Here is a 115,343-nt window from a genome sequence, read left to right as displayed (position 1 = left end):
TTTGCCCATAACGGAAAGATTTATACAAAGATTAGTGCACGCGCAACCGGTTATTATGAAGCCGGACATGGGGTTAAATACCGGGATGATATCTGGTACTGGACAGAGATTGATGCTACTACTAAAAAGGCTAAGCGCCTGAATGATGTACCGGTAGACAACTGGTTTAATTATCAGCAGCCCTTTTTTGACAATGGCAAAATCTATTTTGTATCCAACAATAGCAAAGATAAACCAGAAGCCTATAGCGGTGTGTGGAGCCTGGATGTAAACAGCGGCAAAACACAGGAAGTATTCCAACTGAAAAACGGAGGACAGATCATGGGCTTTAACCGTTTGAAATAATCATTGGGTATAGTACATCCCATTAATACCAGAGATGCCGGTGGATGTTATTCACCGGCATTTTCCATTGCGGCCAGTTTTATAATGTCTTTGCCTTCCAGTATTTTATGCTCATAAGGATGTCCTGTCACATAGATCATCGCCCCTGCCAGTTCCTGCACCCGGCAAAATCCACCGGGGAATAAAGACCGGCCTATCGGAAACATCCAGTTGATATATTTATACCAACGGTTCACCCTGGTTTGCCCTGGTATAGGTTTAATAAACCCCGGGCGAACAGCATACACCTGTTTGAAAGGTAGTTTCATCAGGTCATTCTCTGTTTTTCCTTTTACCCTTGCCCACCTGCTCCGGCCCTGTTCGCTGCTATCTGTGCCCGCACCGGAAATATAGCAGAAGGTCATATCAGGATTTAAGCCACTCAGTAAACTGCCTACATGCGTGGTTAAAGTATAGGTAGTCTTATAATAAGCATCCGCATCCAGCCCTACGGATGAAATCCCCAGGCAAAAGAAGCAGGCATTATATCCCGAAAGCTGGGAGGCTATGGGAGACAGGTCATAAAAGTCGGTGTGAATAATTTCTTTCAGTTTAGGATGAGATATCCCCGCAGGTTTCCGGTTGATGATCAGCACCGCTTCCACCTGCGGATTTTGTAAACATACCTGCAATACCCCTTCGCCTACCATGCCGGTAGCTCCGGTAATCACTGCCCTGATTTTTGTGCTCATGTCGTTTTGGTTTTTGGCTGATGAAGTTGTTATTAATTTACACCATCTGCAGATGTCTTTGTTGATTGTGCTCAGAGATGTTACCCTCTAAAAATATGCATAAATATATTAACTTGAGCATATACCCTTTATCCGGTTAAAAACCCTCCCGATGAACCGATTAACGTTATTAACAGGCCTGATCCTTTCCGCTGCTATCACTTTTGCATGCAGAAAGCCATCAGGTAATGATCCGCAACCAGATCCGCCCGCAAAGCTCCGGATATTAGGCTACCTGATGAGTAATAATAACTGGCATACGGATATGGCGACTGTAGACTTTTCAAAGATTACGGACCTGAACCTGGCCTTTTTTAATCCGGACGCCTTGGGGCAGTTTGCTATAAATGAGGCGGTGCGACAGGTAGTGGAGAAAGCACATAACAACCAGGTAAGGGTGTTTATGTCTATCGGTGGTGGTGGCCCTCCGGCTCACCTGGCAGGATTGCTGATGCCGGAAAAAAGAGGGGCCTTGATTGCGGGTATCGCTACCCTGACAGAACAGTATGGTTTTGATGGTGTGGATATAGACCTGGAAAATGACCTGATCAATGCGAACTATGCCAGCTTTGTAAGTGAGCTGGGAAAAGTACTCCGGGCCAGACAGAAACTGATGACAGCCGCGCTGGCCTCCTGGAATGCGGGGAAAATAGCAGACAGCACGTTGCAGGCATATGATTTTGTGAATATCATGTCTTACGATAAAACCGGTCCCTGGAATGTGAGCAAGCCGGGACCACACTCCCCTTACGAAATGGCCGTGGATGATTTCAATTACTTTCATAAAACCCGCCAACTGGCAGCAGAAAAGCTATTGATCGGGGTGCCCTTCTACGGTTATGGGTTTGGTACCAATGCACCTTCAGATATACTTTACAAAGACCTGATCGTACAATATCCCGGAGCTGAGACTAAGGATGAAATGACCGTAGCTGGTGGCGGCAAGATTTATTATAATGGCATCCCTACCATGCAAAAAAAGGTAGCCTTTGCCGTAGCCAACAAAGCGGGTGGTATTATGATCTGGGAATTGAAGCAGGACAGCCGGGATGCTAAGTCGCTGCTCAGCGCTATTAACAAAGGTATCGCTGAATAATAATGTTGCTGCGATGGTAGCATAACCGGTACAATAGCAAGGTTTACTCCACCGCCTGTACGCTCAGGTTAAGTCCTGCTCCCAGCCCCTTGGCACGTGTCCAGGTTGCTTCGCTCGTTTTACGGTGGAAGGTGCTGGAATTTAAAAACCCGGCTGAGAAGAAGATCACACCACGGTTTGCACTGGTAGCACCAGCTATCCATTCCAGTGATACCAACACATCTCCATGCAGTAACAAATGATAAGGAGTGAGGTCTACCTTATAGGCCCCTGTTTTGTTGCCCATCGTAGTAATGATATTATGCTGCAATAAGTTCTCCGCAGGCATACCGTTGTTCATCGAATAGATGTTTATCCTGAAAGTACCCGTGTCCAGGCTGTTTTGCGAAATATTGAAATTAAGCGAACGCAGTAATACATCCTTCTTCCCCAATGCTACTTTTATCCCCAGCTCACTGCCCAGGTCGCGCAGGGGAAAACCTACACTGATAAACTTAGACTTCGTGGTGTTGCCTACTGTTTTCAGCGGAATATTTTTAGCTTTAACCACTACCTCCTGCAACTGTTCCTCTTTCCTGGCCAGGGTGATGACTGGATGCTCTGCCAATGCTGCTGACAACGCCTTTTTCATATAGATGCAGGATGAATGTTTTCCAGGCACAGTGTAAAATTGCACCCTGGAAAAGTAATTCATTCATCCGGCTCATATAATGCCCCACCGGCACTATAACTATACTTTAACGGAAAGTGTTATACTATTTACAAAAAAGTAACTAGACAATATTTAAAGACCACTGACCGCATTTACCCCTCTAAGTAGTCGCAATAGCCCCCTTTTAAAACGGATGCTGCGCAGTAAGTTTGCCCTAAATAAAATACAACCTCATGAACCAGGAAGTTACAGCCTATATAGAAAAGCTACCCGAATGGCAAATCAAAATTTGTGATACGCTCCGTAAAATGATTTATAAAACCATCCCTAACGTGGAAGAGCGTATGCAATATGGCAAGCCTCATTATCTGAAAAACGGGCATTATGCTTGTGTGGTGTATGCCGCTAAAGACAAAATCTCTTTTATGATCTTTAATGCCGGGGAGCTGGAAGAGATCAAAGGCTTCTTTAAATCTATGGCTACACCCGACAGGAAAACGGCTACCATTTTAAAGGATCAGGCAGTAGATTACAAGCAACTCGCCGATTTTCTGAAGCAGGCAAGCAAATCACTATAATAATTAACTGATTGATTATAAGGAGCTAATTCGTTATTGGCTCCTTATTTTTATTAAATAACATGCTGTCCAATCCCTTAAAAAGAAAGCGACTTTACCATTCCGGCCAACTAATAACCCCATAATAATTTAATTATCAATCATTTACACAGCCTCTCCCACTTAAACCTCATTGCCCCATCCCTGGCTGTCTACCGGAATCTTACGCTTATTATTAGAAAAAATGTGAAATAAATGCAGAATATATGGATATATTTTAAGAATTTAGCAGCTACCTTATAAAATTCTAAAAAATGAGCAAAATACCCACTACATTATTTGACAAAGTATGGGACTCACATGTGGTCAGGAAAATTGCAGACGGCCCTGATGTGTTTTTTATTGACCGGCACTTTATTCACGAAGTAACGAGTCCGGTAGCCTTCCTTGGATTAGAAAGCAGAGGCCTGGGGGCCATGTTTCCAGCTAAAACATTTGCCACCGCCGATCATAATACGCCTACTATTAACCAGCACTTACCCGTTCAGGATCCACTTTCTGCCAACCAGCTTAAAGCATTGGAAACCAATTCGGCTAAGTATGGTATCTCACATTGGGGTTTAGGCAATCCTAAGAATGGTATTGTACACGTGGTAGGTCCGGAAAACGGGATTACCCTACCTGGTATGACCATCGTATGTGGGGATTCTCACACTTCCACACACGGCGCATTTGGTGCGATTGCCTTTGGTATCGGTACCTCCGAAGTGGAAATGGTACTCTCTTCCCAATGCATCATGCAGCCCAAGCCTAAGAAGATGCGGGTGAATGTAAATGGTAAACTGGGCAAAGGCATTACCCCTAAAGATGTTACCCTTTATATTATCTCCCAGCTCACCGCAGCAGGTGCTACCGGCTATTTTGTGGAATATGCCGGAGAAGTGTTTGAAAACATGAGCATGGAAGGCCGTATGACGGTGTGCAACATGAGTATTGAAATGGGAGCCCGTGGTGGTATCATTGCACCGGACGAAACGACCTTTGCTTATATCAAAGGCAGGGAAAAAGCACCTAAAGGGGAAGCATGGGATAAAGCACTGGCTTACTGGAAGACTTTAAAGTCGGATGAAGGAGCTGTATTTGATATCGAGTATACTTACAACGCAGCAGACATAGAACCAATGATCACCTACGGTACCAACCCCGGTATGGGCATGGGTATTACCCAACATATCCCTACCGCGCAGAACGCAGGTGGCAGCAAGGCCAGCTACGAAAAGTCGCTCAACTATATGGGCTTTCATGAAGCGGAGCCAATGTTGGGCAAAAAGGTGGACTATGTATTCATCGGTAGCTGTACCAATGGTCGTATTGAAGATTTCCGTGCATTTGCCTCTATCGTAAAAGGCCGGAAAAAAGCTGATCATATCACTGCCTGGATCGTACCTGGTTCTCATATCGTAGAACAACAGATCAAGGAAGAAGGTATACTGGATATCCTGACACAGGCCGGATTCGAGCTGCGTCAGCCAGGATGTTCTGCCTGTCTGGCAATGAATGATGACAAGATTCCTGCCGGCAAGTATGCAGTAAGCACCAGCAACAGGAACTTTGAAGGCAGACAAGGACCTGGTTCCAGAACCTTGCTGGCCAGCCCATTAGTGGCAGCAGCTGCTGCAGTAACCGGTGTGGTAACAGACCCAAGAGTACTGCTGGCTGATTAATTAAAAACTTTAAACGATACTATTTAAAATGGCTTACGATAAATTCACCATACTTCGCAGTACAGCTGTTCCCATGCCGATTGAAAATGTGGACACGGATCAGATCATTCCTGCCCGCTTTTTAAAAGCTACTGAACGTAAAGGCTTTGGCGATAACCTGTTCCGCGACTGGCGCTACAATGCCGATGGCACCCCTATCAAGGACTTTGTACTTAATAACAGCATCTACACCGGCAAGATCCTGGTGGCGGGCAAGAACTTCGGCAGTGGCAGCAGCCGTGAACACGCTGCATGGGCTATCTACGATTACGGATTCCGTTGCGTAGTGTCCAGCTTCTTTGCGGATATCTTCAAAAACAACTCGCTCAATATTGGTATCCTCCCTGTACAGGTGAGCGCTGAGTTCCTGGATAAAATATTCACTGCTATTGAGGGCAACCCCAATGCGGAGGTGGAAATCAACCTCCCTGCGCAGACCATTACCATTGTGGCTACCGGTGAAAGTGAATCTTTTGCGATCAACAGCTACAAGAAAGATAATATGATCAATGGCTATGACGATATCGATTATCTCCAAGCCATGAAGAACGAAATACAGCAATTCGCAGCGAAGAGCATGTATTAAAAAATACCCTTTACTTATTATGTCAGTTGCCCAGCGCTATATTGAAATAATGGATACTACCCTCCGCGATGGGGAGCAAACCAGCGGAGTATCTTTTTCGCCAACAGAGAAACTAACCATTGCCCAGCTTTTATTAACGGAAGTAAAAGTAGACCGCATAGAAATCGCCTCTGCCCGTGTGTCTGATGGCGAATTTGCAGCGGTAAAAGCGATTACCAAGTGGGCTAAGGCGAATGGTTTTTTGAACAAGGTGGAAGTGCTGACTTTTGTGGATGGCGATGTTTCTGTACAGTGGATGCTGAAAGCAGGTGCCAAAGTAATGAACCTGCTTACCAAAGGTTCTCTGAATCATTTGACCCACCAACTCAAGAAAAAGCCGGAACAGCACTTCGCAGAAGTAGGTGCAGTGATTGCCCTGGCCCGGAAAAAAGGACTGGAGTGTAATGTATACCTGGAAGACTGGAGCAATGGCATGCGCCATTCCAAAGAATATGTTTTTCAATACCTCGACTTCTTACAACAGCAACCCGTAAAAAGAGTGATGCTGCCGGATACCCTGGGCGTGCTGATCCCTTCAGAAGTGGCGGCCTTTATAGGAGAAATTGTACAACGCTACCCTGATATCCACTTTGATTTCCATGCACACAATGATTACGACCTGGGTACCGCTAATGTACTGGAAGGTATAAAAGCCGGTGCAAGGGGTATTCATCTCACTGTAAATGGCATGGGCGAACGTGCAGGTAATGCTCCTTTGGCCAGCGCCATTGCGGTGCTGAATGATTTTATTCCGGAAGTGAAAACTGCGGTAACGGAAAAGTCATTGTACGGAGTGAGCAAGCTGGTGGAAACCTTCTCCGGGTTCCGCATTCCAGTCAATAAACCGGTGGTAGGTGAAAATGTGTTTACCCAAACAGCAGGTATTCATGCGGATGGGGATAAGAAAAACAAGTTGTATTTCAGCGACCTGATGCCGGAACGCTTTGGACGCCAGCGGGAGTATGCCCTCGGCAAAACCAGCGGTAAAGCCAACATTGAAAACAACCTGCTCCAGATTGGAGTAAAACTGTCGGAACCCGACCTTAAAAAGGTGACACAGCGGATCATTGAACTGGGCGACCGGAAAGAAGTAGTGACCCAGGCCGACCTGCCCTATATTATTTCTGACGTACTGAGCAGCAATGCGGTGGAAGACAGGGTAATGGTAGAGAACTATGTACTCACCCATTCCAAAAACCTCAAGCCCTCTGTAACACTACGGATCTCTATTGAAGGCGAAGTATTTGAAGAGCATTCCCAGGGAGATGGACAATACGATGCATTCATGAATGCATTGAAAAAAGTGTATAAGAAGAAAAAGCAGGAGCTGCCTGCATTGACCGACTATACGGTACATATCCCACCAGGTGGTAAGAGTGACGCCTTGTGCGAAACCATCATTACCTGGAGCCTGAACAACCGGCATTTTAAAACCAGGGGACTGGACAGCGATCAGACCGTATCTGCTATCAAGGCTACGCAAAAGATGCTCAACCTCATATAAGGCACTACGCAAGTATTTTATTCATATCAATATAAACAACGAATGGCAACCAAACATATTTTAATTGTTCCAGGTGATGGAATAGGACAGGAAGTAACAGCAATAGGTAAAAAAGTTTTAGATAAAATCGCTGCAAAGTTCGGACATACCTTTACTTATGATGAAGCACTGGTAGGTCATGCCGCTATTGAAGCTACCGGCAATCCTTTACCAGATGAATCGCTCGAAAAGATGCGGAAGTCTGATGCCGTATTATTTGGTGCGGTAGGGCATCCTAAATACGACAACGATCCTTCTGCCAAAGTAAGACCTGAACAGGGTTTGCTGAAAATGCGCAAGGAACTGGGCCTGTATGCCAACCTCCGCCCCATCAAGTTGTTTGATGAGCTGCTGGATGCTTCCAGTATCAAACCGGAAATATTAAAAGGGGCAGATATCCTGTTCTTCCGTGAACTGACCGGCGATATTTACTTTGGTGAAAAAGGCAGAAAGAACAATGGAGATACTGCTTTTGATGTGGCCGAATACAGCCGTTTTGAGGTAGAACGTATTGCCCGGAAAGCATTTGAGGCAGCCAGAACCAGAAGAAAGAAGTTATGCTCTGTAGATAAAGCCAACGTGATTGAAACCTCCCGTTTATGGAGAGAAGTAGTGCAGAAGATAGCACCCGAATATCCAGACGTAGAAGTAGAACACCAATTTGTGGATGCTACCGCTATGCTGCTGATCAAAGATCCCCGCCGTTTTGATGTGGTGGTAACCGCCAATCTGTTTGGTGATATCCTCACCGACGAGGCCTCTCAGATAGCAGGTTCTATGGGAATGCTGGCTTCTGCTTCTGTAGGAGATGGTACCGGTGTATATGAGCCTATTCACGGTTCTGCCCATGATATTACCGGCAAAGGGATCGCTAATCCATTAGCCTCTATCCTGTCGGCTGCCTTGTTATTGGACATCTCTTTTGGTATGACAGCAGAATCCGCTGCAGTAATCAATGCAGTAGACCAGGTGTTAAAAGCAGGTTTCCGTACAGGAGATATCGCCAATGCGCAAACGCCCAAAGATAAAATACTGGGTACCGAAGCTATCGGCGAAGAAGTCCTGAAATGCCTTTAATAATAAGATAAACATACTGGAGTACAGGTAACCGTAACACCGTTACCTGTACTTTTTATTTTAAGGATGACCTTACCTATTGGCGCAGACGCTCCACCACATTCACGATTTTCGTGCCTTCCTCATCAAGAAAGACTTTGGCAGGGGTCAGTCCTACATAGCGGCCCCCTTCATGTGGGCGAGCTTCAATCACCTGCAAACCTACCAGCTTACCGGACTTTACATAGCGGGCTTCCAGCTGGGTGGCACATTTGCCCTCTTCTCCTACCGGCAGGGACAAGATACCTTCAAAATCATTGGCGTCAAACAAACGGATCAGCTCCGGCTGGTGTTGCCGTTCAAAATACCGGGTATAATACTGCTGTGATTCACCTGTTTCAACATGCTTCAACATGATTAACAGCTTCCTTTTGAACAGTTTTAACTCCTCCATCAGGAAAGAATAAAGGTCTTTGTACTCTCCGGGGGCTACGGAACCGGATTGTATGATTTTCTGCTGCATAGAATGTGGTTATTTAAATAAATGTTCCTTCAAGTTATTTAATTGCTTGCAAAAAAAAGCCTACTTTTTCTTCCTGCAACACAGGTAAAGTAAAGGTACCGGGTACGGCAGGAATATATGGCTGTACATAAAACCGGTACTCACTCCCGTCATTCAGCTTCAATACATGCTTGCCAAACAGATTCTTTTTAAAGGAAACAATGTCGTTCCTGGAAAAGATCACCTTCTCCTCTACCGTAAAATGATCATTTTCCTGCCGGTCGGCTATATGTAACAGCGCAAACTGGTTCATCGATTCCGTATAGGCCAGGATGTAATTGGTGGTAATGCTTCTTTTGAAAATGATGTAATGTTTGGTCACAAAGTTGTACACATGGATAAACTGGTAATCTAAGGGGTTGGTAACGGACTTATCAAGCAGCTGATGCATGATTACCGTATATTTTTCGCTTTGGGCAACGGATGGTTTGAACATAGATAGCGGTATTTTTTAATAGCTATCGTAAACTTATTCCAAAAACCCAAAAGACATGGGGAGAATTAATAAGCGTAGCTGCTGGAGGAATATTAGCTGAGGAAAAACTTAAATACGCGGAATCTTTAAGCTATTAGCTGTTAGCCTTTAGCTTTTAGCCATTATGTTGTATTTTTAGTTTCCAGGAGGCAAAAGCGTTCTAAAGAGAGCCGTTAGCTCAGGGTAATTGTATGGATAAGCCTACCTTAAAGTACGATTAAAGCATGGTTGAGCTATAGTAAAAGCGTTCTAAAGGTATGGATACTCCCAGGCAAAGGGCAGGATAAGGGCTGAAAAGGGCACTGTCCACATTATGTTAAACAGGACATCCTGTGAGGCAAAATTACTACACAGGAACCTGGTCATGATAAAGCTAATTATCTTAAACTCATACGCTGCATTCAGCTAACAGCTAACTACTAAAGGCTAACAGCTAAAAATCCCCCCCATGAGAAAACTCGTAGTATTTATGCATACTTCCCTCGACGGCTTTACAGCCGGACCAGGTGGAGAAATGGACTGGATCCATGTAGATGATGGTATTTTTGAATATGCCCGGGAACGGACGGAAGCAGCAGATACCGCCTTATATGGCCGGGTTACTTACCAGATGATGGACGGTTATTGGCCCACTGCCGGTGACCAGCCTAATGCCTCCAAACACGATATTGAACATTCCAGCTGGTACAACCAGGTGGAAAAGGTAGTGCTGTCCAGAACCATGGCGGGGCAACAGAAAAGTAAAACCACCATCATCAGCGATGATCTTGCCACAAAAATCAATGCCTTAAAGCAACAGCCGGGTAAAGATATCCTGGTCTTTGGCAGCCCGTCTGCCGTACATGCGCTGATGCGGGAAAATTTAGTGGATGAGCTGTGGCTGTTCGTAAATCCTATTCTCCTGGGCCAGGGGATACCGATGTTTAAAGACGGGAAAGACCGGGTAAAACTACAGCTCACCAAAAGTCATGCTTTCCCTTCCGGGGTGATATGCCTGCACTACGAAAAAGCATAGTCATCTTATCAAGATCAGCCACTACCCTGACGCATAAACTACTTTTAAAATATTATACTTAATCACTACATAAATGTTGAAACCTCAATTTTAGATATCTTTGCGGCTTAATTTCATCAGACATGAGAAGAACGCTTTTGATATCGAAGTACTGTATTTACGCTATGCTGGGCATCGCTTTAATGACATCGTGTGCCGCCTCTAAAAAGAGCACCAGCCATCAAACGTATATGAACAAACAGTACCAGGAACTGAAAGATGTATTGAATGAAGCGGAAGTGAGCATCATTAAGGACAGTGTAAAAGTTATTTTCCCCAACAATGTACTTTTTGCCTCTTCCTCCGACCAGCTGAACGAACGGGTAAAGCCTATGTTCACGCAGTTTGCAGATGTACTCAACAGGTACAATAAAACCAAGATCCTGATCACCGGCCATACAGATAATACCGGCGCTGCCGACTATAACCGGCAACTGTCTGAAAAACGTGCGATGAGTGCCAAACAATTGCTGAACGAGAATAAAGTGAGCAACGACCGGATGTTTACCTGGGGACTGGCAGATCGTAATCCGCTGGGACCTAACAATACCGAAGCTGGTAAAGCCAAAAACAGAAGAGTGGAGTTCGTGATCTTATACGACATGAAAAACTAACCTGCTCACGTTTTAGCATCATGAAAAATGATGCCTAAACTATGGCGATGGCCACTGTGTAACGGGCTTACGCCATGTTTCATACTTACCCGGTAATACCCCCTGCTACCCTTCACCGGCCGGAAATTGGTGGTAAACAGGAGCAGGTCGCCCATACCGGGTTTCAACACATTGGCTTTGGATTGTGCCCGCGGGATTTGTTCCGTAATTACAAACTCACCACCGGTATAGTCCACGCCTTCCTGATCCAGCATAAAAACCATTTGCATAGGAAAAAACACCTCTCCGTACAGATCCTGATGTAAGGTATTAAAACCGCCTTTCCCATATTTCAGGATCAGCACGGTGGGGTGTACCTGCTGGTTGCTCCGGCACTGTTCCAGCATCGCTGCATGGCTAGCAGGAAATTGCTGATCAATGTTTAACTCCTTCATCCAGGCATTAGCCACCGGCGCGATCTGTTCGTATATCGTTTCCCGTATATCCGTGATCAGTTGTGGCAGCGGATACCGGAAATACTTATACTCTCCCAACCCAAACCGGTAACGCTCCATCGTGATGGTTTTACGATAAGTATTATCTGCCTTATAAGCTGCTATCAATGCCTCGCAGGTAGCCTTATCCAGTACGTTCTTTACCGTTACAAAGCCGTTGTCATGCAATACAGTCCTGGCTGCTTCCCAGTCAATGCTGGCAAGCTGTGCTTTTATATCTCTCATCTTTTGTGGATTAAATGTTTAATGGTGAGTTTGTACACGGGAAGCCTCCCAGCCAATGATGGCATTTTTGCGGGTGCTGCCCCAATGGTATTCCCCGATTTCGCCGGTGGCTTTAATCACCCGGTGACAAGGGATCAGCAGGGCTACCGGATTATTGCCCACTGCGGTACCTACCGCCCTGGATGCTCCGGTATTGCCTGATCTTTCTGCCAGACGGGAATAGGTGGTTAAGCCGCCTACCGGCACTTGCAACAGGGTTTCCCATACCTTGATCTGGAAAGCAGTGCCTTTCAGGTGTAGTTTAATAGTAGCCAGCTTACTCCAGTCCTGCCCAAAAATGAACAGGGCATTTTGCTGGATACTATCGACTACCTGTGTATACTTCGCATTTGGAAAAAGGGATACCAGCTGTGTAAAGGCGGCTTCTCTTCCTTCATCTGCAAAAGCCATATGACAAATACCTTTTCTGGTAGAAGCTACGATGATATTACCAAAAGGGCTCTCTGCAAAACTGTAATTGATGTCCAGTAATTCTCCGCCGTTTTTATACTCACCCGGTGTCATACCTTCTACCTTAATAAACAGGTCATGCAGCCGGCTTGTACCGGACAATCCTGTTTCATAAGCGGTATCAAAAAGTGTGGCACCTGTATTTTTCAGGATCTCCTTGGCATGTTCTACACTCAGATATTGCAGGAACTGTTTAGGTGTTACGCCTGCCCAATCCCGGAACATCCGCTGAAAATGAAAAGGACTTAAATGCACATGTGCGGCGGCCTCTTCCAGGCTGGGCTGGTCTTTAAAATGCTGCTTAAAAAACTCAATCGACGCAGCGATTCTCTTGTAATCTATTTCTTGTTGCGTTTCCATGATAATGATGTTTTATAAAGCAAAATTACGGCGCTGCCTATGGGAGAAAAACCCGTTCCTTGCGCTATTGAGTATTACCCCACAATAGTCCTGAAGGTAATATTAATTCTTCCTGTAGTCACTTTGGTAGTTTTAGGAATACTATGGTACCAGTGATGCTGGGTAGTTCCTTTCATCAACAACAGGCTGCCCGGGGTGAGCAGGATTTTTTCCCGCAGGTTTTTATCCTTTGCATGTTTTAAGAGAAAGTTCCGCTCCACACCTAAACTCAGGGAAGCTATCACCGGATTTGCTCCTAACTCTTTTTCATTGTCTTGGTGCCAGCCCATACTATCATTGCCATCCCGGTAAAAGTTCAGCAAAGCACTGTTAAAAGTATGCCCGGTCACAGCCGTTACCCTTGCTTTGATCTCCAGCAAAGCCGGTGTCCATTCCTGCGGATGCATGGTAATGCCGGTATAGCTATAGGATTTCCCACGATCACCATACCATGCGGTGAGCCTGGGTTGCATAATTTCACGGCCCATGATCCACACCGGCTCCTGTTTCCACGCTATAGAAGTGACCAACGTTTCAAATAAGATGTCCTGCTCTCCGGCAGAGAAAAATGCCGGATAAAAATACACTTCCCCATCTGCGGGCAATAAATTAACGGGTTCTTGCATGTTACTGATTTTAAATGTTCCACATCCCTCCTCCATCCACGGCAGGCCCGCCTTCCACAATTTATGCTGCCTGGGCAGGCAATGCCCGCAAGGACGGTAACCTGCCCGTACAGCTTCCTGCTCATCACTGAAAAAAATACGGTGTGCTACTTTCATCTGCCTGCCGGAAGCACAGGAAAGCAAGCCATAAATACCTGCCTTTTTATAGCCTCCTAATGTAATGACTCCGCTTCTGATCAGCGGAAACAAAGCCTTACGCCGCTCCTCACTGGTATTACCTAATGTAATGTGATGAATCATAACCATACTACCTCCACATACAAAGGTAAGATACCCTGGGTGTTAGGATGACCCGGTTCTTGCGATGTCTTCCTGCTCCTGCTCCTTTTCCCTGATAACATTTTTTCCTGAATAATAGACGCTTCATTAAAAATTTTCCGGATTGCGTAAATGAAATTCCCGTTTATATCACCCCGTTAAATTGAACCTGTCTAATTTTGCAACGCTTAAAGGGTATGATCAACCAGTGAAAATCCCGCCTAAGTGAACAATTGATACTATAAAAGACAGCTACGGCTATACCTGGTGAATAGGAAACGATCCCTTTCACTTTCATGCGAAACTAACAACGATGCAACTCAGGAAAATCTGGCAAACGATATTTTTTGTGCTTTTGTCAACAGCACTTTACGCCCAAACATCCAATCCAGCAGTACTTTCCGGTACCGTTCGGGCTACGGCCACCGGCAATCCCATCCCCGGTGCTACTATCCGGATCAGTAACACTTCAGCAGGTGCTGTTTCTGATAATAATGGGCATTATACCATCAAACAATTACCTGCGGGGAAACATACCGTGGAAGTATCTTCTATCGGCTTTCAATCTTTTAGTCAGCAGATAAGTTTGCAGGCCGGACAATCCCTCACCGTCAACTTCCAACTGGAAGAGCCAGTGGCTGGATTGCAGGAAGTACAGGTGTATGGTAAAACTACTGCCCAGATATTGAAAGAACAGGCTTTTACTGTAAATGCGATCGATACCCGCCAATATGCCAATACCACAGCCGATCTTAACCAGATCCTCAACAGAAGTACCGGGGTACGCATACGGGAACAAGGTGGCGTAGGTTCCGATTTCAACTTTTCTATCAACGGCCTTTCCGGTAAGTCTGTAAAATACTTTATTGACGGCATTCCCCTGGATGTAATGGGTAGTGCCATGAGTCTTAACAACATCCCGGTAAACCTGGCCAAACGGGTGGAAGTATTTAAGGGTGTAGTACCGGTCGACTTCGGCTCTGATGCGCTGGGTGGTATTGTGAATGTGGTAACCAATCAAAACATCGGAAAATACCTGGATGCCAGCTATAGCTACGGTTCCTTTAATACCCACCGGGCGGCCTTGTCAGGACAATTACGGGGCGACTCCGCAGGTTCTCTCATCGTTAAAGCCAGCGCTTTCTATAACTACTCTGATAATAACTACCTGATGCGTGGGGTGGAAGTATGGGATGAGAAACAATACGACTATGTGAAAAAAGACCTCAGGAGATTCCATGATCAGTATAAATCAATGATGGGCCAGGTAGAAGCCGGTGTGGTAAATAAAAAATGGGCAGATGTGCTTTTTGCGAGCGTTTCGTATAGTGGTTATATGCAAGACCTGCAAACCGGTATCGATCAGCAAATGGTATATGGTGCCGTGACCAGAAAGGGCGATGCTGCCAGCGCGGCTGTACGCTACCGTAAAAACAACCTCTTTACCAATGGCCTACATGCCAACTTCTTTGCTTCCTACTCGGCAGACAAGATAGATGTAACAGATACTACTTTCCGTCAATTTGGCTGGGATGGATCTTCCAAACCTACCAGTAAACCGGAAATGAGCAATCAGCGGTCTATTAACCACATTATCCGCCCACGCACCTTTGCAAGGTTGAATCTGAGCTATGACCTGAACGATCATCATTCTTTTAACCTGAATTATACCTTCGACAACCTCCAAAACAAAACGTATAATGAGCTGATCCAGCCAAAAGACAACAATCCCAGCTTCCTGCGCAAACACGTAGCCGGACTGGCTTATCAGCAAACCTTTTTTAATAACCGCCTGGTAAATACCTTCTTTGGCAAATTCTATGGCATAGGTATCGAACAAAGCAGGGTATTACAGTTTGATACTGATGGCTCCATTATCTACGAAAGGAAAAAAGATTTCCTGGAATACTATGGATATGGTATTGCTTCCAGGTATAAAATACTGCCCGACCTGGGGGTTAAAGCCTCCTTTGAGCACTCTTACCGGTTACAGGAAGCAGAAGAAATGTTTGGCAATGGTTACCTCACCGTTCCCAACCTGGACCTCAAACCGGAAGGAAGTGATAATATCAACATCGGTATCTTCTACGGCAAACGTTTTGGCAAACACAGCCTCTTTACAGAAGCTTCCTGGTTTTACAGGAATGCCAACGACTTTATTTACTATGTGCCTGCGTCCAAACGTTATGAAAACAAAGCTTCTGTAAGAGTAGACGGACTGGAAGGTGAAATAAGATATCAATACGCCGATCTCCTGGGAGCTTCTGTAAATGCCAGCTACCAGAACTCTATCAATACCACCAAATTTTCCAGACCAGGCTCTACCTCTCCGGAAATCACCTATCTCAACAGGGTACCTAATCAGCCCTGGCTGTTCTGGAATGCCGACTTCAACATTGGCAAGAATGATCTGCTGGGTAAAGGCTCCCGCCTGCAGCTGAACTGGTATACCCAATATGTACACTGGTTCTACCTGTCCTGGAAAGCCTTTGGCAACATCAACAGCAACCCCGTTATTCCGGAGCAGCTGGTGCACAATGCCATCCTTACTTATTCTATGAAAGAGGGTAAGTACAACATTGGGGTAGAGTGCCGCAACCTGACCAACGAACTGGCTTACGACAACTTCCGCCTGCAGAAACCAGGCAGAAGCTTTTCCGTAAAGCTGAGATATTTCATCCAATAATATTCCCCCATCATTAAACACAAGCCGACTATGACTAAATTGAAACTGATATGGAGCGCAATGGGGCTGGTATTGCTGATGAGTGTGCTGACAGCCTGCGAAAAAAAACCGGTGTACCCAAAGGAAGAAGAAAATCCGGCAGATAAAAAATATGGGGCAATGATCATGTTAGGTGCATGGCCCAATACTGCCTATTATATACTGGAACTGGCCTCCCTCAAAGAAGGTAAGGCCGATCTGAACGGACATGGGGTAAATGTAACCACCATTGTACAGGACCAGGGCGTAATACAGCGGGGTGGTTATTATTATTATCATAACACACAATCCGGCAGGCTTGGAAAATATCATATTTCCAACGACCGGTTGATTACCGATAAAGAAGTGCCCTTCAGCCAGATAGCCAGCGTTTCCTCACACCTGTGGATCAACGATGAAACATTACTGCTGTTTGGTGTAAACGGCGACCAGAACCAACTGCAGTATGCAGAAGTAAAAGTAGATGGATTGCAGGTAAGTGGAGGGGTTATCCCTATTCCTCCCTCTCCGGATGAAACATATAAGAATCTGGGAATAGGATTTGCGGAGTTCCGGGACGGTAAAATATTCCTGGGATATGGCCACGGTGCAGAATGGCCAGGGACTCCCCTGCCCAAAGTGCTGGTAGCTGTCATAGATTACCCCTCTATGGAATTAAGCAAAACATTGGAAGATAGCAGGTCTAAATGGCCGGGAGGTCCTACCCGTTATACACCTACTTCATTCGTTGATGAAAAGAATGATATTTATTTTAATACCGCTCCCGACAACGGTTCTGATTACGATGCCGGCTCTGCCATTTACAGGATAAAAAGCGGTAGCGATGAGCTGGACCCCAATTACTACTTTGATTTTTCCAGTAAAGCTAATGGCCATACGATCCAGGCCATGTGGTATATTGGCAACGGAGAGGCCATTGTTCGCGCAAGAATTCCTTCAGACAGGAATAAGCCGGATTTTTATTACAAATGGGACAGCTACTTCGTCATCGTGAACGTAAACAAAGGAGAAGTAGTGAAAAAACTCGATCTTTCTACCGATATAGGAGAAGTGTTTGTACAGGCAGTAGTGGTAGAAAATGAAAAAGCCTATATCATGCTGAATGATGCAGACAAGAAAGGGTATATGTGGGAGTATGATCCTGCCAATGGCAAGCTTACCAAGGGGCTTGAATTTGCAGAAGGATATGACTACCTGCTGCGTATTGACAAGTGGAAATAGCCTGTTTTAAGCAGCCTATTAGTAAAGGATACAACAGACTGATTACAACATTCATCATTGGAAGAAGATCGTATAGGATATGAGTTTTAAGAAAATAAACGCCTGGTTGCATTTATGGCTCGGTTTGATATCGGGGATTATCGTATTTATTATGAGCATTACCGGTTGTATACTGGTATTTGAGCATGAGATCAAACCACTTATCTCACCATGGCTACATGCCAAAGCACCGGCAGGTACCCCTCAGCTGCCCCCCTCTGTTTTGTTTCAGAGCGCACAGGCAGCCCTTCCGGGACTGGAAGCCAATTCTGTTTGGTATGGCGGCGAAGGAAGAACAGCAAAAGTAAGCATCGAAAATTCAGATTCTGTGGTATACGTGAATCCTTATACGGCAGAAGTAACCGCTATCCGGGATCATGAAGACTTTTTCCATGTAATGCTGGACGGGCATGTGTGGTTATGGCTGCCACAGGAAATTGGCCATCATGTTACTGCATGGGGTACTTTCATCTTCTTCTTTTTGCTGATCAGTGGCATTATCCTCTGGTGGCCTAAAAAATGGAGCAAAGCCAACAAGGATAAGAGCTTCAAAATAAAATGGAATGCACGGTTTAAACGGCTGAATTACGATCTCCATAATGTACTGGGATTCTACTCCCTGATTGTAGCCGCTATTATCGCTTTCACCGCTTTGCTGATGTGCTTTGGCTGGTTATCCAACGGGGTATTCTGGGTAAGCTCGGGAGGCGAAAGCAGGCCTCCACGCGTACGCGCATTCTCAGATACTACAAAGATTAACGTAGTGGCTGGTTTAGACCAGGTAGATAAAGCCTGGCGAAAAGGTGTTACTGAACTCGGCAGTTATAATAAACACGAGATCATCGTAGCTGCGCCTCATGATCCTAAAGATGCTATCTATGTATGTGTGGACATGATCAATGGTACCTGGCGGGATATTTACCTGGATCAGCATACCCTGGAAATGTTACCTTCCTCCGGTGCAAAGATTACAGACCTGAAAATGGCCGACCTGATATCAAGAACCAACTATGGCCTGCACGTAGGGGCTATTGGCGGTATTACCACCAAGATCCTGTATTTCCTGGCCAGCCTTATCTGTGCCAGTTTACCGGTAACCGGATTCTTTGTGTGGTGGGGAAAAAGGAATAAGCAGCCGATCGCTGCCAAAAGAAAACCAGCTACTAGAACTGGCGCATCAATGGCGTAAGAATCTGGTATTAGCACTGCATTTTAATACTTCGTCAATACGCTCAGGCAGTTATTCCAACGGCATAACTACCGGCTATCATCCTTTCGTTTTATCACAACTTCAAATACACTCAGCGGGCTGGTTTTACCGGTCCGCTGTTTTGGGTTAAGGTGCTGTCTATCCATTTTGTAATCCGGTCTTTTTGTGCTGCCGTAAACTTTGCATAACCATGCATCAGCGTATAGGACTTCAGGGGCATCTTGCCTTTTATAATTTGTTCCCGGATGCTCTTTAGTTTGTTCCGCTGCCGCTTGGCCGTATAAGTACCATACGTATCAAAATTCAGGGTGGCTTTACCTTCTTTGACGTGCGCTGCCATCATCCATCCTACGGGCTGTACATAAGTATACCAGGGATATGCCGTGTTATTGCTATGGCAATCATAACAAGCACTTTTTAACATCACCTGCACATCAGCAGGCACAGCATATACGTGCGTGATATCCTCACTGCCTCCCTCCTGGCCGTTGTTTTTAGCCGGTGTAAAAAACTGTGCCAGCAGAAAAACAACCAGCAATAGCAATAGTCCGATTTTCAGTCCCCGCATATAGTATTTTTAACGATTACTCAAAACTGCCTTCACAAGCCAACCGCCATCATGATCTGATGAACGGGTTGGCTTGCGAAAACAATGCGCGTCCTATCTGATCACTCCTTCTACTGAACCGCAGGAAAGCATTTTGCTCCCGAAGTATGGATTCTTCACGTCTTTCACTTCGCTTAACCAGGATGCACCTTTATTATCGTTATACATAGGGCAATGGTCATGATATAGTACCTGTCCGCCGCCGAATCCTTTTACCAATGCTAGTACATCGGCACTCATCTCTGCAAAATGTTCCCGCTGGTGACCTATATCCCCCGCATTTTTTCCGATATGTTCGGCATGTTCCCGCAGGTCTTCTTCATTCTCTTTATACAGGGCACTTTGTTCAGGGGTCATTAAAGACAGGTCTACCTTTGACATGGCGGCTACCATCGCTTCACCGCTGGCAGCAGTGGCACTGGCATCATCAGCCGCCAATCCGTTTTTAATTTTCAGGTACTCATCCACCACCGTTTTAAAAGACGCAGCTACTTTTGCATCTACATGGGTAAACTGTGGTTGGATCGCTGCTACAGCAGGGTCATCGGATGCTGCTTCCTGTGTCATTGTATGACCAGCCATAGCAGTGCTATCCTGCGCATTCCCTTCCTGGGAAGTATTGCTGTTGCAGGCAGTAAAAGTAACAGTGGCTACCATCAGGGCGCCGGCGATAATTGTTTTCATTTGTGTTTTCAATCTCTAGGTGTTTAGTAAATGGTGAGTAGGTTTAAGTATGGCCACGCTTACTGAATCGTTTCTTTCACCTCTCCGCAGGTCATCATCTTATCTCCGAAATAAGGATTGCGAATTTCTTTGCTGACACTCAGCCAGTAACCACCTTTGTCATGCAACGCCATCGGACAGAATTCAACATACACTGCCCCGCTGCTGAGCCCTGATTTTTTAACCATTGCGATAAACTCATTGCTCAGCGTGGAATACGTTTCGCGTTGCACTTCTATATCTGTAGCGCTGATTATTTTGCCTGCAGCACTTACCAGTGTTTCCCCTCCTGCTATTTCCTTAGCCCCTGCTTCTATAGCGCTGCTGGCAATCTTTGCCTCCGCTACATCTCCATTCACCAGCGCAGTTGATAAATGCAGATAATGCTGGTATACCGCATTCAGCTTATCATCTTTTAATTGCACACTTGCTGCGGGGGCGCCATTGGTGGCCTCCATCTGTGCATGATCATGTGTTTGCTGGTTGGTGCTGTCATTAGCACCACTATTCGTATTGTTGTCGCCACATGCTGCGAGCAAAACAACTGCCAGTACCGGCACAGCTACTTGAAAGATTTTTTTCATCAGTGTTAGTTTTTATTAAAGAATTGTGTTCACAGATTAATGCTGCATACCCGCCATCGGATCGGCACCTTTTTTCAGAATGTATTCACTATACAGGAGATAGGCACCGGTAACCACTACTTTATCACCCTCTTCCAACCCTTCGGTAATCTCTACTGCATCAAAATTTTCCATACCTGTTTTTACCATACGGGGGGCAAATTTTCCGCCTGCCTGGGCGATCCACACATGTGTACCTTTCCCATCCCGGATCACCGCATCTACCGGCAGGCTCAATACATCACCACTGCTCTTTACCGGCAGTGATATCACGGCCTGCATACCTGGCTGCCAGCGATTGTCGGGATTGGCAATTGTACCTCTTAGCTGCATCAGCTGACTGCCACTCTGCAATACTGGATTAATAAACTGTACCGTCATTTGCTGAGGCTCATTTTCATAGCCGGCCACCATTACCTTTACGGATTGCCCCACCTTCACCGCAGCAGCTTCTGCAGGATATACATCGGCCTCTACCCACAGCTGATGATACCCCTCCAAACGCATGACCGCCCCCCCTTCAGATACATATTGCCCTTCTGATACAGACAGCTCCGACACGATGCCGCTTACCGTAGCGGGGTAGGTAACATAGGGATTCACTTTCTGTGATTGCAGCAACGCGTTGATCTGTGCGTCAGACTGATCATATAATACCAGTTTCTGACGTGCGGCCACTGCTATCTGCCGGAAACGGGCATCTTCCGGGAATTGTTTTACCTGTGCTGCTGCCAGCAGGTATTCCTGTTGCAACGTGGCCAGCTGCTCCGAATAAATCTTGTACAAAGGCTGGCCTTTCGTCACCTTCACCCCTGTTTCTTTAATGTACAGCACCTCTACCCTGCCCGGCACCCTGCTGGAAATAACGGCTGTTTTTTCCGGGTCGGTTACCAGTCGGCCGTTCAGCTGCTTGAAGTTGGACAACGCACCGGTACCTACTGTGATAGTAGTGATATTAGCCAGCGCTATCTGGCTTTCTCCCAGCGTCAGTGCGGCATCTTTATTGTTTTTATCAAATGGTACCAGGTCCATGGCACAGATCGGGCAGGTGCCCGGATGATTCTGTACTATCTGCGGATGCATCGGACAGGTATAAGTTTGTTCCTTCGCTGCCTCCCCCCCTTTTTTAGCTGTTTCTTTACACGCTGCCAGGAACAAGCCCGGTACCAGCGAAACCAGGGCTACTTTTTTGATGAATGCTTTTCTTTCCATATCGCTGTTATTTCACTCCATGATTTGTTTTGATAAAACTCTCGCTATCTACCAGATAAGCTGCATTGGCTGCTACCTTCCAGCTGCTGGCCGTACTATCCACCTGTATCACCTCCCCGGCCTCAGCTCCGGTGGTGATTTCCACCGGCACGTACATCCCATTTTCCTGTTTAAACACCAGGGATTTACTGCCTAAGCGCCAGACTGCTTTTTTAGGCAGCCACCATCCTCCTGCGTAAACAATGGGGATGCTGCCACTTACCAACTGCCCTACCCGGAAATCATTGCGAGCCAGGTATATGCGTGCCAGCATAAAGTTTTGCCCATTTCGGAAAACAGGTTCTATTAAACCAATGTTACCGGTTTGCATCGCCTCCTTATGATCGGTAGGATAAAACAATATTTTCTGCCCGCGTTTAATATTGGCCGCCAGTTGAGAAGGGAAAGCAAACTCTGCCACCAGATTACCTGCCTGGTAGATGGTAAACAGGGATTGTCCGGCGCTTACATACTGCCCTTCCCGTAACAATACCGGTGTAGCAGCAGGTGCTGCCGGCGCACTGACTGCCGGGGCAGCAGATGCGCCTCCTTCCATACCACTCATCCCATCACCACCGGAAGAAGGTGCAGCAGCAGGCGTCATGGCTGATAACGCTGAAGCTGCCGCAGTCTTCTCTAAAATATACCCATCACTGTTACTATATACCGGTATCCGGTAAATAATATTACCCGTTTTCAACACCTGCTCAATCTGTCCGGATGCCATGCCCAGCAACTGCAAACGTTGTTTGGCGCGGTCAAGCATATCTCCTCCGTTTCGTGCAATGAACAGCAACTCCCGTTGTGCTGCTGCCAGATCAGGTGAATACACCTCCATAATTAGCTGCCCTTTCCGCACCGGCTGGTAATTATACTTGATCAATAGTTTTTCAATCCGGCCGCTTACCCGGCTGGCAATACTGGTTTGCTGACGGGTATCATAGGTGATCACCCCATTCACTGCAGAGGAATAAATACGGGTACCTCCTTCGGGCATAATAGCAGGAACAGCAGCGATGACCTGCGCATTTACTGGCTTTGTCAACCTCGAAATACTACTATCTACTACCAGTTCTTTATTATCTTCTTTGGATACCAGGTTCATACCGCATATAGGGCATTTTCCTGGCTTATCTTTGACCACTTCCGGATGCATCGGGCAGGTGTATAATGTCCCTGCTTCCTGACCGGTATGTGTATGCTTATCGGGTTTGCTTTTACAGGCTACCAGTCCAAATAAGGCAATGGACATGCCCAGCATGATATTAACGATATAACTGTTTCTCATAATCCACTATCATTTCGTAGAGTTTCAATTTTTCATCCAGTACATCCGACTGCATCATCGTCAGCGCTTCCCAGGAATCAATGACATTGGTTAATGCCAGCTTGTTTTCCTGATAGTTCAGAAAATTAGCATCCAGTGTTTGCTGCAGTGCAGGGATGATCTTGTCTTCCATAGCGGCAATACGCTTTTGCATGGATTGTACTTCATACTGCATACCATACAGCATCCCCTGTGTTTCCTGCAGCATAGCAGCCCTTTCCTTTTCCATGGCCTGTACTTCGTACTGCATGGCTTTAATACCAGACTTATACATCTTAGACGACCAGGGTGCAATAGGGATACTGATCATACCCATGGCGCTGTAAGCCTTTGGCATCATATTGCCCAATGGCGACATATGATCAAAGCGCACTTTAAAATCAGGCTTCTTATCCCGCTTCATACTTTCCACATTCAGTTGCATAGACCGGATGGTTTCATCCATCTTAAATACATCCTTTCTCACCAATGCCAGTGCAGCGGTGTCGTAAGAAGACGCTGTTTCAAACACAGGCTCATAAGTCGTATCTATTTCAAAAGGCTGATTACCCCGCGCATTCATCAAACTGTTGAGCCACGATCTGGCTTTCGCAATGGTACCTTCCTGCATACGGATCATGTTGCGGTTGTCTTCAATCTTTGCATTGGCTTTGTATACACCGCTCAGCTGGGATTGGTTATAAGGATACCTGATCTCTTCAATTTTCTTCATCGTCACCATGATCTTTTCATTCTCCTGCAGCACAGCAATACGTTGCCTGGCCACCAGCCAGTTAAAATAAAGACGCTTGGCCTGCGCTTTAAATTCATTGACGGTAATGTCTCTGGTGGCCAGTTCCACATTGCCCTGGGAAGCGAGGTAGCGCTTCTTGGCCTGAAGTTTGGCCGGGTTAGGGATATCCTGCTCCAGCTGCAGCATGATACTTCCTTTGTCTCTGTCATCCATCAGCTTTTGACCGGGGTAAGGCGTCATAAAAGTTCCTACCCCTACCATCGGCGCCATCCAGGCGGTAGCAGCCTCCGCATTGTATTTATAGCTTTCTGCTTTTAGGGCATAGGATTGCAGCAAAACATTATTCCTGTCAATCCTTTGCAGGATGCTGTCCAATGGAATCACCGGCACTTCCTGCGCCAGCAATGGCACCGGTGCCAACAGCAGCATCCCGATAATATATTTAGTGATGTACTTCATGTATTTCTAATTTTCCGTACTTGCGTAATTCATATTCTTTTGACATTAAAAAGATCAGCGGCGTTACCAGCAGGATATGTGTGGAAGAAGTGAGCACCCCGCCAATCATAGGTAATACGATAGGTTGCATAACGTCTGTACCTACTCCGCTGGCCCACAATACCGGTACCAGTCCGAATAATGACACACATACGGTCATCAGCTTGGGACGTAACCGCTTGGCAGCGCCATAGATCACATGCACCCGCAGATCTTCCTTGGTAATCGTGGCCGCCGAATTGCCTTTTTGTTTTACCAGCTGCTGCATAGCATCATTGAGATAAATCACCATCACAATACCTGTTTCCACCGCTATCCCAAACAAGGCGATAAAGCCTACTGCCACCGCAACAGACAGGTTCACTCCCCAGAAGTAGATCATGTAAGCTCCCCCTATCAGTGCAAAAGGCACCGTGATCAGGCTTAGAAATGCTTCCCGGATGGAGTTAAATGCGAAATACAGAGAGAAGAAAATGATGACCAGCACCACCGGTGCAATCCATAACAGCGTTTGCTGTCCACGTATCAGGTTTTCATATTGTCCGCTCCACTCCAGGTAATACCCCTGTGGCAGAATCCCTTTTGCTTCGTTCATCTTACCGATCGCTTCTTTTACGGTACTGCCCAGGTCACGCCCCCGCACATTAAACAACACCGCGCCCCGCAGCATCGCATTTTCAGAAGTGATCATCGGCGGACCATCCTCAAATTTCACATCTGCGACGGAGGACAAAGGCACCTCACCAGCAGTAGCCGACATGATAGGGATACGTTTAATCCCTTCCACACTATTGCGATAGTCCTGTGCCAGCCGCACACTGATAGAGAACCGTTGCCGTCCTTCAATGGTATTGCCGATAGGCGCACCACCCAATGCAGTTTCCACCGTTTGGTTCACATCGTCCACGCTAAGGCCATAACGGGCCAGATCAGCCCTGCGCACATCAATATCCAGGTACTTGCCACCAGTTACAGGCTCTACATACAGGTCCATCACACCGTTGGTTCCCTCCAGCGCCTTCTTCACCCGCTCAGATACGGCAGCAATGGTATCCAGGTTCTGTCCGTATACTTTTACACCTACGTCTGTACGAATACCGGTAGCCAGCATGTTAATACGGTTGATGATAGGCTGTGTCCAGCCATTTACCACACCAGGTATCTGCAGCTTGGCATCCAGTTCATTAATGATATCTTTCTTGGTTTTCCCTTCCCGCCATTGGGATTTAGGTTTCAGCATAATAATTGTTTCAATCATACTGATGGGCGAGTTATCTGTAGCGGTATTGGCACGACCAGCCTTGCCCAGCACCTTATCTACTTCAGGAACAGATTTAATGATCTTGTCCTGCACCTGTAAGATCCGCTTGGCCTCTGCATTGGAAATATCAGGCAACGTTACTGGCATAAACAAAATACTTTGTTCATCCAGTGGCGGCATAAATTCACTTCCCAAGCTTTTCAGCAATGGGATAGTAATCACCAGCGCCAGGATATTGATAGCGATCGTTGTTTTCCGCCACTTCAATACCGTTTTAATAATAGGCTCGTAAATCCGCTCCAGTATCCTGTTCACCGGGTTGGCATTGTCCGGCCTGAACTTCCCTTTCATAAAGAAAGAGATCAGCACCGGTGCCAGCGTGATCACCAGGATGGCATCCACAATCATGATAAATGTTTTGGTGAATGCCAGCGGGTGAAACAACTTCCCTTCCTGGCCGGTAAGCATAAATACCGGTAAAAAAGAAGTGATGATAATGATGGTTGCAAAAAACACCCCACGTGATACCTGCTTACTGGATTTTTCTATCACCTGCAGCCGCTCTTCTTCACTGATCCATTCTGGGGACTTCTTAAATATATTTCTCAGCCATTTCATAGTTACTTAGTTTTTTGTTGTTCCTCCCATATTGCATACCGTTCCGATAGATGCTTATAAGCATTTTCGCTCATAATGATCCCATTGTCTACAATCACCCCTATCGCCAGGGCAATCCCGGTAAGCGACATGATGTTGGAAGAAATATCAAAGGCATTTAACAGTATAAAGCTGGCTGCCAGCGTAATGGGAATCTGTATGATAATACTCAGCGCACTCCGCCAGTGGAAAAGAAAAATGAATACCACAATAGACACCACGATCATCTCTTCAATCAGGGTACCTTTGATAGAATCAATGGCTTCCGTAATCAGCTCCCCTCTGTCGTATACAATGTCAAACTTCACTTTTTCAGGGAATCCCTTGGCCACTTCCTGCATTTTGGCTTTCACCCTTTCAATTACCTCTGCAGCATTTTCTCCATAGCGCATCACCACGATGCCACCTACCCGTTCTCCTTCACCATCCTGATCAAATATCCCCAAACGGGTCTCTCCCGTCATTTGCACCGCCGCTATGTCTGCCACACGGATGGGGATACTGTTTTGTGTTTTAATCGGGATGTTCTCTATCTCGGCTACAGATTTCAGATAACCGGATGTTTTAATAATATACCCGATATCACTCAGCTCAAACTTCCGTCCGCCGGATTCATTGTTATTGGTACGGATGGCATTGATCACCTCCGCAGCGGACAACCGGTAGTATAACAGTTTGTTAGGATCTATTGTAATCTGATATTGTTTCTGAAAGCCGCCGAAGGATGCAATCTCACTGACGCCTTCTACATTCTGCAGGGCAAACTTTACGTACCAGTCCTGCAGTGCCCGCTGCTCTCCCAGGTCCATATTGGGAGCATCCAGCGTATACCATAAAATATGCCCTACGCCGGTACCATCCGGTCCCAGTTGCGGGGCAACGCCAGTAGGCAGCGTGCGGGATATGGTGCTCAACCGCTCCAGTACTCTTTCACGTGCCCAATACACATCTACGTCGTCATTAAAGATGACATAGATGAAACTCATCCCAAACATGGAAGAGCCTCGCACGTATTTAATCTTCGGAAGACCTTGCAAATTGGTCACCAGCGGGTAAGTAATCTGATCCTCTATCAATTGAGGACCACGCCCCATCCATTCCGTAAATACAATGACCTGGTTTTCAGATAGGTCGGGAATAGCATCAATAGGGTTTTTCTTTACCGCAAAAATCCCCCAGGCAAACAGCACTGCCGACAACACCAGTACAATAAAGCGGTTGTGTAATGACCATTCAATAATGCGATGTACCATATATATTCTTTTCAAAGGCGGGAGCAGCCGTTATACTACCCAGGCCATAATATCTTTTCAATAATGCAGGAGTTGCTCCTTTTTTAGTATGCTGGAAAACCGGTTACCCCTTTGCCAACACCGGTAAATAAAACACGGTGCGATGCACAGACTGCACAAGAGCGCACTTAGTAACAACAAGGTGCTAAATGCCCGGTTTGTCCAGAAAAAAAATGATGTAACGGAATATTAGCGGCGTATCAATCATACAATGGTATGTATGCGCGAAGCGTTATACGCCTGATGAGCAAGGGGCTCAGATACGGAAGGTACAGTGTAATATTTGGGGGGATACTTTACTACTTCGGGGAGGTGCATTGCTGACAGGAAACGCAGCTGTGAGTGAAACAGCTTGTATATCCTGAAGCACAGGAAAAGCTACCGGGATGGTAACTGCCACCAGCTGCATCAGATGAACGGTATTTTCCGCCACCTTCTGGTCTTTCTCCAGCTTTACAGTTTTATGCTCGTCCTTACAGCACTTTTTAGTGCATTGCTTATTATGCGCATGCTTTGCTTCACACTTGCCGCACTTTTCGGTTTCTCCATGCCACAACTGTATATCTACCAGCTTTTCCATGCAATAATGCATGTGAAAAGTGGCGCCTGTAGACGACCCCATGTAAAACATGGCCAGTAGTAGTGTAAGCAATTTTTTCATTTCAGGGCAAACATAGGCGTATTTGCCGGACCAAATGTTACATAATTTTGAGTTTCTTTTATATTATACCATTTTGAGGTGCCTTATTACCGCAACCATTAAACTGGAAGCACGGCTGTTTGATTGAAAAAAAATGCTTTCCTTTGGCACTTTAACTGCATTATGGAGCCATTAAAGGAAATGTTCAACCACCGCTTTTACGTCACATTTGCTACCGCATTTGAAAATGCTGACAAACACTTTAACGGAAAACAGTTTATTAAAGAGGTTACCCGGGACCTCGATGCCTTATCCCTCAACGAGCGTTTGCGCAATACCGCAGTGGTACTTCAGCAACATTTGCCGGCAGATTATTCCAAAGCAGTAGGGATCCTCTTCAAGGCCATTAATGAAGTACCAAGAGGATACACGGCACTGGTATTTCCGGATTTCGTAGGCAGATACGGTAAAGATCATTTTGAACTTTCTATGGAGGCGCTGAAATACTTCACTACATTTGGCTCATCAGAATTTGCCATACGGGAATTCCTGAAAGTAGCCCCTGAAAAGGTGCTCCGGGTAATGAAAACATGGTCGGAAGATCATAACCCTCACGTACGCCGTTTGGCCTCAGAAGGGAGCCGGCCACGCCTGCCCTGGTCGTTCAAACTGGATGCAGTGATTAAAAACCCTGCACTTACCCGTGATATTATCGAGCAATTAAAAGCGGATGAGGAAGTATACGTAAAAAAATCGGTGGCCAACCACTTAAATGATATCTCCAAAGACAATCCGGATTACATGATCAGGGTGCTGAAAAGCTGGGGCACCACCAATCCCCATACAGCCTGGATCATCAAACATGCCAGCCGTTCTTTGATCAAAAAAGGGCATAAAGATTCATTGGACATCTTCAATTTTGAAAAACGGGTAAAAGTGCGGATAGAAAAATTCCGCTTAGCTGCATCCCGTATTCAGCTAGGAGAAACATTACAGTTTGCCTTTGATATTGTGAGTGAAAAAGCTGCACCACAAAAACTGGTGATTGATTATGCCATCCATTACCCTAAATCGGCCGGCAGCATATCCCGGAAGGTGTTCAAACTAAAGGAAATAACCCTGTTGCCTGATCAGCGCCTGCATATCATCAAAAAACAAGTGTTCAAAGATTTTACTACCCGCAAGCATTATCCCGGAAAACATAGCATTGAAATCATCATCAATGGAAAAACTTTGGCCGAAAAGAATTTTCACCTGAGCGTTTAATTACAGTCCGCCTTCACGGCAGGAGCTAACCCCAACTGCTTTTTATACCATAGCTCCCATGAGGAACTTTGCATAAAAGTCAGGAATTGCGCTCTCCAAAATACCTGCAACAGTTGCTGCTACCGGATAATCCAGTTTGATCAGCTCCGCTCCTATGCCTTCATCATCTATGTTTAATAACAGATAGGTAGCCAGGGAACTGCCTTCCTTAGATCTGCCAACAGCACCACAATTGATGACCAGCCTGTCGGGCATGCCAGCTGCAACAGGGATCCTACGTACGTAAGATATATGCGTGTGTCCCATGATCAACACATCTGCCTGGTGCTGATCCATCATATGGCAAATATCCTCCTGTGGATGGTTTTCATAGATATACTCCTGATTACTGTTAGTACTGCCATGTACCAGCAGTATATTGGTTTTCCTGCCTTTAATATCAAAGGTGAGCCTGATCTGATGAGGCAGGTGCGCCAGATAGGTTTTATGTACGTCTTGAATGGTCTGCTTCGTATGATGAATAGCTGCTATCCTGGCAGTTGTTTCTTCAGCACTGTGTTTGGATAATGGGATTACGTCATAGTTATAAGCAATCCGCTCATCATGGTTTCCCATCAGGCATGGGATACGTAAATCCCGGATCGTAGCGATCACCTCATTATTCCAGGGTGCAAAATCTACCAGATCCCCCAGACAATACACCTGGTCCACTGCTTTACTTGTAATATCCTTCAGTACAGTTTGCAAGGCAGGCAGGTTACCATGCACATCACTAAATATGGCTATCCGGTTCATATGTTGTTATATTGACACAAAACTACTTCCTGGCAAGGGCTGTAAATTGTACTTTTAAACGGTACTTTTGTAAAAAATCATTCCTTGGAGCGTTTTATTCAGCACGAACCGCTTTTTGTTCGCCACTTCACTACCAGGGAGTGGCCATTTCCGGTGCATAACCACAATCATTTTGAATTGGTGTTTATCCATGCAGGGAAAGGCTTTCAGGACCTGAACGGACAACGTACCTCCTATCAGGGAAAGTGTCTGTTTCTCCTGGCACCTGCGGATGCACATATTTTCAAAATAACGCTGGAAACAACATTCAGTGTACTGAAGTTCAGCAATCGCTACCTTGATGGTACCTCTACAGAACAGGAATGGAACAGGCTGATCGACCATTTACTGAGCATCAGTAATGCACACGGAGCATGCCTGACAATGTCGGCGGCTTCACTGGATAAAATTGGGCATTTAATGGATATGATTGTGCAGGAATGGACTGAAACAGGAGGTGCTTCCAATGAAGTGATCTTTTACCTGATCCGCAGTGTCTTTGCTATCATTAAAAGAGAGGTATTTCAGCAACTTGCCCCCGATCATTTACCGCAGGAGGATCTCCTCATCAGTGTCATGAATCATATCCACCTGAATATTCAGGATCCTGCCGCACTGAGCTTAAAAACCTTGTCAGAACGTTTTAACAGGTCCCCTAATCACTTGAGTGCCTTATTTAAACACCAGATGGGCACTCCCCTCAAAAAGTACATAGGGGATTATAAGTTTAAACTTATTGAAAACCGTTTAAAATTCAGCAATGCACTGATGAAAGAAATCAGCCACGAATTTGGGTTTGCTGACTTAAGCCATTTTAATAAGTTTATGAAAAATCAGGCAGGCATTAATCCCAAGGAGATCAGAAAACAATAAGTGTTTATTGCCCCTCTCCGTTAATATCGGTTGTCAGTACTTCACTCATATAATCGAAGAAAGGACGCATCTCCTTAAAGGTTAAACTCATCTCTTGCAGAAAGTCTTTACTTAACACCTCTTTGTCTGAAAAGTGTTTGATAAGCAGGTACTGTTTATAGCGCAACAGATCGATGGCCTCGTGGTCTGCCCCGAAACCCTTGGGAGCCGTTTTCAATTGCTCTCCCTTTAATTCGCCAAACCTGGATTTGAATGATTTGCTGTTGAGTATTTTCCGGAGCGGGGCGGCATCAAAAGCAATATCATCCCTGATAAGTTTCATATCTGCCGGAACAGGTGCCCAAAAGCCTCCGGCTACAAAGGTATTACCCGGTTCAATCTGGAAATAATAACCTCCCCTGCGGGATTTGGTAGCACGGGTAAAGCTACCGCTCCAGTGAGTTTTATAGGGTGTTTTATCATGGGAGAACCGGGTATCCCTGTAAATACGGTACAGGCTCTGTTTCCCCGACAGGGTTGCTATCAGATCATGCGAACGGAGATTTTCCAATAACGCATCCGCAAATGTTATTATCAGTTGCTGTTCATCCTGGTATACTGTTTTATTTGTATTAAACCAGTCTCGGTTATTATTTGCTTTCAGATTATTTAAAAAATCAAATCCCGATTGGTGTATGCGTGGTAATACGATATTATTCATTGTCTTGGAACATGGTAATAAGCCTCAAATGTAAACACATTTTCCGGGATCAGCGGGTATGGTAATGGTGTGTGGCAAAACTTACTGCCTGTATGCTTTGGGGGTTACTCCTTCTAATCGTTTAAACAGCTTAATAAAGTAATTCAGATTATTAAATCCGGCCTGATAACAAACATCCGTAATACTCAATGCAGAATCAGCCATGATACGCTTGGCCTGCTGAATCCTTTCCCGCAATACGTATTCCAGGGGAGGAATACCAAATTGTTCTTTAAACGCCTGGAAGAAAACAGATTTGCTCATGCAGGATGCTTTGGCCAGTGCATCAATACTGATCTTTTGTGTCAGATGCTCTCTGATATAATGCAGCGCCGGTGTAAACCGGTGATCACGGGCGGCAGTATCATTAATAGCTACCAGGTTCTGCGTCTGTATAATCCTCAGCAATAAAAACTTCAGGGACAAATCGGCCAGGGCATCTTTGGCAAGATCTCCTTCCATACTTATACTGATGAGCTTATTAATGCTGCTGGCTAATTCCTTGTTATTAAAAAAATGATAATGACTGAAATTCAGTTTCCACTCAAATGGGGCAGCTTTATTGGGATATTGTTCATTCAGGAAAGCCAGATTCTTATTTACCATATCCCAGTCGAGTGCCAGCGTAGCACATTGTACCGGGTGTTTTTCATCCGCTTCCGGAAAATCCACTTTCATAGATACCCCTTCGGGAAGAATCACACTTTCTCCGGGTAAAAAAAAGAAGGCTTCCTCGCCGGACAACGACATGATTTTCTTACCACGCATCATACTGGACACTACCAGCCCATTGTAGGATAATGCTACATTACTGCAACGGTGACGTGTTTCGAAGATATTCAGTTCACAATGATTGAGATTAAACACACGACGGTGTTCCACCAATGTATCCAGAGAAGAGGTGTCACTCAGATTGATGGGAGCAAGATGGCATACCTGGTTCATTATTGGGCATTTTTATAATGATCAAAAGTGTGGACAGCCGGTTTTATCTACCCTATAAATTTATCGATTAATTCCCATAGCAGCAGTCAGGAAATTAAAAATAGCATTGTTCTATCAATTCGGATGATCGTTCAATGAATCTATCAGGGGTATTGCTAATATTGGTAATTCCTTCACCCAAAAATCCAGTTATGAATATCTCCCTTAAACAGGCAGAAGCGGTAATTGCTGCTGCCAAGGCCAAAGCCACAGAGATTAAAACCCTGATGAACATTGCGGTGGTAGATGCGGGCACCAATCTGGTCGCATTTGCACATATGGATGATGCATGGTTGGGGTCTATAGACATCTCCCAGAAAAAAGCGCGTACCGCCAGGTATTTCAATATGCCTACAGGAGAAATCGGCAAATTATCCCAACCCGGCGGCTCCCTTTATAATATCGAACACTCCAATGGCGGACTGATCACTTTCCCTGGCGGCGTAGTCATTAAAAATGCCAAAGGCGAGATCATTGGGGCAATAGGGGTTTCCGGCGATACAGTAGAAAATGATCATATCGTTGCCCAGGCAGGAGCAGACAGTATTAAATAACGCATAAAATCAAATACGATGTGTCAAAATCATGGCGTTGCCTATATAAAACCAGGTGTGGTAGAAGTAAGAGAAATTGAATATCCTAAACTCGCATTAGGTGATCGTAAATGCGAGCATGGGGTAATCCTGAAAATAGTATCCACCAACATTTGTGGAAGTGATCAGCATATGGTACGCGGACGTACCACAGCTCCTGCGGGACTGATACTGGGGCATGAGATTACCGGATTGGTCATTGAGGCCGGAAGGGATGTAGAGTTCATTAAAACAGGCGATCTGGTATCCGTGCCCTTCAATATTGCCTGTGGCCGGTGCCGTAATTGTAAGGCAGGGCAAACCGGCATCTGCCTGAATGTAAATCCTGCCCGGCCCGGAGCTGCTTACGGCTATGTGGATATGGGAGGCTGGGTAGGCGGACAGGCAGAATACGTGATGGTACCCTATGCAGATTTCAATTTGCTGAAATTCCCCGACAGCGATCAGGCAATGGCAAAAATCAAGGACCTTACCTTGTTGTCAGATATCTTCCCTACCGGCTTTCATGGTGCGGTAACTGCTGGCGTGGGGCCAGGCAGTATTGTTTATGTGGCAGGTGCGGGTCCTGTAGGCCTGGCCTGTGCAGCTTCCTGCCATCTGCTGGGTGCTGCCATTGTAATTGTGGGGGATATGATCGATGAAAGGCTGGCGCAGGCCAAAAGTTTTGGATGCGAGGTCATAGACCTGAAAAAAGAAGCCTCTCTGGCTGATCAGATTGCTGCGATCACCGGTGTTCCGGAAGTAGATTGTGCGGTGGACTGTGTTGGATTTGAGGCGAAAGGCCACGGGCATGACAGTAATGTGGAACAGCCTGCTACCGTCCTGAATTCTATTATGGATATCACCCGTGCCGGCGGGCAACTGGGTATCCCAGGGCTGTATGTTACCGGTGATCCTGGTGCTGTGGATGAAGCGGCTAAAAAAGGCAGCCTGAGTATCCGCATTGGACTGGGCTGGGCAAAATCACACTCCATACATACCGGTCAGTGCCCGGTGATGAAATACCACCGCCAACTGATGAATGCCATCCTTTACGATAAAATCAAAATTGCAGATGCCGTGAATGTGGAAGTGATTACCCTGAACGATGCGGTCAGAGGATATCACGATTTCGATAAAGGAGCCTCCAAAAAGTTCGTCATTGATCCACATGGAATGATTCGGGCCTGATCCTGAAAAACCACATGGGGCTGATTAAAAAGAACACTATCCTGGGGAGGAAAGTACTTTTGGTCAGCCTCCATTCCTTTTACCTGGGTTTTCTGGCTGATTTATGGCTAAGGCTGATTAGGATGATGCTGCGCCCATTTTTCGGAGAAAACCTCTCCCCAGTACTTGATGTAGGAATAATAATCGTATTCCGTAGGGAACCCCTGTAGCATCTCATAACTGGGCCGGTATTGCGCCATAAAGGTGTCCAAAGCGGTGGGCTCCAGGCCGGTTATTTTCCTTACCAACTCCTTATTAAAGCGGTGGTCTACATATTTATCCCGTTCATCCTGCTCCAGGTATCGCCTGAAGGCCTCCATTCTTTTGATCTTTTTTAAGCTGAACAAAGCATCCAGGTTAAGCCCTACCCCCACTCCACCACCTCCGCCCATGGATAGAAAATCCGGGGAGTAGTCAAATATCTTACGGTATTCATTACGGTGTTCCAATGAATCCCTCCTGTAGTTAGGCATACGGGTAGCTACCTCTACCGTCGGTAATATATGTACATCTACATGGAGGCTCATATCAAAAGGCCTGTTAAAGGGAATCTCTTTTACGGGAAATTTCATCGTAGCCTTTCCCTGGTAGGAAAAGCTAATGGAGTCAGTAAGGGGTAATTTAATACTATATCGGCCTAAAGAATCGGTTACGGTACCGGCGCCGGTGGTGCTTCTCACACTCACTCCTGGCATACCATAACGGGCAGAACGGTCATATACCGTTCCGCTCACCTTCACTTGTCCGCTAACAGACAAATGAAGTAAGGTTAATATTGTAAATATTATTGTCTTTTGTAAAAGATTAGTGACCCTCATTCCGCCCCCAATCTAAGACAGGATGGAGACATAAGCAAGCATAGCTGAAATATTAACAATTCATTTTATTCAACAACCACCGACATTAATGGTACAGCCTGAGGGGAGAACCGGCGCATCACCGGCTCTGCCAAACCCCGGCCAATAACAATTATCGCCACTCCATCAATGCAGCATTGAGGGCTACTTCCACCTTATAACGGGGATTGTGAAAATGGATTAACCCATGACCGGGCAACATGATATCCATGTCTATTTTTGCAAATTTCATCAGGGAGGCGGTATATATCTTTTTGTCAAAATCTATAGAACCACTCCACCCAAAATCTCCACCCAGTATAGTGCCGATCAGGTCTCCGCTGATCATCAGCCTTTTTCCTTCATAATTGAATGCATAAGCAGTACATCCCATACTATGACCTGGCACATAGATGACTTCAATATCCAGGCCCAGCAAGTGGAGTACTTCCCCATCAGCTACTATCTGATCTACTTCTACAGGATGGAAAGTTTTATGATATAAAAACCCGCAGCAACGTTCATCTCCGGCAGCTACGCTGGCTGCTGCTTCCTTGCTGGCCAACAGCTTTACCCCCCTTTTCTTGAGAAGATGCGCCCCTCCTGCATGGTCAAAATGGGAATGCGTGAGAATACAATACTTAATGTCATCAGGAGACAGATCCCAGTATGCCATATTCCTGAATATCTGATCCATGGTATCACCACAACCACAATCAAACATCAAGAGACCTTGTGGTGTTTTTAAAATATAAGAGTTGCCATCATTCCACAAGGCCCCTTGCTGATCGAACGTAATACCATTCAAATCACCACCTACCTGATAAAGTCCTTTTAATACCTGCATTACATTCGTTTTTGAAATCTGTTTCGTGCTACAGCATGATCATGCTTACGATTGTACACCAGCAGCTACCGGCCAGTATTGCTGTAACTTACGGCGCAGGAAAGCTACGCTGCGTTCCAGCTGATCCATACCATCCACACCATCTTCAATGCTGATCCAGTTATCGAATCCTACCCGTTTCAATTCAGTGAAAATAGCATCATAATCATTAAGCCCTTTCCCGATCTCTCCGTGACTCAGGCGTTTGGCATATCCAACTGCGCCACCTTCTTCCTTGCGGAGGTCTTCGATAGTACCCTCTTTAAGATAACGGTCGCTGGCGTGCATGGTAACTACCCTGGAAGATACTCTTTTCAGTAATTCCAATGGATCCTCTCCTGCCAGGAAAGTATTACTGGGATCATAGTTTACCCCAAAATTAGGGTGATGGATCCTGTCTACCAGTTTACAAAATACATCCATCTGCTGGGCAAATTCCGGGTACTCCCAGAAATCATCCTTATAATGATTTTCGATGATCAGCGTAATCCCTCTTTCCTGTGCGTATGGAATACAAGCCGTGATACAATCTGCCGCCAGTTTCAACCCCTCTTCCATCTGAAGTTCCGGTCTCTTCTGTCCTGAAAGTACCCTGCAATAGGAACCTCCCAGGATATGCGTCATATCTATCCAGTTTTTTTGTTTGTTGATTTCCTGTTCGCGGAATTTTGCATCCGGGTGTGTAAAGTCGGGAGAACAGCACATCATAGGGATGACTTTCCCCTGATCTTCTACCTGTTTACGAAAGATGGGCCAGTTGGCTTTATCAGACATTTCCAGGAATCCGGCATACCACTCCAGTCCTTCAATATCCAGTTTAGTTGCCAGCGCTATCCATTCAGACACCTTCATGCTACCATCCTTACATAAGGCGTGCATAAAGGCTTTTGGAAAAACGGCGAGTTTCGGCATAAAATAAATTCTTTAATAAATGATCGTTTGTTTCAGGAATATGCAGACTACGCTGTTTTAATTCTTAGGCGGGTTACGGCCAATCAGCGGGTGCTGTTCCAGCTCCACTACCTGTCCGCTGATAGGCCCGCTTTCATCAGCCAGCCAATATACTGCGGCAGCGGCAATTTCTTCCGGCTTCAACAGCCGGCCGGCAGGTGCATATACCCTTGGCAGATCCTTGTACCAGTCTTCTGCAAGACCTTGTGCTTTTTTACGCTCTGCTTCCTTTTCGGTCAGTACCCAGCCTACATTGAGCTGGTTTACCCGGATACCCATTTCCCGGTGGAGGGTATCCCCCAGGTTACGGCTTAAGGTCATCAATGCGCCTTTCGAAACACTATATCCGAAGAGGTTAGGTTCTCCGCTCCAGGCATTTACCGACCCAATGTTCAGCACACTGCCGCGTGCATTGCTCAGGTGAGGTAATGCGGCTTGTATAATAGCAAATGGTGCCATCAGATTGGCTTCCATAATACTACGAAACAAGGGCAGATCAGTAGTATGTACATCAGACGACACGATCATGGCAGCATTATTTACAATAGCATCCAGGCGGCCAAATTTATTGACCGCTGTTGCTACTAAACGTTGTGGCGCTCCTTCAAAAGTGATGTCTTCTATATGCAATACTGCCTTATCGGCTCCCAGCGCTTTCACAATAGCTTCTCCCTGTTCTCTGGCACCATCCCGCCCATGCACTACCACCTTGCCGCCTTCTGCCACACAACGTATGGCAATGGCTTTACCGATGCCGGTGCAGCTACCGGTTACTATAACAACTTTATCTTTCAACCGCATAACTATACTGGTTTAATAATACTTTTCACTACAGCGCCACTATGCATCTTTTCAAAAGCATCGTGCCACTCAGCGATTGGCCAGATACCGCCAATAACAGGTTTCACATCCAGACGGCCACTGGCCAGCAAAGCAATAACACGCTCCCATACAGGCCAGTTATGACTGAAACTTCCCTGCAAGGTTACGTTCTTTTGTACCAGCGGGTCAATAGAAAAACCAAGTGGCTGAGGTCCCCAACCGACCTTCAGGATATGCCCGTTAGGACGTACCAGGTCCATCGCAATCTTAATGGTAGCACTTGCTCCTGCGGCATCTATGATACAGTCAGCACCAAGACCATCTCTTTCTTTTGCCCATGCAGTAGCATCACCTACAATACCCTCACAACCATATTGCTCAGCAATGGCTAAACGGCCTTTATCTGCTTCCAGCCCTACCACTGCTACATCAGCCCCACAAAGGCGTGCTACGGCTGCACACAGGATACCTATCGTACCAGGGCCCAGCACAACAACACGATCACCTGGCTTCAGATGTGCATTGTTTACTACTGCATTGTAAGCAACACAGCAAGGCTCTGTTAAACAGGCATGTTCAAATGGCAGCTGGTCAGGAATACGATGCAGACAACGGGCAGGTGTTGAAACGAAGCGTGTCATCGCACCGTTTACACCATATCCAAATCCCTTACGGGTAGGGTCCAGATTATACAATCCTACTCTCGACATAGGATTATCAGGATCGATAATAGCAGCAGTTTCACTTACTACGCGGTCGCCTACTTTCCAACCTTTCACGCGGCTGCCGGTTTCTACAATACGACCGGCAAATTCATGCCCCAATACTACCGGATAGTTTACGGTCCAGCTATGACCATTGGTCCATTGGTGTATATCGCTTCCGCATACACCTACATAAGCAACTTCCAACAACACATCTTCTTCACCAATTACAGGTTTTTCTATTTCACGGATCTCTACGGCACCTTTTTCAGGTGCATAGTTCACCACAGCAGCTGATTTCATTTTATCTGAATGATTTAAATTTTAATACCATTTTTTCCTACCGCAACGTCGCCGTATGCATGAATTTTTTCACAAATCATCCGGAGAGATGCTTCCAGATCTCCGGTAGCTGTTTTAAAGGCATCTGCATCAATAGTCAACGGAGCGCCCAATACTACCAGTGGTGCGCCATATTCCGGACAGCGGATAGCTTGCTCCAGTGACAGGCCACCTACTGCCTGCACAGGTATATTTACGGCACTCACCACTTCACGTAATTGGTCCAGCGGACTAGGCATGCGCTTACCTTGTGCAGCGATACCACGTCTTTCATCATAACCGATATGGTGAATCACGTAATCGCAACCCAGGTCTTCCAGGATTTTTGCTCCTTCCACCATGTCCGGGTGCCCCAGATTATCTCCCATTACTTTTACACCAAAGTCGCGACCAGCATTCACCACACACTTGATTGTTTCTTCATGCGCTCTCACCATTACCACTACATGCGTGGCGCCGGCTTTGCCCATCATTTCCACTTCAAGATATCCACCATCCATTGTCTTCAGATCTGCTACAATCGGAATATTTGGAAAGGCTTCCCGCAGCTTTCTTACTCCATGTAAACCCTCTGCCAGGATCAAAGGAGTACCAGCTTCTAACCAATCAACGCCTGCACGCACTGCCAATGCAGCTGTTTCTAGGGCTTCATCAATGTTTGTTAAATCAAGTGATATTTGTACTATCGGTTTCATAAATTATTATATAAAAAGTATTCGCTTTTAATTATGGTAGCATCCTTACTTTCAAATCCTTAAAGAGTACTTTACTCTTGGGATCATGTCCCTGCAGGGCAAATGTTCCGCTGGAAATCAACCTGCCTGGATGTCCTTCCGGCGCCACCGCATTTTCAGGCTCCGTCCATTCCAGTACAGTTTTGTCGTTGACCTTAATGGTTACTTTTTTACCCTCTACCCGGATATACTCAGTAAACCATACATTGTCATCCACCAGCTTTTCCTTGATCTCCTTGATATCATACAAACTGCCTGTTCTTTTCCAGTCGCCATGCGAGTTGTTTACCTGTACTTCAAAACCATCATCCGGGAATTTTACCTCCTGGAATTTCGTGTGGAAATAGATCCCTGAATTTGAGCCTGGCATAGTCATTACCTGCGCCTGGAATTCAAAGTTTTTGAAGTTATGATTACCCACCTCTCCCATATAGAAGAGGTGTGCTCTCTTGCCATGCACTGCAATGGCACCGTCTTCTATCGAAAAGGTGCCGGGGTTTTCACCTGCCTGCCATCCATTCAGTGTTTTCCCGTCGAACAGAGAAATCCATCCGCCATTACCTTTTGCAGAAGCTCCGGCGCTGTCTGCTGATCCGGCTTTTTTACTGGTACTACAGCCCATCATCACTGCAGCAGCGATCAGGAACAACGTTATGTTATATTTCATCTTAGCTTATTACTAGTTTTTTAATAAAAATCAACCCAGTGTTCCCCAGCCTTTCCTGTACTCGCGTTTTACATACTGATTGGCGTCGTCGTAGTTGGTAACACGCATATTCTGATGATCCCAGAGTAACTTGGTATTCGCACCAGGATATTCATTTCCTTTTCCTGATTTTCTTGGCCTTGGAATATCTGCTACCCTGATAGCCAGGTTAGCCATTAATACGGCTTCTGTCAGCGGGCCTGCCAGATCAAAAGGAGAACTCAGCTCCATATTTCCGTATCCAGCTATAGCACCTTCTACCCACTGCGCATAGTGTCCTTCTGCGCTGCCTGGTACACGGGCCAGGGTTTGTTTTACCTTCACTTCATTCATGCGTGACAGTGGCAACAAACGTGGGTTAGCTGCATATTCACTGGCCATCATTTTACCTTTGGTACCAATAAATAAGATACCACTGTTACCATCTCCAAACAGTTCATCAGGTCCCAATTCTTCCGGTCTTTCTGGTTTTATACCACCATCCATCCAGTGCATGGTTACTTTGCCCTTGGTTTTGTCTGTTTTAGGGAATGTCAGGGTAGCATGACTTGCCGGAGGACAGCTATCGGGGAAGAAGCCTCTTTCGCCAAAATCCACAAACACACTGCTTACGCTGGCTTGTACATCTAATGCATATTTCAGGTTCAGTACACGGAAAGGTGCTTCGATCAGGTGACAACCAAGATCGCCCAATGCGCCGGTACCATAATCCCACCAACCGCGCCAGCTACCTGGAATCAGTTTATCAACATAATCTTTGTACGGCGCAGTACCTAACCACAGATCCCAATCAAGTCCTGCAGGAACCGGAGGTTTTTCTTTAGACCAGGGAATACCTTGTGGCCATACAGGACGGTTAGTCCAGATATATACAGTATGTACATCACCTATTACACCAGCATCATACCATTCCCGCAGCTGTCTTACCCCATCACCGGAAGAGCCCTGGTTACCCATTTGCGTAACTACTTTATAACGTTGGGCCGCTTTCGTGAGCGCCCTGGCTTCATAGATATCGTGGGTCATCGGTTTTTGAACATACACGTGTTTGCCCAGCTGCATTGCCCCCATGGCAATAATAGCGTGGTTATGGTCAGGTGTGGAAACCGATACGGCATCAAAGCTTTTTGATTCCTTTTCAAACATTTCGCGCCAGTCCTTGTAATATTTAGCTTTAGGAAAACGCTCTTTTGAAGTGGCCACCATACGGTCATCTACATCACATAAGAACCCAATTTCAGCTTTACCACTCTGATGAAAGTTATATAGGTCAGACCGTCCTTTGCCGCCAACACCTACCCCGGCGATTACCAGTTTATCGCTGGGTGCCAGATAGCCCTTGCCACCCAACACATGACGAGGTACGATGGTGAATCCGGCTGCTGCTACGGCCGCAGTTTTAATAAAATTTCGTCTTGAATTGGATTGGTTATCCTGACTCAACAAATTTTTGTCCATGTGTTTAATTTTAGTTGATTAAGAACGATAATTAATGATGATTAGCTTGATTGCAGACCATACTGCTGCAATACATCCTGCGGAACACCTGCCCATTTATTAGGGGTATTCCCTACATATCCAATATCCTTGATCCCCATCTCTGAGGTATAAAATCCGGTGGCAGTAAGGTTGCGCATCAGGCTAAAGAAAGCAACGCCCTGCTTCATTTCAGGCTTGGCTTTTAAAGGATAGGCTATCTCTGTTACGAGCTCCAGCTGTTCCTTCTCTGCACAATCAACAAAAGGTTTATTATAACGCTTCAGGCACTGCATGTCCAACCACTTCAATCCTCCCCGCATCGGTAACTGATGCGCAGGAATATCCTTTACAATAAATCCTATAAACTCCGGCACTTTGGCATCAGAAGCACTGCCTGATTTTTCATCTTTGGGAATGATGATATCTGCCAGTACCGTGATCGTGCGCATTTCATGTTCGTTAAAAAACGTTTCTGCTTCCAGCTTTTTCAACCGGGCAATTTCAAAGGCTTCCCGCCCATCCACCAGGGCTAAGCTACCTGTATCTTTCGCATCGGCAGCAGGCACCTTTTTAGTACCTGTATCACAAGATTCCAAAAGGATACCACTGCTGATCGCTGTCAGGCCCAGGGCCTTGATAAGTTCTCTTCTTTTCATCTTGTTATATGTTTCTTTTCTTACGCTGATCAAGTATATATTCTGCTGTTCTCATAGACAAGGCGAGGATAGTCCAGGTAGGATTCTTATCTCCCTGCTGTACAAATGATGCACCGTCTACTACAAACAGGTTCTTACAGTCATGTGCCTGACTCCACTGATTCAGGGCGGATGTTTTTGGATTATCTCCCATCCTAACGGTACCTACCTCATGAATAATGTCGCCCGGTTTTTTCAGACCATATTGTTCATCCAAACCTTTATCCGGCGTAGTAACAATAGCACCCATGGCGTCAAACAGATTCAGGAAGGTTTCTTTCATGTGTTTAGCCTGTTTGATCTCGGCATCACTCCACTTATAGTTAAATCGTAATACAGGGATACCAAACCGGTCTACTACATTAGGATCGATCTCACAGTAATTATCTTCTCTGGCAATGGCCAACCCTCTTCCGGCAAAGCCCACACGCGTACCAAAGAAACGGCGGTAGTCATCCTTCAGAGATACGCCAAATCCACCTGCATCTTTCTTATTACCATTACGGTCTGGTACCATCCCGTTCATTTCCGGTACGCCATCTGCAAATCCATAGGAAGGCATATTCATGCCGCCACCATACTCAATATGATAGCCACGTGGGAAATCCAGTTTTTTATTGTCCAGCCACCAGGGTGAATAGATATGCAGACTACCTACTCCATCCTCATTGTATCTTTTTCTATCCAGCAGCTTAGGCAGGAACCCCGACATGGAAACACCGGTAGAGTCATGCAGGTATTTACCGATAATACCGCTGCTGTTGGCCAGCCCTGCAGAGTGAATGGTTGATTTTGAATTGAGTAATATCCTGGCAGATTCACAGGCACTGGCGCCGAGGATCACGATATTGCCATTTACCTGGTACTCCAGCATGTCTTCTTTATTTACATAAGAAACACCACTGGCCAGTCCGTCTGCTCCGGTAATCACCTCCCGCACCATCGCGTTGGCAATTACTTTAAGGTTGCCCGTTTTCAGCGCTGGTATTACCAAACAGGAAGAAGAGGAGAAGTCACCATATACTTTACAGCTTCTGCCGCACTGTCCGCAGTTAAAACAGGCTCCTCTATCCTTATTGCCGGGCAATGCTTCAGTAAGTACAGATCCACGGCCTGCAATTACATTTACACCTACCTTTTTGGCACTATCTTTTATAAACAGCTCATGCAACCGTGGTTTAGGGGGAGGCAGGAAGATGCCATCCGGATCATTTTCCAGCCCTTCATTGGTACCATATACACCTATCAGCTGATCTACCTTATCGTAATAAGGTTTTACATCCTCATAAGTGATGGGCCAGTCGTCCGTAGCTCCGTCAAATGATTTACCTTTAAAGTCATGCGGACCAAAACGGAGAGAAATCCTGCCCCAGTGATTGGTCCTGCCACCCAGCATCCTTGAACGGAACCAGCTGAATTCTGTATTATTCTTTTTGGTGTAAGGCTCTCCTTCTATTTCCCAACCGCCAAAGGCGCCATCAAAATCACCAAAGGCCCGGTTGGTACTGGCTCCCCTGCGGGGAGATTCCCAGGGCCATTTTAATTGTAAGGAGTCTTTTGCAGGGTCGAAAAAAGGACCGGCTTCCAGCATCAGTACCTTCATACCGGCATGGGCAAGGACATACCCTGCCATGCCGCCACCTGCGCCCGAACCTACAATGATAACATCATAATTTTCAGTTGATTTCTTAATTTGCACGCTACCCATAATTTACTAAATATTTCATAAGTGGACTTCTGATCCAGACATATTAATGTATCCGCTACGGACATTTACTGTTTATCTTCATTTATTATTGCAGTAATCTGGCAAAACACACTTCCCTCCATTTCCCTGCTTTAAAACTGCCTGGTTGTATAATTTCATAACGTTGCAATCATAACTGGTTTGAGAATATGGACTTATGATTTCATAGCATTTGTTCCCCGGATACAAATAAACCTACCCCCAAAGACGTATAGATTTCCTTTGGCGATAATGAAACAAATATCCTAATTATGGAACCGCCATTGTTATACGATATTGTCCTGTTTGTATCAAATGTTATCTTAACCTGCTTTGGCAGGGATGACTGCCTTACTGTGGCGGATCCTGGCCGATAAAAAGCAGTAAAAATGCAGCTTTTTATATACCCTGCGGCTTGCCGCTGTAATCTCCTTTATTCCTGTAATTATTGATAACAAAACAGATATCTTGAAATATGCAACGACACTTTTAGTCCTTTTGATAATATCGTATAATATAAAGACAATGAGTGTGAATAACCGCCCCTTTATTTAATATATTTTAGTGCTTTGACTTAATGATGACGGCACCATACACCATGCATTAATATATTCAGTGTCACTAAACCGGGAGCCTTAGATTGTAATCAACGCTTCATTAAACCAACGGAATTCAGTAGTTATATTGAGCAGATTCTTATGAACAAGTTAAATTCCACAGCACATATTGTAAAACAGTCAGGCAACTTCCTTTTATTCAGCCTGCTGCTGCTCATCTGCAGTTGCGGTGCACCTGCAGTGAACAATACAAACAAAGAAGATACAGTTGCCTATTATACAAAAGATGATTATCCCACTGTCGGAAAAATTGATGCACACGTACATATATGGACTGCCGATACCACGATCGTACATGTAGCAAGAGAAGACAACTTCCGGATGTTAACAATTGTAGTGGATGAAGATCCGGGTATTATATTACAGGAGCAATATGCCGTACAGCATCAAAAACAATTTCCGCAATATGTATCTTTTGCTACCTCTTTTACGGTAGATGACTGGGATTCCCCCGACTGGAGCAAAAAAACCATCGATAAGATAAAGACCTCTGTCGCCAATGGAGCAATAGGTGTTAAGATATATAAGAATATAGGTATGACCCTTAAAGATAAACAGGGTCATTTTGTAATGATAGACAATCCGCGGTTTGATGAAATGCTGGATTACCTCACTAAAGCCAATATCCCGGTGATCGGCCATCTGGGTGAGCCCAAAGATTGCTGGTTGCCACTGGATCAAATGCTGATCAATTCCAACCGGAAATACTATATGAAACATCCGGAATTCCATATGTATGCCCATCCCTCCTACCCTTCTTATGAACAACAGATTGCCGCCAGAGATCACATGCTGGAAAAACATCCGCAACTGCAATTCGTAGGGGCACATCTGGGTAGCCTGGAATGGAATACAGATACACTGGCTATGCATCTTGATAAGTTGCCTAATATGGCGGTAGATATGGCGGCAAGAATATCCTCCCTGCAATTCCTGGCCAGCAAAGACTGGCAAAAGGTGCATGATTTCTTTATCCGCTACCAGGACCGGCTGATATATGGTACCGACAGAAGCGCTGAACCTACCAGCAAAACACCTGCTGAAGTAGCTAAATTTATACATGATGCATGGCTGGAAGACTGGGTCTTTTTTACCACCAGCGACACCCTGCACTCCTCATCCTTTGAAGGGCCCTTTACCGGTCTCAGACTCCCCAAAACAGTCATAGACAAAATATACAGAACGAATGCGGAGAAATGGTTCAAAGGATTGAACCGTCCATAAGTAAACGATCCGCTGTTAGTGCATAACCGAAACTATTTTTATTATGATTTTATTTATTAGGAAAGTTGGTCAATTGGTGCAGTTAGCAATGTTGTTATTGTTTACTATCCCGGTAGTTGCGCAGGTAAAAGAAAACCGTTATCCACCCACCGATCAGCCCGACAGAGTAAATCTTACCGTTACAGCAGCCCCTTCCACCAGTATGGCAGTTACCTGGCGTACGGCCACTACCGTAACTACAGCATATGCTGAAATACAGGAGGCTAATCCTGATCCTTCTACTATTAAAGATGCCCACAGGATTACGGCGCGTACAGAAACTTCTGTTGTAGGGGATGGCAAGTATAAAGACCTGGTATGGAAAGGGGTAACGGCCAATTATCACTCCGTGGTTTTTGATGGGTTAAAACCTAATACCATGTACTCCTACCGGGTAGGAGCCGGTGATTTCTGGAGCGAGTGGTTCCAGTTCAAGACTGCCGGCAACAAAGGCCAGAAACTGTCCTTCATCTACCTGGGTGATGCGCAGACTGACCTCTATTCCATGTGGTCCAAGGTGATCCGGCAAGCCTATTCGCAAATGCCGGAAACACGCCTGATTTTACATGCAGGCGACCTGGTAAACCGGGATAATCATGATGAAGAATGGGGCGAGTGGTTTGCTGCGGGCTCATTCATTTTTGGAATGGTTCCCAACATGCCTTCTCCGGGTAATCATGATTATGGACGGGATGAGAACATTCACACCCTCTCTCCTTTCTGGCGCCCACAATTCACTTTGCCGGAAAATGGACCCGAAGGCCTTTTGGAAACCTGCTATTTCACCGATGTACAAGGGGTAAGATTTATCTCCCTGGATGCTTATATGGCGGAGGAATCCGACGAAATGCTGGCAAAACAAAAACATTGGACAGACAGCGTACTGAGCCACAATCCCAATAAATGGACCTGTGTACTTTTCCACCATCCTATCTATTCTCCCAAAGCTTCCAGGGACAATAAACGGATGAGAGAAACATTCAAACCTTTATTCGATAAGTATAAAGTAGACCTGGTATTGCAGGGACATGACCATACCTATGCACGTGGTATGGCCAAAATCCCAATGCCACAGAAAGGTGCTACTTCCGGTACCATGTATGTGGTGTCCGTAAGCGGCCCTAAAATGGCAGACAGCGGTATTGATCCAAAATTCTGGATGGACAGGTCTGCAATCCATACCCAACTGTACCATGTAGCAACAGTAGAAAATGAGCGATTACAATTCAGAACGTATACATCCAATGGTAAACTGTTTGATGCTTTTGACCTCGTTAAACAAAAAGGAAAAATCAATAAACTGGTAGAGATCATGCCTGCAAAATAATCCTATACTGGGTAGGCACACCAAAAAACTGTGAAATATAAACGTTATGAAAAGAATTACCTCTTTAAAGATCCATGTTGCTGCCTGCGTCTTAATGGCAATGACAGCGTGTGAGAACAAACGTGCTGCCTCCGGCAGTAACTATTCCCGGCCTAAAATTGTAATAGGGATGATGGTAGACCAGATGCGCTGGGACTATCTGTACAAATACGGGGAAAGATATGGAGAAGACGGCTTTAAAAGGTTGATCCGGGAAGGATTCAGCTGCGAGAACACATTGATCAGCCATGCGCCTACCGTTACTGCGATTGGCCACTCTTCCGTATATACCGGTTCTGTACCTGCTATTACAGGGATTGTGGGCAATGGCTGGTACGACAGGGCCTGGGGCCGCTCCATTGAGAATGTGGAAGATACCACGGTTACTGCAGTAGGTAGCAAATCAAATGGCAACCGCTCTCCCAGAAACCTGCTCACTACCACAGTGGGTGATGAACTGCGTATCGCCACCAACTACCAGAGTAAAGTAGTAGGCGTTTCCATAAAGGACCGGGCTGCTATCTTGCCGGCAGGACATACCGCCAACGGCGCCTTCTGGTATGATGAGGATGCCAACAGCTTTATTACCAGCACCTATTACATGAATGCATTACCTGACTGGGCCACCAAATTTAATGCGGTTAACTGGAAAGATTCCCTGATGCATGGTAGCTGGAATACCCTCTATCCACTGGAAAGTTATATCCTGAGCGACAAAGACGATAAATCTTACGAAAACGTATTCAGCGGAGAAGATAAGCCTGTTTTTCCCCATACCAAACCTTCTCTCTCCAACACCCCTTTTGGCAACACCCTGACGCTTGAATTTGCTAAGGCTGCCATTGAAGGCTATAAACTGGGGGATGGACCTCATACTGATATGCTGACAGTAAGCTTGTCCAGCCCTGATAAAATCGGCCACCGCTTTGGTCCCAACTCCATAGAAGTGGAAGACAATTACCTGCGGCTGGATAAAGACCTGGGAGAATTCTTCAAATACCTGGACAGCCGGTTTGGAAAAGATGGCTACATCTTCTTTATCACGGCAGACCACGGTGTAGGCCATGCTCCCGGCTACCTGCAGGAACACAATATCCCGGGTGATGCGATTAACGAAGACGCTATGAAAGAACGGGTATATGCTGCGGTAAAAGCTAAGTATGGTACCGCCGATATTATACAAACGTTTACCAACGGCCAGGTATATCTCAACTATGAGGTACTGTCCAAAAAAGGATTGGATAAAAAAACAGTAGCCAGTTACATAGCAGGACTGTTCAGCCAGGAACGCGGACTGGCATATGCAGTGTCTCAGGACGATCTGGCTACCGCTCCCATACCTGAACGCATCAAAAAAATGTACATCAACGGATGTAATACCAAACGCAGCGGAGATATTTTTCTGTTAAGAGCGGCAGGATGGAAAGCCGGATCCGTAAAAGGAGCCTCTCACAGCGAATGGTACCCCTATGATGCACATATCCCCTTAGTATGGATGGGACACGGTATTAAACACGGAAAAACGAACCGCACAGTAGGCATGGTGGATATCGCACCTACCCTCGCAGCACTACTGCAGATACAAATGCCCAGCGGAAATATTGGAGAAGTCATCACAGAAATAAGCAACGAATACATGAAGTAACCTAAAAACCATCAATCAAAAGACTAAAAAAGCCAATTACAGGTAGCTGTAGCTACCTGTCAGGAATGTTTTGTTTGTAACTGAACACCTAACTATTCAGTGCAAACTTTTTTACAGATTCACATTTAAAGTTCTACACCTTTTAAAAGCGTCTTTATGCAAAGAAGCAGATGTATTCTACTATTTTTATTTGCGGTGCTGGGCTGCTTTACAGCCTTTGCGCAGGAAAGCCCAATTACCGGGGTAGTGCTCTCAAGTGATGGTAATATACCATTAGTGGGGGCTACGGTATTACTTAAAGGAACCAGCACCGGGTCAGTAACGGATGTAAATGGCAGGTTCGCTATCAAAGCAAAAGTTGGACAAACACTACTTGTCCGGTATGTGGGATTTCCGCAAGCGGAAATAACCATCCAGAACACAGCATCACTTACTATTAAACTGGATGCCCAGGGTACCAGCCTGGGAGGCGTGGTAGTAACGGCCCTGGGGATGAAAAGGACCAAACGGTCACTTGGATATTCCGTAGGCGAAGTAAAAAGCGAAGACCTCAGCAAGGTGCCTCAAGAAAACGTCCTGAACAGCTTAACCGGCAAGGTACCTGGTATGAAGATCATCAACACTACAGGAGAAATAAACTCAGATCCAATGGTAGTCATCCGCGGGTTTAAATCACTGTCTGGCAATGATGCGCCATTGATTGTGGTAGACGGACTCCCTACCGGTAATGATGCGGGTGTACTCTCTGATATGAGTGCGGATAATATCGAAAGCGTGAGTGTACTGAAAGGACCCAGCGCTGCTGCACTTTATGGCTCCAGGGCAGGTAGCGGCGTTTTGCTGATCACCACCAAATCAGGTAAAGGACAAAAAGGAATAGGGGTTTCCGTTAACTCTTCCTATATCGCCAGCGTACCTTACAAATATGTACCGCTGCAACAGGAATTTGTTACGGGCTCCAATGGTGGCTTCAATGAAACGACCAACCTCTGGTGGGGACCAAGAATGGGTACCAAAGTGGCCAGATTTGGTACCAATGGCGAAGCTACTCCTTTAACACCCCACCCCGACAATGTGAAAGACTTTGTAAATGTGGGCAATAGCTTCATCAATGATGTTTCCATCAGAGGCTCCAATGACAAAGGTAGTTTTAACCTCTCTCTCTCCGACTCAAGATCTACCGGTGTGTATCCTGAATCTGAACTGAGAAAGAATGCGATCTCTCTTTCCGCCACCTATAACATCACCAGCAAGTTCAGAGTAGCTGCCAACTTCAACTACCTGAATTCCGGTTCGGATAACTTCAGACAGCAATCTGATAACTATTTCCCGTATGAGGATATTTACTTTACGCCCAACTGGCTGGATATCCATGCGCTGAAGAACTACTGGAAAGAAAAGGATGTACAACAGGATGTATGGGGAAGCGACTTTAACAACCCCTGGTTCAATGTATACGAAAACGTAAGCGCCTTCCGTAAAGTACGCCCTTATGGTAGCGTAAAATTCGATTGGGACATTACCAAAGACCTGAGCCTGATGGCACGTATCGGTAGCTTCAATGAATCTGCTACTAATGAAAGCCGTACAGCCAAGTCAGAACATAATCGCCGCAATGGTAGTTATACTAATATCACCTCGCAGGTACAGGAAGTAAATACAGACATCCTCTTAAACTACAAGAAAGAAGTGGGTGACTTCTCTTTCAATGTATCCGGTGGTGGTAACCTGCTTTTCAATAGCGGTTCATTGTCCAATATCAACGGACAGAAACTGATCCTGCCTGGTTTATACACTGCTGGTAATATCGACAAGTCTGCCGTATTATACAGCAGCAACAAATACAAGAAAAGAATCAATGGGTTACTCGGCATGGCCTCTATTGGCTACAAGGAAGTGGTTTACCTGGATATAACCGGAAGAAACGACTGGTCCAGTACCTTACCGAAAAACAACCGGTCCTACTTCTACCCTTCTGCTTCTTTAAGCGTCATTGCTTCACAGCTGTTAAACTTACCTGAAACGATCTCCCTGCTGAAATTAAGAGGTGGATGGGCTAAGGTGGGTAAGGATACTGATCCTTATCAGCTGGCTATGGCACTGGAACAATCCCTCTGGGGCGATAATACCCAGTTCACACTGCCTGGTACACGTCCGTCATCCGACCTGGTACCTGAGAGCATTATCTCCTCAGAAGTAGGTTTTGATTTCGCCCTGTTTAAAAACAGGTTAGGCCTCAACTTCACGTATTATGAAATGGAAGATAAAAACCAGATCACAAACGTGTCTGTGGCACCGGAATCCGGTTACCTCACAGCCAACATCAATGCAGGTATCGTAAAGAATAAAGGATTTGAAATTACCTTACATGCTGTCCCTGTTCAGACAAAGAATGTAACATGGGACATGAACTTCAATTTCACTACGGAAAGGAGCCGCATCACACAATTACCGGAAGGGGTATCTAACTACCAGTTCTGGAATCGTGCCAATATCTATAACCAAACCGCTGTAGGGGGTGTTGTAGGTGATATATGGGGTAATGATGTGGTACGTGTTCAGGAGGGGCCTTATGCAGGATGGCCTTTGCTGGATGATAATGGTTATGTAAAACTGGACCCAGCCTTGAAAAAAGTAGGTAATGTAATGAACGACTTCTCACTAGGTTTCCAGACAAGCGTATCCTACAAGCGTTTCACCGTATCCGCCAACATCGACTGGCGCCAGGGTGGTGACTACTACTCTGAAAGTATGAAAAGGCTGGCACGTGATGGTAGAGGCGAAACCTGGTTTAAAGGGGATGGTTCCAGCACATTTACCGGTATCCTCTCCAACAATTCATTTAATGGTGATAATAACAAACTGGCAAACGAAATCAAATCCAACCCTGGCAAATACAATGCGGCAGATGGTCTTACCTGGGTAGGTGGACGTGATGCAGACTATGGTGGATTTGAATATGGTGGATCAATAGCCAATGGTGCTTTCTTCCCTGGTGTCAGACCTGATGGTAATGGTGGTTATATCGAAAACTTTGGCGCCGCAGGTACCAAGTACTTTCGTAGCGACCTGATTGCGGATCCAGGATCAGGATACTGGAGCAGAGGTATCCAAACCTGGATATACGATGCATCTTTCATTAAATTAAGAGAACTGTCTATCGCGTATAGCTTACCGGATCCACTGGCTAAAGCTATATCAGCCAAAAACATATCTGTCTCCGGCTTTATGAGAAACCTCATGCTCTGGACAAAAGCTAAGAATTTCATTGATCCTGAAACGGCTATCAATAATACAAATGACCGGGAAAGGACAGCCAGAAAGTACGCTTTGGGTTATGACAGGGCCTTTATGTATCCCTGGACTTTGACAATGGGTTTAAAATTAAGTGTTCAGTTCTAATTACGTCTTTATGAAATTAATCAATAAATTATCTCTGGATGTTATCAGGTTTGGTATGCCGTTGTCGCTATTACTAGCGGGTTGCGGTGATAAATTTACCGATACGAATATCAATCCAAATGCTTTGACAGATAAGCAGATCAAGCCTGCTTTTATTATGACCAGCGTTATTTCCCAGTCGGCGATAAAAGTGGCGGAAACATCACTCACCAGTAACGTAACCATGTGCGTAATACCGGAAGCGATGCAATATACGCAACGCGACTTCCTGGAGTATGCTGTAACCAACACCTTTGGCTGGAGCCAGCTCTCCTGGTCTACCCGCGATCTGTTCAAACCACTTTCCAACGCTGTTTACCTGGAAACCAGGGCAGCAGGCGATGCAGACTCTTCCTTTATCAGAGGAGTAGCGCTGGTGATGCAGTCTTACTGGTTTGGTTTCAACACCTCTGGCTGGGGAGATGTACCCTATTCTCAGGCGATGAAAGGAGCGGACAATGTATTACAGCCCGTTTACGACAAACAAATAGATGTATTTAAAGGTATTCTTTCCGACCTGGATGCTGCTAATGAAGCGCTGACAAAAGCAACTGCGGTTACTTCCACTACCATGAAAGCAGATGCATTGTTTGGTGGAGATCCGATGAAGTGGAGAAAGTTTGCCAACTCCCTGCGCCTGCGTTTTCTGATGAGGCTGTCTGAAAAGGCTACTGAGATGAAAGCCCAGGGTGTAGATGTAGCTGCTGAGTTTAAAAAGATCGTTGATGATCAGACAAAGTATCCGATCATCAACAGCAGTGCTGAAAATGCGGCAGCCAGCTTCCCGGGGAATAATAATGTGGATTCATGGCCGTTAGGTCCTTTGACCACGCCTACTACCTCTGAATTTTACAGGAAGAAACCGGCTGCTACCATCATCAATTTCTTAAAAGCGCATAATGATCCCCGCCTGACGGTATGGTTCGCTCCTACCGACGTACAAACACTGGTAAGAGACAAGGGTAAGGATATGGTGATCATGAAAGACGAAAATGGTGTGGTAAAACGTTATATAAAAACGTACAGCCCGGACATCGACACGTCCCTGTATGTTGGTCTTAAAATCGGGTTAAGTAACCCCGATGGTTATAACAACAACAAAGCGGAATACCTGAATGAAGCAGCTGCCCTCAATAGTGCGATCTATAAAAGTGGTGCTGCCAACCCATTCGTTTCGTATCTGGCTCCTATGTATCGCCAGGATCGTAATGCACTGGTAAAAAGCATCTTCATTTCAGCCGCAGAAGTGCAGTTCACTTTAGCTGAGGCTGCAGTGAAAGGCTGGATACCTGGTGCTGCACTTGACTATTACATTGGTGGTATTACTGCTTCTTTAGAACAGTATGGTATCAACAACGGAGATGTAAAAGTGTATAACACACAAACACACAAGATCGTTGCATTTGATAAGTCCGCCTTTGTTAATAGCATGACGGCTGAGTATAATACTGCTACCAATAAAACAGAAGCTATTCTCACCCAGAAATGGGCCGCTGCATTTGTTACTACAGATGGCTGGTTTGACTGGAGAAGAACCGGCTTCCCCAACATTGGTAAAAACCTCATGAATGGTCCGCAGGGAGAAAAAATACCTGTAAGATTTATGTATGGGGATAACGAACTCAACTATAACGGACAAAATGCCAATGCCGCTATCGCCAACCTTGCCCCCACCACCAATGACCAATGGTCTAAAATGTGGCTGATTCAGGGTACAGGAAAACCCTGGTAATAGCAGCGCAAAGCTATGGACATCCCTATGGCTTGTGGTTACAAATAAGCAAAGGCGCGGTATATCGCGCCTTTGCTCATTAAAGGAATGTAGTATAAGATTTAATGCTATTGTTTGATAAAGAACATACCTTCCAGCTAGGTAACAAACATCCTCTCTCCTCCTTTTAATATCCAGCTCTCCTTTTTTAAAGAAGCGCTTATCTCCGCAACAACAATACCCCACTCCAAACACCCCGTTTCGGATACACAAACCCGTGCCTGTTGTAGTATTACACGATTCCCCTTTTCTTTTGGGGTGGTAACTGGTTGAAAAACTGCTGCAAGCGCATCCGCCAGCATCGCTGCTGGTATCCCGGCTTTTAGCAGTTGCATAGCCGTACTGGTCATTTTTCTGTACAAGGTCACCTGCCGTTGGTCAGCTGGCAGGCTGCGGTATAGTTGGGCAGCAGTGCGGGAAGATAAGGCCAGCCGCTCCGCATATACCATAGTAAGTGCAAAGGCTGGATCCGTTTTTACACGGTTTCCGCGTAGGCTGCTCTTCATACGTGCATAGTACTGCCCATCCATTTCATAAAATGTAATGTTGCCGATGGTACCGGTAAGTAAGATCACGCCAGCCTGCTTTGCCATCTCTTAACTTTTACGGTAATTTAATGGGTATCCGGAACATGGCCAAATGAAGGACTATTTATGTCACATCTTCCCCCTTTAGGCATAGCTAGAGCATGGTTGAAGCATAGTAAAGCTATAGTAAAAGCGTTCAATAAGTATGGATGAGCCTACCTGGAATCATTCGCTGCATTAGGCTAAAAGCTAATAGCCAATAGCTAAAGGCTGTTTTAAAGCGTTCTACAAGTATGGATGAGCCTACCTGGAATCATTCGCTGCATTAGGCTAAAAGCTAACAGCTAAAGGCTAACAGCTGTTCTCAGGCAAAAACAGGCATCTCTATCCGGAAAGTAGTACCTTCTCCCTCCTTACTTTCTGCCCAAATCCGACCACTATGAGCCTCCACAATCTGTTTACAGATAAATAATCCCAGCCCGAAGGATTGTTCTCCCGAAGTGCCGGTCCGCCTGGCCGTTTCTGAAAGCGTGAACAGCTTTTCCTGTAATGCCTCCGGTATACCAATACCATTGTCCTGGACTACGATCCACACCAACAGGCCATTACTTTCCATCGATACCCGGATAACGCCGCCCAAAGGGCTGAATTTAATGGCATTCGTAATCAGATTACTGAATACCCGCCACATCTTTTCCCTGTCGAAAGCCATTACCACAGGTTGCAGATTAGCAATGATCCGCTGTTCCTTCTCCCCGGCCTGCTGCTCTAGTAGCGATATACAATATTGCATCACCGTATGCAATGCGCCCTGTTCCCTACAGATATCACTGGATATATCCAGCTGCATCATCTCCTGAATGAGCTGCAGCGAATGAGATGCCGATTCCCTAATAAGTGTCAGGAACCCCAGGTTTTCATGTTCACTAATTTCACCCGAATCGCGCAGGAAATCCGACAGGGGAATAATAGCACCTATAGGATTGCGTAAATCATGGGCCACTATTTTCATCATCTTGGTGTTGTTCTGATGACTTTGTTCCAGGGAACTAAGGCTCTCTTCAAGTATTTCATTTTGTTTGGAAATCGTACCATTCATTAACTGCAGCTTTGCTGCATGCGCGCTCTTTGCTTTTGCATTATACCACACCTGCAGCATTATACCTATGGCCATTACCAGGAATAACCCGGATACAATGAGATAAGCATTTTTCACCTCATTCTCTTTCTTCAATAGTTTTAATTCATAGTCATTGGCTAAAAAATCAAATTGCTGTTGCGTATTGATACTGCTTAGCGGGTTATTGGCATTGTCCAGCGAGTCTTTCATCCGGAAGTAACTGCGCAGGTAATTTAATGCCAATAAAGGTTGCTGCTGTTCCTCGTGGTACTGAGATTGCAGGCGCAGCCAACCAAGCATATTGCCCGCATTGGGGAGTGAATCAATTGAACTTTTTAGTTGGTCCAGCCATGCAGGCACTTTATCATATCTTTTTTGGCTCAGCAACATACTTACCAATCTGATGATAGTACCCTGCCCATCCCACACCTCATTTCCTTTTTGAAGATTAATTGCAATACTCGCTTTATATAATCTTTCCGCCCGGGCAGTATCTCCTGTTTTCCAGTACGCCTCCCCCATATTACCATAAATGACCGCTTTAGACACCTGTATATTCCTTTCCCGCTCGGGCATACCTTTAAAAACCGGCTCAAACTGCTGAATATAATGCAGGGCACTATCATAATAAAACAATGCACTGTCATGACGGTTAAGCTCCCGGTAGCATAGCCCCATATTGTCCAGCAGCCCCTGCTGATAATGAAAGCGGTAAAAGGTGTCTTTGGTACAGGCATACAGACTTTCAAAAGCTTCCTGGAAATAAGGAAGTGCATTGGTAAATTTCTTCTGACGATAGTACACCATGGCAATCCGCCCATCAAATTCATAGAACATACAGGTATCCTCAGATTGCTGTATATATTTCCTTCCCTCAAAATACTGGGCAATAGCTTCGCTGAATTTCAGCTCATCCCGGAATATATCCCCCCGGCATAATAATGCCAGGCCATACATTTTAGCGCAAGCAGGATCATCTCTGAAATCAGCAAGTACATGTAGGATACTGTCAATATACACATTGCCCATTTTAGGCTCCTTCAGGGCCAGCCAATAATGGTCCAGCTTAAAGTAGTATTTCTTTGATAAGTCCAGTGGGCTGGGATTAGGAAAAGCAGCGTATATGGAATCCAGTAGCCGGAAAGCCTCCCCATACTGATCAGAAGTATATATTTCGAGGCCATTAAGTAAAGGCTCAAAATGGGCGGAGTGATCAGGTACCTGTTGATGTGATACGTTACAGGCACTTACCAGCAGGATACATGAACACAAAAGAGCCAATATGTACGGGGTCCCCCATCGGATAGGATACATGCAAAAAGCCACTTTATACATAGCGCATTACATCAGGTTAAGCATTGAGGTAGTAAAGACACTGATGGAAGTTATTAATTGTAATATAAGGTAATTCTTCAAATTATCTTTTAAAGATATACCGATACCTTCTACCCATTGTCCGGAACATGGGCATTTTTCTTATTTTTTATCCCTGCAGGCAGGTACCGGTAACCGGGGCTATTTTTCTTTAAAGATCTCCGCCAGCTGCTCGTGCAGCTGCGCTTCCCGGAGATTGCGGGCAATGATCTTACCGGTGGGGTCAATCAGGAAATTTGTAGGGACACTACGTATGCCATACAGCTTGGCTACCGCATTCTCCCAACCTTTGAGGTCCGACACCTGTGTCCAGTTCAGGCTGTCTTGCTCAATCGCTTTCAGCCAGGCGTTTTTCTGGCCAGGCATATCCAGGGATACGCCCAATACGGTAAATCCTTTCTCTTTATAGCTATTATGAGCCTTTACCACATTAGGGTTTTCCTTGCGGCAGGGACCGCACCAGCTGGCCCAGAAATCAAGTAATACATACTTCCCCTTGAAGTCGGAAAGCCGGACCATCTTTCCTTCAGCAGAACGCTGGGCAAAATCAGGTGCGCTCTTACCTATTTGTGTAGCTGCTTCTGCCTGGAGTAAAACCGGAATACTTTGGCCCAATGGGGTCTTTTTAAGACGGGCTGAAAGCCGCTGATAAGCTTTCCCTGCCTCTGCGGCCATACCTGGCTGCGCTGCAATATGTGCCAGACTGATCACACTGAGATAAGAGGTTGGATACTTTTTGGCAAACGCCAGGTGAATCAGGTACGATTCATGCAGTAGCTGCTTTTCCTGCTCTAACATGCCATCAAATATCTTCTTATCCTTTTTTTGTACTTCCGGCAGGGCTTCATATGCTTTGTTTAATGCAGCAAATTTATCATCGTTCGGTTTAAGCATGGATTTGAGCACCGCATGCTCCGCATTAATAGGTGAATTTTTGATAACAATATTCTTCAGAGAATCCGGAGCTTCTACTACAATATGACCTGGCTCCAGGTACAGCCTGAAAAAATCCATATTTTCCCCAGCTGCCAACTGCTGCACATAAGGGTTTTTATGAAGATACAAAGCGGCATTCACCGGATAAGCTAACGTACCACTAAAATCAAAATGACCACCTGCTACTTTTGTGGAGTCTGCTATTCGCTGGTCTTCTACCTGGTAAACAAGGTAAACCTGATCTCCATCCTTCAACCCTGCTACCTTCCCCTCCAAAGTATAGCGGTCTTGCGACATCACATAAAAGGGCAACAAACAGAGCAACGGTAATATGAATCTACGCATACCAATTATTTTTTCATTTTCCTGTCAAGCTTATCCTGCAATACAGCAATCAGGTTCACACACTCTTCCAACCGGCTGTAACTTTTGCTCCCCTCTACTGTCATATCTCTTTTAGTGACATCTACCCCCGCTAAAAATGCTTCCAGATTAGATAAAAACCGGGGCTGTTCCCCATATAAAATGTTATAAATATCATCATTCAGCTTATCCCCTTCTGCCCGTAGCTCATCATTTACAAAGTCCGTTACCCCGCGCATATCTCCCATGATAGTACCCATTCTGGCTTTAAGGTCCTCCAGGTTACGCTCATCTTTCTTGCCGGGAGTGATATTGTTCCGGAACAAACTGTCGGACAACACCTTTCTTGCTTTCATATAACCGGTCAGGTTACGCTTTAAATCCGTTAGATGCTGATTTAATGCTTCCCCTTTTTCCTTCACAAAATATTTGTCTGCATCATTATTCAAATGTTTAATCCATGCCAGCATACCGAACGTAACATCCGTAACGCCATATTTATCTGCCTGTCCGAATGCTACTGAAGAAAAGGCCAGCAAGCAACAACATATTATCCTGAAAACCATTTTACTGAAGATCATGGTGCTATCTTATATTAAAATATTGCAAAACCCGAACTATTTGATCATTGAAAGTAAACAATTTCCCTCATTCCCGCCATTCATCTATTAACTTGAACACTGCTCTACTATTTTTTGGCTTCATTACGCTTTCTGTTAATATTGTTTTAGGAGAACATCAGCTATTTTTCATCTAAAACCTTATATTATGAAGCCTATCACAATTAACCAGGTTTTTATCAAGCTATTTGCGCTTATTGCACTATGCTTTACTGCATTTAGTTTTACGGCAAAGTTAGGATTGGATAGTTATGAGATCTATCTCAACAACAAACTTATCCTGAAACAATCGGTGAACCAACCTTTAAATTTAAGAGTACTGCAACTGGACCATGCCAAAGACAAAGATCAACTGCGCATCAGGTACAAACATTGCACCCTGGAAGGCGCAGGTACAAACAGGAGCATTGTATTAAAGGATGAAAAGGGAAACATCTTAAAGAAGTGGGGTTTTGCAGATGCCACCGGTGCTGATCTGAGTATGACCATATCTGTAAAAGAACTGTTACAGTTACAGCAGGATCATGCACAGCATGAGCTAAGTATTTCCTATACCGCACGGGAGCTTCCCAAAGGTGAAACACTGGCGCTGCTTCGTCTTAAATAAGCCATTATAGTGCTTATGCAAATGAGATAAGCTGGCTTTTTATCAAGACCGTCCGGAAAGTTTTCCGGACGGCCTGTGTTTATTTGATACTATACCTGACTCCCAGATACAGCTCCCTTCCTCTTGTGGGTCCCCATACAGAAGACAAATCAAAGTATGGTCCAAAAGGATTATTGGCGCTAATGATAGGATTAGGTTGCCTGTAATCAGCCAGGTTTTCACAACCTGCATAAATGTCCAGTGTTTTCAAACGGAAGGTACCTTGTATATTTACCGTGGCATAAGGGGTAGAATACAATGGGCGCTGATACGCTACCGGATTACTCCTGGTATCAGGCAAGCGCATTTTATCAAACCAGTGCGCATTGATATCACCCTGCCAACGGTTGTTTTTAGTACGGTAAGATAATGCCGCCATTACCCGGTTGCGGGGATTAAACGGCAGGCTTACCTTTTCACCGTTTTCCCTGCGGTATACATCCAGATAGTTATAGGCCGAACGTACCTCCAGCTGCTTAAAGAATACAAAGGACGCTTCCAGTTGTAATCCATTGGAGCGGGAAGAGCCTTCAAAATTCCGGATGATAGCCTTTGTTGGATCCGAATCATAGTCCGGGAAAAACTGGTTACTAAAATGTGTACTATAAAAATCGCCACTCAGGGTACCGGTGGTTTGACCGGTAACAAAGTGATAGGTATGGCTTACCCCCCAGTTAAATGCAGCTTCTGGTTTCAGCGGCTCCAAAAAAATAATATCCCTTGAACTCACCAGCAGGTTAGCCTGTTCGCTGAACAGGCTAACCTGTCGCCACCCCGTACCGGCTGAGGCTCGGAATGTATGATTACCATTGACAGCATATTTAACCATCGTACGAGGAGTAAAGTACCAGCCCCATTGCTGATGATGATCTATTCTTGCACCTGTTATCAGCGTTACTTTATCATCCAGCCAATGAAAGGTATTCTCTGCAAATACACCGGGCACCCGCAGACTCGTCTGATACTTACCGGCATAGCTCCGCGGTAATGATGAGTTTATAAAGCGGATATCTTCCTCCAGCTCCTGGTAACGGTAACTTACGCCGTATTTTAACAGGTGTTTTTGATTCCAGTACCATTCATGTTGCAGATTCAGGTAAGCGCTCTGCTGTACAGCAGCATAGCTGGTGGTGCCAAACCAGGATTGCTGGTCATGATAGTACCCCGAAACAGCCAGTACCAATGCATGTTCGTCCGACCACCGGTATGCAGATTTAATATATGCTTCCGGTTGGGTATACCCTACCTGTTGCCCATACACCTTGTTACTACCCTTATGTCCGGCAGCATCATAGTCCATTTGTCCGCCAATCCGTTTTTCTGCTGTAATACGAAGCCCTATCTGGGTACTGAAGCCTGTTTCCTTATCATTACCGTACTTCCATTTGTTGTAAGCCATATAACGGGTCAATAAAGGTAGGTCCAGGAACCCATCTTTATTGCCATCTGTTTTTCCGGCAGGTTGTACAGTGTGTAATGCCAGCAGTGAATGCCATTTCTTCTTTTTTCCAACAGGCGTGGCTACGTTAGCGTTAAAATGCTTTTCGCCAAAGCTGTTGATATAAGCATTCAGGTACAGGCGCTCTGATTTTTCCGGGTGGCGGCTTTCCACGTTAATTTGTCCGCTGATACTTTCATAGCCCTGTAATACAGACGTAGTCCCTTTCGATACATAAATATTCTCTACCATCGAACCAGGATATGTACTGATCCCATAGGTATAACTCAACCCCTGTATCATGGGCAATCCGTCAAACAGTACCTGGTTGTACACACCGGATAATCCTAGTATCCGCAACTCCTGCGCATTGGTCACCACATTGGTAGTTTGTGGCTGTACAGATGCCTGTGTGCCAAAACACCCTGCCAGATCGCAACAAGCGGCCTTAGACAACTCCTTTTGATTAATGACCTCCGTTTTGGCCACCCCAAGGCTCGAAATATATGCCCCCGCCCTGTCAGTAACCGTGATCCCTGCAAGTTCTGTTGCAGCTTTACTTAATACAATGCTGAGGTATGTCTTCTCCTCCACCATTATTGTATCTGTTACAAATCCAGGATGGCTGGCTACCAAACGGCGGTCTGTAACGTCTTGCACCGGCAGTTCAAACACACCATTTTCGTTGACCACTGCCACCACTCCTGTACCTATCCAACGCAGCATACCACCCGGTAATATTTCCCTTACACCACCCTGCATCCCAAACAGCTTGCCTTTCAGGGTTTGCGCAGATAAGGATAAAGACAACAATAGCAGTAACAAAGCAGCTATAGCAGCCTTCATGATTTTTTCTTCTTTCCGGAAGCCTCTTTTTTAACTTTATAGGGTGTGGTACTTTTATCATCGCATCCAGGCGTGGCTTCTATTGCCTTTTCTATTTGTTCCTGGCTGGTGGCTGCACCATGATAGGTAATTGTAAAAATAGAAGACGCCCCGGCAATAGCTGTAAAAGCCACTTCCTCTACCCCATCCTGATTGAGCAGCTGCTTTTTGATGGTTGGCATATCATTATTACAATGCAGGTTTCCCACTTTGATTACCACTTTCTTTACACCATCTGTGCTTTCCTTAGATTGTGCAGCAGTTGGAAACGCTATAGTAACTATAGCCATCAAGGCTATGATTGAAGCAAATATTTTTTTCATTCTAATAGTTTTGACTGATAAAATAATCCGGTTGTTATTCTCCCCTTCCTTATGGAACATACCTATACAGATAACCGCTAACATCCCGCCGGTGCATGACTATCAGAATGCTACTCCGGCCAGGATACTTTCCCGGAATGTATACATACCCTAATGGGATAATAGTACCATCCTTCACGCCCTGTCAAAGCATGAAAAACGATATCATGTAAAGACTTGTATTATGCTATTCTTGGAGGCTGCCAGAAACCGGACACCGGCGCTTCTGAGAAATGAATGAGAGGAATGCCCCATTGCGGGATATTAAAGTGAATATAAGAAAGAAATGGGGATGGATGCAGCGTAAGTACAGAAAAGGCGCAACAATTACAAAGCTGAAAAGGATTACAGCCACTGTCGCAGTCCTCTTGGGAAGAATGGTTATTTGCTTCCACCGGCTGCTGCGCAGGTTGGTCCTTACAGCATTCTGTCGCAGCAACACTGCAGCAAGTATCAGCTGCCGGCATATTGGCGCACACTGGCTGTACTGCCAAAAACAGTACCAATATAGCCATTAAACTGCTGAACCATTTCATGCCCTAAATATAGTATATTTCAGATATCATCATTATTCATAGCGCACTTTTTTTTGTATGCATATTTTTAAAAATTCGGTAATTTACAGGGAGTGATAGCCCAAAGGATCAACTACACGCAAATCACTTTCAACTCATTTACCATGAACACAAAAGAAACATTCACCCTCCACGGGGAAAACCTGCTAAAGAAAATTAAGGAACTGATAGCAGAAGGTAACATCCGTAAAATCACCATTACGGATAAAGAAGGTAAGGAAATCATGTCCTTCCCGCTCACCATAGGTTTAGTGGGTGCTTTACTGGCCCCTATCCTGGCCGCTGTAGGTGCACTGGCTGCTTTGATCGGAGAGTGCAGCATTACGGTGGAAAGAGAGCCTAAGGCAGAAAATGAACCTAAAAAAGAGCCATAGCAGCCATATGGAAGGATAACTACCTCCCCAGCCTTTCAACTGCCAGTTCCGGCGAATCCAGGAAGTTGACCAGCTTCCCTTTATTGCTTTTATAAATAAAATCCTTAAGGCTCTTGCCCGGATATCTGGAGAACTCACCAATGATAACCAGCTGCGCTTTGTAGATCATGTAATGAATACGGACATATTGACCGTAAAATAGCGTAATTTTTCGTTGCTGTTGGCTATTTTTGTTTGGCTTGCCCTAACCATTTATATAACTCTAAAGCATCCTCTTTATGAAATAATTGTGTTCCCGGATTCATCGTAGCAGCAGTGCCACAGGCTACTCCAAAACGCACCATTTCTAATAGAGAACCTCCCTGTTCCATCATCCAGGCCATTCCACCTACCATACTATCCCCTGCTCCTACAGTACTCTTTCTTTTTACTATCGGTGCGGGAATACTTACATATTGGTCCTGGGTAATCAATAATGCTCCGGCAGGTCCCATTGACACTACCAGCACCTCACAATGCCCTTCTGCAATTATCTTTCTGGCAGCGGCCTCCACTTCATCCAGCTGCAGATACGCTTTACCAGCCAGGCTGCTTAATTCTGACAAGTTAGGTTTCAGCAGATAAACACCCTCCTTTACAGCCATTTGCAAGGGTATTCCGGAAGTATCGACAATGAATTTTGCCCCAATAGTTTTCGACAAACGCGCCAATCTGGCAAAGAAATCTTCCGGTACGCCCGGCGGAAGGCTACCACTCGCAATAATAATAGAGGGCATTACCTCCATCATTTTTATAGTGTCCAGACAACTTTCCACCTCTTCCAAACTTAATGCGTCACCAGGGAGTACAAACCGGTATTGCATATGATCAGTCTGCTCAGTTATCATAAAATTCTCTCTTGTTTCTGCCGCTACTGGAATACCAATACCACGTATTCCCTCTTTTAATAACAGCTCCTCCAGCAACTTTCCGTTTGTCCCCCCCGCTGTAAAAACAACCAGACAATCGCCCCCCAACCGATGAATAGCTTTGCCAACATTCACGCCTCCTCCCCCTGCTTCTTTCACTAAAGCACTACAGCGCAGCTTCTTATCTGGGATCAGTTTTTCGAGGGTGGTGCTTTTATCAATGGCCGGGTTCATCGTGATAGTCATAATCATCGTATAATCATTTTAGTTGGTTAACATCATCGTTTCCAATAATTTCATTTAAAAGCACGCTTCATTTCAGAGGGTAGTCCAGGACAAACCCAACTGCCATCAACCATTATGCGTTCAATCGTGAATATCCCGTTCTCTTCGCTGTTCTTTCCTGTTAATCTAAAGGCTGCTTTAAATCCCGAGACCTTTAGTTGCCCGATAACAGTTTCATTCCACTCCCCAAAAGGATAAGCAAAATACTGAACCGGCTGGCCGGTTATTTTTTCCAGCGCCTGCTTCGGATGCCTGATCTCTTTTTCTACGTCCAGACCGGATGTCCCTTTTAAATGAGGATGATCCCATGTATGACACCCGATAACATGCCCCATATCTGCCAGCATCTTTATCTGAGCAGCTGTCATGTACCCCTTTTTACCTATAGGTACTGTCATTACAAAAAAGATACCCTTAAAACCATATTTTTTCAGAATAGGGGCAGCAACCGTGAAGTGAGTATCATGCGAGTCATCAAAAGTGATAACAACTGGTTTTGATGGTAGGGAAGTACCATTTTTATAATAGTTATATAGCTGATCTGGTAAAATGGTATGATAGCCGCTATCATACAGGCATTTCATTTGTTTATCAAAGGACTTTCCTTTAATATGCATCAAATTATCCGGCCCCTCATCTTCTAAACTTATATTGTGGTAGCAGAGCACCGGCACCTTCACCTGAGCAATTGCATAGGAAGGCATGATATAAAAGATTCCAACAAAAAAACTTAATAATTTCATACTATTCTTTTTATCCCAAAGGGTCTGGCAGCTTTAATATTTATTGATATTGAATGTAAACCGGACTGGGGTATAGTTGCAACACCTCTGCCGGCTCCATCAGGTGCTCCCCATTAGCTTTATCATTTTTATAAAACAATTTAAATCCGGTAAACTGAACGGGCTGTCCCGCAATCCAGCTTTTATAAGTATCTATTTTCTTGGCCTGGGAACCGAACCCATCCATATTGATCACAATCTGGACTTCGGGCCGTATAAGTATATTTCTGTAATTGGTGACCATGGCCTGTGTAAAGCGGTGTACGATCAGTATTTTAGGAGGCAGATGGTACTGTTGTACCAGATCTGCAAGATAGGAAGTAGCATAATTAATATCCGCAGCATCAAAAGTGCCAATGGTCGTACATGGTACTTGCCTGTTTTTCATAGCGTACTCAGGGTCAATACCCAGATGAACATTGGGAAGGCGCAGGTATTTCTCCAGGGCCGGAATTTCCTCTTGCAAAGACCCAAGCCCTACCTGAATATCCAGGAACACAAGTGCATCGATTTTTTGTGATAATTGTAATACTTTCTCTATTTCCGAGGCGGGCATTTGCAAGCGGTACTTTTTGCTGGTTCCTGGTGTACTTTGGGCAGTAACGGCAATATAATGTAAAGCAGGTATCACGGGTAATGTAGTATCAGCAACCTGCCATTTTTTCACTTCATTGCACAACTGCTGTAACATCTGCTCCGGCGGCAACTCACCTAACACGCCCATACGGGATGAATAGAAATTCCCATAATAAGCAACCACTCTTTTAAAAGGAAATATAGCGCCAGGCAACGGATAAGTGGTTTTAACCGGCCATTTCCCGGATGGTTTATTACCCACCAGGTGCAGCAGCAGGTTATTGTACAACACCGTATCAAGTGAATTTATCACCGTATCTTTTATCTCGTCCATCTCCAATTTACCCACACCAGCAGGATTCATCCACTCCTGGTTGTCAAAAGGATGACAGGAAGTAATGATCAGAAATAAAGCTGGATAATATAATACTTTCAAATACATAAAAATATTGCTGGATGATTCTAACATGTATTTTCCGGTACTAAACTACCCCCACCTGGAAACATAGCATATGATCATACTCAAGGGATCAGATGATTCCCATCATACCAGCTAAGGGTTATCCTGACAAGAATCAACCTCAGAGCTAACGATTATCATATAATGAGAATCTGTTGTCAGCTACTTTAGTAACAACTAAAAACCAACACTATGGGATCAGAACAGCCCGCTATTAATGTAACTAAGTCGACAGGAGCGGTAGTACCATTCTCAGCAGAGAAAGTTCGCAAATCTTTAAAAAAGGCCGGGGCTACTTCTGCCATCACAGAGGAAATCATACAGGAATTGTATAAGCAGATTTATCCCGATATGCCTACTAAAAAGATCTATAACATTGCCTTTCAATTACTAAAGAATACTGCCCATCCTGCTGCAGCCAGGTACAAACTGAAACAGGCCATATTTGAATTAGGACCTTCCGGGTTTCCTTTTGAGCAATTTATAGCTGCCCTTTTCCAGCATGCAAACTTTACAGTTGCTACCAACCAGCTGATAAATGGCCACTGTGTTAAACATGAAGTAGATGTAACAGCCTTTAAAAGTAACAGGCTTCATATGATTGAATGTAAATACCACCAGCAAGCCGGCACTCATTGCGATGTAAAAGTCCCCCTGTATATAGATGCACGATTTAAAGATATTAGAAAAAAATGGGAAGCTAGCGGTGATAAAAAGACGGAAGGGTACCAGCCATGGCTAGTTACCAATACCAGGTTTACAACAGACGCTTTGCAATATGGCCAATGTACGGGATTACATCTCCTGTCCTGGGACTTTCCATTTGGGAAAGGATTAAAGGATATTATTGATAATGCCGGCCTTTACCCCATTACTTGCCTTACCACACTTAGCCGAAACGAAAAATACAGGCTCCTGGAAAAAGGCATTGTGCTGTGCCAAACACTGGCAGAACAACCTGAAAAGCTTAAGATTGCCGACGTCCCCCTTCAAAGGAGAGCAATTGCTATACAGGAAGTTGAAAATTTATGCAGACATATTGTCAAACTGGAATGGGCTTAACAATCAATCGGCATGAAAGTACTTAACACTTTAAAACCAGCAAAATGAAAGCAAATAAACAGCCTCCGAACGTTTCCCGTGTATCATTATGGGATGGTTTTGTAGCCGGGCAAGAAATATTAAAAGCTATCAACCAGCTGCCTGAGGTAGAAAAAGCAGCATTGGCCGGGAGCTTAAGAAGAGGTACTCCAACGATTGGGGATATAGATATCGTAATTCAGGCGAGTAAAGCGGCCAACCAGCAATTATTGGATAAACTTCAACATCTCGAACAAGTTGCATCTGTTATTGATAGTGGGCGCACCTGGATCACAATGATGCTGCGCAACCAAATCAAGGTAGACATCTGTATTGTCGAGCAACAACAATATGGGGCTGCCATGCTCTATTTTACAGGTCCTGTAGCACATAATTCTGCCTTACAGTCCTGTGCCCGCCAAAAAGGCTGGAAGCTTAATGAATGTGGCTTATTTGATTTGCGTACAGATAGTTATCTGCCCGCTGGAACCGAAGAAGATATTTATAACCAGTTAGGCTTGCAATATATTGCTCCTGAGTTAAGAGAAACAATAGATAGTATTACTCTTACCTCACCCTACCAATCGCCATCACTGATATCATTCAGTCAGATCAAAGGTGATATGCGTATAAAAAGCAAATGGGGAAAGGGTGAGGCAGCCATTCCACACATTGCACATTATGCCTTAAATGCCTTTCCCCACTATCAATATATTATCATAGCAGACCAACTTCCTGATAGTACTTCTGACCAATATCTCAGGCAATGGGATGAAATTGACGAAGTAAACAGGCAACTAAAAAATAACTTCATTAAAAAAGGTATAGAAACAGCAATAGGCAATCATGGCAGTTTATCCGTGAAAAATGAATTGCTTCTGTCATTTGATTGGGTAACGGCTACCATTCAGGAAGAAACTACAGGGGATAATACTGAAAAGTTGATAAAGGCCTGCGAATGCCCATATGTGCACTGTATTGGTCATACAAGCAGCCAGATTTACAATGCTGGATCTCCACCCCGGATCAACTGGGATCAACTCTTCAAAAAAGCAGCTGCCACTCATACGGCTATCGAAATCAATGCACAGCCCAATTGCCTGGAACTGGACGATGCCCTGGTATATAATGCTGTTCAACAAGGGGTGCACCTGGTTATAAATACGGCTGCTACCGCATTATCACAATTTGATTTAATGCAATTAGGTGTTTGGATAGCAAGAAGAGGTGGCTGCACCAAACAAAACATCCTAAATAGCAGATCCTGGCAGGAAATAGAACAGTTTAAACTTAATAAACGGCTGGTCTGCCAACAAACGCCTGCCACCTGAGGTACTACGATCTTCCAATACTAGCTTAACAATCAGCAAAAGTTACAATTTTGCTGAAATATTTATAGATTGTCTTTATTTTTTAAATAGATTTACTTATGAAAGTTGGGAAAATACTACTTTGGTTATTCCTGGTGATCCTTTTGGGAATACAATTCATCCGTCCGGCGCAAAACAAAACATCTTCGGTCTCTCATGATGATGTAACAACAGGATACCACACACCCGTGGCAGTACAGGATATATTCAAGCGGGCCTGTAATGATTGTCACAGTAATAACACGGTATACCCCTGGTATGCCAATATCCAACCGGTAGCCTGGTGGCTAAACAAGCATATTATTGATGGCAAACGTCATTTAAACTTCAATGAATTTATGCGTTATCCCATAGCCCGCCAATACAAAAAATTAAAGGAAACCGCAGATCTGGTGGAAAAAGAAGAAATGCCTTTAACTTCCTATACTATTATTCATAGAACGGCTAAATTAAGTGCACAGGAAAAACAACTGGTCAGCAACTGGTGTGATGAAATACGCGCTCAGATTAGCAGTCAATATCCGCCCGACAGCCTGGTAGCAAAAAAAGGGAAGTAATAGCTGCCGGCCTATCTGAAAAGGAATTCCTCAATTCATGATTTGCAGTTTATTTAAACGAATAATACGCTTTTCCCACAGCTCAAGTAATACAATGGTTTCTTGTTGCTGTTCTTTGAGTTCATAGGTACTGCTTACCAACATTTTGAGTTGTTCCCATGTTTCCTTCCTAAATAACAGTTTATCAAATCCACACCTCCTGTTTATACAGCTGCTAAGAAACGTGCAAATGATATCTGTACTCTGCATAAATTCCATAATCACAATTTCTATTTGCCGTATATTGTCTGCTCCAATTTCAACATACGTACCAGCGTCAGGAAAGTCAGGCATTGAAGACAATTGAGTGGCAATATGTTCCTGGACATTATGTTGGTACACAGACAAAATGCGCTGGTAAGTAGATATAGTATCTGCCAGTTCATGATAGATAGCGGGGCGTTTACTATTGCCTTCACTGGATTCCATTAATTTAAGGCAAACTTCCTCCAGCTGTAACAATAGCTGTGCTGCAATTGGAATATCCTGTTGTTGGAGCTTCTGTAACAGAAACTTAGCATATTGCCTGCCAAAATTGTATTCTTCACGCTGAACCTCTAAGATCCGGTGGGCATTATCGGAACAGGTATAACACTTGAATATGAAATCATCATATTGTTCGAGGGCATTGAAGGGAAAGAAAGCAAACCCCTCACAAAATCTTTTCTGTAATTCGGTATAACTGAAAGAAGGATACATAGCTTTTTTATACAAAAATGGATAAAACACCTACCTAAACCAATGATACCCATCAAGCTATTATTTGATAGTCATCAGGGCCTATTAAACTTTCTGATGTGCAACAACTGTAAATATTGATTTATATCAGGTTAACAAATGTCATTGGTCATTTTCTTTAAAATATTTACACTATAGCTTTGTTAATCTAAAACAGCCTGTCATGCAATATCAACTTTCTAATCCACATGTGCATTATCAGATGCTTTTATACAGAATCGCTGAATGGGGGATAGCATTCTTATTAATGATGGGATTATCTCCGGTACTTAAAGAATTATTGCTTTATTTCCTGGTCAAGCTATATGAATACCTGATACAATACCAGTATTTCAGCTAACCTGAGTATAACATTACAACAATATGGTTCCCCCCAGCGACCTCCTGGAAGAATCACCAAGGGAACCATATTTTCCTGTATCATTAAGGATGTGTGATGAATATAGGAATATTCACTGTCCGCAGTACACTATTGGCATCACTTCTATGAAAGAAGCGGGATACCTTACTCCGGTTGTATGCCCCGTAAGTCACCAAACAATCAGTTCTGTTTATTAATAATCCCAGCAACTCTGTTGAAGGCTCGCCTTTCAATACAGTAAACCGTACTTCATCATAGTGATGATCCAGATATTCCCTGATGAGTTTTTCTGATGGTATAGCGGTACTATTCCCTTCCGCTACATATACCACATTCACAGGCATATCAGAAAAATATGGAAAAAGCCGGGTAAATTCCCGGATAGCATAGGTGGATGAATAAGATCCGTTATAAGAAAATACTATTTCCTTCAGCGGCGAAACTTTTTCCGGCAATACCATCACCGGACATTCTGCATCTGCCAATACCTCTTTTACAAAAATAGGAGGATCTGTTTCATACACTGCGGCAAAAGAGGTGCTGTTATTGATAAGTAACAGATCGGCAAACCTGCTTTCTGCAATTATTTCGTTGGCTGCGTAGCCGGTAGATTCTCTGATATTAAAATCTATCCTACTATTACTACACATTTTTTGGAACAGTTCCAACTGCTGCTTCATAAGCCTCTCCCGCTCTGTGACACTTTCCAATATTATCGGGTCATAATTAAGTGCATATAATTCCGGATATGCACTTGCAAGGGGGATATACTGTGCGGCAATATTCTCCAGGAAAATAGCGGTTACTTTACCTTTTACTTCTTTGGCTATGTATTCGAAACCGTCCATTTGCTCCTCTGAAAAATGGAAAGCATCAATAGCTGCAAGTATTTTTTTCATACGATTAAAATTTAGACTGCTAATCTACCTCCGGAAGACTTTGCAAAAAATGAGCCTGCTCACCTCAAAACATGATTATAATTAGTACCAGTGCAAAGGGTGATAACGGAATGATTGAAAACAACCAGGTGACTAACCGCTATCATTGTCTTTTTATTGTGACCGGAATAATTTGGATCATTATTAATCATAAAAACCAAACCTCATGCGTGGCAATATTTTCTCTCCGGAATCCCTTGTTTCCAATGGAATCGCCCTCATCTTGCTGATACTGGCTATCAGGAAACCGGTTGCTTGCCGGCTATTATTATGTTTTATTTTTATAGGCGCGTCATTTGTAAATGCCTTCATGGCCATCTATCATCCCGACCGCTACCTTATCTATGGGGAACTGGCTGCATTATCATCCTACGAACAATTTATCATGGGTGCATTCAGCCGGCACATTACTACCTATGTGCTGATGATTGCAGCAGGGCAGTTTTGCATAGGCATTTTTTTAACGAGCAAAGGAAAACTGCTGAAAGCCAGTTTGGCCAGCGCGGCTATTTTTCTCATAGCAATTGCTCCTCTTGGGGCTGGGTCAGCATTTCCATGCACACTCTTATTGGCGGCAGCGTGCCTGATACTTTTATTCAAACACACGTCTATTGCCTTATCAAACATATGGCTCTCAAAGATCTGGAAATAGCATTAAATGGCTTATTCTCCAATAACGCATGATTATGAGCCTAATAATGTGCTATAAAAACGGGTTGAGTTAATAATTGCACCACTGTTCCCGCATGACTGGGAGCCAACAGGTTAGATAATACCCCTCTCCCATATGCTCCCATCACTACAAATACCTTTTCTTTCACCAGTAGGTACTCCAGCAACCGTGCCCTTACATTTCCATCTTCCAGGGTAACCAGCTCAATATGATCATAGTGGCTTCCTAACCATTCCTTCAGTTTGTATTTATCCCCTTTTACCTTTCCTCCGGGATGAGTTACACTGAGTATAGTTACCTTTTTATCCCCGAGCTGAGGAAAAAGGTGTATGAATTGCTTAATAGCAAAAACGGAGGACCGGCTACCATCATAGGTAAAGATGATTTCATCCACGCCGTCAAATCTTTCAGGGGCAATTATTACCGGACATTCTGCCTCCTGAAGTACTTCCTTTACAAAAGAGGTAGGTGTAGTCTCACGTACCGATGTAAATGAAGTGGTTACATCTATTACGATCAGATCAGCATACCGGCTTTCAGTAATCACTTCCGCCAGAGGAACACCATTATCTTTGTGAATAGCACAGTTAACGCCTCCTGTTTCGCAGGCATTTCTAAAATGCCTGATGTTTTCCTCGCAGTAATGATCTTTTAATGCGCTTGCTGATACCCCTGGAAGGGTATTGCCCACAGCAGTTTCTATAATTTCCTGCCGGGATCTCGCTTCCTGTTCCTTGTTTTCCAGAAAAACACCGGTGAGTCTGGAATGGGTAAGATTACAAACAAAAACACCGAAATCAAGACATCGGGTATTTAGTTTAATAGCATCTGTTACATAAAGTATCTTTTCCATAAAAGTGTTTTTAAAGTGCAGTGAGTAATAAACCAGTATTCTATTCCACTCAGCAGTATGTATTTAATCAAATTTTCATGCTCACTAAATTATCTCGCCCCATCCAGCCAAAAAATGACGACACTCAAGCCTCTACATGATTATCGTCATACCAGCCCTTTCCGGAAATAGACAACCGGAATCATAGCAATGGCTGACAGCTGTCATTGTTCCGCTATCATCAACCGGATACCTTTGGAATAAAACGCTGTATGGAAAAGATAATACTGGTGATATTAGGAGCTGCCCCGGCCCCCAATGCATTAAACTTTGCCTGCTACCTCTCAGATTTAACCCGGTCAAGACTGACTGGTTTATTCTTTCAAAAGGATCTATATACCGAGCAGCCAGCTTTAAAGCAATTATACGGTATGACCTACGTAGAAAGCATTGTTTCCGGAGATTTACCGGAGCACAATGTAAAGAAGAGGCAAATAGAGGAACACATGCGGAATTTTAAGGAAAACTGCGAAGAAAAGGGCATCCAGGCTTCCACGCGTTATATACAGGAACCTATACTGGAAGAAATTATTTCAGAGAGTAGATTCTCGGACCTGATTATTGTGGATGCAGCCGTTTCTTATACTACGGAAGCAAAAGATATACCAGCCACCCTGCTGAAAGAAATTTTATCATCGGCCCAATGTCCAGTTATCATTGCACCGGTAATACAGGAACCAATTGAAGAAATTGTCTTTTGTTATGATGGCAGCCCGTCTTCTATATTTGCTATGAAACAACTGACCTACCTTTTGCCAGAACTAACTGAATCCAGGGGTACTGTATTACAGATACAAAAAGAAGGAGAAGTAGCTCCCTCTGAGAAAAAAATGATCACAACCTGGCTGAGTAAACATTTCACTTATTCCGATTTCACAGTTTTAAAAGGGAATACGGAAGACGAATTATTTACCTATCTCCTGAAAAAGAAGCATGCTCTTATCGTTATGGGCGCTTACGGGCGAGGCATCGTATCCCGGTTTTTCAAGCATAGTCATGCCGACCTCCTGATAAAAACATTAGCTTATCCCGTATTTATAACACATTACTAAAATAAAAATACATTTTATGAAAACAGATATTGATTTACAGAAAGACGTTATGGAAGAACTACAATGGGACCCTTTATTGCTTAGTACTGAAGTGGGTACTACCGTAAAAGATGGCATCGTTACCTTAATGGGACATGTAAATAACTATGGGCAGAAGCTTGCTGCTGAAAATGCTGCCAAGCGGGTAAAAGATGTAAAAGCGGTAGCCGTAGATATTGACATTAAGCTTCCATTGGGGCATGAAAGAACAGATGCGGACATTGCTGCTGCCGCCTTAAATGCCCTTAAATGGAGCAGCTTTGTACCAGAAGAATGTATAAAATTGACAGTAGAAAACGGACGCATTACCCTGGAAGGAGAAGTAGAATGGCAATTTCAGAAAAAATCAGCCACCAGTGCCCTTAAAAATTTGATAGGACTGCAAGGTATCAACAATCACCTTAAAGTAAAGCCCCAAATAACCCCCATCATTGTAAAAGATGTTATAAGAAAAGCCCTCGAGCGCAGAGCAGATATTGAAGCCGATCGTATTGACATCATAACAGATGGTGGCAGGATCACACTAAAAGGAAATGTGCGTTCCTGGACAGAAAAAACAGCGGTAGAACAGGCTGTATGGTCTACTCCTGGTGTAATAGAGGTAAAAGATGAGTTACGCGTTTCTCTGCTATAAATACGGCAGCTATTTTGTTATAATCAAGTTAACGTTATGGTCTTTTGACCTCTTTTAAACGCAAAATCGTCCGGATTACTACCTTTTCACAACATTTAAAACCAATAAAATGTTAGGACAGTTGACTATTGAAGAAATTGACCTGCTACTATCCCGTAATCTTACCGGCCGTATTGGCTGTACAGACGGAAGTAAAGTATACATTGTACCAGTAAGCTATGCCTTTAATGGCACCTACATTATTGCACACTCAAAAGAAGGGATGAAAATTAGCATGATGCGGCAACATCCACAGATATGCTTCCAGGTGGATGAAATAGACAATCTGACTAACTGGCGTAGTATTATTTTATGGGGCACTTACGAAGAAGTGATAGATCAGAAGGAAAAATACTACGCTATGAAATTTCTTATAGGCCACCTGATGAAGCAAAAAACAAAGGTTAGTGAAACCGCAGGTCTGGCCGAAATGCACCATGAAATGGAATATGCGCATACCGGGGAAAATACGATAAGACCTATTGTATACCGGATCAGAATAAAAGAAAAAACCGGCCGGTTTGAAAAACAGCCGGTTGATTAACATGTTAAAAAAATTATAGTAAAACAGGTAATGTTTTATTATCCGGATAAAGCTGCTCTTCCGCCTTTATAATATTAGCAATTCCCTTCAATAATGCATCCGGATTAAATGATATGCTGTTAATACCTTGTGCCACCAGTAATGCAGCAAAGTCTGGCAAATCACTGGGGGCTTGTCCGCAAAGCCCTACAGGCTTGCCTGCTTTCTTAGCCGCTTCCAGCATCATCGTGATCATCTTAAGAGAAGCAGCATCTTCTTCATTAAAAAGGCCGGCTACCAACACCGAATCCCGGTCTACCCCAAGGGTAAGCTGTGTGAGATCATTGGAACCAATGGAAAACCCATCAAAGATATCTGCAAATTTATCGGCTTCCAGCACATTGGATGGCAGTTCTGCCATTACATATACCTTTAGCCCATTTTCATGTTGTTTCAATCCAAAGGATGCCATAACTGCTAGTACCTTCCTGCCTTCTTCCACCGTACGGCAGAAAGGAATCATTACTTTTACATTAGTAAACCCCATCTCTTCCCGTACCATTTTAATAGCTGCACATTCAAGGCTGAATCCTTCCTTGTATAATGGATGATAATAACGAGAAGCTCCCCGGAAACCCAGCATAGGATTTTCTTCTTCAGGTTCAAACTCTTTTCCACCAAGCAACTGTGCATATTCATTGGTCTTAAAGTCACTCATTCTAACAATTACATCTTTTGGATAAAATGCCGCCGCTATTGTAGCTATACCTGCTGATAGCTTTTCAATGAAAAACTTCTGCTTGTCTTCATATTGTCTGGTTATTTCAGCTATCCTCGCCTTAGCACCTTCATCATTCAACTTATCAAAATGCACCAGTGCCATTGGATGTATATTGATAGCATGTGTAATAATGAACTCCATTCTTAATAACCCTACCCCATTATTGGGATAAAATGATAATTCAAAAGCCCTGCCAGGGTCACTGATAATCATCATAGCTTCCGTCTGTTGCGGTAACTTCAGCTTATCCGCATCCACCACAATGGTGGTATACTCCAGCTCTCCTTCATATACATGTCCTGTTTTCCCTTCACAGCAGGATACCGTAATCACTGTCCCATCTTTTATTTTCATTGTGGCATTCCCAGTCCCTACAATAGCTGGAACGCCCTGTTCCCTGGCTACAATGGATGCATGGCTGGTTCTTCCTCCAGAATCGGTAACAATGGCCCCAGCCCTTTTTAATACCGGATCCCAATCAGGGCTGGTGGTACCAGTAATAATGATCTCACCTGGCTGAAGCTGCGCAGCCTCTTCTGGTGATTGCAAAATACGTGCGATACCTGTAGCTACCTTATTCCCTATGGCTTCTCCCTGTACCAGGCTAATACCTTTTCCTATCAGGCTATATACCTTATTATCCTTCTTTTTCGAAGAATGTATCGTCTCTGGGCGGGCCTGTAATATGTATAATTCCCCACTAATACCATCCCTGGCCCATTCTATATCCATCGGACAATGATAATGTTCTTCTATTAACATACCCCAGCGCGCTAATTGTAATACTTCAGCATCAGAAAGCACCAGCCGCTCCCTATCTTCCGGCAGCGTGTCACGGTTTACTGTTTGCGCTACAGCCCCGGGATCTGATGCATAAGACAAAGTCTTCGCTTTTTCTCCTATCTTTTTCTGTATGATAGCCTGTTTTCCCTGGATCAAAGTAGGTTTAAACACATAATACTCATCCGGCATGACTGTGCCTTGTACAATATTCTCCCCTAGTCCCCATACCCCCGTAAGCAATATAACATCCCTGAAGCCAGATTCAGGATCCAGCGTAAATCCTACCCCCGAACATCCCAGATCAGACCTAACCATTTTCTGGACACCAATAGACAATGCTACTTTGCTATGCTCAAAACCATTATCCTCCCGGTATTTAATAGCCCTATCAGTATACAGAGATGCAAAGCAGCGGTGCACAGCTTTCAGCAGGGCGGTATCTCCGGTAATATTGAGATAAGACTCATGCTGGCCTGCAAAACTAGCCGTAGGCAAATCTTCTGCCGTAGCACTACTCCGGACTGCCACCGCTATAGGTGCTGTTCCACTGAGGGATTTATACGCTGCAAGTATCTCTTCACAAATGATATCTGGTATATTAGCCTGTAATATCAGGTCACGCGCCGCAGCTCCTATAGCCATAAGATTGGAATAGTTATTCCTATCTAACTGTGCCATTAGCTGCGCTAAACGGGGCATCAACTGATTTTGATCCAGAAAGTACTGAAAAGCAAAAGCAGTAGTGGCAAACCCATCTGGTACTCTTATTCCCGCCGTAGCCAAATGAGCAATCATCTCCCCCAGGGAAGCATTCTTTCCTCCAACCACCCCCACATCTGACAATCCAATAGTTCTAAATTCTCTGATGATCTTAGTCATGTTAAAGCGTATTTTAATGCTCTTGAATTTATTCAACGGGTTCCTCCGGGAAATTAAAACGATGCCGTTCCGCTGGTTTACCCTCTTCATTTAATTGTTTCAAGGTCCGGTTATCTGTCCGGGTGGTAGTCAGCCACAGGTCACCAGCCCTGCGTAATACCTGTATGTGCAGGCCTAATCCCTTCCTGAAATCCGATTCAAGCTGTGCTGCAGTAAGATGTTCGCTGATATCTATCCAGCCAAAAGAATTGGCCATTCTCACCTTTTCAATAGGCATGTCCGGGGATATTCTTTCATCTGCAGGAGATCCCTTACCGATTTCATGCGAATTCCGGTAAAACTCCAGCTTCAGATAAGGATAAATTTTCTGAAAATCATGCTGAATGTGTTTGATAATAGCTTCCTCACTAATATATATTTTCATAGTACTTCCATTTATGTACAATTGTACACCAGTATTATTTCCCCTGCAATGAGAACAATCAGTATAGGGCATGATAGCCGTCATATATCAACACTTTAAACTGTTGCAATTTGAATTGCATTCGTACATAAACAGTTACAATATGTCAGCAACAACACAAAGCAAACAGGAAATCCCTGGACAAAACAGTGTCTTTAACGGTAATGAAGAAAAATATTTCCTGGAAGGTCCGCGGTCCAGGATCCGTGAATTCCAGTTTGTCCTCAACGTATTATTTGAGTTTATCCGCGGCTTCCGGGTATTCCATTTTACAGGTCCCTGCATTGCTGTTTTTGGTTCTGCCAGGGTAAAACCTGGCTCGGAGCATTATGAAATGGCCATGCAGATGGGCGCAGGAATTGCCCGGATGGGCTTTACCGTAATGACAGGTGGTGGCCCAGGCATTATGGAAGCTGCTAATCGGGGTGCCATACTGGCCGGGGGAAAATCAGTAGGTTGTAATATCCGCCTTCCCCATGAACAATTACCTAATACATGGACGCAAACACTCTTCAGTTGCAAATACTTCTTTGTACGTAAAGTATTGATGTTTAAGTACTCCTATGGATTTGTGATTATGCCGGGAGGGATCGGAACGTTGGATGAATTCTTTGAGGCACTAACATTGATACAAACCCATAAAATTCTTAACTTTCCAATAGTATTAATAAATAAAAGTTTTTGGGAACCAGTCATGCCCTTATTTCATAAAATGCTGGAAGAATATATGATAGAACCTGAAGTACTGAAATATTTATTATTCACTGATTCTGTAGAAGAAGGGCTGGCTCATATACGAGAGTATGCTTTTGCCAAATACCAACTTAAACGCAAACAGATATTCCGACGTTTCTTTATGCTGGGAGAATAACACGGAAAATATCATTTACAGCTGTAAGTTATTTCTTTTAAACTATGAATTCAAAGATCAGCAACCTTAATATTGATCTTCAGCTATCTATCCTGACAACCATCATGGAACAGGTGCCCTGTCTTGTAGCCATAAGAGACCAAAGTAATGGTGAGGTCATATATATCAATGAAACAGGGATAAAAATGCTCGGCACAAAGGATTTGTCTTTGCTGAAAATCATCATGGACCAAAATAACCTGGGCTGTTGCAACACTATTAATGATGATTCACTATTCTTGAAAGAACAGCGATGGACCAACCTGAAAGGCGAATTTTTCTCCGGTATCTATGAGGGAGCTACCTTTCAGAATGATTATAAGACCTATTGCTTCTTTCGTATTACGGATATCTTGCCTGACCGGCATTTTAAGCAACAACTAAATAAAGAACTGCAACGCTTTGGCGCCCTGTTTAACTATGCCAGTATAGGAATACTGGTAACCAACGAGCAAGGTGGAATCGTAATGATTAACGAGTTTGCTTTAAAACAATTTGGTTATTCTCGGGAAGAGCTGGTAGGGCAAAAAGTGGAAATGCTGATACCACAACGTGCACATCACAAACATGAAGCACATCGTCAACGCTATAATCATAAACCGCAAAGCAGACCAATGGGCATTGGGCTCGATTTGTTTGCCGTCCGTAAAGACGGCTCTGAGTTCCCCGTGGAAATTAGCCTTAGCCATTATCAAAATGAAGAAGGCGCTTTCGTCATCGCTTATATTAATAATATTACCGAAAGAAAAAAAGCAGAAGCAAGCATTGAAAAACTTAATAATGAACTGGAAGATATTGTAGAAGAACGGACTGGTCAGCTTAGAAAAGCCCTGGATGCATTAGAGTCATCCAAAGAAGAACTAACTACCGCCCTGGGAAAAGAAAAAGAACTCAGCGAATTAAAGTCCCGTTTTGTTTCAATGGCATCTCACGAATTCAGAACACCACTTAGCACTATACTCTCTTCGGCATTCCTCATAAAACAATATACAACAGAAGCAGACCAATCTAAACGCGACAAGCATATACAACGTATCGTAAACTCCATAGGAATGCTCACGGATACATTAAATGATTTTCTTTCTGTGGGTAAGATTGAGGAAGGAAAAATCCAGGTAAGGATCAGTAACTTTAATATAACAGAACATATTAATGCTGTAATTCAGGAAATGCAGGGTATCGCTATGGAAGGACAAGAGATACTTTACAGGCACACTGGGGAAGAAGGCTTATCACTGGACCCGACCCTGTTAAAGCATATTGTAATGAACCTTCTTGGAAATGCTATCAAGTTTTCCGGACCTACTGATACCATCAGCATAAATACAGAGAAAAACGCAAATCATTTTACACTGGCAATTAAAGATAATGGCATAGGCATGTCTCAGGAAGATCAACAACATCTGTTTGAAAGGTTTTACCGGGGAGCCAATGCCAGCAACATTCAAGGTACGGGACTGGGTTTACATATTGTGAGCAAATATAGTGAGTTAATGAATGGTAGCATTTCCTGTGAAAGTGAATTAGGTACAGGCACGATTTTTACGATCGTTTTTTCTTTATATCCTCCAACGAACGTTTAATAATATGAAAAAAATTATTTTGATTGAAGACAATACAGAGATCAGGGAAAATACTGCAGAAATACTTGATCTGGCAGGCTACGAAGTACTTACAGCACCCAATGGAAAAATTGGCATGGAGCTGGTTATCCAACACAACCCAGACCTGGTGGTATGCGATATTATGATGCCCGTGCTAGATGGTTTCGGAGTATTACATCTGTTACAACGTAATGAACAAACCCAACACATACCTTTTATCTTTCTTACCGCGCGTTCCGAAAGAGCAGATTTCCGGAAAGGAATGGAAATGGGAGCAGATGATTATATTGTTAAACCATTCAGTGGAACCGACCTACTGAATGCTGTGGAAAGAAGAATAAAAAAAGCGGAATTAAAAAACCGGGAATTCCCACATGACTTACAGGGGCTAAACAACCTTATGCTGGAAGCTACAGGAAAAGAAACATTAAAATCATTGAGTGAAGGACGCAATATTGATAAATACAGGAAAAAACAAACCATTTACACAGAAGGTAACCATCCTACGCGCCTGTTTTACATTCAAAAAGGAAAGGTAAAAACCTACAAAAGAAATGACGAAGGGAAAACACTGGTCGTAGATCTTTATAATACCGGGGATTTTCTCGGGCATATTGCTTTGCTGGAAGGGACCAATTACAAAGAAACAGCAGAAGCTATGGAAGATTGCGAAATTGCCATCATCCCACTTGAGGATTTTGAGGAACTCCTCAACCACAATCATGACGTTGCCGTGCAATTTGTACGTATGCTGGCAAAAAACATTACTGCTAAAGAACAGCAGCTATTAGGGTTGGCTTATAACTCCCTCCGAAAAAAAGTAGCGGAAGCTCTTATCAATCTACAAAGGAAATATAAACAACAAAAAGAAACATACTACCCAATTGACATTAGCCGTGACAATCTGGCTACCATAGCAGGTACAGCTACGGAATCACTTATTCGTACCCTTGGAGATTTTCGGGAAGAAAAACTTATAGATATAAAAGAAGGAGCCATTATCATTCTGAATGAACAAAGATTATCCAACATATTATACTAAGCAGGCATATTGCCTGACGCATAACTGGCAAACTCCTGACTTAGTTTGTCAAAGTTTTCCTTTATATGTCCAATCTTAATTCCCAGATCCTTATGTTGATCAGCTAGATTTGAATGGTTTGGACTATGCTCCTTTTCAATTTCTTGCAACAAATGCTGATGTTCTAATACCTCGTGCCTCAAAAGGCTGATCCGCTCATCTATTTTTAAAAACCTGTTCTGAAAATATTCCGGATATTCCAACTGATCTTTATGCAAACCATTCAATAACATATGGGCTAATAATAATTTGAAACGGATCGTTTCTTCCTCCAAAATCTTTAATTTATTCCTCCAAACCTCAGTTTCAGAAATAAACTCTTGTATATGAGACATCTTATTTAGTTTAACGCTATCTTTTCTTATTTGATTTGTGAACAATATAAGCAGCCAGTAATAATGAAAGTATGATTGTCGTCACCCTTCCCTATGATTGCCATCAGTAATACTATAACTAATTGATATGCTAAATCCCTGTTGTTTATCAAATATTATTACCTATAAAGGCATTAATCACAAACAGTTCAAAATTAATACCATTTAACACCGTAGCCTATGATTTTAGTTAGCAAATAACATGATTACTGTCACAATCCTATTAAGTCCGGCTACCGTAAACAGGTGCTGACATTAATCATAACGCCGGCTGACCCTCATCATAGACAGATTAGTCCTTCGCTTGTACCTTTAAATGGTCCAAAAATGAGAGTCATCATGGGAGTCATCTTATCAATTCAAATAAAATGTTATGAAAAAAGTATTATTAGTGACTGACGGTGAAAGCTTTTCTGAAGGAGCGTTTGAATTTTCCCGTAAAATGAATGAGCAAATACCTATATTATTATCAGGTGTTTTCCTGCCGCAACTTGAATTTATCCATAATATGGATGACACTTCTGCATTTGTACCAGTAACTACATTTAACACCTCTTCTAAACAAAGTATTGAAATATTCAAACAGCAATGTATTAGATATAACATCGAGTTTAATATTCACAACAAACTATCCGGTTACGCATTACCAGAGTTGTCAAAAGAAACGCGGTTTGCTGATCTAATGATCTTGGGCAGCGAGAAATTCCATGGCGCAATGAACTTATATGGCCCCTATGAATACCTCAATGAAGCACTACATCATTCAGAATGCCCTGCTATAGTAGTCCCCGAAAAATTCACATTCCCCGAAAGCGTGGTACTCACTTATGATGGTAGTGCCTCCGCCGCCTATGCTATTAGGAGTTTTACGTACTTATTCCCTCAACTTTGCAGTAGACGTGCGTTATTAGTCTATAGTAGTGAAAAGAACGAAACTGAAATCCCTGAAGCAGATAATATACTGGAGCTGGTAGCACATCATTTTCCGAACCTGGTCATTCAAAAACTGGATGTAAATCCTAAAAAATATTTTTCCACCTGGCTGGCTGATATTAATCGTCCTATTTTAGTAACCGGGGCCTATGGCAGGTCTGCATTTTCAAGATCCATTAAAAAGAGTTTTATATCTGATATCATCCAGGAACATCAACTTCCAATCTTTATTGCTCATAAATAAGCAAAACTTATCTCCCAATAAAAGGTTAAGTCACAGGTATAAAAAAATTCAAGACATGATTTTAAAAAGGCCTACAGTCAAATTGAATAAATACGATGCTGCCTTTACTATATACTCTTTAATTTAACTAATATCATTACCTTAACTGACAACCATCATTTCCCCTGTTTATACAATTAATTAACTTTAATAAGGATTGATAGCTAATAGGAATGGTTCCAGGCGTTAAGAGAGTAGTTATTGGCTGTAAAATTAAAATCCAACAAGATGAAATCAGAAAAATTTGATATCACAGTGTATCATAAAGGGCAACCTGTTAGGGTTCCTGTAAAGATATCCCACATGAATAGAAATTGTAAAATAAGTGCTGTAGTGGATGGTTTTGAAATTACCTATATACAAGACCCTCGTCACGATGGGCTTTATCCAACTTGTCTTCAAAAAGATTTTGATATGGAACTGCTTTACCGGATTGGTAATGAAATAGCCAAACAAAGGTTACTAAACAATTTTTCTTTTTAAACGGGATCTATAATTTAAAAAGTCTCCTTTATAATAATATTTAAGCAATTGTAATTGTTTTATCGAGATACACTTCCTGCACTGCCCTTAGAAGTTGTACCCCCTCATTAAAAGGGCGCTGAAATGCTTTACGTCCCAGGATCAATCCACTCCCACCTGCCCGCTTATTGATCACTGCTGTTCTAACCGCTTCTGCAATATCAGATTTCCCGGAAGCACCACCTGAATTAATCAGCCCTATCTTACCCATATAACAATTGGCTACCTGCAAACGACAAAGGTCTATTGGATGATCAGTAGCTGTCATCCCATACATTTCATCATTAAACAATCCTTGTTTAAGCGCTTTAAATCCATAATTAGTGTCCGGTAACTTTTGCTTGATAACATCCGCCTGAATACTTACTCCTAAATAATTGGCCTGTCCTGTAATATCAGCAGCCTTATTATAATCCGCGCCCTGTTGGGTAAATGCCTCATTTCTTGTATAGCACCACAATATAGTTCCCATTCCAAGTTCATGAGCCCTTTCAAAGGCAATCGCTACTTCATTTAACTGTCGGCTACTTTGAAGCGAGCCAAAATATACAGTAGCCCCTACTGCAACAGCCCCCATGTTCCAGGCATCTTTCACTGTTCCATAAAATATCTGGTCGTATTTTACGGGGTGAGTTAAAAGTTCATTGTGATTCAGCTTAACAATAAAAGGAATTTTATGCGCATATTTCCGGGCATGTATACTTAATACTCCGAAAGAAGATGCTACTCCATTACAGCCTCCGGCTATTGCTAACTTAATAATGTTTTCAGGATCAAAATAATCAGGATTCTTATAAAATGAATAAATAGCACTATGTTCTATGCCCTGATCTACAGGTAGGATACTTAGATACCCGGAATTTCCAAGATTACCATGGGCATACAACTGAGACATGCTCCTGATTACAGGAATGTTTCTATTACTTTCATGAAAAACCTGCTCCCGCTGAAATGGGGTGCTTATCTGCTCCAGGCGGATTTTCGTACATTGGTACTCCAATAAATAAGCGGCCTCTGCTCCAAGATATCCGATGGTATTATTTGCCTGATTGTTCATATGTATTTTTTTATTCTCTTCACCAAAAAAGGAATAGCCCACTGGTATAATTTAGGGCCTTAACAGTTCTCTAAATCAGGTACTACTTTTTTCACTTCCTGCTAATCACTGTACTTCTTATTAAACCAATTTTTGATTATCTGTGTCAATATTAAATAAGCCATTAGTATGCCAGTAAGCCATAACCAGAAGGAGAAAGGTAAACGGACAAATCCTAATGCAGGGGCAAGGGGCGAAACTGTCAACCAAGCCCCTATAATAGCTATGCTTACAGATGTAATAATTAATGGCCAACTCGCCCGACTCTGAATGAAAGGGATTTTATTAGTACGAATCACATGAATAATCAATGATTGCGTAAAAATAGATTCCACAAACCAGCCTGTATGAAAAATAGCCGGGTTATGCCAGGCATTAAAAAAATGCCAAAGAATAAAAAAAGTTAAATAATCGAAAAATGAGCTAACAGGGCCAATAAAAAGAATGAAGCGGCGAATGTCTGCTATTCTCCATTTACGGGGTTTTATCAACCAATCAGTATCCACATTGTCTGTAGGGATCGTTGTCTGCGAAAAGTCGTATAATAAATTATTGGTTAAGACCTGGATGGGCAACATAGGCAAAAAAGGTAAAAAAGCACTTGCCCCCACTACACTCAGCATATTCCCAAAATTCGAACTGGCTGCCATCCTTATATATTTGATAATATTCCCGAACACCCGCCTCCCCTCCGATACCCCCTGCTCCAACACCAACAAGCTGTTTTCCAATAAAATTATATCAGAAGACTCTTTGGCAATATCTACTGCACTATTAACAGAAATCCCTACGTCTGCCGCCTTTAATGCTGGAGCATCATTAATTCCATCTCCCATAAACCCGGTTACATGCCCTTTATTTTGTAATGCCTTGACGATACGTTGTTTATGCACTGGTATTAACCTGGCAAAAATGTTGTAATTCATCACAACAGCGGCCAATGCATTGTCATCCATCTTTTCTACCTGGGAGCCCAATAGTATATGATCAGTCGATATTCCTACTTTTTTGCAAATACAGGTAGTAATGATTTCATTATCCCCTGTCAGTATCTTAACATCTACTTTCAACGCTGCTAACCGGGACAGTGCATTCACTGCGGAGGCTTTAGGAGGGTCCAGAAATAATAAAAGACCTAATAACACCAACCCAGACTCATCTTTTACGGTATAAACAGGAGTATCAGGAGCATCGGGCATCAATTTATAAGCCAGTCCTACTACTCTGAATCCCTGTGCATTTAGCTGTGCAATCCTTTCCAGACTTTGCTTACGGTGTTCAGGGAGCATCCCTGTTACCGTTCCATTTACCTCAACAAAACTACATAACTCCACTAGCCCTTCTACAGCTCCTTTGCAAATCAGCATATTTAGTCCTGACTTATCTTCCAGTACTACAGACATCCGCTTTCGTGCAAAATCAAAAGGAATTTCATCAATTTTTCTGAATTGCTCCCTGATATTCAATGCGGTATGCAACTCTTCATGGTCTAAAATAGCCTCATCCATCAGATTTTTCAATCCGGTGTGATGATAACTGTTGAGGTATCCGAAATCCAATACTTTCTGACTTGGATTACCTGCTACATCCAGATACTGCTCCAACACGATCCTCCCCTCAGTAAGCGTCCCTGTTTTGTCTGTACACAACACATCCATAGCTCCAAAGTTTTGAATGGCATTTAACCTTTTCACAATCACTTTTTTACGTGACATAGCTAATGCACCTTTAGACAGATTAACAGTCACAATCATAGGTAACATTTCTGGCGTAAGCCCAACAGCTACTGCCAATGCAAACAGGAATGCTTCCAACCAGTTGTGCCTGCCAAGCCCATTAATTAGAAATACCGCGGGTACCATGACGAGGATAAACCGGATCATTAACCAGGTAAAGCTGTTAATTCCTTTATCAAAACTAGTAGGTTCTTCCTGGCTCGTAATATGAGTAGCTAAAGAGCCCAAAGTCGTTTTATCTCCAGTATTAACCACCACAGCTGTCCCGGTTCCACTCTCAACATTTGATCCCATAAAACAAATGTTAGTGGCATCTGATCTATTAGCATCCACCACTAAACACTCTCCTGAGGACTTCTCTATAGGCATAGATTCTCCTGTTAGTACTGCCTGGTTTAAAAACAGATCTTTGGCAAAAAGTATCCGTACATCCGCAGGTACCATATCTCCGGCACCCAATCGAATAATATCTCCAGGCACCAACATCTTCATTGGCACTTCCTGCTCTTGCCCGTCTCTGCAAACAGTAGCATGTGTACTAACCAACGCTTTTAACTTATCTGCGGCCTTATCAGCCCTCATTTCCTGTACATAGCGCAAGACTACCCCAAGTATTACCATAATAAAAATGAGGATCATTGACCGGATATCCCCCGTCATCATTGATACTACCCCAAGTATTCCAAGCAGTATAACTAAAGGGTTCTTCAAATTTCGCCATAGTCTCAACCATGGAGACAACGGTTTTTCACTGGTTATTTCATTAAATCCATATTTATCTAAGCGATAATGCGCCACATCTGTTGATAACCCTCCAGGTAAATAACCTATTTGCCGCTGAATCTCTTCTAAGGGTTTATTTATAATATCATCTGTGGTATTACTCCGTTTTATCAATGGAACCTGCATAACTGCTGATTATATAAAATCTGTATCCTTATCTGCCACGTTCAAATAACAGCCCCTTCTTTTTTGCTTATGGCCTCTAACATCGGTAATAAAGCTTCTTTTGTCACATTGTTATAATCCGTTACAGATATTACCTCGCCTTTACTTTTTGAAAGTCTGGATCCTATTTTCAACAATAACTTATCTATCAAGGACAATTTGCTGAATTCAAGCTTACCTGGTAGAAAAAAGAAGGAGCAACAATTCCGGATCTCAATGCCAATATTCGCTTCAATATAGCCTTGCAATTTCTCTTGCTCCGAAGGTGGAGTGCCAGCTACCAGAAACAGGAATAACCTTTTGTTAACCAATACCTCCTGATGGGTCTTCAACCATTTTCTTAACTGTAATTTTCCAATATAAATACTGGTCCCCATAATGATGTAATCTGCATCCTCCAGCTGAGGTTTCGTTTCGTCACCTGCTGTTATAAAGGGTATATGCAGCATCTCTCCTAACCAGAGGGCATATTGACGAGTAGCACCATATTTGCCTTTATAAATAATAATCCCTTTCATCGCTCTTAATTTTAAGTATACGATAAGAAGTTGTATAAGCGGCTCTTTAATTATAAAACCCTGTCGTAGAACAGGGTTTTATAATTTCCCAATTACTTAATTTCAATGTGCATACTCTTGCCGTTCTTTCTGGCCTCTTCATTTTTAGGTAGTTTCAATTTAAGCAAGCCATCTTCATAATGTGCCTCAATTTTTTCTTTGCTGACACCTTCCGGAAGATTAAAACTGCGAGAGAAGCTGTTGTAATTATACTCTTGTTTTGTATACTTCCCCTCCTTCTCATCTTTTTCACTTTCTGTTTCTGCACTGATAGTCAGCACATTACCTTCCAGCTCAATTTTAAAATCTTCCTTTTTCATCCCTGGGACAGCCAAAGACAATTTGTAACTGTCTTTAGCTTCACTTACATTTACAGCAGGGATTGTCAAAGCGCTGAAAAAACGGCCATCATGAAGATCGTTAGCCCATTCTCTCCAAGGTTTAAAAAAATCGTCAAAAACTGCAGGCAGTAATGTGTTACGCCTGCTCAAAGCTTGAGTTGCCATAATTACCTCCTTTTTTTAGTTAAATTTTATTCCTGCTAAGCTATTGTTCCTTACTGATAAGAAAAATGATACTGCTCATAGCAGATACTGATTGAGATCATAAATTCCCCGGTGTACATTATTAATGATCAAATTCCAATATCCAAAATGGCTTCCTAATGAATTTAAAATGATGTAAATCATTGATAACATTGACCCACATCATTCATCAACAATATTTATGGAACTAACTTTCATACAATAAATACTTACTTTTCTCAACTAATAAATATGAAAAAGATTATTGCAGTTTTAGACGGTCTTAAATATTCAGCAAGTACAGTTGAATATGCCATATTCATAGCTAAGCAGGAAAAAACGCATCTCGTTGGTGTTTTTTTGGAAGACATGAGCTATCGAAGCTACGCACTCTCTGAATTGGTAGATAAATCAGGAGTATCAGACCAAAGGATAAGAGAGTATATTGAGCATGACAAACAATTACGTTCTAAAAGTGTAAAACAATTTGAGCAAGCTTGCCAGCTCGCAGGCCTTAATTATTCAATACACAAAGATAAAGACACCGCCATGGAAGCTTTACTCCATGAAAGCATCTATGCTGATCTGCTGATCATAAATGCTAATGAAACATTCAGCCATGTTACAGAAAGCAAGCCCTCTCATTTCATGCGCCATCTGATGGCAGATGTATCCTGCCCAATGCTATTGGTTCCCTCAAAATTTCATCATATCAACAAATCAGCGCTCTTATATGATGGGACCCCTTCATCTGTATACGCCATCCGAATGTATGATTACATTCTTCCTGCCTTTAAAAATCTACCCACTGAGGTCATTTCAGTGAAAAGCCTGGCCGCATCCATGCATCTTCCGGATGGAAAACTGATGAAAGAATTTATGAAAAGACATTATCCAGATGCCACCTACACAGTACTGAAAGGTATTCCAAATGAAGAGATCATTACCTATTTAAAGAAAGAAAATCGCAATTCAATTATTGTACTGGGGGCATATCATAGAAGTGGGTTATCAAGATGGATTTACCCCAGCATGGCAGACAACCTGCTAATCGGATTGAAAAGCCCGCTTTTTATTGCACACTCCAAATAGTGGTAAAGAAAATACAGCATCATCCTATTTTATAGTAGTGAAATCGTATTAGTTGCGTCCACCACTACATAATATTTTAAATATTTAATATATACCCACTGCTAAAAGCGCTTACCTCCTAATCCAGCCGGATAGCGTTAAAACTCCCTTTCAACACTTGCGGGTTCATCACCATGATTTCGTCATCAAACAGGGGAATAGTTTCAAAGCCAATGGATTTAAAGTAGGCATGAAGCTTTATAAAAGCCTTGCTATACCCTTGCTCCCGCCCATGATACTTCATCAGGGTGGGTGGTTTGCTGGCAGTGCGGGTAGTGTTTTCGTTTTCAACAGGGGCACATTTAAGCACAAAGAGCGCGGCCCCCTGAATAAAGTTATTATATAAGTCCTTTATAGCCAGTTTTCCGATCTCTTTCCCTCTATAGGCTGGAATTATCTCAATATGGGACAATATTAGTACCGCATCCCCTGATAGGTTATGGCTATAATAGTCTGTTAGAGGTGAAGTCCATATTTCCTGCTCAACATCAAAAATCCAGCTACCAATCTCTCCGGAGGCATCATCTGCCCAAAAGATGCTTCCTCCCTGCCATTCCACCTTCCTGGCCTCTGCCAATAATAGCTTACGGGCTGCTATCTGGCCGATTACTTCCATTTCATTGCCATCTGCATCTACATGAACAATATTTCCTACTATTTTCTGGCTATACCGGTTTTCGTCCATCGTTTCCAGGCTGGAATGAATGGTATAATGTATTTCGATTAAAGGAGGGTTATAGGTATTATGTGTATTTATCATAACAACAAAGCTATTTAAGCAGCAAAGTAAATCCGCCTGCTGATCTGCAACTAATATTAGGAAGATTTTCCCGTGCAAAAAAATGCAGGACCATCACGGACACATGTCGGGGCCTTCCCCTACCGCCACCATTTTCCAATGCCGCTCCTGAAACCTGTTCTGAAATACCGGCTGGAAGATCGGACACTATGATTTTTTCTTTGAGTATAAAAAGTTTATTACTTTTGGCCCCCAAATGAGAGTAGCTATATTTTTTGCATGTTTATGTGTACTACTGCTAAGTGGGCACAGATATGCATTTACAGGTACTCACCCCAATGAATCCAGCTACACGCCTACCATAAATACGGAATACCGGCATGTAATAAAACAGATAAATACGGATCAGGCATATCTGACTGCCGGGCTGAATGACCTGGAAGCATCCATCAAGCACCTCATAAGTGATGATATCGTAGATGAGGATGCTAACAACTATTTTGTCAGAAAATATAAATTGCTGGCAAAATATGCTTTGACGCTTTCCTACGTATTCATGCTAAGCTATCTCTGCAAATGTTTTAAATCTCCGGTCCCGCTCAAAGTACACCTTACTGATATAAACATTACCCAACGGGTTTTAAGGATCTGATCAATACCCCATATTGGTTACCATTTGGTGTGATCATCCACACCTGGCAAATGTGTGTATTCATACTACTACCTCCTGCAATGCAGTACAGGTCTGCCCTTGGTTGCTGATAATCTTGCTGTACTGAGACGTCTATGCCCAACAAGCATCCAATCGCATCATATCTACTCAATATCATGAATAAAATTGTCATGTTCGCAGGCATATTTGGCCTGTTGTATCAAACCAGTTGCCAACCCAAAAAAGAGGTCAGCGAAGAAACCGGTAAGTATACCGTTACCAGTCCGGTAAAAATTGACACCTCATTTACCAACGAATATGTTTCACAGATCCGGTCGGTCAGGAACATTGAGATCAGGATACAGGAAAGAGGATACCTCCAGAACATCTATGTGGATGAGGGGCAGTTTGTAAAAGCCGGCCAGCTCCTGTTCCGGATTATGCCCAAAATATATGAGGCGGAACTGCAAAAAGCGGAAGCGGAAACCAGGGTTGCGGAGATAGAACTTCAGAATACCAAAACACTGGTGGATAAAAATATAGTGTCGAAAAATGAACAGGCGATGGCCCAGGCGAAGCTGGACCAGGCCAAAGCTGAAATGGCACTGGCCAAACTCCATCTTTCCTTTACAGAAATCAGAGCGCCTTTTGATGGTACCATCGACCGTATCCCCTTTAAATTAGGCAGTGTGATCGATGAAGGAGGATTGCTGACCAGCCTGTCAGACAACAGCCAGGTATTTGCTTACTACAATGTATCAGAACAGGAGTACCTGGATTATGCTACCAATGCAAAAGGACGGGGCAGCAGCAAAGTAAGCCTGCTGTTAGCCAATCATCAGCCACTCCCCTACAAAGGCGACGTAGAAACCATTGAAAGTGAATTTAACAATGAAACCGGAAGTATCGCTTTCAGGGCAAAATTTCCTAATCCTGATAAGCTTTTAAAACATGGGGAAACAGGCAAAGTACTGATGACCATTCCGCTTAAAAATGCATTGGTGATCCCACAGAAAGCCACCTACGAAATACAGGATAAAGTGTATGTATTTGTGGTAGACAATAAAAATATTGTAAGGTCCAGGCAACTTGCCATCCGCGGCCAGATGCCTGATCTGTATGTAGTGGAAAGTGGTATATCAGAAACCGATAAGATACTGCTCGATGGGGTGCAGAAGGTAAAAGAAAATGATAAGATCGCCTATGAATACGAACAACCCGGAGCGGTGATATCCCATCTGCGATTAAAAGCGGAATAGTAGTTTAATTCCAAACAGTGTAGTGCCATGCTTAGAAAGTTTATACAACGACCGGTCCTGTCCATCGTAATATCACTCATTATTGTTTTCCTGGGAATCCTGGCCATCACCCAGCTACCGGTTACACAATTCCCCTCCATCTCACCTCCAAAGGTCAATGTGACGGCTGAATATCCCGGCGCAAACGGGGAGCTGATGATCAAATCCGTGATCATTCCCCTGGAAAGGGCCATCAACGGCGTACCAGGACTAAAATATATCGCTGCCGATGCTGGTAATGATGGAGAAGCTGCCTTACAGGTAGTATTTAACCTGGGTACCGATCCCAACCAGGCCTCCTTAAATGTACAGAACCGGGTGGCTTCCGTGGTCAACAAACTACCGCCACTGGTAGTACGGGAAGGGGTAAAGATTACCCGGGAGGAATCCAACATGCTCATGTACATCAACCTGTATAGCAACGACCCGCAAACGGACCAGAAATTCCTGTTCAACTATGCGGATATCAACATCCTGCCGGAGCTGAAAAGAGTAGATGGGGTGGGTTATGCAGATATCCTGGGCAACCGGGAATATGCCATGCGGATCTGGCTCAAACCTGATCGTATGCTAGCCTATAAAATCTCGGCAGATGAGGTCATGAAATCACTGGGCGAACAAAGTCTGGAAGCCTCTCCCGGCAAAACCGGGGAAAGCTCCGGCAAAAGATCCCAGGCATTTGAATACGTGTTGAAATATCCCGGCAGGTTCACCACCAAAGAAGGATATGAGAATGTTATTTTAAGATCCAATCCCAATGGCGAAATACTTCGCCTGAAAGATGTGGCAGAGGTGGAATTCGGCAGCTCGATGTACGATATCTACTCCAACCTGAATGGGAAACCTTCTGCTGCCATCGTCCTGAAACAATCATATGGTAGTAATGCGAGCCAGGTGATAAAGGATGTAAAGGCCAAAATGAAAGAGATTAAAGCCAGCTCCTTTCCAAAAGGAATGGATTATGAAATCAGCTATGATGTTTCAAAATTCCTGGATGCCTCTATTGAAAAAGTAATCCATACCCTGGTAGAAGCCTTCATCCTCGTAGGACTGGTAGTATTCCTTTTCCTGGGCGACTGGCGTTCTACCCTCATCCCTGCCATGGCGGTACCGGTATCCCTTATCGGCACATTTGTGTTCATGCAGTTTTTGGGGATTACGCTTAACCTCATCACCCTGTTTGCACTTGTGCTGGCGATTGGTGTAGTAGTAGACGATGCCATCGTGGTGATCGAAGCCGTACACGCCAAAATGGAAACGCTGCATCTTTCACCGCTCAAAGCCACCAAAAAGGCGATGCACGAGATCAGCGGGGCCATTATTGCTATCACCTTCTTAATGGCAGCAGTATTTATCCCGGTAGCTTTTATGTCTGGTCCTGTAGGCATTTTTTACAGGCAATTTTCCATTACAATGGCAACGGCCATTATTCTTTCAGGGGTAGTAGCCCTAACGCTTACGCCGGCACTCTGCGCCATGATATTGAAGAATACACATGGGAAACCCAGAAAGAAAAACGTACTGGATAAGTTCCTGGATGGCTTTAACAATACCTTCAACCGTACTTCAGGCAAATATCTCCAGCTGCTGAAGATCATCGTAAACAGAAGGATAGTCACTTTTGCTGTACTGCTCCTTTTCTGCGCAGGTACCTGGTTCCTGAATAGTACGGTTCCATCAGGATTTATCCCTAATGAAGATCAGGGTATGTTCTATGCCATTATCCAGACACCGCCGGGATCATCCCTGGAAAGAACTAATCAGATTGCCGAGCAGCTGCAAAAAATTGCAGAAGGCATTGAAGGGGTGCAATCCGTTTCCTCGCTGGCAGGCTACGAGATCCTTACAGAAGGTACAGGTGCTAATTCCGGTACCTGCCTGATTAATCTCAAAAGTTGGGAAGACCGCAAACACGGGGTACAGGAAATTATCAAAGAACTGGAAGAAAAGGCCAAAGACATTACCGGTGCCACTATTGAATTTTTCCAGCCTCCTGCGGTGCCGGGTTACGGGGCTGCCGGTGGGTTTGAACTGCGCCTGCTGGATAAAGCCGGATCAGGCGACTACAAAAAAATGGAAACGGTGAGCAGGGAGTTTGTAAAAGAGCTGAGCAAACGGCCGGAACTATCCTCCGTATTCAGCTTTTACAGTGCCAGCTTCCCGCAATATATGCTGCGGGTGGATAATGACATCGCGCAGCAAAAAGGAGTAAGCATTGACAATGCCATGAACACCCTTTCCACACTGATAGGCAGTAACTACGAAATCAGTTTTATCAAATATGACCGTCAGTATAAAGTGATCGTGCAGGCATCACCGGAGTACAGGGCATTACCTGAAGACATTCTGAAACTATATGTAAAAAATGACCGGGATGAGATGGTGCCTTTCTCTGCATTCATGAAAATGGATAAGGTGTATGGCCTGTCAGAGATCACCCGGCATAACATGTACAATGCATCCGAAATAAGCGGCGCAGCGGCACCCGGATATAGTAGTGGCGAAGCTATCAATGTCATCCGGGAAGTGGCAGCCAGAAGTTTACCTCGGGGATTTGGAATTGACTGGGCCGGGATATCCAAAGATGAAGTGGCCCAGGGCAACCAGGCCATCTATATCTTCCTGATCTGTCTGGGTTTTGTATACCTGATCCTGGCAGCTCAATATGAAAGTTTTATACTGCCGCTGGCTGTTATCCTTTCTCTGCCACCCGGCATCTTCGGCGCCTTCTTCCTGCTGAAAATGTTAGGATTGGAAAACAACATCTATGCACAGGTAGCCATGGTAATGCTGATTGGTTTGCTGGGAAAAAATGCTGTATTGATCGTAGAATTTGCTGTACAGAAACACCGGTCAGGCCTATCCGTAATAAAAGCTGCCATGGAAGGATCTAAGGTAAGGTTCCGTCCCATTCTGATGACGTCCTTTGCCTTTATTGCGGGATTGATCCCATTGGTGGTGGCATCTGGCCCTGGTGCATTGGGCAACAGAACCATCGGCACGGCTGCTGCCGGAGGTATGCTTTTCGGTACAGTTTTCGGGGTGTTGATTATCCCCGGACTGTATTACATATTTGGCAGCATTGCGGAAAAACACCGGCTTGTTAAAGGTGAAGAAGAGAATCCATTAACCGAAGAAATTGATCACAATGTATAAACCAAGTATACGAGGCGGTATTGGCCTGTTGGGCATTTGTTTGGCCATAGCTAGTTGCCGGGTACCGGCCATGATGCCTCTGACCGAAAACAAACAGCTACCGGCATCTTACAATGACAACCTGGATACTACCAACGTATCCACCATACAGTGGCGCGACTTCTTTACAGACAAACTGCTGATAAATCTGGTGGATACTGCTTTAAAAAACAACCAGGAATTACTGCTCACTTTACAGGAAGTTGAAATTGCAAAGTCTGATATCCGTTTCGCACAGGGCGCCTTACTACCCAAAGTGGGTGTAAGGGCTGGTATTGGCGTTGAAAAGGTAGGAAGATATACCAGTCAGGGTGCGGGAGATGCCTCAACGGAAATTACCCCCGGCAAGGAAGTGCCCGACCCATTAATGGATTATACCATCAGCGTTAATGCCAATTGGGAAGCCGACATCTGGAAAAAACTACGGAATGCTAAAAAGGCGGCCATTACCAGATACCTATCTACAATAGAAGGCAAAAACTTTGTACTCTCCAATCTGATCGCCGAAGTAGCGAATGCTTATTACGAATTACTGGCACTGGATAATCAGCTGGCCATCGTAAAACAAACCATTGAGCTGCAAAAGAATGCACTCGCTATCGTAACTGTTCAAAAAGAGGCCACCAGGGTAACTGAACTGGCTGTACAGAAATTCGAGGCAGAAGTGCTGAAATCCCAAAGCCTGGAGTTTGACATCCTTCAAAACATAAAGGAAACAGAAAGTAAGATTAACTTCCTGCTGGGCCGTTATCCGCAAACCATCAACCGGGATAAGGGAAATCTACTTAGTACACTCCCTCCGGTAGTCAGTGCGGGTATTCCTTCACAATTATTGGCCAACCGCCCGGATATTAAAAAAGCAGAACTGGAATTAACCGCCGCCAAACTGGATGTGAAAGTTGCCCGTGCAGAATTTTATCCTTCTTTTGGTATTTCAGCTGGTGTGGGATTACAGGCATTCAAACCCTCCTATCTGGTAAAATTTCCGGAATCACTGCTGTACTCGCTGGCAGGTGATCTTGCAGGACCGCTGATTAACCGTAATGCTATCAGGGCCGAATTCAATAAGGCTAATGCCCGGCAATTACAAGCCATGTACAACTATGAACGGACCATTTTAAATGCCTGCCTGGAAGTGTCTAATGAACTTTCTAACATCAGCAATCTGGAAAAGAGCTATAACCTGAAATCAAAACAAGTGGATGCACTCACCAGGTCAATCGGTATTTCAAACGACCTGTTCAAATCTGCCAGGGCGGACTACCTGGAAGTACTGATGACACAACGGGATGCATTGGAATCCCAATTGGAACTGATAGCCACAAAAAAACAGCAGCTGAATGCGGTAATCAATATTTACAGGGAACTGGGCGGGGGCTGGAAGTAAACAATCAGTATCAAAGAGGCTGTATGCTTATTCGGATAACTCCTGATGGAGACTGGCAGTTGTTGAAACAACACGTACTGCATTCGTTTATTTGTATACAGCCTCTTTGATTATACAACATTCCTGTATGTGCTATTGGAAAACTGTGCCCGGTTATTTGATAATACTTTACATTGCATATAAATCAGCTCCGCTTATGAAGCAAAAAATCACAGATACAACAGCCATCTACAAAGGTATTTTTGATATGGTACGCTGCATCCCGAAGGGGCGCGTAACCAGCTATGGCGCTATCGCAAAAGCAATGGGACTGAAATCAGGAGCAAGGATGGTAGGACGTGCCATGGGCTTTGTTCGTGGTGAAAAACCGCCAGTGCCCGTACAACGGGTAGTGAACAGCTCCGGGCACCTGAGCGGTGATGATGGCACCCGTCAGAAAAAACTGGAAGCCGAAGGTGTACAGGTAAAAAATGGCCGCGTAGTAGCATTTAATCAGCTTTTCTGGAACCCACTGGATGAAATAGAATTTTAATCCCATTGAAAAATGAAGACGTTTACATATAATTAACAAAACTTAATAAAATAAATCCTTTCTTCGCGCCGTATTAAAATCATACTAATTTCATTATTAAACTTATAGTTACAACCTGCAGCATCTAAACCATAATTAATACAACCTGAATCATGAAAAATGACCCGACCTTGCCCAAAGAAGAAAACATTCATGGAAGGGCTTTTAAAAAGGATATCCATGCATAAATTCATGGTTGACGCCTGATTATTTATTAGGATCATACCCTCTGAATATTTGGATTTGACAATCTACCCCCTTAAACCAACGTTATGATTAAAGTAACTCGCATGTTTTACATGCCCTACACTTACTACTTCCATGATGTAAGACCAGTTATCAATTTAGTTGTTTATGAAATGAACTCTGGCACTTAACTGCTGATCTTACAGCCAGCCATTCTGTAAAACACATAGAAATATTGCCATACTTTCTCTATACTTAAAACACAGAGAAGGGGGAGTACTATTGGTTATAAGCTCCCTGCCCAAACCCATTTTTTAATCTTAAGCCCCAAATTCTAATAAAGGTTATGCATAACAATATTCTTCAGCCATTTGAATCCATACATTACTCCGAAAGATACTTTCAGCTCTTCAAGGAAGGAGACGAAAGAGGTTTAAATTACATTTACAACCTGCTAATCAATCCGGTATTACGCTTTGCCAGCAAAATAATTCAAGATGAATTTGAAATTAAAACTATTGTTCAGGATGCATTTCTAATAACCTGGCTCCATCGTAGCACAATAAAAAACTTCATGCATATTAAGGCTTATATCTATAATAGAGTCCGATGGGATTGTTATAGCTACTTAAAAGGAAGTATAAACAAAACAAGGCGATGGATGATATCATTAGAACACTATCAGGAAAATGGCCTTTCTCTCGCAGTACATGATCCCGAAAAAGAAATAGCACATCAAGAACAAATATTAGCAGAACAAGAACAAATTCAACTTATCGAGCAAGCGATACCCTATTTACCTGAAAACAAAAAAACATTGATAGAACTACGTAGACGTGGCTTCAGTTATAAAAAGATTGCCAGAGATGCAGGACTATCCTACCAAAATATCATCCACAGAGAAAAGGCAATCATCAAAGAATTAAAATCAATAACTATCAGGTTGGAAAAGGTGGCTACTGCCTCCAAAAAAAAGCCGGAAATATCAATAACAGACTATGAAATATACCTGAGCCCCCTGCAAACACAGATATTAAAACTTCATTATGAAAACTACTTAAGTATCAACCAAATAAGCATTGAATTGCATCTAACCCAGTTTCAAATTATAGAACAGCACTTTAAAGCAATGCAAAAAATAAAAAGATTAAAAAGGGGTAGAAAAAGAAAGCACTTCAAGTGATATCAACCATTAGCATTTATACCTGCTGTATAATCAAACTCCACAACAGATATACTGCCATGCATAAAATAGCAACCAAATATTTTTAATCTAACACTTGTCACATGCAAAAATCACTTGTAGAAAACGGAATACACGACCTATTTAAAAACATCGTAATAAGCAACAAATTAAGGTCTATACGCTCAATTTTTCGGCTAAATAATGATGAAACACATTCTTTAAACTATGCACCATCTTATCAACGAAATTACATCTGGAGTGATGTAAAATCCACCTATCTCATTGAAACAATCTTGTTACATGGGGAAATACCTCCAATTGTAATCTATATATTAGGGCAAAACTGGGAAGTAATAGATGGCAGACAAAGATGCCAAACAATCGAGCGATATATCCAGGGTGAGTTCTCCTTAAAACCACATGGATTGGATAAGTTATGGCATCTGGCAGGAAAAAAATTCTCTCAGCTTGAAGAAAAATTACAAGACCGCATACGCAATACTAATCTCCGGTTAATAACTATTACAACTTCAGGTGATTCAAATATTAATCCTCATACAGAGGAGCTAATGAAGCGGGAAATTTTTAAAAGATATAATTTAGGAATAATACCTCTAAAAACAGAAGAAGTATTTAAAGCCATCTATCTGCAGGATGATATAAACATATACTTTAAAAAACAATTTGAAAAGAATAAACAGTTATACCATCAGTTAAAGGACCTGTTTGACCACAAAAGCAAGAACCTGGAAACGATAATGCAATATATCCGGCAAATCTTAGTATTGCACAATATCCCCATAAACAAGTTTATCCATGGGCGGGAAGACATCGTAAATATGTACTATGATTTTCTCTCCTACAATGTAGTCAATAAAGGCAAGCTGGAGCACGTCCAGTTGATTTTTAATGATTTTATAGAAAAGTTTCATTTCCTGTTGGAAATTAAAGCTCAATTAAATAAGAATGGTATTTCCTCAACAGGGATCATCTATGAATGCTTATATTGGGCATTGTCTGTATGCGAAAAAGAAAAAATAGTGTTTGCAAGCCTCAACAATAACACCTTTAAAACCAGACTGATTAACCATCTTACCAAACAAGCTCACAATTATCCTATTGAGCGACATAATCATGCATCACAAATAATAAAAAGATATAGCCTGATTTCTTCTTTTTTTACTTCCCAATTAAACCTGTCTTTTTTACGCTACCTTAAAAGTGATGAAGAGTTCTTAGTGGAACACACTCAAAGGATGAATAACTACATGAAAGAACGTTTCACATCCGGACGTGAACAAGAATATTTTTCAAAGCCGCTATCGACTTCAAATTCTATCAACGACATTCTTGACAGGATGAAAAGAGGAAAATTTAATTTAAGACCACCTTATCAACGTAATGAGGTAATGGATATCAGAAAAGCCTCCGCGCTAATAGAAAGCATGCTCTTGGGACTCAAAATTAACCCTCTTTACATTTATTTGAGAAAAAATGGAGTTGCCGAAGTAATTGATGGCCAGCAACGGTTACTAGCTATTATCGGGTTTCTGGGAGAACAATATTTAAACGAGAATGGCGAAATAGTCATGTCTAAAAAGAATAAGTTTAAACTCCACTTAACTCAGGGATATCTAACACATCTGGGTGGAAAAGCCTTCAATCAACTTTCAAATGAGGAACAAGCCACTTTAAAAAATTATGATTTAGATATTATAGAAATTAAAGAGGAAAACAACATTCATTTTAAACCAGAAGAACTATTTAAGCGTCTTAACTATAAGTCAATGCCTATAAAACCGGATACCTTTGAATTTTGGAATGCTTATGTCGATAGTGAAATTATTAATGCTATAAAGGGTATTTGTGAAAGGCATAGTTGGCTTTACTTAAGAAAAGACGATAAAAGGATGTTTAATCAGGAGCTTGTTACCCGTTTATGTTATCTGCACTTTATGACAAAAGCAACTCCAAACATGGAAAATATCAGGGAAATCTTAGATATACAAAAACGTAAACCTACAATAACACTTTTGCTTAAGAAGAAAACATATCTTACGCATATATTGGAAAATCCAATATTTAAGGCCGACTTTTTACTAGCACTTAATGACTTTGAATTGGGCTTCATTGAAAAAGTCAAGTTATTAATTGTAAGCTCCCAGGGCAAAAAAACAGAATTTTTTAGCCCCAGACGGTTGGATGCGCTTCTTCATACCAGCAGTATTAGGCTGGCTATGAGTTTTTATCTGCTATGGGCTATACTGAAAGGAATCCCTATTGAATCTATAAGAGAATCTCAATCTGCTATACTGCGTAGAATCAATAAAGTATTTTCCATACTGCGAACAGCTGATTCTGTAGAAAGGTTTGAAAAAGCAATTAGTGAGGCCTGGATCTTTCCAGTAGCTGTAAGCAAGCCGGAGTGATTAACTATCATACACAACAACATACAATCATTTCACTTTTCCCTTAAAATTGGCAGAGAAAGGTTCAACAACAGGCAAACCATACCTTAGGGAGACAACAAGCCTGTAACGGGCTGATATTCCATAGCCAGTGTCTTATTCCTTTTCAGGAATGCTTTTGCAGCAGTCAGCTCCGGCCGGTCTGCTTCCGGTGTATCTGATACATCAAGCAGTTGCTGGTAATACCTGCCTGCCTTTGCCAGGTTGTTGGACTTTTCTGCGGCCAGCCCTGCATTATATAATGCATTGAACCGGTTGGGATGATCCTGCAGATTTATTTCATAGGCTTCGAGCGCATCACCAGGAGCATTCATCGCCATCAGTAAATCTCCAAGCAATTCTCTGGCCGGTACTACTTCACCGGGAGTAACCGGCGGCTTAGGCGTGGTCTCTTCCAATGTTGCAGCCTCCTTCATCAGTTGTAAGGCTGCTGAGCTTTTCCCTTCCCTGAAAGCAATCCAGGCAGCCGACGCTTTTAACTGAATCTGTACCTGATTTGCCTTATAAGCATCCTGCTTTTGTACAAGCATATCATGTAACTGGTTCAGCGTTTTAAATTCAGCATATGCCGTATCCATCTGATTGAGGTGAACAGCCCCAAGTAGTTTAGTAAAATGGATGATCGCTTTTTCCCAGGGATATTTTTCCCATACTATACCAGAGATAACCTGCGGCTGCAATGCCATGGCTTCCATCCACAACCTGTTCTCCAATACATAACGTGCAGGAATAGCAGCAAAGGAGTAGATCACTTTAGGTGTAACCGGATATATTTCCCGGATGGTTTTAAGATAATCACATTGTTCTTTGGCATCCTTATTATCCGCTTTTTGCAGATAAGAATAAACCAGGTAGTCCAGGCAGTGCAGCTCTTCATCCCAGTGCCCTTTAATACCCGCACTTGCTGCATAACATCTTGCGGCATCTGCTGCTACCATATTGGAATGTATACTTTCATCCCAAAGCCCCAGGCGTATAAAAATATGAGAAGGCATATGTTGCGCATGTGCTGAAGAGGGTGCAACAGCAGCATATTTCCTGGCAGCCGGCAATGCCATAGCAGCCAGACTGGGATAATCATAGCTGTGAATGATGTAATGGATCACCCCGGGATGAAAAGACTGATCGCCTCCCAGCAAAGTCAGGATCTGACCCGCCTTCCGCTGTTTTGCATAGGTTTTGTCTGCCGGATCAGCGGCGCCATCCAGTGCCAGGGCATAAAATGCCGCAGCATCTTTATCATCAGGATAGGCCTTATAAAGCTGTGCCATTGCCTTTTCAAAGTTGACGCAACGGGCAGGATGGCTGGTCTGCTGCGGATCTTTATAAAATTCCGCAATGGCAGCTATATAAGCAGCTTCTCTTTTGGTTTTGCCGGTGATAGATTGTGCGATAGCCACCGCTTTACTGCCTTTCTCAAATTCTTCTTTACTGGGTGGCGACCACAACGGGTGAAAGTTGCTCATCGCAACACCCCAGTAAGCCATCGCACAGGTAGGCTCCTTATTGATGACAGCTGCAAAGGCTTTTTCGGCTTCGTCATATTCAAAGGAATGCAGCAAAGCCAGCGCCAGATCAAATTCTTTTCTGACCTTTTCGGAACAGGATGTTTCAAATGAAACAGCACCTAATTCTTTATCAGCTGGGCCACACAGAATGGTTTTACCCTGTTTAAGATTCATCGCGCTGATCACAGCTTCCTCAGGCGCCTTATTGCTGCCGGCACATCCCATAAAGACTAAAAGAAACAGGCAGCACCAACCCCGGAATAATATACATAACGTTTTCATGCCCTGATATTTAAAGCGTTACAGAAAATCAGTCCTTTTTAATTTAATACTTACCCTGCTCTCTGCAAGGCACGGATTATTAACTGGCAGGGTTTGCTTTATAACTGGCAGATTACTATCTTGTAAATGACAAATCCATGATTTCCACGTGTGCTTGCCTATTTTACCCAGATAATTTAACAACCTCCTTTATGTCAATCTCTACCCATGTTTATCGGAAACTTTTTATAGTCATGTTTTGTAGCTGTAGCGTAATGACTGGTTTTGCCCAGCCTCCTGTTAACTACGACGAAGCGAAAGTGGGGGTATATCAGTTACCACCGTTATTAATTACTAACAGTAAAACAAAGGTCCGGTCGTCATCAGACTGGGATCATACCCGCAGAAAAGAAGTATTACAACTGTTTAAGGAAAATATGTATGGGCAATTCCCCGGGCCTGATGCAGAGATGCACGTAGTAATGCAGAAAATCGATAGTAGCGCGATTGACGGACTGGCTATTTCCAAACAGGTCCGCATCTATTTATCGAAAGGAGAAAATGGTCCCTACATTGACCTCTTATTGTATATCCCAGCCAATACCACACAGCCGGTTCCCGTATTCACCAGTTTGAATTTTCAAGGAAACCATAACATCAGCATGGATGAAAATATCCTCATCTCACAACACTATCTTGACTTCCTGAAGTTTAAAAAAGCAGACGCCTCCCCCACCAGAGGTGTGCAGGAAAGACGCTGGCCAGTTAAAGCCCTCATTGAGCATGGTTATGGATTAGCTACGGCGTATTACGGAGATCTGGAACAGGATCATGCAGATGGATGGGAAACCGGTATCAGGACCAGTCTGGCACACCAACTTCACATAAAGCCGGCAGACTGGTCTGCCATTGGTGCCTGGGCATGGGGATTAAGCCGTATTTTGGACTACCTGCAAACCGACAAGAATGTAGCTGCCACAAAAGTGATCGTTATGGGACATTCCCGCCTGGGCAAAACAGCTCTATGGGCAGGTGCAAATGATCCCCGCTTCGCAGCCGTCATCTCCAATAACTCTGGTGAAGGTGGTGCCGCATTAACCCGCAGAAACTATGGCGAAACCTTAAGTATCATCACTAAAGCATTTCCCCATTGGTTTATTTCAAAATATCAAAGCTACCAGGATGATGTAAATACACTTCCGATGGATCAGCATATGTTACTGGCGTTGGCCGCACCACGCCCCTTATATGTAGCCAGTGCCACCAATGATAAATGGGCCGATCCTTATGGAGAATTCCTAGGCGCTAAAAATGCAGAACAGGTATACGCACTTTTTAATAAAAAAGGACTGGGTACCGATCAGATGCCAGCTCCCGATATGCCTGTTGGAAACACCATCCGGTATCACATTCGTACCGGCGACCACGATGTATTATTATTTGACTGGATGCAATACATCAAATTTGGGGATGAGCTGGTGAAGTAAGCTAAGAAAAAATAACTCAAAAGTGCCCTGACCAGCGACTTAATATACGACTGTAATTACCCCTTGCTGTTGTACTGGGTTTCCCATGACATCAACGGCCTTTAATTGCCACACGTAGCTACCCGCAAGTATCCTTTTTCCGCCCCAGGAGCCATTCCAACCGCTTGTAAGATCCCTCGTAAAAAATACTTTGTTACCCCAACGATCAAAGACCTCAAAAAGATCCAATGCAGCAATGCCATATGCCTTGATGCGAAAGTAGTCGTTTATACCATCTCCATTGGGAGAAAAGGCGGTAGGTACATAAATTCGAATCCCATCTACTACCTCCACCCTAACGGAGGATTTATCACTGACGCAGGTACCTTGTTTATATTCCAAAAGGAAAGTAGTTGTACTTACAAGCCCCGGCACTTTAAATATTCCATTAGTACTACTTTCTATATGAATCCCTGAACTGTTATAAAGAGCATACATTCCCTGCAGAGGGTCATTGACCTTTATTTCAGCAGTCATTCCCTTCACAATAGTTACATCATTAGCCCTGGGTGAAATAAGGCTAACATCTGAATTGGTGATCACAAAAGGGCTGCTGGCTACTTCACAACCGTTGTTATCCCGTACTTTCAGGATATAATCACCTGCATGAAGCCCTTTCAAATCCAGTGTAGTACCTGTTAATTGACTATTGCTGAACCACTGGTAAGTAAATGGCATTACCCCTGATACAGTAATACCACCAATAGCACCCAGATTGAGATTACATTGGTCATGCTCAATTATGCCCTGTGTGGTATTGATACCAGGCAAAGGCGGGTCTTTCAGCGTTACAGTAGTCACGAGTTGTTCACAATTTGCTGCATCTGTAATCAGTAATTGATAGGCACCTGCTGCTACATTTTTCAGCTCTTTTCCGGTGCTTATTACTTCCCCATCCAATGTCATCCATTTCCAGCTTATGGGTGTTCCTCCGGTTATCACCACATCTTTCAACTGCCCATTAGTGCCATTGCATAAGGGATGTTGGATAGTAGCAGACACCATCGTCATTTTCGAGGGGATAGCCTGCACAATCTCGAAATTTTCGGTGGCTGTACAACCGCTGGTATTAGTAACTATTAAAGTATATTGCCCAGGAGCAGCATGGGCAAGCATTGCCGTGTTGCTGACCTCCGTTCCCGTTTCATCAACCCAGTTAATGGTTTCACCATTACTGATCTTTAACCCCGTAACACTTCCGGTATTACTGCCACAGTCTGAAACATTGACCAAAGCTTTACTTTTATCAATGGCAATAAGACCCGGTGACTTGATATAAAAACTATCCGACTCCGCACTACCACAGGAAGTTGCATCTGAAAACTTCAAAACATAACTACCAGCAGGTACCTTTGAAAGCCCCACCTCATTACCTACAATATCACCACTACTATTTACCCAGGAATAAGTAAGCTCACCTGATCCGGTTACCCGTAAACCACTGATACTACCTGTTGGTTTATTACAGATAGCATCCTTTAGTATTACTTTGGCAACATCCAGCGTAGGTCCACGCCCATTTTTCACTTCAAATGGACCTGCCGATGTCTTACAATCGCGAATAACATCAGTAATAGTAATGGTATATTTTCCGGGACCTATATCGGTAAGGGAACGTGTGGTCCCCACTTCTATGCCAGCCGCATTACGCCAGGAAAACTGCAGATTATCTCCTTCATAATACAACCCATCGATACTGCCATTCTTATTACCGCAGGTGGCATGGCGGATATCCATGTTGTCTGTATTAATAACAGGGTTATGCTCTTCAATAGTAAAATAATAGGTTTTATAAGCACATTCGGGCAGGTTACAACCAGCACCAAACATGACCATCCGATACTTTCCCGCAGGAACATTCTTAAGACAAGTATCTCTGCTAACGATATTTCCAGCCTGATCTTCCCAGTAAAAGGGAACCGCACCGGATATCACCATAGTCGGTATCCCCCCAAGGCTTTTGCCACAAGCTGTATGTTCAATCACATCCATCCCTTTATAAGTCCACTGTGGGCTCGTATAATCAGACGTAGCTCCCTGTTCATCCGTAGCAGAAAATACAGCTCCCTCCTTGCCATTCAAAGCATAACTCCATTTACCCTCTCCATCAGCCATAATAGTTTCAATATAATTTCTCCCATCACATCTTTTACCATTGCCGCAGCGATAAGGTGTAAAAACCTCTATTTTAGCATTTGGTACTGTAATGCCGCTAATTGTATTGGCATCGCAGAATTTTATTTCAATAAAAGGACGGGGACGACCAACTTCGGTTTCCCAATCATAACCCAATGATATTGTTACATTATCAGTGAGTAGGTAAGTATTGTTACAGAACATTTCGTTTTGGGAAATGGTGACAAAATAGGATTGACTCACAGTAATGGCCACATATGTGCACCCTGCCACAATATTCTTGTTGGCTATAGAACCACCAATCATACTTGGACCACAGTTATTAATATGAATCCCTGCCTGCCGTTCACCAAGTAACTGTTTGCCAGTAATATCGGTACCTATTTTATTACGCAATATCTCTACTCCTTTTTGGAAATCAGACACCACTATAGCTGTTTGTGAGTTACCGGCAATGAGATTATCTGTAATGATAGCCTTTTCGGACGCCTCCTGCTCCTTACAGATTATTTGTAAGGTGGGTAATGGCTGGGCAATATAATGCTGTATCCCTGTCCCGTAGATATCAGCACCAAAAATATTGCCTATGACTGTTACTCTTCCACCATAACAGTAGACATCACTGCCATATGAATAAGAAGTAATCGTATTCTCTTCTCCGGGTAAGCTGCCTCCCAACTTTATATTTTGTATAGCGGGTAATAGGATAGCCCGGTACGTTCCTCCCGATTTATTTGTTGATATCCCGTCTTCCTCCCATCCGATAATATTTCCCTGGATGCTGATGTTCGTTATCAGCTCCGGGAAATTCGCATCCTGATGAATACCATATGTATAGCCATTCATTACATTGCCTTTACCTGGTGCGCCAATAATAATATCAGTACAGCTGCCTGTGATCAGAATGGCAGCACCATAATAGGCTGTCATAGGTTTTCTAATAAGCAGTCCATAAATTTCTACCTTGTTGGCTCCTGCTATCTTCAATCCATAATAATCAACTTCCAGGTAGCCTGTCTGCCGGAGCAGGAATACTTTTGCTCCACTTGCGCCCAAGGTACTCCCGGGCTGTGAAGAGCCGTCCAGCACAATATTACTGGTCAATTCTGGCAGATTAGTGTTCAGTTTAATAGTAATATCCCCGGTAAGATTAAATTTAATATAATCCCTTTCCGTTGTTCCATTGGCTGCCGCCAGGCCAATGGCCTCCCGGAGGGTACCTGGACCACTATCAGCATTGGAAGTCACAATAAATACCGCTCCATGACTCCATAAGGGGATCATGATCAGATATAAAATGATATAAAAGAGACGTACCGGAAAAAATTTCATATAAGTATAGCGGATGAACGTCGTTCAACGGGGCAAAAATACACATAAGGAAATGTATTTTAACTATTTCGCAAACTTCTTTGAACCAGCTACACAGAGAATCACGCCAACGGTTATACACAGCATTCCTATGCTTACCTGTTCATGCAGTAAAGTAGCTGCCAGCGCCAGGCCAAAAAATGGTTGCAGCAATTGCAGCTGTCCTACAGCTGCAATGCCTCCCTGGGCTAATCCACGATACCAGAATATAAAACCTACCAGCATACTGAATATGGAAACATAAGCCAGACCAATCCAGGCTGGGACGGTAATGCCTGTATATGTTAATGGGAAAAGATACCAGGTGATGGGTAACATAAAAGGCAATGACAACACCAACGCCCAGGAGATCACCTGCCATCCTCCTAGCGTTTTGGAAAGTTTTGCACCTTCTGCATAACCGAGTCCACACAAAATCACTGCCAGCAACATCAGGATATCACCGGCAGGTGATGCGGATAGCCCCTGCGCAACGGCATAACCTATCACCAGCATACTTCCTGTAACCGAGCATACCCAAAAGGCCGGCCGGGGACGCTCACCTCCCCGGATTACACCAAATATGGCTGTGGTAAGTGGCAGCATACCAAGAAATACAATAGAATGCGCAGCAGTTACATACTGCAATGCCAGCGCTGATAATAGCGGGAAACCCACCACAACACCTATTGATACAATGGCCAATGGAAAAATATCTTTCTTTGCAGGCCGCCTTTCTTTAAGCATAAGTAACACGCAAAGGGCAAGCAGCCCGGCAATAGTGGCCCGTGCCACCGTTAAAAATACAGGGTTAAAATCCAGCACAGCCACCCTGGTTGCCGGCAATGAACCACTGAATATCAGTACACCGATGAATCCGTTCATCCAACCACTGCTGGCTGTTGACTTGTCAGAAATTAAATGATTGTTCCCCATACTATTGTGATTGCTTAATTCTTTATGCAAAGCTACCCCCGCAACCACAATAAGCACAGTCCCAGTTTTGTATATTTTAATGGACACAGTTATCTTTGTAGCATGCGTAAGGAATTTCTCTATAATGAAGTAGCAAACGGAATAGCCAGGCAGATCGCTGCAGGTGTTTTACAGCCGGGCGACAAACTACCTTCTGTAAGAAGGTTATGTGAAGAACACAGCATTAGCATGAACACTGCCAAAAGAGTATTCCTGGAACTGGAAGCGCAATCGCTGATCGACTCCAAACCACAATCAGGGTATTTCGTAAGCAAGCTGCCTTACCAGAAACTGCCGCTTCCGGAAATAAGCCGGCCATCATCAATAGCGAATGATAACGAACCCAACGAATTGATTCGTAAAGTTTATTCCAATATGGGAAATGATGCGCTCACCCTATTTTCTATTAGTGCCCCATCGGGGCAACTGCTGCCATTACCAAAGCTAAAAAAGGATCTCGTACAGGCAACGCGGGAACTTAAGGAAGGCGGTACAGCGTATGAACCCTTGCAGGGAAATTTAAAATTGAGAAGAATAGTGGCGATCCGTTCCTTAACCTGGGGTGGTAACCTGCATGAAAATGATCTGATTACTACCAATGGTGCCATCAACGCAGTATCCCTTTGTTTGATGGCATTGGGAAAACCAGGAGACACTATTGCAATGGAAAGTCCTTGTTTTCCGGGCTTACTGCAACTGGCCATAAGCCTGGGATTTAAAGTACTGGAGCTCCCTACTCACCCTGTTACCGGCCTGGAAATAGCGGCATTAAAAAAAGCCATTCCCAAGATTAATCTTTGCCTGCTAATTCCTAATTTCAACACACCATTAGGCAGTTGTATGCCTGATGAAAACAAAAAAGAAATCGTTGCCCTTTTGGCAAAGCATCATATTCCACTGATTGAGGATGATATATATGGCGATCTCTACTTTGGTACACAACGGCCAAAATGTTGCAAATCTTTTGACGAGGAAGGGAATGTACTATGGTGTAGTTCTGTATCAAAAACCCTGGCGCCAGGCTATCGGGTTGGCTGGGTAGCTCCGGGTAAACATAAAGAAAAATTGCTGAAGCTGAAACTGGTGCATGCAATATCCTCTGCTGCTGTTATCCAGGAAGCAGTGGCCAATTTCCTGAAGAGTGGTAAGTACGATAATCACTTACGCCAGCTTCGCAGGATATTACACGATAATTACCTGCAATATGTGCATGCCATTGCCCGATATTTTCCGGAGGGCACCAAAACTAGCAGGCCTCAGGGTGGGCTTGCGCTTTGGGTAGAACTGAATAAAGGCGTGGATACTTCGGCATTATATGATCTGGCTATTAAAAAACAAATCAGTATTGCGCCCGGGCGAATGTTCACCTTACAGGATCAGTTTGAAAATTGTATGAGGCTCTGTATCGGCTTACCCTGGTCGGATGAGTTAAAATTTAAATTAAAACAACTTGGGCAACTTGCCAGAATGATCTGACAGCTTAACCAGGAAATATTAATCAGCAGCCTTTATAGACAAAGCATGATGGAATATATTCAACGGATCCCATTTGCTTTTAACCTGCTGCAACCTGGGATAATTCTCTTTGTAATACAATGTATACCACGGCACACCAGATTTGTTCCATTCCGGATCAGCTACATCTGTATCGGGATGATTAATCATGCAGCCATCGGTTTGTGCATTGGGCACCGGCACACCGCCGGTATCTTCAAAAAGTGACATATAAAAAGAACGGACCCATTCCAGCGTAGCTGCTTCTCCCTGAGGATCCCCCCACCCGGCATTACAGGCTACATCAAGAATAGCATCCCGCTGGGCAGAGGCCGTGGCTTCAGGCGGTACCGTATTCACCTTTCCTCCATAAGTGGCCATTCCTAATCCTCCGCCCACATTTATAGCCATAGTAAGGTATTTATGGGCCGTAGCGATCTGTTTTTCAGTACACGCCTTACGGAAAAACGCATCCTTCACTTTAGCCTGCGCATTATCAAAACCAGGTTGAAATAACTCCGGAAAAGGATTCAAGGCAAAGCGCAGCCAGGGTGTTTCCTCTATCTGCTTCGTATAAGGCAGCCCTATAGGAGCTGCAATAGCGGCCAGGTGTTCATCGATCAGCTGTACGGCCTTTTTCCCGGCAGTAGAAAGCCCTTTCATTTCCAACTTGCCAAGATTACGGTGATTAAGAAAGAGCAGGCTGAAAAGTTGTGTATATGCCGAATCAGGCCCGCTATGCTGCTGCGCCCACTCCCCAAAATTTCGCATAAGACTGGAAAAAGAGGTTTCATCAAAGTCTTTCCAATCCCATGATACCCGGAAAGTAGTAATCGATACCGGAGCTTTGGGTAATGTCTCTGCCGGAACAGCTCCTGTAACGTTAGGCGACCGGAGCCAATAACGGGTAACGATACCAAAATTGCCGCCGCCCCCACCGGTATGTGCCCACCAAAGATCACGGTTAGGATCTGTTGCTTCACGGGTGGCAATCACACTATGCGCCTTACCGGCTGCATCAACTGCCACCAGCTCTATGCCATAAAGATAATCAGCAGCCAACCCATATTCCCGGCAAAGGAAACCGAAAGCACCTCCCAATACATGCCCTCCCATACCAATGCCAGGATGTTCTCCGGCGGGAAGCACCACGCCCCAGCCGAGGAACAGCCTCCGGTACATTTCACCTACCGTAGCACCTGCTTCTACCATAAAAGCGAATCTTTCACTATCATAACTGATGCCGGTCATCAGCGACATATCTATAATTACCTGTACAGCGGGATCTGTAACAAATCCTTCCAGGCAATGGCCACCACTACGTACTACCAACCGCAGCTTACTGCTTACGGCCTCTTGCACCGCTACTATCACTTCCTCCGTAGTCTGCGGCAACCGGATATATTCCGGCTTTCCTGTAAAACGTTTATTAAACCGCTTTCCTGCAAGATCTGCATAACGGGGGTCATCAGCAATAATCTTTTCCATAAACTGAATTTATAATGGTTATCTCCTGATCAGGCTACTATTAATCAGATACACCTCGTGCTAGAGCAGCCGCTCCAGCACACCTTTACGCTTAACAATGTTTTTATAATCCCACTGGATCTTTGCGGATTTTTCCAACCAGCGCTTTAACAAACCGGTATCAATCTGCTTTACATCTGTATAGCGGACCTCTGCCGCCTTGAAACTGCCTTCGGGTTGTAAGCCCTCTTTCTCAAAAGACTGGCCACTCCAAAACAACAGGCGTACACTGTCTTTCAATTTACTATACCCAACGATCGGATTGCCATTCAGAAACCAAACCGGATGCCGGTGCCATATTTTATTCTCTGCACCCACTAAATGCTTATCAATTTCCTGTGCCAGCTTTTGGCCAATAGCCTTATCTGAAGCTGGCAAAGAATCATTATACGCTTTTATTTCCTGGTTCATATTGCAATTTTTTAAACCTGCTAACAATAGCTTAAATTGAAAGTATTACAAATAAATTACCCTGCAAAATACCAGGCGCCACCATTTGATCATTTGGCAATTAACCCCTAAATTTAACGATCAGTTGAAATGATTACCGTTTTTCAAAAAGGTTATTATGACATTGTTTGTTGCACACACCTTGGTAAAATGAAGCAGCTACTTATCATGCTATTTTCAATAATGCTATATGGCCGTAATAATGCACAGCAACAAAGCCTTACTGCTTTAGATAACGAAGAGTGGACCTTAACCCAATCAGGGAAAGGACAAGGAATTGGCAGCGGGTCTATCTGGCAGTTTTTCAGTAATTATACTTTTAATGCTACGCATTGGTACTCAGGCGGAGCCTATTGGACCCACCAATATACAGGTACTTATTATTACGACGCTGTTACAGTAACTGTCTTTTTAAAATACAAGAAAAATACCAGGCTCCCTCCTGTAAGAAAAAACTTGTGTATTCAGGTGATTGATGCCCCAACAGATAGCATTGGTTATTACCCTGTTTTTTACAACGGCTGGGCAAAACAACAAGGAAAACATGTACCTCTGGGGGAGCCTCAAATCCTGAAACAACAGCTTCACGCACCTGCTGATACATTGAAAATCTTTAATTTTCCAGATGATATAACAAGTTTTAGAAAGAGAAAGATACCAATTTCTAAAAGCGAATTGTAAGCAGCTTAATCAAAACAGCGGAACTAAAATGCCACAACTATACCAGGTGGCTGCTTCCTAAAAAACGACAAGGACTTATCATGACACTACGTGTAAAACTTTTATTTCTGGTAATACTACCAATCCATACAATTTTTGCGCAATCAGTCCAAAAAATTGTAAAAGACCTGGATGGCGATCTTAAAAAAGATACTATTTATATTGATAGCGATTTGGACAAGCTCTTCTGTATACTATCTACCAATAAATATAAACCTGTTGAAAGCCTGAAAATACAGATCCTCAACTTTGGCAACATGCTGGCTCCAACAAAAAATGGTTTTGAATTCTGGAATGATTATGGCCGGTCTGGCTTTATCAATGAATTTAAATATAACCCTAAAACTAAAAAAGTACAGCTGATAAGAATAACGCGAACTGATTATGATATTAGTTATACAGACTTTGGAGAAAAAGTAAGAAACGGTAGTGGTAAATCAAGCATCAACCTGCTGACCAATAAGTATGTAGGGAATTTTTATGACGTACATAATGGGAAACTCAGAAAATTGCCTACCATCTATGCGGAGATGATTATTCCTGAAACCAATATCGAAGACTTTAATGATGGGCTATATTTTGACTATGAAAAAAGATGTGTCGCATTATACGAAAAACGTAAAAAGGAAACCAGGTAAAGCTACCTAACCATAAATGATCCTGCCCCTGCCTAAGGAATACAGAGGGTTAGTCCTTAATTTCCGGTATTACAATACACACGGTAACCCCATGCGTACCGTCGCCTTCTTTATTCTTAACATCAAACTTCGCTTCCTGCCCACTGGATTTGAAAAGTGCCTCCAGTCTTTCCTTAAGGATAATTCCGGCAAGGGATCTCTTCTTTTGCTGTCCCTCCTCCTTATTCACAATACCTTTACCATTATCATCTACCAGGATAAACAACTGATTGTTTTCAGCACTGAATGATACCGTTAAAATACCTTTGTGTTGAATATTTCTAAACCCATGC

General features: G+C 43.7%; 105 protein-coding genes (2 of these 105 running past the window's edge). 48 read left to right on the top strand and 57 right to left on the bottom strand.

Translation table 11 applies throughout. The annotated features are described in order from the left end of the window. Positions 1–345, top strand: the 3' portion of a protein-coding gene (locus ABR189_RS05580) for a DUF4374 domain-containing protein (RefSeq protein WP_354659466.1). It extends 930 nt beyond the left edge of the window; 345 of the gene's 1,275 nt are visible here — the last part of the coding sequence; its start codon lies beyond the left edge, outside the window; its stop codon occupies positions 343–345. Positions 346–392: 47 nt separating this feature from the next. On the opposite strand, the gene ABR189_RS05575 is transcribed toward ABR189_RS05580, so the two are convergent. Next, on the bottom strand, positions 393–1,076 hold the full coding sequence (locus tag ABR189_RS05575; protein WP_354659465.1) for a Rossmann-fold NAD(P)-binding domain-containing protein: 684 nt from the start codon (positions 1,074–1,076) through the stop codon (positions 393–395). Between the two features lie 151 nt (positions 1,077–1,227). On the opposite strand from ABR189_RS05575, the gene ABR189_RS05570 reads away from it, so the two are divergent. Next, positions 1,228–2,211 (top strand): glycosyl hydrolase family 18 protein, encoded by a 984-nt coding sequence (locus tag ABR189_RS05570; RefSeq protein WP_354659464.1) that lies wholly within the window; start codon positions 1,228–1,230, stop codon positions 2,209–2,211. 43 nt (positions 2,212–2,254) lie between these two features. Here the strand turns inward: ABR189_RS05570 and ABR189_RS05565 are convergent, their stop codons facing one another. Next, positions 2,255–2,842 (bottom strand): hypothetical protein, encoded by a 588-nt coding sequence (locus ABR189_RS05565; RefSeq protein WP_354659463.1) that lies wholly within the window; start codon positions 2,840–2,842, stop codon positions 2,255–2,257. A gap of 254 nt (positions 2,843–3,096) precedes the next feature. On the opposite strand from ABR189_RS05565, the gene ABR189_RS05560 reads away from it, so the two are divergent. From ABR189_RS05560 to leuB, 5 genes are all read left to right on the top strand, one after another. After that, positions 3,097–3,441: a DUF1801 domain-containing protein gene (locus tag ABR189_RS05560; RefSeq protein WP_354659462.1), complete on the top strand. Its 345-nt coding sequence runs from the start codon at positions 3,097–3,099 to the stop codon at positions 3,439–3,441. A 293-nt stretch (positions 3,442–3,734) separates the two neighbouring features. Then, positions 3,735–5,144 carry a 3-isopropylmalate dehydratase large subunit gene (gene leuC / locus ABR189_RS05555; protein ID WP_354659461.1) on the top strand — a complete coding sequence of 470 codons (1,410 nt, stop codon included), beginning with the start codon at positions 3,735–3,737 and terminating at the stop codon, positions 5,142–5,144. A gap of 28 nt (positions 5,145–5,172) precedes the next feature. Further along, entirely contained in the window at positions 5,173–5,769 is a 597-nt protein-coding gene (gene leuD, locus ABR189_RS05550; protein ID WP_354659460.1) for a 3-isopropylmalate dehydratase small subunit, read from the top strand. Between the two features lie 19 nt (positions 5,770–5,788). Beyond that, the gene (locus ABR189_RS05545) at positions 5,789–7,312 is read left to right on the top strand and encodes a hydroxymethylglutaryl-CoA lyase-like TIM-barrel protein (RefSeq protein WP_354659459.1); all 1,524 of its coding nucleotides are present in this window, start codon (positions 5,789–5,791) and stop codon (positions 7,310–7,312) included. Between the two features lie 42 nt (positions 7,313–7,354). Then, complete coding sequence (gene leuB, locus ABR189_RS05540) at positions 7,355–8,428, top strand: 3-isopropylmalate dehydrogenase (RefSeq protein ID WP_354659458.1); 1,074 nt, start codon at positions 7,355–7,357, stop codon at positions 8,426–8,428. Positions 8,429–8,504: 76 nt separating this feature from the next. Here leuB and ABR189_RS05535 read toward each other — a convergent pair whose 3' ends face one another. Both ABR189_RS05535 and ABR189_RS05530 read right to left on the bottom strand, forming a co-directional pair. Next, the gene (locus tag ABR189_RS05535; RefSeq protein ID WP_354659457.1) at positions 8,505–8,930 is read right to left on the bottom strand and encodes a hypothetical protein; all 426 of its coding nucleotides are present in this window, start codon (positions 8,928–8,930) and stop codon (positions 8,505–8,507) included. Between the two features lie 34 nt (positions 8,931–8,964). Then, on the bottom strand, positions 8,965–9,405 hold the full coding sequence (locus ABR189_RS05530; protein ID WP_354659456.1) for a hypothetical protein: 441 nt from the start codon (positions 9,403–9,405) through the stop codon (positions 8,965–8,967). Positions 9,406–9,892: 487 nt separating this feature from the next. Between ABR189_RS05530 and ABR189_RS05525 the strand changes: the two genes are divergently transcribed. Both ABR189_RS05525 and ABR189_RS05520 read left to right on the top strand, forming a co-directional pair. Then, a complete protein-coding gene (locus ABR189_RS05525; protein WP_354659455.1) occupies positions 9,893–10,459 on the top strand; it encodes a dihydrofolate reductase family protein in 567 nt (188 codons plus the stop codon). A 122-nt stretch (positions 10,460–10,581) separates the two neighbouring features. Continuing rightward, positions 10,582–11,112 carry an OmpA family protein gene (locus ABR189_RS05520; protein WP_354659454.1) on the top strand — a complete coding sequence of 177 codons (531 nt, stop codon included), beginning with the start codon at positions 10,582–10,584 and terminating at the stop codon, positions 11,110–11,112. 5 nt (positions 11,113–11,117) lie between these two features. Here the strand turns inward: ABR189_RS05520 and ABR189_RS05515 are convergent, their stop codons facing one another. The 3 genes from ABR189_RS05515 to ABR189_RS05505 form a co-directional block, all read right to left on the bottom strand. Beyond that, positions 11,118–11,831, bottom strand: a complete 714-nt coding sequence (locus ABR189_RS05515) for a 2OG-Fe(II) oxygenase (RefSeq protein WP_354659453.1) — start codon at positions 11,829–11,831, stop codon at positions 11,118–11,120. Positions 11,832–11,849: 18 nt separating this feature from the next. Continuing rightward, on the bottom strand, positions 11,850–12,701 hold the full coding sequence (locus ABR189_RS05510; RefSeq protein WP_354659452.1) for a methylated-DNA--[protein]-cysteine S-methyltransferase: 852 nt from the start codon (positions 12,699–12,701) through the stop codon (positions 11,850–11,852). A 74-nt stretch (positions 12,702–12,775) separates the two neighbouring features. Then, the gene (locus tag ABR189_RS05505) at positions 12,776–13,672 is read right to left on the bottom strand and encodes an alpha-ketoglutarate-dependent dioxygenase AlkB family protein (protein WP_354659451.1); all 897 of its coding nucleotides are present in this window, start codon (positions 13,670–13,672) and stop codon (positions 12,776–12,778) included. 325 nt (positions 13,673–13,997) lie between these two features. Between ABR189_RS05505 and ABR189_RS05500 the strand changes: the two genes are divergently transcribed. The 3 genes from ABR189_RS05500 to ABR189_RS05490 all read left to right on the top strand — a co-directional run bounded on the left by ABR189_RS05500 (position 13,998) and on the right by ABR189_RS05490 (position 18,858). Beyond that, on the top strand, positions 13,998–16,370 hold the full coding sequence (locus ABR189_RS05500) for a TonB-dependent receptor (RefSeq protein ID WP_354659450.1): 2,373 nt from the start codon (positions 13,998–14,000) through the stop codon (positions 16,368–16,370). 30 nt (positions 16,371–16,400) lie between these two features. Then, positions 16,401–17,630: a DUF4374 domain-containing protein gene (locus ABR189_RS05495; protein ID WP_354659449.1), complete on the top strand. Its 1,230-nt coding sequence runs from the start codon at positions 16,401–16,403 to the stop codon at positions 17,628–17,630. Positions 17,631–17,709: 79 nt separating this feature from the next. Continuing rightward, positions 17,710–18,858: a PepSY-associated TM helix domain-containing protein gene (locus ABR189_RS05490; protein ID WP_354659448.1), complete on the top strand. Its 1,149-nt coding sequence runs from the start codon at positions 17,710–17,712 to the stop codon at positions 18,856–18,858. A 112-nt stretch (positions 18,859–18,970) separates the two neighbouring features. Here ABR189_RS05490 and ABR189_RS05485 read toward each other — a convergent pair whose 3' ends face one another. The 9 genes from ABR189_RS05485 to ABR189_RS05445 all read right to left on the bottom strand — a co-directional run bounded on the left by ABR189_RS05485 (position 18,971) and on the right by ABR189_RS05445 (position 28,512). Continuing rightward, positions 18,971–19,447, bottom strand: coding sequence for a heme-binding domain-containing protein (locus ABR189_RS05485; protein ID WP_354659447.1), 477 nt, complete (start codon positions 19,445–19,447; stop codon positions 18,971–18,973). A gap of 93 nt (positions 19,448–19,540) precedes the next feature. Then, on the bottom strand, positions 19,541–20,170 hold the full coding sequence (locus tag ABR189_RS05480) for a DUF3347 domain-containing protein (protein WP_354659446.1): 630 nt from the start codon (positions 20,168–20,170) through the stop codon (positions 19,541–19,543). A gap of 59 nt (positions 20,171–20,229) precedes the next feature. Next, entirely contained in the window at positions 20,230–20,793 is a 564-nt protein-coding gene (locus ABR189_RS05475) for a DUF3347 domain-containing protein (RefSeq protein ID WP_354659445.1), read from the bottom strand. A 36-nt stretch (positions 20,794–20,829) separates the two neighbouring features. Then, complete coding sequence (locus tag ABR189_RS05470) at positions 20,830–22,044, bottom strand: efflux RND transporter periplasmic adaptor subunit (protein ID WP_354659444.1); 1,215 nt, start codon at positions 22,042–22,044, stop codon at positions 20,830–20,832. Between the two features lie 7 nt (positions 22,045–22,051). After that, positions 22,052–23,371 carry a heavy metal-binding domain-containing protein gene (locus tag ABR189_RS05465; protein ID WP_354659443.1) on the bottom strand — a complete coding sequence of 440 codons (1,320 nt, stop codon included), beginning with the start codon at positions 23,369–23,371 and terminating at the stop codon, positions 22,052–22,054. Next, a complete protein-coding gene (locus ABR189_RS05460; RefSeq protein ID WP_354659442.1) occupies positions 23,349–24,602 on the bottom strand; it encodes a TolC family protein in 1,254 nt (417 codons plus the stop codon). The genes ABR189_RS05465 and ABR189_RS05460 overlap by 23 nt, the downstream gene beginning before the upstream one ends. Next, on the bottom strand, positions 24,586–26,520 hold the full coding sequence (locus ABR189_RS05455) for an efflux RND transporter permease subunit (protein ID WP_354659441.1): 1,935 nt from the start codon (positions 26,518–26,520) through the stop codon (positions 24,586–24,588). Before ABR189_RS05455 ends, ABR189_RS05460 begins: the two co-directional genes overlap by 17 nt. 2 nt (positions 26,521–26,522) lie before the next feature. Next, complete coding sequence (locus ABR189_RS05450) at positions 26,523–27,812, bottom strand: efflux RND transporter permease subunit (protein WP_354659440.1); 1,290 nt, start codon at positions 27,810–27,812, stop codon at positions 26,523–26,525. A 295-nt stretch (positions 27,813–28,107) separates the two neighbouring features. Next, the gene (locus tag ABR189_RS05445; protein ID WP_354659439.1) at positions 28,108–28,512 is read right to left on the bottom strand and encodes an HYC_CC_PP family protein; all 405 of its coding nucleotides are present in this window, start codon (positions 28,510–28,512) and stop codon (positions 28,108–28,110) included. 162 nt (positions 28,513–28,674) lie between these two features. On the opposite strand from ABR189_RS05445, the gene ABR189_RS05440 reads away from it, so the two are divergent. Next, positions 28,675–29,757: a DNA alkylation repair protein gene (locus ABR189_RS05440; RefSeq protein WP_354659438.1), complete on the top strand. Its 1,083-nt coding sequence runs from the start codon at positions 28,675–28,677 to the stop codon at positions 29,755–29,757. Between the two features lie 42 nt (positions 29,758–29,799). Here the strand turns inward: ABR189_RS05440 and ABR189_RS05435 are convergent, their stop codons facing one another. Beyond that, positions 29,800–30,552, bottom strand: a complete 753-nt coding sequence (locus tag ABR189_RS05435; protein ID WP_354659437.1) for a metallophosphoesterase family protein — start codon at positions 30,550–30,552, stop codon at positions 29,800–29,802. Between the two features lie 84 nt (positions 30,553–30,636). Between ABR189_RS05435 and ABR189_RS05430 the strand changes: the two genes are divergently transcribed. Further along, positions 30,637–31,464, top strand: a complete 828-nt coding sequence (locus tag ABR189_RS05430) for an AraC family transcriptional regulator (RefSeq protein ID WP_354659436.1) — start codon at positions 30,637–30,639, stop codon at positions 31,462–31,464. Positions 31,465–31,468: 4 nt separating this feature from the next. Here the strand turns inward: ABR189_RS05430 and ABR189_RS05425 are convergent, their stop codons facing one another. Beyond that, on the bottom strand, positions 31,469–32,164 hold the full coding sequence (locus ABR189_RS05425) for a DUF2461 domain-containing protein (protein ID WP_354659435.1): 696 nt from the start codon (positions 32,162–32,164) through the stop codon (positions 31,469–31,471). Between the two features lie 81 nt (positions 32,165–32,245). Beyond that, the gene (locus ABR189_RS05420; protein WP_354659434.1) at positions 32,246–33,148 is read right to left on the bottom strand and encodes a helix-turn-helix domain-containing protein; all 903 of its coding nucleotides are present in this window, start codon (positions 33,146–33,148) and stop codon (positions 32,246–32,248) included. A 191-nt stretch (positions 33,149–33,339) separates the two neighbouring features. Here ABR189_RS05420 and ABR189_RS05415 point away from each other — a divergent pair, with 191 nt between their 5' ends. Both ABR189_RS05415 and fdhA read left to right on the top strand, forming a co-directional pair. Continuing rightward, positions 33,340–33,741 (top strand): GlcG/HbpS family heme-binding protein, encoded by a 402-nt coding sequence (locus ABR189_RS05415; protein ID WP_354659433.1) that lies wholly within the window; start codon positions 33,340–33,342, stop codon positions 33,739–33,741. Between the two features lie 18 nt (positions 33,742–33,759). Continuing rightward, a complete protein-coding gene (gene fdhA, locus ABR189_RS05410) occupies positions 33,760–34,950 on the top strand; it encodes a formaldehyde dehydrogenase, glutathione-independent (RefSeq protein WP_354659432.1) in 1,191 nt (396 codons plus the stop codon). A gap of 107 nt (positions 34,951–35,057) precedes the next feature. On the opposite strand, the gene ABR189_RS05405 is transcribed toward fdhA, so the two are convergent. The 10 genes from ABR189_RS05405 to ABR189_RS05360 all read right to left on the bottom strand — a co-directional run bounded on the left by ABR189_RS05405 (position 35,058) and on the right by ABR189_RS05360 (position 44,852). Further along, positions 35,058–35,747 carry a peptidase associated/transthyretin-like domain-containing protein gene (locus ABR189_RS05405; protein ID WP_354659431.1) on the bottom strand — a complete coding sequence of 230 codons (690 nt, stop codon included), beginning with the start codon at positions 35,745–35,747 and terminating at the stop codon, positions 35,058–35,060. Positions 35,748–35,958: 211 nt separating this feature from the next. Then, entirely contained in the window at positions 35,959–36,672 is a 714-nt protein-coding gene (locus ABR189_RS05400; RefSeq protein ID WP_354659430.1) for an MBL fold metallo-hydrolase, read from the bottom strand. Between the two features lie 45 nt (positions 36,673–36,717). Then, entirely contained in the window at positions 36,718–37,623 is a 906-nt protein-coding gene (locus tag ABR189_RS05395; RefSeq protein ID WP_354659429.1) for a sugar phosphate isomerase/epimerase family protein, read from the bottom strand. Between the two features lie 57 nt (positions 37,624–37,680). Further along, entirely contained in the window at positions 37,681–38,463 is a 783-nt protein-coding gene (locus tag ABR189_RS05390) for an SDR family NAD(P)-dependent oxidoreductase (RefSeq protein WP_354659428.1), read from the bottom strand. Between the two features lie 2 nt (positions 38,464–38,465). Further along, the gene (locus ABR189_RS05385; protein ID WP_354659427.1) at positions 38,466–39,491 is read right to left on the bottom strand and encodes a zinc-binding dehydrogenase; all 1,026 of its coding nucleotides are present in this window, start codon (positions 39,489–39,491) and stop codon (positions 38,466–38,468) included. Positions 39,492–39,505: 14 nt separating this feature from the next. Beyond that, on the bottom strand, positions 39,506–40,225 hold the full coding sequence (locus ABR189_RS05380) for an orotidine 5'-phosphate decarboxylase / HUMPS family protein (RefSeq protein ID WP_354659426.1): 720 nt from the start codon (positions 40,223–40,225) through the stop codon (positions 39,506–39,508). Positions 40,226–40,256: 31 nt separating this feature from the next. Further along, a complete protein-coding gene (locus ABR189_RS05375; protein ID WP_354659425.1) occupies positions 40,257–40,931 on the bottom strand; it encodes a 3-keto-disaccharide hydrolase in 675 nt (224 codons plus the stop codon). A gap of 30 nt (positions 40,932–40,961) precedes the next feature. After that, positions 40,962–42,428 carry a Gfo/Idh/MocA family protein gene (locus tag ABR189_RS05370; protein WP_354659424.1) on the bottom strand — a complete coding sequence of 489 codons (1,467 nt, stop codon included), beginning with the start codon at positions 42,426–42,428 and terminating at the stop codon, positions 40,962–40,964. 41 nt (positions 42,429–42,469) lie between these two features. Next, the gene (locus ABR189_RS05365) at positions 42,470–43,105 is read right to left on the bottom strand and encodes a gluconate 2-dehydrogenase subunit 3 family protein (protein WP_354659423.1); all 636 of its coding nucleotides are present in this window, start codon (positions 43,103–43,105) and stop codon (positions 42,470–42,472) included. Positions 43,106–43,109: 4 nt separating this feature from the next. Then, a complete protein-coding gene (locus ABR189_RS05360) occupies positions 43,110–44,852 on the bottom strand; it encodes a GMC family oxidoreductase (RefSeq protein WP_354659422.1) in 1,743 nt (580 codons plus the stop codon). 716 nt (positions 44,853–45,568) lie between these two features. On the opposite strand from ABR189_RS05360, the gene ABR189_RS05355 reads away from it, so the two are divergent. The 5 genes from ABR189_RS05355 to ABR189_RS05335 all read left to right on the top strand — a co-directional run bounded on the left by ABR189_RS05355 (position 45,569) and on the right by ABR189_RS05335 (position 54,934). After that, positions 45,569–46,711, top strand: coding sequence for an amidohydrolase family protein (locus ABR189_RS05355; protein ID WP_354659421.1), 1,143 nt, complete (start codon positions 45,569–45,571; stop codon positions 46,709–46,711). 43 nt (positions 46,712–46,754) lie between these two features. Further along, entirely contained in the window at positions 46,755–48,077 is a 1,323-nt protein-coding gene (locus ABR189_RS05350; RefSeq protein WP_354659420.1) for a purple acid phosphatase family protein, read from the top strand. A 46-nt stretch (positions 48,078–48,123) separates the two neighbouring features. Beyond that, a complete protein-coding gene (gene pafA, locus ABR189_RS05345) occupies positions 48,124–49,761 on the top strand; it encodes an alkaline phosphatase PafA (RefSeq protein WP_354659419.1) in 1,638 nt (545 codons plus the stop codon). A gap of 156 nt (positions 49,762–49,917) precedes the next feature. After that, complete coding sequence (locus ABR189_RS05340) at positions 49,918–53,163, top strand: SusC/RagA family TonB-linked outer membrane protein (RefSeq protein WP_354659418.1); 3,246 nt, start codon at positions 49,918–49,920, stop codon at positions 53,161–53,163. A 10-nt stretch (positions 53,164–53,173) separates the two neighbouring features. After that, entirely contained in the window at positions 53,174–54,934 is a 1,761-nt protein-coding gene (locus ABR189_RS05335) for a SusD/RagB family nutrient-binding outer membrane lipoprotein (protein ID WP_354659417.1), read from the top strand. Between the two features lie 137 nt (positions 54,935–55,071). Here the strand turns inward: ABR189_RS05335 and ABR189_RS05330 are convergent, their stop codons facing one another. The 4 genes from ABR189_RS05330 to ABR189_RS05315 all read right to left on the bottom strand — a co-directional run bounded on the left by ABR189_RS05330 (position 55,072) and on the right by ABR189_RS05315 (position 59,874). Continuing rightward, positions 55,072–55,566 carry a hypothetical protein gene (locus tag ABR189_RS05330; RefSeq protein ID WP_354659416.1) on the bottom strand — a complete coding sequence of 165 codons (495 nt, stop codon included), beginning with the start codon at positions 55,564–55,566 and terminating at the stop codon, positions 55,072–55,074. A gap of 298 nt (positions 55,567–55,864) precedes the next feature. After that, positions 55,865–57,892 (bottom strand): tetratricopeptide repeat-containing sensor histidine kinase, encoded by a 2,028-nt coding sequence (locus ABR189_RS05325; protein ID WP_354659415.1) that lies wholly within the window; start codon positions 57,890–57,892, stop codon positions 55,865–55,867. Positions 57,893–58,135: 243 nt separating this feature from the next. Continuing rightward, positions 58,136–59,275 carry a redoxin domain-containing protein gene (locus ABR189_RS05320; RefSeq protein WP_354659414.1) on the bottom strand — a complete coding sequence of 380 codons (1,140 nt, stop codon included), beginning with the start codon at positions 59,273–59,275 and terminating at the stop codon, positions 58,136–58,138. Positions 59,276–59,280: 5 nt separating this feature from the next. Beyond that, positions 59,281–59,874 (bottom strand): hypothetical protein, encoded by a 594-nt coding sequence (locus ABR189_RS05315; RefSeq protein WP_354659413.1) that lies wholly within the window; start codon positions 59,872–59,874, stop codon positions 59,281–59,283. Positions 59,875–60,061: 187 nt separating this feature from the next. Here ABR189_RS05315 and ABR189_RS05310 point away from each other — a divergent pair, with 187 nt between their 5' ends. Further along, entirely contained in the window at positions 60,062–60,520 is a 459-nt protein-coding gene (locus ABR189_RS05310) for a hypothetical protein (RefSeq protein ID WP_354659412.1), read from the top strand. Positions 60,521–60,599: 79 nt separating this feature from the next. Here ABR189_RS05310 and ABR189_RS05305 read toward each other — a convergent pair whose 3' ends face one another. The 3 genes from ABR189_RS05305 to ABR189_RS05295 form a co-directional block, all read right to left on the bottom strand. Continuing rightward, positions 60,600–62,843, bottom strand: a complete 2,244-nt coding sequence (locus ABR189_RS05305) for a TonB-dependent receptor (RefSeq protein ID WP_354659411.1) — start codon at positions 62,841–62,843, stop codon at positions 60,600–60,602. Next, on the bottom strand, positions 62,840–63,205 hold the full coding sequence (locus tag ABR189_RS05300; protein ID WP_354659410.1) for a heavy-metal-associated domain-containing protein: 366 nt from the start codon (positions 63,203–63,205) through the stop codon (positions 62,840–62,842). The genes ABR189_RS05305 and ABR189_RS05300 overlap by 4 nt, the downstream gene beginning before the upstream one ends. 221 nt (positions 63,206–63,426) lie before the next feature. Next, positions 63,427–63,780, bottom strand: coding sequence for a hypothetical protein (locus tag ABR189_RS05295; protein ID WP_354659409.1), 354 nt, complete (start codon positions 63,778–63,780; stop codon positions 63,427–63,429). Between the two features lie 143 nt (positions 63,781–63,923). On the opposite strand from ABR189_RS05295, the gene ABR189_RS05290 reads away from it, so the two are divergent. Next, positions 63,924–64,193 (top strand): DUF4342 domain-containing protein, encoded by a 270-nt coding sequence (locus ABR189_RS05290; protein WP_354659408.1) that lies wholly within the window; start codon positions 63,924–63,926, stop codon positions 64,191–64,193. Positions 64,194–64,212: 19 nt separating this feature from the next. Here the strand turns inward: ABR189_RS05290 and ABR189_RS05285 are convergent, their stop codons facing one another. Genes ABR189_RS05285 through ABR189_RS05270 form a run of 4 tightly spaced genes read right to left on the bottom strand, consistent with a single transcriptional unit; the run spans position 64,213 to position 67,180 of the window. Continuing rightward, a complete protein-coding gene (locus ABR189_RS05285) occupies positions 64,213–64,362 on the bottom strand; it encodes a DUF4180 domain-containing protein (protein WP_354659407.1) in 150 nt (49 codons plus the stop codon). A gap of 55 nt (positions 64,363–64,417) precedes the next feature. After that, a complete protein-coding gene (locus ABR189_RS05280) occupies positions 64,418–65,353 on the bottom strand; it encodes a 1-phosphofructokinase family hexose kinase (RefSeq protein WP_354659406.1) in 936 nt (311 codons plus the stop codon). 44 nt (positions 65,354–65,397) lie between these two features. Next, positions 65,398–66,129, bottom strand: coding sequence for a polysaccharide deacetylase family protein (locus ABR189_RS05275; protein WP_354659405.1), 732 nt, complete (start codon positions 66,127–66,129; stop codon positions 65,398–65,400). Between the two features lie 40 nt (positions 66,130–66,169). After that, complete coding sequence (locus ABR189_RS05270) at positions 66,170–67,180, bottom strand: hypothetical protein (RefSeq protein ID WP_354659404.1); 1,011 nt, start codon at positions 67,178–67,180, stop codon at positions 66,170–66,172. A 216-nt stretch (positions 67,181–67,396) separates the two neighbouring features. Between ABR189_RS05270 and ABR189_RS05265 the strand changes: the two genes are divergently transcribed. The 3 genes from ABR189_RS05265 (at position 67,397) to ABR189_RS05255 (ending at position 70,211) form a co-directional block, all read left to right on the top strand. Continuing rightward, a complete protein-coding gene (locus ABR189_RS05265) occupies positions 67,397–68,266 on the top strand; it encodes an ATP cone domain-containing protein (RefSeq protein ID WP_354659403.1) in 870 nt (289 codons plus the stop codon). Positions 68,267–68,310: 44 nt separating this feature from the next. After that, positions 68,311–69,615 carry a hypothetical protein gene (locus tag ABR189_RS05260; protein WP_354659402.1) on the top strand — a complete coding sequence of 435 codons (1,305 nt, stop codon included), beginning with the start codon at positions 68,311–68,313 and terminating at the stop codon, positions 69,613–69,615. Positions 69,616–69,713: 98 nt separating this feature from the next. Continuing rightward, positions 69,714–70,211: a heme-binding domain-containing protein gene (locus tag ABR189_RS05255; RefSeq protein ID WP_354659401.1), complete on the top strand. Its 498-nt coding sequence runs from the start codon at positions 69,714–69,716 to the stop codon at positions 70,209–70,211. Positions 70,212–70,241: 30 nt separating this feature from the next. Here the strand turns inward: ABR189_RS05255 and ABR189_RS05250 are convergent, their stop codons facing one another. Then, entirely contained in the window at positions 70,242–70,949 is a 708-nt protein-coding gene (locus tag ABR189_RS05250; RefSeq protein WP_354659400.1) for a hypothetical protein, read from the bottom strand. 202 nt (positions 70,950–71,151) lie between these two features. On the opposite strand from ABR189_RS05250, the gene ABR189_RS05245 reads away from it, so the two are divergent. Next, positions 71,152–71,328: a hypothetical protein gene (locus tag ABR189_RS05245; RefSeq protein WP_354659399.1), complete on the top strand. Its 177-nt coding sequence runs from the start codon at positions 71,152–71,154 to the stop codon at positions 71,326–71,328. 83 nt (positions 71,329–71,411) lie between these two features. On the opposite strand, the gene ABR189_RS05240 is transcribed toward ABR189_RS05245, so the two are convergent. Further along, a complete protein-coding gene (locus ABR189_RS05240) occupies positions 71,412–72,248 on the bottom strand; it encodes a hypothetical protein (protein WP_354659398.1) in 837 nt (278 codons plus the stop codon). Positions 72,249–72,453: 205 nt separating this feature from the next. Here ABR189_RS05240 and ABR189_RS05235 point away from each other — a divergent pair, with 205 nt between their 5' ends. Further along, complete coding sequence (locus ABR189_RS05235; protein ID WP_354659397.1) at positions 72,454–72,939, top strand: hypothetical protein; 486 nt, start codon at positions 72,454–72,456, stop codon at positions 72,937–72,939. 40 nt (positions 72,940–72,979) lie between these two features. On the opposite strand, the gene ABR189_RS05230 is transcribed toward ABR189_RS05235, so the two are convergent. Next, the gene (locus ABR189_RS05230; RefSeq protein ID WP_354659396.1) at positions 72,980–73,813 is read right to left on the bottom strand and encodes a universal stress protein; all 834 of its coding nucleotides are present in this window, start codon (positions 73,811–73,813) and stop codon (positions 72,980–72,982) included. Between the two features lie 251 nt (positions 73,814–74,064). On the opposite strand from ABR189_RS05230, the gene ABR189_RS05225 reads away from it, so the two are divergent. The 3 genes from ABR189_RS05225 to ABR189_RS05215 all read left to right on the top strand — a co-directional run bounded on the left by ABR189_RS05225 (position 74,065) and on the right by ABR189_RS05215 (position 76,160). After that, the gene (locus ABR189_RS05225; RefSeq protein ID WP_354659395.1) at positions 74,065–74,904 is read left to right on the top strand and encodes a universal stress protein; all 840 of its coding nucleotides are present in this window, start codon (positions 74,065–74,067) and stop codon (positions 74,902–74,904) included. 16 nt (positions 74,905–74,920) lie between these two features. Next, positions 74,921–75,577, top strand: coding sequence for a BON domain-containing protein (locus tag ABR189_RS05220; RefSeq protein WP_354659394.1), 657 nt, complete (start codon positions 74,921–74,923; stop codon positions 75,575–75,577). A gap of 109 nt (positions 75,578–75,686) precedes the next feature. After that, positions 75,687–76,160, top strand: a complete 474-nt coding sequence (locus ABR189_RS05215) for a pyridoxamine 5'-phosphate oxidase family protein (protein WP_354659393.1) — start codon at positions 75,687–75,689, stop codon at positions 76,158–76,160. Between the two features lie 13 nt (positions 76,161–76,173). Here the strand turns inward: ABR189_RS05215 and ppsA are convergent, their stop codons facing one another. Both ppsA and ABR189_RS05205 read right to left on the bottom strand, forming a co-directional pair. Further along, on the bottom strand, positions 76,174–78,582 hold the full coding sequence (ppsA, locus tag ABR189_RS05210) for a phosphoenolpyruvate synthase (protein ID WP_354659392.1): 2,409 nt from the start codon (positions 78,580–78,582) through the stop codon (positions 76,174–76,176). A 28-nt stretch (positions 78,583–78,610) separates the two neighbouring features. Continuing rightward, the gene (locus ABR189_RS05205) at positions 78,611–79,006 is read right to left on the bottom strand and encodes a hypothetical protein (protein WP_354659391.1); all 396 of its coding nucleotides are present in this window, start codon (positions 79,004–79,006) and stop codon (positions 78,611–78,613) included. A gap of 142 nt (positions 79,007–79,148) precedes the next feature. Between ABR189_RS05205 and ABR189_RS05200 the strand changes: the two genes are divergently transcribed. From ABR189_RS05200 to ABR189_RS05190, 3 genes are read left to right on the top strand one after another with little or no spacing between them, the layout of a single operon-like run. Further along, positions 79,149–79,916: an LOG family protein gene (locus ABR189_RS05200; RefSeq protein WP_354659390.1), complete on the top strand. Its 768-nt coding sequence runs from the start codon at positions 79,149–79,151 to the stop codon at positions 79,914–79,916. Positions 79,917–79,960: 44 nt separating this feature from the next. Beyond that, positions 79,961–81,538, top strand: coding sequence for a sensor histidine kinase (locus tag ABR189_RS05195; protein ID WP_354659389.1), 1,578 nt, complete (start codon positions 79,961–79,963; stop codon positions 81,536–81,538). A 4-nt stretch (positions 81,539–81,542) separates the two neighbouring features. After that, complete coding sequence (locus tag ABR189_RS05190) at positions 81,543–82,601, top strand: response regulator (RefSeq protein ID WP_354659388.1); 1,059 nt, start codon at positions 81,543–81,545, stop codon at positions 82,599–82,601. Here the strand turns inward: ABR189_RS05190 and ABR189_RS05185 are convergent. Next, a complete protein-coding gene (locus ABR189_RS05185; RefSeq protein ID WP_354659387.1) occupies positions 82,598–82,975 on the bottom strand; it encodes a hypothetical protein in 378 nt (125 codons plus the stop codon). The two genes, ABR189_RS05190 and ABR189_RS05185, sit on opposite strands and share 4 nt — an antisense overlap. 412 nt (positions 82,976–83,387) lie before the next feature. Between ABR189_RS05185 and ABR189_RS05180 the strand changes: the two genes are divergently transcribed. Together ABR189_RS05180 and ABR189_RS05175 are read left to right on the top strand one after the other, a co-directional pair. After that, on the top strand, positions 83,388–84,191 hold the full coding sequence (locus ABR189_RS05180; RefSeq protein ID WP_354659386.1) for a hypothetical protein: 804 nt from the start codon (positions 83,388–83,390) through the stop codon (positions 84,189–84,191). A gap of 267 nt (positions 84,192–84,458) precedes the next feature. Next, positions 84,459–84,713, top strand: a complete 255-nt coding sequence (locus tag ABR189_RS05175) for a hypothetical protein (RefSeq protein WP_354659385.1) — start codon at positions 84,459–84,461, stop codon at positions 84,711–84,713. Positions 84,714–84,753: 40 nt separating this feature from the next. Here ABR189_RS05175 and ABR189_RS05170 read toward each other — a convergent pair whose 3' ends face one another. The 4 genes from ABR189_RS05170 to ABR189_RS05155 all read right to left on the bottom strand — a co-directional run bounded on the left by ABR189_RS05170 (position 84,754) and on the right by ABR189_RS05155 (position 89,595). Further along, on the bottom strand, positions 84,754–85,809 hold the full coding sequence (locus tag ABR189_RS05170) for a class I fructose-bisphosphate aldolase (RefSeq protein ID WP_354659384.1): 1,056 nt from the start codon (positions 85,807–85,809) through the stop codon (positions 84,754–84,756). A 101-nt stretch (positions 85,810–85,910) separates the two neighbouring features. Continuing rightward, entirely contained in the window at positions 85,911–88,493 is a 2,583-nt protein-coding gene (gene mgtA, locus ABR189_RS05165; RefSeq protein WP_354659383.1) for a magnesium-translocating P-type ATPase, read from the bottom strand. 41 nt (positions 88,494–88,534) lie between these two features. Further along, the gene (locus tag ABR189_RS05160) at positions 88,535–89,050 is read right to left on the bottom strand and encodes a flavodoxin domain-containing protein (protein ID WP_354659382.1); all 516 of its coding nucleotides are present in this window, start codon (positions 89,048–89,050) and stop codon (positions 88,535–88,537) included. A gap of 92 nt (positions 89,051–89,142) precedes the next feature. Further along, on the bottom strand, positions 89,143–89,595 hold the full coding sequence (locus ABR189_RS05155) for an Hsp20/alpha crystallin family protein (protein WP_354659381.1): 453 nt from the start codon (positions 89,593–89,595) through the stop codon (positions 89,143–89,145). Between the two features lie 270 nt (positions 89,596–89,865). Here ABR189_RS05155 and ABR189_RS05150 point away from each other — a divergent pair, with 270 nt between their 5' ends. Next, positions 89,866–90,705 (top strand): universal stress protein, encoded by an 840-nt coding sequence (locus ABR189_RS05150; protein ID WP_354659380.1) that lies wholly within the window; start codon positions 89,866–89,868, stop codon positions 90,703–90,705. Between the two features lie 118 nt (positions 90,706–90,823). Here ABR189_RS05150 and ABR189_RS05145 read toward each other — a convergent pair whose 3' ends face one another. Then, positions 90,824–91,504, bottom strand: coding sequence for a hypothetical protein (locus ABR189_RS05145; protein WP_354659379.1), 681 nt, complete (start codon positions 91,502–91,504; stop codon positions 90,824–90,826). Between the two features lie 235 nt (positions 91,505–91,739). On the opposite strand from ABR189_RS05145, the gene ABR189_RS05140 reads away from it, so the two are divergent. The 7 genes from ABR189_RS05140 (at position 91,740) to ABR189_RS05110 (ending at position 102,387) form a co-directional block, all read left to right on the top strand. Continuing rightward, positions 91,740–92,135, top strand: a complete 396-nt coding sequence (locus ABR189_RS05140; protein ID WP_354659378.1) for a hypothetical protein — start codon at positions 91,740–91,742, stop codon at positions 92,133–92,135. A gap of 176 nt (positions 92,136–92,311) precedes the next feature. After that, positions 92,312–93,394 carry an efflux RND transporter periplasmic adaptor subunit gene (locus ABR189_RS05135; protein WP_354659377.1) on the top strand — a complete coding sequence of 361 codons (1,083 nt, stop codon included), beginning with the start codon at positions 92,312–92,314 and terminating at the stop codon, positions 93,392–93,394. Positions 93,395–93,421: 27 nt separating this feature from the next. Then, positions 93,422–96,589 (top strand): efflux RND transporter permease subunit, encoded by a 3,168-nt coding sequence (locus tag ABR189_RS05130; RefSeq protein ID WP_354659376.1) that lies wholly within the window; start codon positions 93,422–93,424, stop codon positions 96,587–96,589. Next, positions 96,582–98,015 (top strand): TolC family protein, encoded by a 1,434-nt coding sequence (locus tag ABR189_RS05125; protein WP_354659375.1) that lies wholly within the window; start codon positions 96,582–96,584, stop codon positions 98,013–98,015. Before ABR189_RS05130 ends, ABR189_RS05125 begins: the two co-directional genes overlap by 8 nt. A gap of 196 nt (positions 98,016–98,211) precedes the next feature. Next, a complete protein-coding gene (locus tag ABR189_RS05120; RefSeq protein WP_354659374.1) occupies positions 98,212–98,547 on the top strand; it encodes an MGMT family protein in 336 nt (111 codons plus the stop codon). A gap of 571 nt (positions 98,548–99,118) precedes the next feature. Next, positions 99,119–99,955 (top strand): RNA polymerase sigma factor, encoded by an 837-nt coding sequence (locus ABR189_RS05115; protein WP_354659373.1) that lies wholly within the window; start codon positions 99,119–99,121, stop codon positions 99,953–99,955. A gap of 104 nt (positions 99,956–100,059) precedes the next feature. Next, on the top strand, positions 100,060–102,387 hold the full coding sequence (locus tag ABR189_RS05110) for a DUF262 domain-containing protein (RefSeq protein ID WP_354659372.1): 2,328 nt from the start codon (positions 100,060–100,062) through the stop codon (positions 102,385–102,387). Positions 102,388–102,473: 86 nt separating this feature from the next. On the opposite strand, the gene ABR189_RS05105 is transcribed toward ABR189_RS05110, so the two are convergent. Beyond that, positions 102,474–104,216 carry a tetratricopeptide repeat protein gene (locus ABR189_RS05105; RefSeq protein ID WP_354659371.1) on the bottom strand — a complete coding sequence of 581 codons (1,743 nt, stop codon included), beginning with the start codon at positions 104,214–104,216 and terminating at the stop codon, positions 102,474–102,476. A gap of 233 nt (positions 104,217–104,449) precedes the next feature. Between ABR189_RS05105 and ABR189_RS05100 the strand changes: the two genes are divergently transcribed. After that, positions 104,450–105,682, top strand: a complete 1,233-nt coding sequence (locus ABR189_RS05100) for an alpha/beta hydrolase family protein (RefSeq protein WP_354659370.1) — start codon at positions 104,450–104,452, stop codon at positions 105,680–105,682. 39 nt (positions 105,683–105,721) lie between these two features. Here the strand turns inward: ABR189_RS05100 and ABR189_RS05095 are convergent, their stop codons facing one another. Both ABR189_RS05095 and ABR189_RS05090 read right to left on the bottom strand, forming a co-directional pair. Beyond that, positions 105,722–109,189, bottom strand: a complete 3,468-nt coding sequence (locus ABR189_RS05095; RefSeq protein WP_354659369.1) for a T9SS type B sorting domain-containing protein — start codon at positions 109,187–109,189, stop codon at positions 105,722–105,724. A gap of 63 nt (positions 109,190–109,252) precedes the next feature. Beyond that, positions 109,253–110,143 carry a DMT family transporter gene (locus ABR189_RS05090; RefSeq protein WP_354659368.1) on the bottom strand — a complete coding sequence of 297 codons (891 nt, stop codon included), beginning with the start codon at positions 110,141–110,143 and terminating at the stop codon, positions 109,253–109,255. A 102-nt stretch (positions 110,144–110,245) separates the two neighbouring features. Here ABR189_RS05090 and ABR189_RS05085 point away from each other — a divergent pair, with 102 nt between their 5' ends. Beyond that, entirely contained in the window at positions 110,246–111,658 is a 1,413-nt protein-coding gene (locus ABR189_RS05085) for an aminotransferase-like domain-containing protein (protein WP_354659367.1), read from the top strand. A gap of 18 nt (positions 111,659–111,676) precedes the next feature. On the opposite strand, the gene ABR189_RS05080 is transcribed toward ABR189_RS05085, so the two are convergent. Together ABR189_RS05080 and ABR189_RS05075 are read right to left on the bottom strand one after the other, a co-directional pair. Then, on the bottom strand, positions 111,677–113,164 hold the full coding sequence (locus tag ABR189_RS05080) for an FAD-binding oxidoreductase (protein WP_354659366.1): 1,488 nt from the start codon (positions 113,162–113,164) through the stop codon (positions 111,677–111,679). 60 nt (positions 113,165–113,224) lie between these two features. Then, positions 113,225–113,614 carry a DUF1801 domain-containing protein gene (locus tag ABR189_RS05075; protein WP_354659365.1) on the bottom strand — a complete coding sequence of 130 codons (390 nt, stop codon included), beginning with the start codon at positions 113,612–113,614 and terminating at the stop codon, positions 113,225–113,227. Positions 113,615–113,743: 129 nt separating this feature from the next. Here ABR189_RS05075 and ABR189_RS05070 point away from each other — a divergent pair, with 129 nt between their 5' ends. Both ABR189_RS05070 and ABR189_RS05065 read left to right on the top strand, forming a co-directional pair. Beyond that, positions 113,744–114,334 (top strand): hypothetical protein, encoded by a 591-nt coding sequence (locus ABR189_RS05070; RefSeq protein ID WP_354659364.1) that lies wholly within the window; start codon positions 113,744–113,746, stop codon positions 114,332–114,334. 80 nt (positions 114,335–114,414) lie between these two features. Then, positions 114,415–115,011 carry a hypothetical protein gene (locus tag ABR189_RS05065; protein WP_354659363.1) on the top strand — a complete coding sequence of 199 codons (597 nt, stop codon included), beginning with the start codon at positions 114,415–114,417 and terminating at the stop codon, positions 115,009–115,011. Between the two features lie 49 nt (positions 115,012–115,060). Here ABR189_RS05065 and ABR189_RS05060 read toward each other — a convergent pair whose 3' ends face one another. Next, positions 115,061–115,343, bottom strand: the final stretch of a protein-coding gene (locus tag ABR189_RS05060) for a histidine kinase (RefSeq protein ID WP_354659362.1). 1,631 nt of this gene lie beyond the right edge of the window; the window shows 283 of its 1,914 coding nt (coding positions 1,632–1,914); its start codon lies off the right edge, out of view; it ends in the stop codon at positions 115,061–115,063.

Origin of the sequence: Chitinophaga sp. H8, from assembly GCF_040567655.1 — a bacterium.
Taxonomy (GTDB): Bacteria; Bacteroidota; Bacteroidia; order Chitinophagales; family Chitinophagaceae; genus Chitinophaga; species Chitinophaga defluvii.
The sequence above is the reverse complement of the archived record's forward strand: the minus strand, read 5'-3'. Positions and strand labels throughout refer to the sequence as shown.

Bases quoted from the DNA above. Each gene is read 5' to 3' on its own strand.
- ABR189_RS05195 (WP_354659389.1), top strand. From the start codon at position 79,961: ATGAATTCAAAGATCAGCAACCTTAATATTGATCTTCAGCTATCTATC.
- ABR189_RS05250 (WP_354659400.1), bottom strand. From the start codon at position 70,949: ATGTATCCTTCTTTCAGTTATACCGAATTACAGAAAAGATTTTGTGAG.
- ABR189_RS05185 (WP_354659387.1), bottom strand. From the start codon at position 82,975: ATGTCTCATATACAAGAGTTTATTTCTGAAACTGAGGTTTGGAGGAAT.
- ABR189_RS05520 (WP_354659454.1), top strand. From the start codon at position 10,582: ATGAGAAGAACGCTTTTGATATCGAAGTACTGTATTTACGCTATGCTG.
- ABR189_RS05395 (WP_354659429.1), bottom strand. From the start codon at position 37,623: ATGCCGAAACTCGCCGTTTTTCCAAAAGCCTTTATGCACGCCTTATGT.
- ABR189_RS05355 (WP_354659421.1), top strand. From the start codon at position 45,569: ATGAACAAGTTAAATTCCACAGCACATATTGTAAAACAGTCAGGCAAC.
- ABR189_RS05440 (WP_354659438.1), top strand. From the start codon at position 28,675: ATGGAGCCATTAAAGGAAATGTTCAACCACCGCTTTTACGTCACATTT.
- ABR189_RS05525 (WP_354659455.1), top strand. From the start codon at position 9,893: ATGAGAAAACTCGTAGTATTTATGCATACTTCCCTCGACGGCTTTACA.
- ABR189_RS05365 (WP_354659423.1), bottom strand. From the start codon at position 43,105: ATGAAAAGAAGAGAACTTATCAAGGCCCTGGGCCTGACAGCGATCAGC.
- ABR189_RS05290 (WP_354659408.1), top strand. From the start codon at position 63,924: ATGAACACAAAAGAAACATTCACCCTCCACGGGGAAAACCTGCTAAAG.
- leuB (WP_354659458.1), top strand. From the start codon at position 7,355: ATGGCAACCAAACATATTTTAATTGTTCCAGGTGATGGAATAGGACAG.
- ABR189_RS05480 (WP_354659446.1), bottom strand. From the start codon at position 20,170: ATGAAAACAATTATCGCCGGCGCCCTGATGGTAGCCACTGTTACTTTT.
- ABR189_RS05545 (WP_354659459.1), top strand. From the start codon at position 5,789: ATGTCAGTTGCCCAGCGCTATATTGAAATAATGGATACTACCCTCCGC.
- ABR189_RS05225 (WP_354659395.1), top strand. From the start codon at position 74,065: ATGGAAAAGATAATACTGGTGATATTAGGAGCTGCCCCGGCCCCCAAT.
- ABR189_RS05530 (WP_354659456.1), bottom strand. From the start codon at position 9,405: ATGTTCAAACCATCCGTTGCCCAAAGCGAAAAATATACGGTAATCATG.
- ABR189_RS05145 (WP_354659379.1), bottom strand. From the start codon at position 91,504: ATGATAAATACACATAATACCTATAACCCTCCTTTAATCGAAATACAT.
- ABR189_RS05100 (WP_354659370.1), top strand. From the start codon at position 104,450: ATGTTTTGTAGCTGTAGCGTAATGACTGGTTTTGCCCAGCCTCCTGTT.
- ABR189_RS05180 (WP_354659386.1), top strand. From the start codon at position 83,388: ATGAAAAAAGTATTATTAGTGACTGACGGTGAAAGCTTTTCTGAAGGA.
- ABR189_RS05205 (WP_354659391.1), bottom strand. From the start codon at position 79,006: ATGAAAATATATATTAGTGAGGAAGCTATTATCAAACACATTCAGCAT.
- ABR189_RS05285 (WP_354659407.1), bottom strand. From the start codon at position 64,362: ATGATCTACAAAGCGCAGCTGGTTATCATTGGTGAGTTCTCCAGATAT.
- ABR189_RS05445 (WP_354659439.1), bottom strand. From the start codon at position 28,512: ATGAAAAAATTGCTTACACTACTACTGGCCATGTTTTACATGGGGTCG.
- leuD (WP_354659460.1), top strand. From the start codon at position 5,173: ATGGCTTACGATAAATTCACCATACTTCGCAGTACAGCTGTTCCCATG.
- ABR189_RS05560 (WP_354659462.1), top strand. From the start codon at position 3,097: ATGAACCAGGAAGTTACAGCCTATATAGAAAAGCTACCCGAATGGCAA.
- ABR189_RS05265 (WP_354659403.1), top strand. From the start codon at position 67,397: ATGGGATCAGAACAGCCCGCTATTAATGTAACTAAGTCGACAGGAGCG.
- ABR189_RS05485 (WP_354659447.1), bottom strand. From the start codon at position 19,447: ATGCGGGGACTGAAAATCGGACTATTGCTATTGCTGGTTGTTTTTCTG.
- ABR189_RS05460 (WP_354659442.1), bottom strand. From the start codon at position 24,602: ATGAAGTACATCACTAAATATATTATCGGGATGCTGCTGTTGGCACCG.
- ABR189_RS05080 (WP_354659366.1), bottom strand. From the start codon at position 113,164: ATGGAAAAGATTATTGCTGATGACCCCCGTTATGCAGATCTTGCAGGA.
- ABR189_RS05370 (WP_354659424.1), bottom strand. From the start codon at position 42,428: ATGGACAAAAATTTGTTGAGTCAGGATAACCAATCCAATTCAAGACGA.
- ABR189_RS05495 (WP_354659449.1), top strand. From the start codon at position 16,401: ATGACTAAATTGAAACTGATATGGAGCGCAATGGGGCTGGTATTGCTG.
- ABR189_RS05280 (WP_354659406.1), bottom strand. From the start codon at position 65,353: ATGATTATGACTATCACGATGAACCCGGCCATTGATAAAAGCACCACC.
- ABR189_RS05340 (WP_354659418.1), top strand. From the start codon at position 49,918: ATGCAAAGAAGCAGATGTATTCTACTATTTTTATTTGCGGTGCTGGGC.
- ABR189_RS05360 (WP_354659422.1), bottom strand. From the start codon at position 44,852: ATGGGTAGCGTGCAAATTAAGAAATCAACTGAAAATTATGATGTTATC.
- ABR189_RS05230 (WP_354659396.1), bottom strand. From the start codon at position 73,813: ATGGAAAAGATACTTTATGTAACAGATGCTATTAAACTAAATACCCGA.
- ABR189_RS05170 (WP_354659384.1), bottom strand. From the start codon at position 85,809: ATGAACAATCAGGCAAATAATACCATCGGATATCTTGGAGCAGAGGCC.
- ABR189_RS05500 (WP_354659450.1), top strand. From the start codon at position 13,998: ATGCAACTCAGGAAAATCTGGCAAACGATATTTTTTGTGCTTTTGTCA.
- ABR189_RS05215 (WP_354659393.1), top strand. From the start codon at position 75,687: ATGTTAGGACAGTTGACTATTGAAGAAATTGACCTGCTACTATCCCGT.
- pafA (WP_354659419.1), top strand. From the start codon at position 48,124: ATGAAAAGAATTACCTCTTTAAAGATCCATGTTGCTGCCTGCGTCTTA.
- ABR189_RS05125 (WP_354659375.1), top strand. From the start codon at position 96,582: ATGTATAAACCAAGTATACGAGGCGGTATTGGCCTGTTGGGCATTTGT.
- ABR189_RS05505 (WP_354659451.1), bottom strand. From the start codon at position 13,672: ATGGTTATGATTCATCACATTACATTAGGTAATACCAGTGAGGAGCGG.
- mgtA (WP_354659383.1), bottom strand. From the start codon at position 88,493: ATGCAGGTTCCATTGATAAAACGGAGTAATACCACAGATGATATTATA.
- ABR189_RS05535 (WP_354659457.1), bottom strand. From the start codon at position 8,930: ATGCAGCAGAAAATCATACAATCCGGTTCCGTAGCCCCCGGAGAGTAC.
- ABR189_RS05435 (WP_354659437.1), bottom strand. From the start codon at position 30,552: ATGAACCGGATAGCCATATTTAGTGATGTGCATGGTAACCTGCCTGCC.
- ABR189_RS05075 (WP_354659365.1), bottom strand. From the start codon at position 113,614: ATGAACCAGGAAATAAAAGCGTATAATGATTCTTTGCCAGCTTCAGAT.
- ABR189_RS05220 (WP_354659394.1), top strand. From the start codon at position 74,921: ATGAAAACAGATATTGATTTACAGAAAGACGTTATGGAAGAACTACAA.
- ABR189_RS05070 (WP_354659364.1), top strand. From the start codon at position 113,744: ATGATTACCGTTTTTCAAAAAGGTTATTATGACATTGTTTGTTGCACA.
- ABR189_RS05295 (WP_354659409.1), bottom strand. From the start codon at position 63,780: ATGAAATGGTTCAGCAGTTTAATGGCTATATTGGTACTGTTTTTGGCA.
- ABR189_RS05335 (WP_354659417.1), top strand. From the start codon at position 53,174: ATGAAATTAATCAATAAATTATCTCTGGATGTTATCAGGTTTGGTATG.
- ABR189_RS05095 (WP_354659369.1), bottom strand. From the start codon at position 109,189: ATGAAATTTTTTCCGGTACGTCTCTTTTATATCATTTTATATCTGATC.
- ABR189_RS05390 (WP_354659428.1), bottom strand. From the start codon at position 38,463: ATGCGGTTGAAAGATAAAGTTGTTATAGTAACCGGTAGCTGCACCGGC.
- ABR189_RS05110 (WP_354659372.1), top strand. From the start codon at position 100,060: ATGCAAAAATCACTTGTAGAAAACGGAATACACGACCTATTTAAAAAC.
- ABR189_RS05315 (WP_354659413.1), bottom strand. From the start codon at position 59,874: ATGATCTTCAGTAAAATGGTTTTCAGGATAATATGTTGTTGCTTGCTG.
- ppsA (WP_354659392.1), bottom strand. From the start codon at position 78,582: ATGACTAAGATCATCAGAGAATTTAGAACTATTGGATTGTCAGATGTG.
- ABR189_RS05260 (WP_354659402.1), top strand. From the start codon at position 68,311: ATGAAAGCAAATAAACAGCCTCCGAACGTTTCCCGTGTATCATTATGG.
- ABR189_RS05175 (WP_354659385.1), top strand. From the start codon at position 84,459: ATGAAATCAGAAAAATTTGATATCACAGTGTATCATAAAGGGCAACCT.
- ABR189_RS05190 (WP_354659388.1), top strand. From the start codon at position 81,543: ATGAAAAAAATTATTTTGATTGAAGACAATACAGAGATCAGGGAAAAT.
- ABR189_RS05140 (WP_354659378.1), top strand. From the start codon at position 91,740: ATGAGAGTAGCTATATTTTTTGCATGTTTATGTGTACTACTGCTAAGT.
- ABR189_RS05305 (WP_354659411.1), bottom strand. From the start codon at position 62,843: ATGAAGGCTGCTATAGCTGCTTTGTTACTGCTATTGTTGTCTTTATCC.
- ABR189_RS05105 (WP_354659371.1), bottom strand. From the start codon at position 104,216: ATGAAAACGTTATGTATATTATTCCGGGGTTGGTGCTGCCTGTTTCTT.
- ABR189_RS05425 (WP_354659435.1), bottom strand. From the start codon at position 32,164: ATGAATAATATCGTATTACCACGCATACACCAATCGGGATTTGATTTT.
- leuC (WP_354659461.1), top strand. From the start codon at position 3,735: ATGAGCAAAATACCCACTACATTATTTGACAAAGTATGGGACTCACAT.
- ABR189_RS05570 (WP_354659464.1), top strand. From the start codon at position 1,228: ATGAACCGATTAACGTTATTAACAGGCCTGATCCTTTCCGCTGCTATC.
- ABR189_RS05115 (WP_354659373.1), top strand. From the start codon at position 99,119: ATGCATAACAATATTCTTCAGCCATTTGAATCCATACATTACTCCGAA.
- ABR189_RS05350 (WP_354659420.1), top strand. From the start codon at position 46,755: ATGATTTTATTTATTAGGAAAGTTGGTCAATTGGTGCAGTTAGCAATG.
- ABR189_RS05130 (WP_354659376.1), top strand. From the start codon at position 93,422: ATGCTTAGAAAGTTTATACAACGACCGGTCCTGTCCATCGTAATATCA.
- ABR189_RS05510 (WP_354659452.1), bottom strand. From the start codon at position 12,701: ATGGAAACGCAACAAGAAATAGATTACAAGAGAATCGCTGCGTCGATT.
- ABR189_RS05235 (WP_354659397.1), top strand. From the start codon at position 72,454: ATGCGTGGCAATATTTTCTCTCCGGAATCCCTTGTTTCCAATGGAATC.
- ABR189_RS05200 (WP_354659390.1), top strand. From the start codon at position 79,149: ATGTCAGCAACAACACAAAGCAAACAGGAAATCCCTGGACAAAACAGT.
- ABR189_RS05240 (WP_354659398.1), bottom strand. From the start codon at position 72,248: ATGAAAAAAATACTTGCAGCTATTGATGCTTTCCATTTTTCAGAGGAG.
- ABR189_RS05385 (WP_354659427.1), bottom strand. From the start codon at position 39,491: ATGAAATCAGCTGCTGTGGTGAACTATGCACCTGAAAAAGGTGCCGTA.
- ABR189_RS05135 (WP_354659377.1), top strand. From the start codon at position 92,312: ATGAATAAAATTGTCATGTTCGCAGGCATATTTGGCCTGTTGTATCAA.
- ABR189_RS05400 (WP_354659430.1), bottom strand. From the start codon at position 36,672: ATGCAGGTATTAAAAGGACTTTATCAGGTAGGTGGTGATTTGAATGGT.
- ABR189_RS05420 (WP_354659434.1), bottom strand. From the start codon at position 33,148: ATGAACCAGGTATGCCATCTTGCTCCCATCAATCTGAGTGACACCTCT.
- ABR189_RS05575 (WP_354659465.1), bottom strand. From the start codon at position 1,076: ATGAGCACAAAAATCAGGGCAGTGATTACCGGAGCTACCGGCATGGTA.
- ABR189_RS05300 (WP_354659410.1), bottom strand. From the start codon at position 63,205: ATGAAAAAAATATTTGCTTCAATCATAGCCTTGATGGCTATAGTTACT.
- ABR189_RS05090 (WP_354659368.1), bottom strand. From the start codon at position 110,143: ATGGGGAACAATCATTTAATTTCTGACAAGTCAACAGCCAGCAGTGGT.
- ABR189_RS05515 (WP_354659453.1), bottom strand. From the start codon at position 11,831: ATGAGAGATATAAAAGCACAGCTTGCCAGCATTGACTGGGAAGCAGCC.
- ABR189_RS05320 (WP_354659414.1), bottom strand. From the start codon at position 59,275: ATGCGTAGATTCATATTACCGTTGCTCTGTTTGTTGCCCTTTTATGTG.
- ABR189_RS05470 (WP_354659444.1), bottom strand. From the start codon at position 22,044: ATGGAAAGAAAAGCATTCATCAAAAAAGTAGCCCTGGTTTCGCTGGTA.
- ABR189_RS05455 (WP_354659441.1), bottom strand. From the start codon at position 26,520: ATGAAATGGCTGAGAAATATATTTAAGAAGTCCCCAGAATGGATCAGT.
- ABR189_RS05565 (WP_354659463.1), bottom strand. From the start codon at position 2,842: ATGAAAAAGGCGTTGTCAGCAGCATTGGCAGAGCATCCAGTCATCACC.
- ABR189_RS05310 (WP_354659412.1), top strand. From the start codon at position 60,062: ATGAAGCCTATCACAATTAACCAGGTTTTTATCAAGCTATTTGCGCTT.
- ABR189_RS05380 (WP_354659426.1), bottom strand. From the start codon at position 40,225: ATGAAACCGATAGTACAAATATCACTTGATTTAACAAACATTGATGAA.
- ABR189_RS05155 (WP_354659381.1), bottom strand. From the start codon at position 89,595: ATGGCAACTCAAGCTTTGAGCAGGCGTAACACATTACTGCCTGCAGTT.
- ABR189_RS05120 (WP_354659374.1), top strand. From the start codon at position 98,212: ATGAAGCAAAAAATCACAGATACAACAGCCATCTACAAAGGTATTTTT.
- fdhA (WP_354659432.1), top strand. From the start codon at position 33,760: ATGTGTCAAAATCATGGCGTTGCCTATATAAAACCAGGTGTGGTAGAA.
- ABR189_RS05330 (WP_354659416.1), bottom strand. From the start codon at position 55,566: ATGGCAAAGCAGGCTGGCGTGATCTTACTTACCGGTACCATCGGCAAC.
- ABR189_RS05245 (WP_354659399.1), top strand. From the start codon at position 71,152: ATGCAATATCAACTTTCTAATCCACATGTGCATTATCAGATGCTTTTA.
- ABR189_RS05160 (WP_354659382.1), bottom strand. From the start codon at position 89,050: ATGAAAGGGATTATTATTTATAAAGGCAAATATGGTGCTACTCGTCAA.
- ABR189_RS05415 (WP_354659433.1), top strand. From the start codon at position 33,340: ATGAATATCTCCCTTAAACAGGCAGAAGCGGTAATTGCTGCTGCCAAG.
- ABR189_RS05065 (WP_354659363.1), top strand. From the start codon at position 114,415: ATGACACTACGTGTAAAACTTTTATTTCTGGTAATACTACCAATCCAT.
- ABR189_RS05255 (WP_354659401.1), top strand. From the start codon at position 69,714: ATGAAAGTTGGGAAAATACTACTTTGGTTATTCCTGGTGATCCTTTTG.
- ABR189_RS05275 (WP_354659405.1), bottom strand. From the start codon at position 66,129: ATGAAATTATTAAGTTTTTTTGTTGGAATCTTTTATATCATGCCTTCC.
- ABR189_RS05375 (WP_354659425.1), bottom strand. From the start codon at position 40,931: ATGAAATATAACATAACGTTGTTCCTGATCGCTGCTGCAGTGATGATG.
- ABR189_RS05465 (WP_354659443.1), bottom strand. From the start codon at position 23,371: ATGAGAAACAGTTATATCGTTAATATCATGCTGGGCATGTCCATTGCC.
- ABR189_RS05450 (WP_354659440.1), bottom strand. From the start codon at position 27,812: ATGGTACATCGCATTATTGAATGGTCATTACACAACCGCTTTATTGTA.
- ABR189_RS05085 (WP_354659367.1), top strand. From the start codon at position 110,246: ATGCGTAAGGAATTTCTCTATAATGAAGTAGCAAACGGAATAGCCAGG.
- ABR189_RS05490 (WP_354659448.1), top strand. From the start codon at position 17,710: ATGAGTTTTAAGAAAATAAACGCCTGGTTGCATTTATGGCTCGGTTTG.
- ABR189_RS05150 (WP_354659380.1), top strand. From the start codon at position 89,866: ATGAAAAAGATTATTGCAGTTTTAGACGGTCTTAAATATTCAGCAAGT.
- ABR189_RS05475 (WP_354659445.1), bottom strand. From the start codon at position 20,793: ATGAAAAAAATCTTTCAAGTAGCTGTGCCGGTACTGGCAGTTGTTTTG.